We start from the raw sequence: 115,343 nt of genomic DNA on the forward strand, positions 1-115,343 counted from the left end.
GTTAAGATTGGCGCTTCACGCTTACAATGATCCATCACACGATGACAACGCTCTTGGTAAGGGCAGCCTTGTGGTAAACGAAGTAAGTTAGGCGGGTTACCCGGAATTGTAGGTAGAATTTCACCTTCTGTATCCAGACGAGGAATCGCTTTTAGCAGACCTTCAGCATAAGGATGGCTAGGATTATAGAAAATTTCATCGACAGTACCGTACTCCATTGTACGGCCCGCATACATAACCAATACTTTGTCACAAGAACCCGCAACAACACCCAGATCGTGAGTGATCATGATGATAGCGGTATTGAACTCATGTTTGAGTTCATTAAGTAGCTCCATAATCTGCGCTTGAACCGTCACATCTAGTGCCGTTGTTGGTTCGTCGGCAATCAGCAGTTTAGGACGACACAATAGTGCCATCGCGATCATCACACGCTGACGCATGCCGCCTGAAAACTCATGCGGGTACATAGTGATACGCTTACGTGCTTCCGGAATCTTCACGGCTTCAAGCATGCGTACTGATTCTTCGAATGCTTCAGCTTTGCCCATACCTTTATGAAGCATCAGTACTTCCATCAACTGATCGCTGACTTTCATGTATGGGTTCAAAGACGTCATCGGGTCTTGGAAGATCATCGCGATCTGTTCGGCACGTACTTTGTTGAGTGCTTTTTCTGGAAGGTTAAGAATCTCTTTACCTTCAAATTTCGCGCTACCTGAGATGATGCCGTTTTTAGCAAGTAATCCCATAATAGCGAATACAGTCTGTGATTTACCTGAACCAGACTCCCCTACAATACCTAGGGTCTCACCTTGATTCAGAGAGAAATTCAAATCGTTTACTGCGGTTACAATACCATCTTGAGTGGTAAATTCGACACGCAGATCTTTGACATCTAATAAGCTCATCATTGCTTCCTTAATCTTTTATAGCTTTTGTTTTTATTTGCTATTCAGTTTTATCTGTCCTTAGGATCCAGCGCGTCGCGCAGACCGTCACCAACGTAGTTGAAGCAGAATAGAGTCACAACCATAAATGCAGCAGGAAATGCGAGCTGCCAGATTGCTACTTCCATTGTCTGAGCACCTTCTTGAAGAAGGGCACCCCAACTTGTCATTGGCTCCTGAACACCAAGACCAAGGAATGAAAGGAATGATTCAGTCAAAATCATGCTAGGGACAAGCAAAGTCGAATAGACGGCTACGATACCCAAAACATTTGGCACAATATGGCGAGTGATGATTTTCCACTTACTCACACCACACACATGTGCCGCTTCAATAAACTCTTTGCTGCGTAAGCTCAGAGTTTGACCACGAACAATACGCGCCATATCTAACCAAGCAATTGCACCAATCGCAACGAAGATAAGAATGATGTTACGACCGAAGAAGGTCACCAGTACAATGACGAGGAACATAAATGGAATCGCGTAAAGGATTTCCAAGATACGCATCATAATTCGGTCTGTCTTACCACCAATAAATCCTGAAGCCGCACCGTAAAGCGTACCGATCAATACCGCGACTAACGCACCCATTACACCGACCATCAATGAAATCCGGCCACCCACCAAGGTACGAACATAAAGGTCTCGTCCTAAACTGTCGGTACCAAACCAGTGCTCCATCGAAGGGCCTGCGTGCATTGCATACCAATCAGTATCTTCGTAAGTGTAAGGTGCTAGCATTGGCAGGAATATCACCGCCAAAGTGATGAGTAGAAGAACGAACAAGCTCACCATCGCTGCTTTATTACGCATAAAGCGAATGCGAGCGTCTTGCCATAAACTGCGACCTTCAATTTCTAAGTTCTCTGAAAACTTTTCGATCGCTTCTAAATTCTCTTTTTTCGTTAACATAATGTGACTCCAATTTAGTAGCGAATTTTTGGATCAATATACGCAAGTAAAATATCGACTACTGCGTTAAATAGGATGAATAAGAAACCAATAAGAATGGTTACACCCATAACCAAAGAGTAATCGCGGTTAAATGCAGCGTTAACGAATAGCTTTCCGATTCCCGGTAAGCCAAAAATAGTTTCAATGACGACAGAACCCGTAATGATACCCACAAATGCAGGTCCCATATAAGATACGACAGGCAACAAAGCTGGCTTTAGAGCATGCTTAATTACGATGTATGTATAACTGAGACCTTTAGCTCGTGCTGTACGAATAAAGTTACTGTTTAAGGTTTCAATCATCGAACCACGAGTGATACGAGCAAAAGTAGCAACGTATAACAGCGACATGCCGACAACCGGTAATGCCATGTATTTAAACGAACCATCTTGCCAGCCCCCAGCAGGGAACCAACCTAAGTTAATCGAGAAAATATAGATGAGTACTGGCGCCAACACGAAGGAAGGCATCACGACCCCGAGCATCGCGGTCGCCATTATAGAATAGTCAAGCCACGTGTTTTGCCGCAGTGCAGCTATAGTTCCTACTGATACACCCAATATGACGGTAAAGATAAAAGCAGCGAAGCCAACTTTAGCAGAGACGGGCAAAGCATCTGATATAAGCTCATTTACTGTAAAGTCTTTATATTTGAATGACGGCCCGAAATCACCAGAAATGATATTTGTTAGGTACGTCGTATATTGCTCGAATACAGGCTTATCCAGGCCGTATTTAGCGTTGATATTAGCCATAACCTCTGGTGGAAGCGGACGCTCACTAGAGAATGGATTACCTGGCGCAAAGCGCATAAGAAAGAAAGATACTGTGATCAATACCAACATAGTTGGGATCGCTTCAAATATCCTTTTCGCGATGAATTTAAGCATAAACTCACTCTTTCAGTCTGTGACGGTTAAAACAAAAGGTAACAATCCAAACCATTCCATAAGTTTGGACTGAAATAAGGCGCTACATGTGAGTTCTCACATGTAGTGCCAAATTTTTTATAGTTCTATCAGCTCAGATTATTGAGCTTTGATGTAGAGGTCTTTCGAGAAGATCTTATCTTCTGCGTTGTTTGATGGGTATCCACCAACATTGGTCGAAACAAGACGAGATGTTACATATTGGTAGATAGGAGCAATAGGCATATCACGTGCAAGCAGCTTCTCAGCTTCTACATAAAGCGCTTCTCGCTCTGCATCAGAAGTCGCAGCCATCGCTTTTGCCATTACTTCATCATACTCTTTACTATGATACTTAGGATCATTCGAGCTGTTATTAGACTGCATCAAAGATAGGAAAGATGATGCTTCGTTGTAATCACCACACCAACCTGCACGCGTCACGTCAAAGTTACCTTGACGACGTGTATCCAGATACGTCTTCCATTCTTGGTTTTCTAGAGAAACATTGACACCAAGAGATTTCTTCCACATTGACTGGATTGCAGTCGCAATCTTCTTGTGGTTTTCGGAGGTGTTGTACAATAGCGTGAATGACAGTGGATTTGACTTGTCAAAGCCCGCTTCAGCCAATAACTCTTTTGCTTCGGCTATACGTTGTTTTTGAGAAAGTGAGCCGTATTGAGGCAATTCAGGATTGAAACCTGCCGTAATTTCAGGAGTCAAGAAATAAGCTGGCTTCTGACCTTGACCAAGAATAGCATTGGCAACCACATTACGGTCTATAGCGTAAGAAAGAGCCTTACGTACGCGAACGTCATCAAACGGTGCTTTCTTGTTATTAAAGCCGTAGTAGTAAGAACATAGGTTGCCTTTCACTGAGACAAATTCAGGATGTTCTTTCTTCAGACGCTTAAAGTGTTCAATCGGAAGTTCGTTGGTGATTTGAATTTCACCAGACAAGAAACGGTTCATTTCTGCTACTTGGTTTTCGATAGGTAAGAAAGATACCTTATCAAGTACCGTGTGTTCATTGTCCCAGTAGTTTTCATTGCGCTTAAGTTCAATACGTTCATTGACAACCCAGTTGTCTAAAACGAACGCACCATTACCCACAAAGTTTTCTGGTTTTGTCCACTTATCGCCAAATTTTTCGACAGTTGCTTGGTGTACAGGCTTAACTGTTGTATGACCCATCATCTTCACAAAGTATGGAACTGGTGTTTCTAGTTCAACAACTAGAGTGTGCGCATCCAATGCTTTAACACCCAAAGATTCCTTGTCTTTTTTCCCTGCGATGATATCAGCTGCATTAACCATTGTGGTCATTTCTAGATACCATGCGTAAGGTGAGGCAGTCGCAGGGTCAACAACTCGCTTAAAGCTATAAACGAAATCATTAGCTGTTACAGGGTCACCATTTGACCATTTCGCATCTTTGCGTAGATGGAAAGTAAACGTTTTGTTATCCGTAGTTTCCCAAGACTCTGCGACACCAGGAGTAGTATTACCATCCGCGTCTTGATTCACTAAGCCTTCTAACAAATCACGAATAACGTGAGATTCAGGTACACCTTCTGTTTTATGAGGATCGATCGACGCAACCTCAGTACCGTTACCACGAACTAGTTCTTGTTTTTTTGCTAACTTAGTTCCTGCAGGAACATCTGCAGCGAGTGTTGCGGTAGAAGTAGCGGCGACAGCCAGACCTGCACCTAGAAGAAGGGCTTGAGTGATTTTGTTCTTATACATGAGTAAAACTCCAAGTTTTTCATTTGCATCCATGACGTCTTCATAAGGCCACTAGAACGGACAGTGATTTAGATCTGTTTAGTGCAAAAATTAAGCACAAAAATCTAAAGCCCTATAAAGATTGCAGCACACATTATCAATCATCGGTGTAATTTGCCATAAAAATGTAGCGAAAAATCGTTTAATTCTCCGACCAGTGCAACATTTTGGTAAAAAACACTACTGAAAAAAGGATTCCCAGTTTATTAGAATAAGAAATTATTCAGACTTAGATTGAAATGCCAATTAATCTAATAAGACACCTGTTTTTAGCATCTTATTCTAAAGATTGTGCAAAAGTTTTAACAAAAGTTATGTAAGCAAGCTAACATTTAACTACTTTCGTCTTACCAAAATAGCATTCTGTGAAGTTAATCACTCTGTTGCACAAGATATGCGCTCCGCTCCACACTTAGACACTCTTCTCGATATATACATTTATTTAACATCTCAGCAACAATGGTTAAGTTTATAAAAAATAAGCATTTTTAGGTTTTTATTAGCTTTTTTTAAGCTTAATCATTTGTGAGAGAGCCGTATGAGCATTCATATACCGCTACCCCCACAACTGTATAGGCACCTCTATTATGAGAAAGCTCAATATACTAGCTATCTCACTATCTGCCGCATTTATGCTCGCTGGCTGCGATGGTGAAGAAAGCACGACAGAAAACATTGCGGTAGAAGTCCCATTTTCCTCTAACAGCATCCCAATGCCGAACGATGGCTATGGTTACGATGAGGATGGTACTATCTCCCTACCCAATGAACCTTCCTCTATTCAAAATTACTCAACGCGCGAAGAGTTCGAGGCCTACTACCAAAGTTTTGAAACCAGCTTTGCTGCAGTTGACGGTTGGGGACTCTGTGTGGAACCGATCGAAATCCCTCTGGATAGCGTAAATTCGGGTCAGGTACCTGCTATAGACCCATCGTCGCTAGTGGGTAACGTACTGCTACTGGACAGTTCAGGAAATGAAATTGACGGTACCAAGCTGACAAGTGATGGTCGCCAGTTAACTATCCAGTGTAGTGCCGCCTTGCAACCTGGTACTTCCTACTACCTTGCTGTCACAAATGGCGTAAAAACCACTCAAGGCACGCCATTACAGCCTTCAAGCGGATTCACTCAACTACTTAATACATCTACAAATGAATTAGATGAGCACGAACAATGGCTACAAAGCACCACTCAAGAGGCTGTTGATGTTTACCACACAACAGGTAACCCACACAGCCTCGTTTATGCCGCTAAGTTTACGACCCAAAATAGTTACGCCATTATTGACACCATAGTGGAACAAACTCGTACGAGTGTCCCAGCTCCAAGGGTTGATATGAGTTTGAGTACAGAAGATCACAAGATCGACATAAAAAAGGGATGGGTGATAGTCTCCACTAAACTCACCACTAATAATTATTTACCCTTCACACAAGAAATTGCAGATAGTGAAGGCTGTACTTTAGACCGCTTCGACCCTATTGCAAGCTGCCCTTCTATGTATCGCTGGATGACCGGTGAGAATGGGGAAGCACTAACCAAGAAAGGGTTTGAAGAAAACGATACGAAAATCCAAGTTTACAACGACTCTTCAACTTTAATTGATGTCGACTTTTACTTACCGAAGAATGACGATACCAATACCCCAGACAAAGCTGCGTCATTCATTGAAGATCTCACTAACCCAGTAGTTATCTTTAATCATGGTATTACCGCGGATAGAACATCGGCAGAGTTGATGGCGAAGAAGTACACGGATAACGGTTATATCGTTGCTGCTATCGATATGCCTTACCATGGCAGTCGAATTGTAAATGATTCAAACGGCCTCCCAATTAGCGCCGCAATAGACAAGTCTTACTTTATTAATATTTCTTCACCGTTAGCGTTAAGAGCGAACTTACATCAAGGCGTCAGTGACTTTATTGGGCTGAGATGGGCCCTAAATTTTGGTCACCCAGACCGAGAAGTACATCTCGTCGGCCACTCATTGGGCGGTATTATGTCAGTGATGACGACTGAAGCCACCTTTAGTCCAGGTGGGACCACTGCCCCTTCAGAGGTCATCGAAGGCCTAGGATTAAAAACGTCCACTTTCGCGGTACCTGGTCAAGGTTTAGTTAACGTCACTTTATCTTCATTAACACTAGGGCCAGAGATGGAACAATCCGTCAAGAAGTCCCCGGATGTGCAACGTGGCATTGCAGAAACCTTGCTGCCTAATTTATGTCAGCCTGAAAACAGCAACCAAGAATGTATTGAAGCGCTTGAAGCAAACTCTGATGCACTAGCAGATAGTATCACTATGTTAGAAGACGAGATTTATGCTGCCGTCATTCCAGTCCTCCGACAGGGTGTTCAACAGACCATTGATAGTTCGGACCCTGCGGGTAAGGTCACTCGCCAACGCATCGCTAAACAACCAACATTGCTGATTGAAGCAAAAGGAGCCTGTGGAAGCACCTGTGAGCCAGGAGAATACATGCCTGATACTGTGGTACCTAATTCAGCAGACAATAATACGATGACCGGCACAGAGCCTTTGATTCAGGCTCTTGGGTTAGACACAATCTTGGACACCACCAATGAATCAAATGGGATCAGAGGCGTTATTCGAACAACCGTTGGCGGACACGGTACATACCTATTTCCTTATGAAGGCCCAATGGACGAAGAGACAGGTTTTCCCTCTGCTGACCCAAAATATATGCCGGAAGGTAAGAAGTCCAAAACAACCCAGCAAGATGCGGTTTTAGACATGGTGGTAAGTAAAGGTCAATACATCATTATAAAAGCCGACGACAGGGATAGCATTTACGATAATCAAGAGGTTACACAGTGAAAAAACCAGTACTGATCTTACTCCCCTTTATCGCATTTGACATCTATGCGGCTGGCTTTCAGCTTAACGCACAGTCAGCGACTGGCTTAGGGCGTGCCTATGCCGGCGATGCCATTATTGCCGACAACGCTTCTGTTGTATCAAAAAACGCAGCAGCTATGAGCATGATCGACAAGCCAATGTTTTCAGTCGGTGCAGTGAATATCGCCAGCCAAGTAGATTTCAACAATATTCGCTACACGCCACCAAGCTCAACAACCCAAGTTATTGACGATACAGGACTCGATAACAGCACCTTGGTGCCTAACGCTAACCTTGTATACCCACTTGAGGGAACAAAGTGGACACTAGGCGCGACGGTTCACTCAAACTTTGGTACCGACGTTGAATTTGAAGATAGCTTTGAAGCTCCGATCTTTGGTGGAAAAACTTACCTTAGCAGCATCAATGCTGGCTTTTCTGCGGCCTACCAGTTAAATGAAGCTTGGTCACTTGGTGGTGGCATCGATATTATTTACGGTGAGGGCGAGATATCTCGGACACCTAATAGTGCTAGCCCACTTCGGATTGATGCAGACGGCGTAGGACTTGGTTTCAATCTAGGTGTTGCCTATGTTGTCGATGAAAACAACCGATTTGGACTGTCGTATCGATACAGCCCTGAGCTAACAGCCGAAGGCGATGTCTACGCTTGGGAACAAGGTAAGACTAATAGTGTTGATATTCCTCTTCCAGATATCATTGAGTTCTCCGGCTACCACAAACTCAATGCTAAGTGGGCCGCGCATTACAGCCTACAATACGTTGCTTGGTCTGAGTTTGATAAGCTGACTTCGGAAAACTACAGTACATCGATTAAAGATTATGAATGGAAGAATGCAGGTCATGTTTCTGTTGGTGTAACACACTATCTAAACAAAGAGATTGAGTTACGAGCAGGTTACATGTATGACCTTTCACCTGTCGACCAAATCAGTTCACTGTCTATTCCTGACACAGACCGACACTGGTTTACCCTTGGTGGCTCATACGCAGCAACGGATCAACTCACCTTAGACTTATCCATTGGTTATCTGACAGGCGAACAAGCAGCAATCAATGAATCGCAAACCATTGTTGACGAATACAACATCGAGGCAACGGTGAATGCCAGCGCTTGGTTATTTGGCGCACAACTAAACTACTCGTTCTAGATTGCGAGTTGTGAACAATCAAAGCCAGCATCTCTGCTGGCTTTTCTGAACTAAAAGTCAGCACCGCCCTAGCTAATCAAATAATCTGCAAACTCATCAATATGACAGCGCTTGGTGTACGGGTTCAAAAACACGGCTTTTTCTCCCGGCAATGGCAAACAGTTCCCTAGTAAGTCGTAGTCGGTATGAGTGATGGACTCTACCCAATTAGTATTAAGCCCCTGCCTTTGCCGCTTAAGAAAGTGATTTCGATGATAAAACGTGTTCTTTACCAGATCATCGACCGTAGCGTCACCTTGCTTGATGGACAATTCTTTTTCATATAGGTGCAACACTGAAACCGTGTCTTTAGGATAAAGTCGAAACGCGACAGATGGACCATGGTTACCTTCACACACCGCCTTACATCCGGGTATTTCGCTCAGTCTCAGGCGAAAATAATTAGCGTTTTGTAGCCCATGTGCGAGCACAACCTGATAACCTTCTTTACCAAGGAACTGCAACGCAGAGTAGGCAGAAAACACACCGACCGCACCACGCGAACACTCGATAGTTGATTGCAAATGCGTCTTTTGTTTAAGCTGAGATTCGAAATAAGAAAAATAGCTTGGCTCTTGTCTTAAGTCTTCAAAATCCTTCTTGTCTCGGACCATTAACAAGCTCGAGGTATAAGGCGCGTAGCCCCACTTTTGAAAATCAACGGTAAATGAATCGGCCTCTTTCAGACCAGCCATCATCTTCTTTAGGTATCGTACGCTGGTTAAAGTGGCGTTATTAATGGAGAGTGGATTTTCTTGAGTGTCGTAATCCAGAAAAAACAATAAGCTCCAGCCTACCGCGGCATCGACGTGAATGTGCGGTTTGCGAGTCATTTCGTATTTGCGAGACAAACGCTCAGACAAGTCACGTACTCGTTTTACATCATCAATCGCAAATGTATCAGTAGTACCGCAAGTCAACATTATGGTTGGAACGACGACCCCTTGCTTGAAACAACTCTCTAATTGATACTCCAAGTCATCAAGACAAATCTGATTATTTCGATTAATACGTACCCGAATAACCTGTCTTTCAAGGTCAAGTCCTAAAAGGGACAAGTTGGTCATATTTGAGTAGTGCCCCGATTCAGAGTTGACCATACAAAATCGCCGCCCCGCCACTCCTTGTGATTTCGACTTTGGGAATGATTTACGTAACCCAAACAGGTAACCATAAAGATTGCAAAAGGTGCCACCCTGAGTAAATAGGCCTCCAGCAATTTGCGGATCGTACCCAGCTAATCGGGCAATCTGACGTACGACCATTTTCTCTAGCTCTACAGCCATACCCGCATACTCGCTGTAGACTAAGTTTGGGTTTTTCAATGTCGCCAACATCGCCCCATGAATTGCAGGGTCACAAGGTGTCGAGATAACATTCTCAACTGACGTTGGATCTTGCCAATCTTTGCTGTGATGGGCAGCAAACAAAGCTAATGGATCAAATGCCTCTGCAGGCGCATGCATCCGCTCTGGAATATCGTCACGCTCACGCAGAGCTTTTTCCAATTGGCGATAATCTTGGGTGGAAAAAGGTGATGTTCTACTGGCAAGCATACTTACCTCAGGGGAGGCAAATAGGGGCCATAACCGCTTATCACGACTAAAAAAACGGCGAATCACCTCATTATATTTCTTCACATAATGAGGGGATAACGCATTCGCTTTTAAGCCATCTTTTTCGAGTGTTGCAGTATGGTTCATACCTCATCTCCTAGTGGCTTAAAAGAGTCATTTTAATTTGAAGTTGGCGACTAACCTTTCTAACTCATGGTTGGACTCACTGAGAGATTCTGTCGCAGCAACGGTTTGCTGACCACTGCTCACTAACGATTCAACAATCTCTCTGATGGATAACATGTTGCGACTCAACTCTTCAGCAACCGTACTTTGCTCTTCCGTCGCCGCCGATATCTGAGTGCTGACATCGTCAATTTCTTTCACCGAAACACTCATCATGCTAAGACTTTCTGACACTTCTGACGTTTTCTCTGCCGTAGATTGGCACTGCTCTTTCGTCGCTTCCATCGCACGAACCACACTTTCAGTGCCATCAAGGAGTTGGCTCAACATGTCAGAGATTTCGGTCGTGCTGTTTTGTGTTCTGGCAGCAAGCGCTCTGACTTCATCTGCAACGACAGCAAAGCCCCGACCTTGCTCACCTGCACGTGCAGCCTCAATAGCAGCATTCAGCGCCAGCAAATTCGTTTGCTCGGATATTTCACCAATGACGGTCAGAACCTCACTGATGCGATTAGCGTCTTGCTTCATACTGACAATTCGGCCGGACATATCATCAACTTCAGTGACCAACGCACTGACGGTCGATACTGCGGTATTAACAATACCTAGTGACGATTGCGCCTCACCACTCGCCGCTTCAGTAATTCTATTGGATTGATGAACATTTTCAGCCACTGTCCGTGCGCTCTCACTCATTTCAGTGATAGCGGTGACCACTTGCTCAGTTTCGCTCGAATGGTTCAAAAGTTTCGATTCATTCTCTTTTGCGGTTTGACCGAGCTGGACAAGACTGGAAGAAATGCTTTGACTCGCTTGTGAAATTTGCAGCATCATCTGCTGAAGGTTTTCGACAAACTGATTAAAACCCTGGCTAATTTGCCCGAGATCATCGTTACTGTTCACTTCAAGGCGCTGGGTTAAATCACCATTCCCCTGAGACAGATCCAACACAGCAGACTTTAGGCCAAGCAAAGGTTTGTAGGCATAGTGAAGAATGACAAAGATGGCGCCAAAGCTGACAAGGAAAAGCAAAAAGCCTGTAATGATCGCTTCTTGTTCCGCTTGGTCAACATGGGCCAAGGCGGTGGCTTGATCAACAAACACCATTAATGTCCAGTACATATTGTCAGTGAGATTCACCCGCTGAAAATAGCCATCAAATTGAATACCAAGGTATGGAAAGGTCAAGTGCCCCGCTTGTCTTGAGCTAAACATCCGCTCCATTTCAATAAAGTTCGGGCTCACCTGCGATGGTGTACGACCAATATCATTAGGGTCATCACTAGCAAAAAACACCGCATTTTGGTCAGTGAGTGTCGCGGCACCACCAGCAAAACGCATATTACTGACTGTACTGATCACTTCACCTAACTGGATATCACCAAGCAATACACCAACAACCTGACCGCCTTGTTTAACGGGCATGGTCGCGCTGACCACTTTTTCTCCAGTAACTTTGTCTTGATAAATATCCGTCAATGCCACTGAGGAAGCTACTTTAGCTGCTTTGTACCAATCACGAGTTCTGAAGTCGAATTGATTGCTACTCTCGACAGACATATAGTTGCGTCCATCTTCATAGGTCATGATAACATTAGAAATCCCTGCGCTTTTGGCAAGTAGATTAACCATTTTCTGATTATCAGCATCAGATAAGCTAGGGTCGAATTGATCTGCACTGGTGGCAATAGCATTGATACGGAACTGCATCAACTGCTCAAGTTCAGTCACATGAAAACTCAGCTTGTTTTGAGTCTCATTGATCAACGACGTGACCATTTTTTCTTTCATAGATAGGATGTTCAGCGTGCCAAGAACAATCAAAGAGATGGTCACCAGCAAACCGACACCGAGATAGATACGCGTTTTAAAACCTATATTCATTACGCCTCCTCACTTCATGAACGAGCGATAAAAAGAACGTAAGGATGAATTCCGGTCTGCATTTTAATTTGTATATAGGTTGCTGAATAATTATCAGCAAATCGTGAGCTTGTGCCCACATCAAACCGTCTATACACCCAGCCAACACAATTACCTTAGCTTGATATCACAAATATATGCAACAATTATTATATAAATTTATTATCCTTAGAAAGGAAAAAGCGATGAGAAAATCGGGGAAGTCTATATTCTTTATGCTTTAATTCAGCGGCTTAAACAATATGAAAGCTAGGTAAGATGGCCCTATAAAGAGCCATCAATAATTCGCTCTTAGCGTGTGGAAGCTTCAAGCGTGACACCGTTAAACGAAGAGTATCCGTTTAACAAAACATGGTAAGTACCCGGTGTGGCACTACTGAATGTACAAGTCTCGCTATTTCCATAACGGTATGGTCGGCAGTCCCAATTCTGTTTACTGGCTTCCGAACCGAACTTAACGTAAAGATCCACATCACCTGAGCCACCCGATGTTTTAATCTCAAGTGTTTTTGAAGAGGTTAGTTCAAAACGGTAGGCAAGCTCACTACCTGCCGCTCCAGAGACTCCCGTCACTGGCACACTATCTTGTAGTACATTATCAACAGGTGGTGTATCCCCAGAGGCATTCCCCATCTCCACTGCGTAAGCAAGACCAAGCTTAGTAAATTTGGTTGCATGAGCACCAGTGGGGTCCGAATTCTCTAAGGTATCCTGAGAGGTGTGAATCTTAGGGTTATAGTCATTAAACTTTGACTCAAAAGGCATCGCAGCAGAATACCCAGCATTGTGCCAAGAAGCGTGGTCAGAACACGCATAACCACAACGATCATAACCATAACTCAACGCTGGTAGGTATTCGTCAAGCAGGCTAGCTAAAAACTGAGTCAGGCTGCTGTCGGTGTAATCGGTGATGAAGACGATATCTTGTGCAGAGCCTTGATAGTTGGTCATATCCAACTGAAGGGCTGACACCACATTTTTGCCCTGAGATTTGTAGGAGTTGGCGATATCCTGAGAGCCACGCAGCCCTACTTCTTCGGCGGCATAAGCCATAAAGGCCATCGAGCGTTTAGGAGTGAAGTTGTTCTCAGCCAGAACACGAATTATCTCAGTCACACTTGCGATGCCCGACGCATCATCGTCAGCACCGGGGGCAATTGTGTGTTCATCCGTTCGTGAGCCAATAGTGGAATCTAGATGACCACCAATCACAACCCATTCATCAGGGCTTTCTGACCCCTGAATCGTCAAGATCACAGATTTCTGGTTGTAACCTGAGTGAGAAAACTGCTCAACACTGGCATTAGACAGGCCAGAAACCAAGGAACGCCACTCGCTGGCTATCCAATCAGACGCTTGAGCACCAGAAGTGGTGGTGTAAAAACGGTTGTTGAAGCTCGTCAGCGAAGTGATTGTGCCAGTAATCTGCGCAGGATCAACTTGCGGTAACCAAGCATTGACTGTTGTTTGCTGGGAAATGTCAGGGATTGAGAAACTATTAAGGAACAATGGCATAGCGCTCGCCGCCATCGCACTCTGAGCGGAAGAGTGAACCATATAGCCACCACAGCGATGATGCTCTTCATGCATATTGTGAGACAATTCTGCCAGTTCCGTTTCATTAACCTGCCCGACCCAAACACTCCCACTACTAGCCAATGAATTCGGCAGCACAGCTTGTGCCCCTGATTTCGCTACTGTTTTGGATGCATCAGCACCGATTGATATCCATACTTTGTCTTCTGCGTGTGCATTTATGAAAGCCGTGGAAAGCGCCATAGCCAAAAGCGTTTTAGTGTAGTTCATTATCTCCTCCATGGAGTTTTATAAAATCACCAAAACTTAGGATATTTATTTACATTTTGAGAATTATTCGTTTTACATCAAGTTGTAAGAATAAGTTGTCACCTTTATATCAATACTGAGAATAGTTAATAAGGGCACCGAAGTGCCCTAAGATTGACTCAGACTATTTTGCCGTTACAGACAAGGTAACACCTGAAAAATTGCTGTACGCATTGAGCATGATGTAAAGATCTTCACTCGCATCCACTGCATCACACGACTCCGTATTACCAGAGCGATATGGTCTGCAGTCGTAGGCACTTCTGGTTGGTTGAAGTCCTGAACGAACATACAGATCAGCATCACCCGATCCCGATGCAATAGACACCGTGACGTCAGAGGTGCGTTTGTCTGAGCGAAGGACATACATTTTCTGCTCACCTTTCGTGAGCGTAATACCAGACAATGGTGTATCTAGACTCAGCTCGGTGATATCACTTCCTGGTTGTTCAACCATGCCATCGGGCAGAGTGTTGTTAAAATGGCTCGCCACTTTTGGCCAGATTTTACTGATTTTAACCCCTTGGTTTTCACAGCCACCAAAGTGATGCAGCGCAATGGCTTTATTGCTGCTGGTTTTGAGTACTGGCGAACCTGAAGATCCGCCAATAGTGTCACAGAAGTAACCTGTATCGGTGTTCACTCCACGGCCATTGGCTGAGGCAACATCAATTTGACACAGTCCGGAGCCATTTTGGTCGCTTTCAATCGCGAGTTCTTTCGGGTTACCCGATCCATGTTGTGGGATATAGATACCATCGCCATAGGTCGGCTCAGACGCATCAAGACCTAGATAACCAAACGAGGCGATTTTGGCGAAGTCATCAACAGTAAAAAGCGTGTAGTCCAGCTCATAGTCTGTGCTGAGCATTTGGTCGCCCATCACTTTGACGGTCGTCGACATTGACCCGTTACACGTTGAGCGTTGGTAGTTAAACCAGACTTCGGTGTTTTTCAGCTCGGTTTCGCTCTCAACACAATGGTTGTTGGTAAACATGCGGTTGTCCGGGCCTACGCGCCATGCGGTACATAGACTGCGACCATTGATCAGCAATCGCGCTACTGGCGTTGTCCATGCGACTTTCTCTGGATGTGAATCTTCCCAACAAGCCACATCTTTTCGCTCATTTACCCCACAGGTGGAAAGCGTCGACATCTCCTGATCCGCCGTATCTTTACCTGCCATGTAATAATCGAGCTCAAACTGTCCTTGCTGGCCTTTGGCATTCGCAATCAGTTCGATAACAAGTGCATCGCCTGAGATAGATTGTGCGAACCAATCTAGCTGACTGTCGGTGTACTCAACCACCTCATCCGTCGTGGCGGATTTAACACGTAAAATAGCCCCTTTTGGCAGTGAAAGTTGTTTGAAGTGCAACTTAATGAACGCAGCCCCTTGATGTTTCACTACCTGACTCAGATGTTGACCAGAAATGCCGGTTAATTCTGCATCTGATAGTGTGAATTTCACTTCATCAGCAATGACAGGCAACGCTGTATCTGCCATCGCGACTGGAGTGATAAAACATGCAATAGCCAACCCAACGTTGCATAAATTTGTCTTCATTGTTTTTTCCTTTTTGGTTTATTTGTGTTGTCCCAAAAACAAACATATGCAGAAAAGACCAATAAGCAATTTATTGCATATTGGTTTTGAGTAAAGAAATTTGAACAGGTCGCTTTATTAAGGTGAATAAAAAGGCACTCAAAGAGTGCCTTAATCAAGATATAATTTATTGAAATATCAGAGTTTAAATGTCGAAACTTTGGCCATTAATTCGCCAGAAAGCCCCTTCACTGTACCCGCTTCCTGCGAGCTTTCCTGAGAGCTATGAACTAACTGATCAGCAACATCTTTGATCGAGGTAATATTCTGAGTAATCTCGTTCGTTACATGGGTTTGCTCTTCAGCCGCTGTTGCGATTTGTGTCGCCATATCACTAATAGTTTGAACAGCAGTGTTAATCTCATCCAATGCCACACTCGCCTTGTCCGCATCTTCCACAGAATGCGTCGCCAGAGCAGAACTGTTTTCCATTAACTTAACCGCATTACCGGTAGTAACTTGCAACGTATCGATCGTCGCTTTTATTTCTTCAGTAGAATCATGTGTACGCTGAGATAAGACTCGAACTTCATCCGCCACTACCGCAAACCCTCGTCCTTGCTCACCTGCACGCGCAGCCTCAATCGCTGCATTCAGTGCCAGCAAGTTAGTTTGCTCAGCAATACCCTGAATTGTCGCCAGAACAGTTGAAATATCCTGAGAGTGGCGGTTTAATTCTCCAACTACATTGCTTGCTTCTTGCAGCTCGTTGGCGAGACGGTTAATGGAGTTTTTGTTTTCCAGAACAACAGCACGGCCATTTTCGGTGTTTTTCGCCGAACCTTGCGCAGAGTGCGCGGTTTGCTCAGCATGGGAAGCAATTTCAGCAGTTGCAGAGGCCATCTCTGTTACCGCTGTTGCCACCATAGTAATTTCCTGCTGCTGATGGTTTATCTCATCCACATTACGGTTTGCACGTTGGTTACTAACTTCCGATTGCTGAGATAGTTGCTGGGACTGCTCTCGTATATGAGCAATCAACTGATGCATACTACCGACAAAGGTGTTGAAGTTATTAGCAAGCTGACCCACTTCATCATTACTATCAACTTCTAGTCTCTGAGTAAGATCACCACTACCATGTGCGATTTGTTCTAGCGCATTGGAGACATTGGTCAATGGGCGGAACAAAATGCCACACAACATATTGAACAAGAAGGTACAGACAATCACCACAAGAATAGTTACAGCGATTTGCCCCCACACTGCACTGTAGAGAGGAGCCACTAAGGATTCACGATTCAACACAGTAACTGTAATCAGTGGCGTTCCTTGAATCGGTGCTGCGTAAACGACGCTTAACTCGCCATTAACATCCGTATAAACAACACTGCCTGAACTCATCGCCTGCTGAATCACACCGAAGTCTAGTCCAAGTTGTTGTACAGGCTGATTAAGCAGTTTTGTATCTCGGTGTGTGAAAACGTTACCTTGTTGGTTGGCGATAAACATGTAACCTTCACCAGGAAGGATTACTTTATCTAGCCCTGAGATAATGTCAGTAATTTCAACATCCGCCCCCAACACAACATTTTCGCCACCTAGACTGACCACGCTACCTAGAGAGACCACATTTGCACCTGTCGCCGCCGCTACCGTTGGGTTGTCCATGAAAACCCTGGATGGGTTCTTCATCGCATTGATGTACCACCCCCATTTACGCGGATCGTCATTGCCCGGCGGTAAAACGACACCATTAGCGTTATCCTGAGAACCGTCCGGGTAAGCAAGGAATACATTATCTAAACCTGCAGAGTTCTTAACTTGCTTGAGGTTACTGACTATCGAATCCATATTGGCATCAGGCACGATTGAAGTCAGCGCTCGCTCTTTAGATTCGATCCAATCTGACACATATTGGTTGTAGGAAGCTGTAGAACTTTCTAGTCGCTGAGTCACTTCAATATCTAAACGCTGCAAAGAAGCCCGAAAAGACAATAGCTCTACCAATAAACCGCCAACAATAATGGCAATACTGGCTGACAATGCCAGTTTGTTCTTTAAAGACAAGTTTTTAAACATAGGACAACCTTGTTTGATTATTTTTATCATCATGCAGTACTAAGCTTTAGTTGCTCACCTACACAATTGCAAAGATAACGTACCCGCTTTGAGCCTCCCATTTAAAGAGTCATTCTTTGTATGGTTATCACGGATTTATTTCACACTTTAAAATAAAACAGTCATACGAACTATTTTTATTGGCCAATATCAACTTAATGATGAGTTATGAATCTATACCAATAAGAGTAAATAAAATTTTTGAAGTGACTCGAAGGGAAAATTAACAGCCAGCAATACATTACTTATCGATGGGAACAATGTGGCAAATTGACATCAATGCGACGACTTATTAGTCACTTAACACATAAATTTATAAAATCCTTGCTAGGTTGAGATCTCTGATAGCACATCGCTAGTGCTTCCAGATGATCAATAACCATTACAAGGAACGATTATGAAATCTTGTTTGAATGTCAGTTTAGCGACCATGGGCTGCCTGACAGCTCTAGCTTCCATTAATGTTAACGCCCACGGTTGGGTTGAATTCCCAAGTGCACGCCAGAATACCTGCTACCTCGATGGTGGATTTTGGGAAGACCAAATTCCCAACGCCGCCTGTCAGGCGGCGTTTGATGAGTCCGGTGCCTACCCTTTTGTACAGCGTAACGAAGTGGCAGCCAATGTAGCAAACTATCGAGACATGGCGCATGTACAGGCTATCGTCAGGGATGGCAAACTATGTAGTGCTGGTGACAATGCAAAAGCAGGGCTAGATGTTGCTTCACCACATTGGCAAAAAACAGCATTATCACTGGATTCCAAAAATCAGTTTGAATTGGTGTTTAACGCCACCGCTCCACACAACCCATCTTACTGGCAATTTTACCTTAGTAAGCCGGAATACGACGCTAGCCAACCACTAACATGGTCTGATCTGGAGCTGGTTGATACTGCAGGTAACCTTGCCGTCGGTTCGGACAAAAAATACAGAATGACAGTTACACTGCCAGCTAACAGAACAGGTGATGCCATCCTATATACCCGCTGGCAACGTGAAGATCCAGCCGGTGAAGGCTTTTATAACTGTAGTGACATTACCTTCAATGGGGATGGCAGCACACCTACCGACCCGACGGATCCAACCGATCCGGGCAATAACCTCTCTGTACTTGGTTACTATGTCCCGCAAGGGTTTGGGCCAGTGGAATCTGGTGATACCGTTCGATTCCGCACCTTTGACCAGAGCGGCAGCGAGCAGCACGATATCTCATTGGCGATCACCGCTAACAATACCAGCGAAGAAATTTGGTCTGCGGAGTTGGCTGGGCAATTTAACAGCCTGACAGCGGGCGCTTGGTTTATTGGCATCTGGCATAACGAAATGAACCACTATATGTTTGACTCGTCGAACATATATGCCAATCAAGTTCACGCTCCAGCCGCAAACTTCAGCTATCAGTTGTCCTTGGTGAAAGGTGATACGCCAACGCAACCGGATAATGCTTGGTCTGCCGACAGCACTTATGAGCAAGGTGATGTGGTCACTCATAACGGCCGTTCATGGACAGCACAATGGTGGACTCGGGGCGAAGAACCGGGCACTACCGGAGACTGGGGTGTATGGCGCTAGTCTAAACTCAACATCTGCTCACGCTAATCCAAATCCCCACAATTTCTTGGGGATTTGGATTTTGATAAATCAGGCTCATAAAAGTCAGCATACCGCGCCATCTCAAACGAAAAACTAGAAGTGACACTGAAACGCGGCCAAATTAAGGTTCACTTTGTTTAATACGCAAAAACATCCCATCTCTACTCATTATTTTTCTGCTGTGATTTAGCAAACTCAGCCATGGTTTCAACCAAATTAATCGGCATTGGGAAAATAATAGTTGAGGTTTTATCGGTCGAGATTTCCGTTAACGTCTGCATATATCGAAGCTGCAACGCATTTGGCGCTTGATTTAGTATCTCTGCCGCTTCTCTGAGTTTATTCGAGGCCTCTAGCTCACCAGTCGCATGTATAATCTTCGCTCGCCGATTACGTTCTGCTTCCGCTTGCCGAGCCAGAGCTCGCACCATACTGTCATTGAGATCCACATGCTTAACTTCAACAGTGGCGATTTTAATCCCCCAATCATCCGTTTGCTGATCAAGTATCGCCTGTAGATCTTTGTTCAGTTGCTCTCGCTCTGACAGTAGTTCGTCCAATTCATGTTGACCTAACACAGAACGCAGCGTTGTTTGGGAGAGCTGGCTGGTCGCATCGCTATAACTTTCAATATTATTGATCGCCATTTGCGGATCTATCACCCGAAAATAGACCACGGCGTTAACGCGCACAGAGACATTATCCCGTGTGATCAGATCCTGAGTCGGCACATCTAACACCACTGTACGAAGATCAACACGCACCATTTGTTGTATAAACGGAATCAAGATTATTAGCCCTGGCCCTTTTACCTCTTGAAAGCGGCCAAGGAAAAACACCACACCGCGCTCATATTCACGCAGTACTTTGAACATTTGAGTCGCTACTGCAATCAACAGTAGCGCGATTACTCCACCTGTATACATCCACATAAACGCCTCCTAGTTTTTCGCGCCTTGCTGCGCTCTCACTGTCAGCTTTAACCCTTGAATTTGGATGACTTCGACTTTGTCACCCTGCCTTAGTATTTCTTCACCTGTCGCTTTTGCATGCCATAACGCACCGTCCATTCTTACCCTGCCAACACCTTCAGCAAAGTCTTCACACACCACCGCCATTTTTCCTGTGTAATTTTCCACTCCTGTTGTGACCTGCTTACGACGCACTTTAAGTAGCAGACCAACAGTAAGAATAATGAATGCCGCGGAAAACAGCGCAATACCGAGAATCAAAGGCACCGCAATCTGGAAGCCGGGCATGCCGCTATCAAGAAGAAAGATCGAACCGAGCACAAATGCTGTGATGCCACCCAAGCCAAAAATTCCAAAGCTGGGGTTAAATGCTTCCACAATCATCAACGCGATGCCGAGCAGTAACAACGCTAAACCGACATAATTTACGGGCAACATTTGCAAGGCGTACATCGCCAGCAATAAACAGATTCCACCCAACACACCGGGTAGGCCAATTCCTGGATTATAAAACTCAAGCAGTAAGCCATAGATTCCAATCAGCATCAGAATATAAGCAACATTAGGGTTGGTAATCACCGCAAGCATCTCCGCTCGCCAATCGGGTTTTCGCTCCACCCAAGCCACGTTTTTTAGCACCAGCTCTGTAGCAACGCTGTTAATCACCACCTCGCGACCATTAGCTTTTTCTATCAGCTGTTCTGGTGAAGAGGCAATAAAATCGATCACGTTCAATTCAAGCGCTTCCGTCGCATCCAAGCTTGCGGCTTCACTGACGGCTTTTTCTGCCCACTCGGCATTACGACCATGTAACCTAGCTAAACCTTTAATGTAAGCTTTGGCATCGTTGATGACTTTCTTTTCCATCGCCGTTTTAGCAGGCACTTTTTCTGAGTTTTGCGGTGCAGACTCATCACTTCTCTGAGTTGAGTCATCTTCATTAGCAGGTGTGGGAGACGGCGGTGCACCGCCTCCCAGACTGACAGGAGTGGCGGCCCCAAGGTTGGTCGCTTCAGCCATCGCTGTGATATGACTGGCAAATAAGATGTAAGTACCAGCACTGGCGGCTCTTGCGCCTGAAGGGCCAACCCAAGTGGCGACTGGAATGTGTGATGTAGTGATCGAGCGAATCATGTCTCGCATCGCACTGTCCAGCCCACCGGGGGTGTCCATTTTGAGTAGGATCAGCTTGACCGTGCCCGTCTGATGCGCTTGTTCTATCTCGCGAGACACATAATCACTGGTCGCAGGGCCAATCGCTCCTTTGAGCGGAATAATCCACACTTCATTGGCCACAGCCGATGACATCGCCAGTAACCAGCTGATGATAAAAATCGATATCCGTTTCATACCACCCTCCTGTTGTTAACAAGTCTTCGGTGGTCACGCCTTAAATTATAGATACCCAGTGTGAAGGTTCATAATCATGCGTCACAAAGCTACTTATTCCGCAATGAATATGCGACACGTAAAGTATAATTTTACCTTACCTGCAAAAACGTCATTCCAGATAACCGAGGATTCGTTTATACAAGTGGCAACGTGGTACTGTCATTTTTGACTGCTAAAGTTATGTGTTGAGTTACATATAATTTATGTCAAAAGGCTAGAACCATGGGAATTGCATATCACACTTATATCGGCAAACAGGTCACCCAATTGCCGAGCCTCCCCTGCCGCGCAGCAGGGAATGTTTCTCTTAATACGCCAGTAGGCAATTGCATCGATCGCTTCGGCCGCATCTGGCTGGCAGACACCGCACACAATCGTTTGTTGGTGTTTGATAGAAAAATGAAAAAGTTACTCGCCAGTTTTGGTTCAGTGGGAAGTGGCAGCCAACAGTTTAATATGCCTTTTCGCCTTCTTCCTCACCCAGAAAAACCATGGATTTATGTCAGCGACATTGCCAACAAACGCATCCATATCCTTGAATACAACCAAGCACTAAACATTCGTTCCATTCATCGTTTCGGGGCAGGTGAACCCGTTCACCTCGAGGGGCCAAATGGACTAGCGTTTTATGAAGGGAAACTGTGTGTCGCTGATGAATTTCACGAAGGACCCGACAACGAAAGCCGTTTGGTCGTGTTCGACGAAAATGGAAACTGGCTAAGGGATATTAATGTCGTTAATGCACAAGAAGCGGTGCACTTTCTGTGGCCACAGGGTCTGAGCTGCGATAACAATGGCCACTTGTATGTTGCAAATACCGGATTTGCCACTGTGGTTCGCTGCGATTGGGATGGAAATCCGGTCCCGTTTGCCAGCGGCAAAACTTACTTGGATGACATCGATCTTGCTCGTGATGTTTCAATCATTGATAACCGCATACTCATTCCAGGCGCGAAGCAGTACTCTGTATCGGTCTACGATATCGACGGGCATTTCTCAGGTAGCTTGAATGGATTCTTCTCGCCGATTCAGATCACCAAAATGCATCAGGATACATTACTGATCACTGAGCCTATCTTAGCTTCCGTTCAAATTCACAAAGTTGATTGGGCTGATTTATCTCCTGAGTTGCCGACAACAACCATAGTTGTTGACCAGTTAAGTGATGAGCGGGATCAAAAAGGCCAGCTTCACTTCGTCACTTCAGTGGCAGGTAATACTTCACTCGCCGCTCAAAGTAGATACACCAGCCAATACCCTTTGATCAATGCATGGTGGGATCAGCAATTCCAGCAACAAGATAAGTGGCTCAACTCGATACACCAACTTGATGCACCGTCTTGGGTATCGATGGCTTTGAGCACGCAGCTCGAATGGACGCAAAGATGGCAGCAAACTTGGGTCCGCATCTTCCTTGGCGATCAGTTTAACGATTCTAGTCAACTGCTATGGTTAGTTGATGCAGGTAACTACCAGCTTCAAGCGACTGAATACAATCGTCCAGACACTGCCAGGCCAAACAGCTTACCGCTGCTTCCTGGGTCTTTGGGTATCTGCTCTCTTACGCCTGCCATGCCATTAATTGGCCAGCTTAACCCCGAACTCCCGTTACTGGTTGTGAGTAACTACATCAGCGGTATTGTCACTATTTATCAATATGACGAGTTCATCGGTGAATTGGTGCCTTTTAGCTATTTTGGCGGTTTAGGCCACGCTAACTGGCAATTGTTTAAACCTCAAGGAATCGCGGTGGATCCAATCAGCCGAGATATATACGTTGCTGATTCTGGCAATAACCGTATCTGTCGCTGGCGACTGAATGCTCAAGGGATAGCTGGCTTAGTTTGTACATTCGGCCAAAAAGGTCACGGTGACCAAGATTTCTTTACTCCAACCGACATCACCATCACGCCAGACGGGCACAAATACATTACTGATCAGAACAACAACCGAGTCGTCATTTATGACCGTCATGACAAATACATAGGTAGCTTTGGCCAACAAGGTTACGGCACAGACAACGACAACTTCTTGTTGCCGACCAGTATCGATTTTGATGAGGGTAAGCTGTTTGTATCGGATTTAGTCAACCGCGCGATTAAAATCTTCGATCAACAAGGCGAGTTTATCGATAGCTTTAGTGGATTTGGCGCAGATCCAAGCAAAGGCGAACTATGGATGCCCTACCTTCTCCATGCGCACAATCAAACCCTTTACCTACCTGACTGCGCTTTGAATCGCGTCAACGTATATAAAATCAGCTAAGGAGAGCGTCATGACATCAGTATTCGACAAAGCGAAGACCAAACGTCTGAAGCAAGCGACAACTGACATTCCTGAACAATCGGTTGAAGCCAGTAACAAGCTCATTCAGCAGTACCAGTGCGTCACTGAACACTGCCTCAATCAGCCATCCTCAAAAGAAACCCGTAAAAAGCTTGAGGAGTGGCACAGTGCTCATCAGGCTCATGCCATCAATCACAACTTATCTCCTCCAAATGAAAATTAAATAAGCGGTATTCTCCGCTATACTTCCCATTAGGAGTCACTAATGTAAGGATAAATATGGTAAGGAAACCATTCTTGTTAACCATAGCGCTTGCCATATCGGCGTGTCATCATGACGGTGAACTCAACTTAGATGATTCTAATTCGGACTCAGATACTGGTACCATCACACATATGGGCTGTAATGTTGCCTCCTATCAAGGGACACACTTAGATAGCACAAGTGCATCCGTAACTAAAACATATTATTGCCCTCCCACTACGGATGAGGTAACAACTGCTGGTTACACATACAGCTCATCAATCACAGAAGGCACCGTTACCTACGCCTTAATGAACGCCACTGAAATTTTAAACTTTTGTAACGGGGTATACAGCGGCGTTCCGCCGTTAACAGACTATACCTCATTCATCAATGCCAATAGTGTGGCGGAATTCGGTGATACCTCGGGTTCCTATGCTTGGCCTGTCTCTGCGGTGTATTTCACATTACTCAATGGAAGTACTTGGGTCGAAGTGACACTGGATTCGTCAGGCGGTGCGACCGCAGACGTTGCAGGGGCAACGGCCATTGATGGGTCCAGCGAAAGAGCACTTGCTCTTTGTGTCACCTCACCATAACTACACTGCCTTATGAAAAGGTAGCCTGTCTGATATTACCTTACCGTCCTTGATGGTGATAATGCGCTTGGTTCGTTCAGCCAGCGCATTGTCATGCGTAACAATAATCAAGGTTCGTCCTTCCGCATGTAGCTGATTAAACAAAGCTTCGATTTCAGCACCTGACTTGGAATCCAGAGCACCGGTCGGCTCATCTGCCAAAATAATCTGCGGATCGTTAACCAGTGCTCGTGCAATCGCTACACGCTGTTTTTGACCACCGGATAACTGATTCGGCTTATGATCGAGACGATCGCCCAGTCCAACCTGCTCAAGCAGTTTGGCCGCACGCTGACGACGCTCTTTGGCTTTAATACCCGAATACACCAAAGGCAGTGCGACATTATCAAGTGCCGTTGCGTACTCAAGCAGGTTAAAGCTTTGAAAAACAAACCCGATTTTCTGGTTACGTATTCCCGCTAATTCATTGGCACTCAGTGCTGCCACGTTTTGTCCATCAAGCAAATAATCGCCATTGGTTGGTTTATCCAAGCAGCCGAGCATATTCATTAGTGTGGATTTACCTGAACCTGAAGGACCCAAGATGGAGAGAAACTCGCCCTGCTCAATCGTAAGTTCTACACCATCTAGTGCCCGAACTTCCACTTCGCCGCTTGAGTAATACTTACAAAGATTCGTCAGTTGAACCAATGCATTATCTGACATACTGACTCCTGATTTCTTGAACTCATCATTCACTTTGCAGCGCCTCCATAGGCGTTACTTTCGCAGCGCGATTTGCCGGTAACCAGGCTGATGCCACGCCTATGACAACTAGAGTAGCAATCACAATTGCCACCACAAGCCAGGAAAGCTCTGGGACAGGTTTGCCCAAACGTTCATAAAAAACATTGCCTTCTAGACTGACAGAGCCAATCGCCGATACCAATGCATAAGTGACTGCAAGCCCGAGAGCTCCACCCATCACCATAGTCATGAGCGACTGAACTAAATAGTGGAGCCGAATCGCCGTCGGCGTCGCGCCCACAGCCATTCGCACACCAATATCTCGGGTTGAACGTTTCACCGTCGCGTACATGACATTGGCAATACCGACTCCCGCTACCGCAAGTGTGATAAAACCAATGATGCCAAGAAAGCTCTGTAAGCCAACCAGAAACTGCTGCATGCTTTTTTGCTTTAAGAACATGTCTTCTACTTGAACAATCTGCTGATCAGTAACACTGGCACCATGCTTGCGCGCAATCACCTGACGAATGGTTTCCGCTAACTTGACTCTATCAACACCACTTGTTGGTTGAACATTAATACCAGCTATATCAGCACTAGTATGAAAGCGCTGCCACGTGGAGAGCGGGACAAAGCTGGAATAATTAATGGGATCACCCTGCTCAATATCGGCACTATTTTTTTCCAGTACTCCAACCACTGTGAACTCTTCACTGCCGATTTTGACCTTTTCCCCAACCGGATTGACTTTCAGTGTTACAGTCGCAAACCAGTTAAAGTCATCTTCTGGGTTAAACAAGTCAGCAGCTAAAAGGTAGCCAAGTACAACAACTTTACGTTGTTCTTTCTGATCAAGCGGATTGAGCCAGCGACCACCCGAAAGCGGAGCAAGGTTGGTCATAGCTCGAAAGTCAGTAGTGACTGCAAGTGGCTCTCGCCATGTACCGCGATCGCCAACCGTGATGCGCTCATCCCATAGTGCCGTCGGCGCTACAGCTTTGACTTCCGGCAGCGCGCTGACGACATCGGCATCATCGACTTTGAGCGTCAGCGGCTTGCCCTGATGGAACATACCATAATCTACGGTTGCCATCCCACCTGTCAGGTAGATCAAATTGCCATTGCCATTTTGCGCGGTTTTCAGCACTCCCTGGCGAATGCCCTCTCCCACAGCTAACATGGCCGCAATACATAAGGTAGCCCAAGCAACTGCCAATATTGTCAGCCCTAACCTCAGCTTTTCTGCTGCCATTTCCTGAAAAATCTGTCTCATTGGTAGCAACATTGTTTAAGCCCTCGCACTCAGTGCTAACACCGGCGTCAGTCGCGAAGCTCGTCTTGCAGGGAAGTAAGACGCCATTAACGCTAATACTACAGTGACCAGTAATGACAACGCAATCGAGTCAGGTGTAATCACTGGCGAACCAATCCACTCTGGTAATGCCACAGTGCTCAGTAGCGCAACCAATGCAAACGAGATCATTAAACCAATGGCCGTTCCAACGGCGACCAGTATCAACCCCTCAATGATAAACTGGCTCAGTATTGACACCTGTGTTGCCCCTATCGCCAATCGCACACCGATTTCTCGGGTTCGTTCAGTGACCGAAAGGAACATAATGTTCGCCACACCAAGTGCCCCCACCGCCATTGTCATTGCACCGCTGGCTCCCAGAAATATTTGAATCCCGCGAAGAATACCGCTTATCACAACTGCTCCCTCACTAAAGTCAGGCAAACGCACCGCATCCTTATCACTTGGGTCAAAGTGGAGCTGCTTAGCGTAAAAGCGAACAATACTCTCTCGGAACGAGGCAGAGTCCATACCATCTATCGGTTTCATCAACAGCATCCAAGGTTTATCGTTCCATAGATCGCGATAGGTGGTTTGCGGGATGAAAACTCTGCGGCTATCACCAAAAGAAATACCGGTGTCTTCGTCGCTGAGTACACCAATAACCAAGAAAGGAATGCCATTAACTTTGACCTCCTCACCAATCCCGATACCACCCATTTTGGCAATCTGATCGCCCAGCACAGCAACGCGAGTGTGGCTCGCAATGTCACTCGGTGAAATATTGCGGGAGCCCGTCTGAAGTTTCCGCTCTGCAAGAGCAAAGTAAGCAGGGTCAATCCCACTCACGGCGCGAGCTAAATTTTGTCCTTTGATATTCGTGACACTGGCATCCCACTTGGCATACACGGACGCAACTTCCTTAACAAAGCCCGACTGCTTGATCATCTCGACTTTATCTTGTGGAATATCGATTTCACGACGTGATGGCAACCCTTGCCAAGGTGTGCTAGTTCGAGATGGGAAAACCACCTGCACGTTATTCACCATAAATGAGAATGACTGACTTTGATGACGGTAAAAGCCTTCGCCTAAAGCCATTAACACCACAACAGAAATAATCCCCCAAGCGATGGCTATAATTGCCAACATACTCTTCATTCTGTGTGCTATTAGCGTCTGCCAAGTTTGCTGAAGCAGATTGCTCATGAATGGAAAGCCTGAGAAATTAAGGTCATGGTATTGTCGTCAAGCTTGCCAGCCGTTTGCAGCAAACCAACTCGTTGACGCCAGTAGTTATAAAGGTTGTTTTGCAAACTGTTCTTCGCATCAAACAGGTTGTTATGAGCATCAATCACTTCCGATGCTTCCAGAAGTCCAGCATCGTAGAGCTTCTCCTTACTGCTCAAAACTTTAGCACGAGACTCGACCACCTCATTAGCCATTAGGACCTGATTCCAATTGATGTCGACCTGAGTAAACTGCTGGACAATGCGTTTCTGAATATCAATTTCAACCCTGCGCAAGTCCTGTTTAGCACTCAATATATTCAGAGATGCTTCATCTACCTTAGCGCGCATCGCACCGTTTAGATCAATCGGCACACTCAAGGTGAGCCCGGCATTAAACTCTCCGTTAGAATATTTGTCATCATCACTGTAGCCGAGATTACCCTTTACCGTTGGGTAATAGCCGCCTTTGGCTGATTGGCGTGCAAACTCGCTGGCTTTGACCTTTTGCGCGGCTACTAACAGCTCTGGGCTACTGTCTTTGGCCAACTTAAGCCATTGTTCTTGGGACTCAACCAACATCGGAGGCTGAATCAGGTTGTCGGTGCGAATTTGGTCAACACGCTTAGGCATCTGATTGATGAGTGCCCCAAGCTCGGCTCTTTTCTCTTCCAACTGAGCCTGTGCATTGAGAATGCCGGCTTTATCTGTCACTAGAGTGGCACGAATCTCCTCCACATCAATCGACTTGACTTTACCCGCCTGATAACGTTTTTCGATAATCTTCAGTAGCTTATTGCCTTCCTCCAGTTTGCTTTTCGCCAGTTGAAGATCGCCTTGAGCACTGGCGACATCAAGATAAGTCGCCAATAGCTTCTGGGCTAATTCATTGTGAGCCTGAGATAGCTCCAGCTCCGTTCTAAGATAGTTTGCTTGTGCTTCATCTAAATCTGACCAAAGGCTGCTGTCCCATATTGTTTGGGATAACGTTGCACCGTAAGTATTAGTATTGTCACTGTCTTCGTTCCAATTCGCTGATGCGGTCGCACTTAAAGATGGCAACAACGAGCTGCGGCTAGAGGCAACACCTGTTTCACCAATCTGTACGCCAATCTTGGCTTTTTCGTAATCGGGGTCACTTTGTTTTGCTTGCTTCCAAGCTTGTTCAATAGAAATGGCGTAGCTGGGGAAACTCAAGGTTGCAGCCAGCAATACGCATCCAAAATATGAGAGATGATGTTTAGCCATGAGCAGCTCCCATCATACTGTTATCGATAATGTCTTCACCGAGATCAACACCTTCTAATACTTCAACATTGATTCCGTCCGACAGACCAAGCTTGACCTTTTGCTTATGGAAACCCTGCTCTGAACTATCAGGGATCAGCACATTTGGCGTATCCCCTTCAAATTGCAGTGCACGCTCTGGCAAAGTCAACACGTTTTCCGATTTCTTAAGCGTGATTTGTGCCGTGGAAGAAAACCCCGAACGTAATGTAACGTCTTGTGGAATTTTTAGTTCACCAACTTCCACTTCAAAGCCATTATCGAAGCTCTTTACTGTCGATGTATCTTCAGGTGAATTGAGGTTCTCCGATTGAATCGCTACCTTGGTTAAAACCCCTTCTATCTGTACATCAGGGTATGGCGCGACCGTCAGCAGAACTGGCATACCCGGTGTTAATTGCGCTGCGTCGTGCTCACTCACGCTGCCTTTGAAAATCAGGCTGTTCATGTCTGCGAGAGACATCATTTCTGTCGCAGCCTGACTCGATTCAGTCGAAATGATCGGTTCGCCCACTTCCACTTTCCGGTTCAACACTGTGCCATCAATCGGCGCATAAATGGTCGAAGTCAGACGCGCATCACCAATGGATGCCTCACCGCTTTGAATTAGCTCAAGGTTTTGGCGTTTTTGCAGCACTGCAGCTTGTGCTGATTTAACTTCCGAACGCGCGCTAACGTAATCGTCGTAGTTGCTTGGAATAATGTCTTGCTTAACTAAGCTCTCTAAGTTCGCCAGTTTTTGCTTAGCCGATTCAAGGGTGGCTTCACTGCTCATCAGCTCTGTAGAGGCATCGGTCAATGCTTGTGGCGTAGGGTTCGGGCGCACTTTAATAAGCGCCTGCCCTTGTTTAACCTTTTCTCCCACTTGCGCATAAATCTCTCCGACAATACCGTCGATTTGAGATTTAATGGAGACTGAATGCGCTGGAACAATTTTACCTACCGCTACGGCTTCTTTCTCAATCGTTCCTTTCTCCACCACCAAGGTGGGCAAGCTCTCAGGTTGAGACGAGGATTGCAGATAAAAATACGCGCTGCCACCGAGCAATGCGATGCTCGCAGCAGACAAGAGCCAACGTTTCGCCATGCTTTACTTCCAATGAGATTGATATGTAGCCATCTGACTACCCTAAGATTATTAAGTTCCGAAAATCATACAGCACACTTGTGTAATGAATACAGTCACAGATTGTATGAGTTTGTAGGTCTGTTTAGACAATGCAAAAGACTTAACTAATACACCTAAGCTGGCCCACCGGACAGTAAATTAATCTAAATTTATTCTAACAAGTTATGAATGCCGCTTTGCTGCCGATTTAGGCGCTGGCTAACTTTAGGCATCTCGCAACGAACCACACCATCATGCCTGGTCAGGCGCGACCATAAAGCACCAAACATGAAATGGAAAAAGCCACTTTTCGACTCAGCCTCTCATTTATTAGAGAGGTGTTGAAATGTTTTGCACCCAAGCATCATATAAAACCATTTGCACTTATGATTTCCACATCATATCTCTACTCTACACACGCAATTTTTCCCCAATCAATTGAAAAATAACTACAAAGGTGAAGTATGCGTAACGTTAATTTACTTATGCTGTTTCCAATGGCTTTCGCTTCTCAAGCTGCCAACGTTGTTGACTACTCTCAAGTTGACCTTTCCCAAGTACTTAATCCGCCGACAACACGGGCATTTTCAGCACCCAATCAGCCGCTGGCTTATCAAGATGCTAGTCGTGTGAAAGCTGGCCCGCAGACACTGCTTCGCAAGCAACAGTTACACTATGGTGTCCCAGTTTACGGCCAGTCTTTAGTCGCTCAAGTTTCCGCCCAAGGTACAGTGACACCTGTTGACGGAAAAGTCTTAACAGGCATTGATGCCGATATTGGCTCTACCTTACCTATGCTCAACGCAAAGCAAGCGATAGAGCTGGCAAAAGGCAATAGCCAAGGCTTTGCTTCTCAAGCGATTCGCGATCCAAATGCTGAACTAATGATCTGGCAAGATGAGCAACAGATCGCTCGTTTGGTCTACAAAGTCGACTTTATTCAGATGAATGGTATGGGGCCTTCAAGGCCGATTACTTTAGTCGATGCTAAGTCCGGTGACGTGCTTGACCGGTGGGAAGGGATTGCTTTCATTGAAGCGGAAGGGCCTGGTGGTAACCGCAAAAGTGGTCGCTACTACTTTGGACCTAAAACGCAATACGGCGGCTTTGAAGTTAACCAGTATTGCCAAATGGACAGCCCAAATGTCGTCACACTCAATATGAACAACCAGCAATACGGTGGGCAAGTTCATCAGTTTGACTGTAACGTCAATAACTACCGTAGCGTGAATGGGGCCTACGCTCCAATGAATGACGCACACTATTTTGGTCAACGCGTTTTCGATATGTACATGGATTGGTTAAACACCCGACCTATTCAGCAAAAACTGACCATGCGCGTTCACTATGGCTCTAACTATGGCAATGCATTCTGGGATGGTCGTCAGATGACCTTTGGTGATGGTAACCAGTCAATGTATCCACTGGCCACGTGGGATGTGATTGCACATGAAGTCAGCCACGGCTTTACAGAGCAGAACTCTGGTCTGGAATACCGTGGTATGTCAGGTGGGATGAATGAGTCTTTCTCTGATGTAGCTGCGGCGGCACTCAGCCAGTACGTTCACGGCAGCTTCAACTGGAAAATGGGCGAACATGTCATGAAGTACTCTGATGCCATGCGTTACTTCATTCAGCCAAGCAAAGACGGCGTTTCCATTGACCATATCAACCAGTATTACAATGGTATCGACGTCCACCACAGCTCCGGTGTGTTCAACAAGGCGTTTTACCATCTCGCGACCAGCTCAAACTGGGACATCAAAAAAGCGTTCATCGCCTATGCTACCGCTAACCAACTTTACTGGCGACCAAACTCAGATTTTCAACAGGGCGCTGAAGGTGTTTGTAAAGCGGCTCACGAACTGGGATACGACACTTCCGCGGTGAACAACGCGTTCGCTCAGGTGGGTATTCAGGTGGCACAGTGCGCTTCTGGACAGCCAGATCCTGAGCCGACACCTAACCCCGATATCGTAAGCTTACAAATCAATATTCCAAGTGCGATTGAATCAGCGGGTAATGACGAGCAACACTTTGTGTTGAAGAATTCACCAGCTGAGGATATCTGGGTACAAACCTATAACGGCTATGGCAATGTTGATATGTATGTCGCGATCAATCGTCCTGCTTCACTGTCGGATCATGACTGTGCTTCCACCAACCGCGATAACAACGAATACTGTGGTTTTAGCGGTGTTGGTGATGCCGATGTTTATGTGATGGTCACAGGTGCGCGTAGCTCCTCAGATGCCTATGTTGGCGTTAGTGCCTATCTCGAAGAACCGACACCAGAACCACAGGACTTGTGCGCCAACTTAGAAGAATGGTCACCTTATTACTATTACCCACAAGGCACCGAGGTGCAGTCCTACGGGAACCGCTTTGTCGCAACCCAGACTAACTGGGGAGCCGATCCTTACAGTTACTACTGGTACTGGTCATTTGAAGGCAGCTGCCTGCAATAATCGGATGAAAAAAGAGCCCGCACGCGGGCTCTTCAGTAAGGAGAGCATTGTTATTGTTTTAGTGATTTATTTCCAAGACCACTGACTGCCATTGACGTCAGCTTGGACCAACCAACTGTTGGAGTTCCATTTCAGCGCGTTATCTAGGCTATTTTTAAGCTGGCCATTTTCCATTCGCCATGTCTGATTCGGGCGCTGGCTACAAGTTTCCATAGTGATACTTGACCCTTGCTGATCCAGACACAGACCTGGTGCTACCTTGCTGATCATCTTACCTTCAGTCGTTAGTTGCCATTGTTGGTTGTCACCGCTGTGACAACTCCAGCCGTATACTCGAGCTCCCGGAGTGGCAGAACTTCCTTCAACGTCCAGACACTGGCTACCTTGAGTAGCAATTTGCTTCCATTGCTCTGCTGGCTTCTCATCGCCTGAAGCCGCACTAAACAAAGCTGAAACAACAGAAGTCATAGGTTGAGTATAACGAGACGCTTTAGGTGCTCTATCTTGCCAGCTCTGGGGAACTGACTGAGTCACATCCCATTCGCCACTGCCATCGTAGTAGGACTTCGCTACCGCTTCAGGGGTTGGTGTCCAAAGGAAATCAGGGTGACGATTCTGATACCACTCGCCTCCGATAACATTGCCCTGAGCATCCAATTCCAAATCGTAGTAATACGTCACTCGCGATACGCCATCAAGCTTTGGCTTGTCGTAATTTCGATGAGTTGGGTTCGTCTCTACCATGTAATCTACAACCATCTGGACACCAACGACTGAGACAACACGTGACGCGCGATACTGGGTGAACTTGTCTTTTTTGTAGTCCGCCATCGCGATAGTCACATCGGCTGGATTGCCTGATGAACGATTAGTCTCTGGGTTAAAGTACTTAACCTGATAGCCAAGGATCGGCTGGTTCCAGACTTGGTAATCGTATGTCGCATCCATAATCATACTACGACCGGTGATACCGATCTGGTTGAGTACAGATAAGTGCCAACTTGCTGGGTTGTTGTCCACACAGTCAGGTTCGATAACACGACCATTTTCGTCTTTTTCAGGGTTCTGAATATTACAGCGACCACCAATAAAACGTGTATTGAACGGCGCTTCAGCCCAAAGCAGTGTGCCTAGAGCTTTAACGTCTGACGGATAGAACTTAAGCATCTCTCCATTGGCATCAGGTACTGTAATCGACTTTTCAGGACGAGGAAGCATGTAAGCCGCCGCAGCCCAGCCATGGCATAGTCCCATCCAACGCTCTACTTTGCCCTGCGACTCATAGTAACCTTTACCTGAGTCCCACGAACGCTTGGTCAGCGTGAAGTTTTTATCCCCGACCAATAAGTCATACTTCTCTGCCGGAGAAAGTAAGTGGCGCTGCTCGCTTGAGTAGCTATCCAACGGTTTGATGGTATGTGAAAAATCGTAGTATTCCTGCCAGTCTGACGCGTAAAGTTCACGGTCAGAATAACGCCACGCGGCTGCGCCGGAGTACAAAGGCCAGTAAGTATCAGACCAAGGCTGAACATCCAGATATTTTGAATCTGGTGCCGCACTATCCAATTCAACCAGATTGCGAATCAGTGCGTTACCCACATCAACCAGACGCGCTGGGTTATCGTTGTTCAGGTTTGCTGAGAATCGAGGAGCAATGACTGACTCTGCTCTTTCCATAACCGTTTCACGCATTTGATCTCTGAAGCGCTCAAGCTCTTCAGCACTCATGGTTTGATATTCGTCTCCTTCTTTCTCTGGTAACGCATCCATGACTTTTTGCGGATTGGCGTGAAACGCCGTCATAAATGCATCTATGCGTGCATTGTCCGCAACAGCGGTCAAAGGCACCGAGATAGACAACAAGGTGATGATTTTTTTCATTATAAAGCTCTACGTTGTTAGTTTTTATGTTCTATAAGCCAGAGTGATACCTCGACTCTGGGCGGCACGTAGAGTGGTGATCTTTGTTCCGCAAATCAATCAGGAAAATCGACCAAACATCAGAACCGTGAATGGTTCCAACAAAAAGCAGGTTGGGTACTTCAATGTTTATCTAGAGCGATTTTTATTTATATATGAGAAGGTTATTTGCAATGCCCTGTTTCTGTTAACTTTGTTGCGCCGATAAAAATGCCCGCTCAAGGCGGGCATATCGACGATTTGGTTAAATTTCACTCTTCGTTGAGCAAATCTAAGAAAAAGGCGTATTCAAGTGCGTCTTCTCGTAAACGCTTAAAGCGACCAGATGCGCCACCATGCCCCGCCTCCATGTCTGTTTTAAACAGCAGCACATGATCGTCCGTTTTCAGTTCTCGCAATTTCGCCACCCATTTCATAGGCTCAAAATACTGAACTTGAGAATCATGCAGGCCTGTTGTCACTAACATGTTCGGGTAGCTCTGCGCTTTGACGTTGTCGTACGGCGAGTAGCTCAGCATGTAATCGTAGTATGGCTTGTCATTCGGGTTACCCCATTCGTCGTATTCATTGGTTGTCAGGGGAATAGATTCATCCAGCATGGTGGTTACCACGTCCACAAACGGGACATGCGCACCAATGCCTCGATACAGCTCAGGTGCTTGATTTATGACGGCTCCCATTAATAGGCCACCCGCTGATCCACCGACCGCAAACACTTTGTCTTTGGCACCATAACCAGCTTCCGTTAAGCCTTTGGTAACATCGATAAAGTCATTGAAAGTATTCTGTTTGGTCAGTTTTTTACCATCTTCATACCAAGGTCTTCCCAGCATTTCAGATCCACGGATATGCGCTATCACATAGACAAATCCGCGATCTAGGAGACTCAAGCGCGCTGAACCAAAAGTAGGATCGATCGTGTGACCATATGAACCATAACCGTATTGGTAGATAGGATTCGTGCCGTCTTTTTTGAACTTATCCTTACGATAAACCAACGAAACCGGCACTTTTTGCCCATCTCGAGCGGTGATCATAATACGTTCAGATTGGTAGTTGTCAGCATCAAAATCACCAAGTACTGGCGTTTGCTTCATGATTTCGGATTCACCTGACTCGAGGTCGAAATCGTAATACGTCCCCGGCGTCGTCAGGCTACTGTAGTAAATACGAACCTTTGAGTTATCGAGCTCTCGGTTGCCAGTCATGTAAGCCGCAAACGCGGTGTCGTTAAAGGCTAATAGAAACTCCTTGCCCGTCGAAAGCTGACGCACCTTAACCGTGGTTAAGCCGTCTTTACGCTGCTCATAAACTAAATGGTCCTCAAACAACGTAAAATCGACCAGTTGAGTTTTATCATCCGCGGCAATCACATCCTGCCATTTCGAACGGTCATGCATCTGATCCTTATGCACTTTCATTAAACGAAAGTTCACAGCCTGATAGTTGGTGTAGATAAAATACCAGTCGTTCAGCTTAGCGATGCTGTACTCAATGCCTTCCTCTCTCGGGTAGAAAGGTTCAGCCTTGGCTTTAGGATCATTGGCGTCAATGACAGACACCCCACTTGTCTCAGTACTTGAGTGGAAGATGTAAACTTGTTCGCCGTCTTTACTCTTGCCTAAAGACATGTAATACGCGCTGTCGTCTTCTTGGTAAATCAGCTCATCACTGCTTTGCGGCGTGCCAAGCACATGACGGTAGACCTGATAGCCCAGCAAGGTTTGAGGATCTTTCTTGATGTAGTAAAAAGCTTGATTGTCATTTTGCCAAGCCACACCGCTCGACGCCCCTTCGACTTCATCGTTGAGGTATTCGCCTGTGGCAAGGTCTTTGACTCTAATCGTGTAAATGCGACGGCTTAGGGTATCTTCACCGTACGCCAGTAAATTCTCATTTGGGCTAACGTATAAGCCACCCGTACTGAAAAATTCGTGCTCTTTCGCCAGCTCATTGACGTCTAAGATAACGGTCTTATCCGTCCCTGAGAAATCTTTGGCGCGCTGGTAGATAGGGTATTCATTATCACCAGACACCTCGTTCGAGTAGAAATAATTCCCTTTTCTCACTGGAACTGAACTGTCATCTTTTGCAATGCGCCCTTTGATCTCTTGGAATAGTTTTTCCTGTAGCGGTTCAGTGTGTTTTAACACCGCATCCGTGTATTGATTTTCTTTTTCTAAATGCGCCAAGATCTCAGGATCTTTTCTCTCATCATCACGCATCCAGTAGTAGTTATCTATGCGGCGATCACCATGATTGTTAAGGACATAAGGTTGCTTTGGGGCCACTGGAGCCGAAACTTGCTGAGCTGCGAGTTCTATTTGGGATGGTTGAGCCACAGTTTGAACTCCTTGAGAACTGCACCCAGCAATAAGCGCCACAGATACAGCTAATGTAGTTAGGGGAAAACGCATCTATCGATCCTTAAAACAGCAGAATCAATGAATCATTACTATCTTAACACTCAGTAAAAATCCACTAATGTTTATACTTAACAGCCAGTTACGCTATCAAACATGCATTCACTGTTCAAATAATATAAACCCATACCATGTCGAAAGTAAGTAATCACTGACAAGGAAAAAGATCGTGAAGATAAGCAACAGACGTATGATTTGGAAGTTTGTCATGACGACTCTAAGACTTCATGGAGTCAAGTGTCGATACAAAAAGCTTAATCTGATACGGCCTTTATACAAACAGAAGAATAAATTGAATCTTGGAGTAACCACAAAGATAAAAATAGCATTATATATCAGATGGTTGAAACAACAAAACCATCAGAACTAGCCTTAATAATCATTTCAAATAATGAACAAATAAAAATTAATAACTATTAATGATCATTCTGAGCCATTTACCTTCTCCTCGCCATATAGTCAAAAAGCAACTGGATGCATAGGGGCAATTTTACCCCCACCAGCAAGGCACGCTGAAGACAAAACTAACAAACGTTGACAACAAGAAGGCGAGTAGAAAGCGATGAAACTAAACAAGTTAGCATTGGGAATGGCATTTTTAACAGGCAGCGCATGGGGAGCGACAGATACTACACACTGCAATCCGCTGACTAGCGACTCATGTGGGTTACCATGGCCAAGTAATCAGGCTTTTACAAAGAAGGATAGTCAGTCTGACACAGGCCTGCGCCTAAACATAAAGAACGCAATCTTTTCTAACAACTTCATTCACGAGTTACCAAAAAGTTTTACCCCTGAAGACATCATCAATGGCAAAAATGGATTCTCCGTCGCAGCGCCAGTGCTGTTCGAATTCCACCAGCCATTTGATCCATCAAGTTTACCAAGTGATGGTGGAGATAGCGTTCAGGTTTTTGATTACAGCCTTGATGAGAGGGTACCGGTTGCACCATTGTCCAGCAAACCTGCAGAGGTTAAAGCCGATGGTAGCCATATAATGTCAGTCTACCCAAGAGCCCGATTTAACTACGGCAATACACATATCGCGGTGGTCACTAATGCATTGAAAAGCGACAACGGCCATGACTTTCGTCCCTCTAACGGTGTCACAGAAGCTTTAAGCCAAGATGGTTCCGAACTCTCCAATTTCTATGAGCCTTACATTCAATACCTCGAAGCTAAGGGGATCACAAGAGAAGAGATTGTATCGCTCACCGTCTTTACAACCGTGACAAAAGAAGAAGCAACCAAGCAATTTGCGCCATTAAAAGAGAAGGTGCTTAAGGCCACATCAAAAGTCGAGTTCGACTGGGATAACTCCAGCTATGTACACGACAGCAATGAAGTGGTTTACTCACTCAAAGGTCGCATGCAGGCCATGGACTTTAGAGACAAACAAACAGGCCGCATCACCAATAAGCCAAGTAATGTGTGGTTAGACTTTACCATTTTATTCCCTAAAGAGTCGCTATCTCATTCAACCCCTGTTGTCATATACGCCCACGGTTTGAATGGCGACCAGTCTGATGCCAAATCCGTTGCAGCACCAGCTCTTGAAGATGGTCATGCAGTGATCGCCATTGACTGGGTATGGCACGGTTCGCGAGCAGAAGGTGATTCTGATCACGTGGGCTCAATCATGACACCGGACAATGCCGCTAGCCTACCAGGTGGTGCCGTTCAGAGTAACCTAGATATGCACACCCTTCTCAACGCCATTAATACCTCACTGCAGGAGTTGGACTTCTTACCTTCTCCTGATGGTGTGCCTGACCTTGATAAAAGTAAGATCACTTTCCTTGGTACATCACTCGGCACCATTTTAGGCCATGGTTTCCTCTCTACGACAGCCGGTCAAGGGCTAAACGGTGGCTTCCTACAAGTACCGGGGGCGAACTTTGGCCGTATTCTAACTAATTCCGTCACCTACACATCAGATTCTGTATCATGGCAAGGCATTGTTCCAAAGTCTGCAACCGGATCCGAAGCGTCGCTATTCTGGTCAATGATGCAAACTGAGTTTGAGATAGGTGAAGGAGTCAGTTACCTAGACGAAAAAGTCACTCCTATTGGCATGCTATATGGCCTGAAAGACAGTTTTGTCCCTCCCTATACTGGAGAAGCTATCGCGGAATTGGCTAACCTACCACTGATCGAAGAGGTGCTTGAACCACGAGATTTTCTTGAAACTGCGCCAGACTATCGCTCCGGTAATGGCGCTCTGCAGCTGAATGGCGATCACTTAGTGTTCATTACTAAACCCGAAGCGACTGAGACTTATAAACACTGGTTATTATCTGTGACAAATACCGATCCACTGCCTCGTTATGATTATGTTTTTCCTAAAAGCTTAGAAAGCTATCAAGCTGGTACTCAGGTGCTTCAAGAAAAGGATGGCAACATATACCAATGCCTAAATGGTCAAGCCAGCGGTTACTGCAAGCAGTGGTCTGAATCTTCCAATCAATATGAACCGGGTGTCGGACTGTATTGGGAGATGGCGTGGAAACTAGTTCCTTAGTTCAAGCTGAACATTAAACAAGGCTGGAGGATCCCCCCTCCAGCTTTTCTTTTGAAAACATGTGACTGCTTGTCGTGTACCTGACATTGAATAAATGTACTCAACAAACCTCATAATTAAATGCACTTTTAAGCTTTAATTCAATAAATGCGGATATAGGCATATGATCAATGCAATCTGACACAACAAGTTTCATCAAAACAAAAGCAATTACAAAACAATAACTTAAAAACTTATTGAATTAAATTATGTTATAAAGATTTATATAAATACCTAAAAAATTATGACTCATAATTAAAACTCGAAGACTCTCAGAAATGAGACAGCCACCTATTGTTTAATCAGCCTCAACTTAATTTTGGGCCAAGGTGAGAAAAAGTTCGTTAGGGATAAACACTGTGGTAGTTAGACGAGAAATAACTTGGCTCTGACTCCCTTCTATACACAAGGGAAAGGCCTGTAATTTACGTTGTTTGTGTATCTATTGCACGACGATTGTTTAACTAAAAACTTGCGACGGTACGCCCTCGATTCGTCTCCGATATCTAGTGGCTCTACTGTCAGAATTGTGACCTAATGAGACTAACCATGCCCACTCCCATTAAAAACTTTTACTGGCTCAGTGATACTCCACCTTCTAGCCATCTTACTGACAAAGTGATTTATGTTCGCTCGGTTCAGGAACTGCCTGAAGTTTTTGGCGGTGCGGCTTGTATTGCCTTTTCAAATCAAGACACTCAAAAGGAAACTCTCAAAGCATTCTATCAGCAAAAGTTGAGATGGAGTTGGTGCCTTTTTAGCACAGAAGAAAACACGCTAACAACTTGCTTAACCGACGGTTTGTTTGACGAAAATACAGCGTTCGATCTATGGCACAATACGCAAAAAAAGCTATCAACGGCATCAGATATTCAGGCTCTTGACCCTATTATTGGTTGGCTAGGAGTCAATCGTGAACGCCGAATTACTTCACTCAAAAATGTCAGCGAACCGACTATATATCAGTACCCACTTATCGAATTTTTATATCCAGAGCTAGATTCCGCATACCGCTATGCTTTGTCTGAGCAGAGCCGTAATATCTTAGAAAAAGAGCACCTGATCGATCGAATTCGCCTTTGCTCTCAGTGTAACAGTGGGCACTTAAACTATGTCGACGTGTGTCCAATCTGCCAAAGCATAGACATCGAATCACAAAGCTCGCTGCACTGTTTTACCTGTGGGCATGTCGATGATCAACAAGCCTTTACTCGCAAAGGCAAATTAGCTTGCCCTAAATGCCTTACCCAGCTTCGACATATAGGGGTTGATTATGACCGTCCATTGGAAAACCAGAAGTGCCACACTTGCTCAAATATGTTTGTCGAAGCGTCGACCATCACTCAATGTATGAGCTGCGATTCCAAAGTTCCTGTACATGAACTGATCGAAAGAAAGATCTACCAATATAAACTGGGTGAATCCGGTCAATACATCTACCAACATGGAAAAGCCACCCAAGCTCCTGAACTGTCCATCAAAGGCAAAGTCGAGGCTGGCTATTTTGTTAATTTGATCAGTTGGCTAAATAAAGTCGCGTTAAGGCACAATGAAAACCATTTGATCCTTGCACTTTATCTGCCCTCTATTGACCACTATGGTCAACAACATGGGGATACAAAACTCTTCGCTTTGATCGAGCAAATTACCGCCCGTTTGAGCGGCTTGTTTCGAGATACCGATATCTGCTGTCAGTATAAGCAAGATGTGCTTTTAGTGCTCATGCCAAAAACTCACCACTCTAGCTTGTCAGCTATACAGAATAAGCTTTCCGCTCTGAGCAAACTCATTGAAGAAGACGATTTCGAACTAAATGTGTTTGCCAGAAGCCTACCTGACCACGCATTTAACGGGGATCCTGAGTCTTGGTTAGAAGCTTTACTGAGAGAAATCTATGCTGTCTGATAGCCTGACGTTATTTGATTATTTCAGGGGAATGCTCTTACACAACCAAGAGCTGTGGTTTTTGCTTTTTCCTCTGATGATCATCATTGAGCTCCCGCTTTATCTGCTAGTTCTCACTGGCATTTTTCGTTGGGCTTACCGTGCGCAAGTAAAGGAACCGCAACACTTTCCTGCCATTAGCTTTGTCATCACATGCTACGGAGAAGGGGAAGCCATCGGTATTACGATTGATACGCTCGTTGAGCAAATATACCCGGGTTCTATTGAGATCCTTGCCGTGGTTGATGGCGCAGTACAAAACCAAGCCACATATCAAGCCGCTGTTGAAGGCGTCAAACGCCATGCCCAAGTGAAGAATAGAAAAGTGCGTGTTATTCCCAAATGGCAGCGAGGAGGAAGAGTTTCTACCTTGAATGCGGGATTATCTATTGCCTCCGGTGACATAGTGATCAATGTTGACGGCGATACCTCTTTTGATAACGATATGGCCTGCAAAATGATGACATCATTTTCTTCAGCAGATGTCATTGCCAGTGGTGGTGCTTTACGAGTGAGGAATCACAGCCAGAATATCCTGACTAAAATGCAGTCTCTGGAGTACATGCTTTCAATGCAAGCGGGGAAAACCGGCATGGCTAATTGGGGTGTCCTCAACAATATTTCAGGTGCCTTTGGCGCGTTCAGAAAGAGTATTCTCAAACAGGTTGGCGGGTGGGATACTCATACTGCGGAAGACTTAGATTTAACCATGCGCCTCAAGCAGTATCAACGCAGATACCCTACAAACAAGCTTGCTTTCGCCACACATGCTATTGGTCATACTGATGTGCCAGATACCTTAAAAGGTCTGATACTACAAAGGCTTCGCTGGGATGGTGACTTACTGTTTCTTTTCCTTCGTAAGCACAAAGATGGCCTATCTCCTGCTCTATTGGGGTGGGGAAACTTCATTTCTATCATGGTATATGGGGTGATTCAAAACGTCCTCCTGCCGCTTTTGGTCGCTTTCTTCACTTTGTTTATTTTTTACAGCTACCCCACCCCCTTCGTTTTAGCACTTACGCTCATGTTGTATTGTGTTTATCTTTTCTTATCACTTGTCATTTTTATTGTGTATATCGGCTTAGTGTCTGAACGAAAGAGACAAGATCTCAAAACGATAAAATGGCTCCCACTCTACCCTATTTATCAATTTCTGATGCGATTAATTACTGCGTTTGCGGTGGTGAATGAAGTCGTCAGAAGAAGTCATGAAGAATCAAGCATGGCACCTTGGTGGGTACTAAAGAAAGGTAAGAGATTTTAATATGAAAGTGAATTTTCATTTAGATAAAAAGAATAACCCACAATCTGAGGGTGGTGTTAAAGTTGTCTATGGTCAGGCAAAGCGTGGCGGTTATCGCCTACGTTGGTACCTGATTCTAGCAATCGTCATTAGCCCATTAATAGCGATGGCTTACTACCTGTTTAAAACACAAGTATTGGTCACGGCACCAGCCATCATTACCTCACATCCAGTGACAATTAACGCCACTCACCCTGGTATTGTCGGCCCGATACCATCTGATGTAGGAAAAACAGTGTCCCACGAGCAAGCCTTGTTACTACTGAGTGATCCTGCTTTAGATCAAGAGCTTAACTTCATTAAGAGTGAGCTTTTAAAACTACCGACTGGTCAAGATTTCAACATTGAAGCCTTATATGCTGAGGCAATCAACCACACAAAGCGTAACCTTGATAAAGTTCAGGAAATCCAGCAAAACTACGATACGTACCGTTCACAAGGCCAAGTGTCTGAGGTCGACTATGCCTCAATGGTCAACATCACTAACGCTCTTAACACTCAATTAAGCAGTCAAAAAATTGCTTACGCTGAGTCAAAACGTGCCGACACTGAAACCAAACTGGCAGGCCCCATCGCCACCGAATACCGCTCTCTGATGAAAGCGTTTATCGTCAAGCGTTCAACTCAAGAAAGCTTAACCATTAAGGCCCCATTTGCAGGAAGGGTTATTGACATTCATGTCCTTGAAGGAGAGCGCGTTTTCGAAAACACGCCTCTTATTACGATCGCAAAAAATGCAACGCCCGAGATCACCGCATTTCTCGATCCAAAATATTTGCGCTTCAGTACCATTGGCACTCGTGCCAAAGTGAAATATCCAGATGGAGAAACCTACACAGCGACAGTATCAAGCCAAGTTGAAGTTGTGAACAAGTTACCGCAAGAGCTACAAAGCCCTTTTGAAGGACAACCAGCCTACCTAAAAGTCAATTTGAGCTTCGATCAGCCTATCTCTGAAGAACGTTGGATTGAAGGTGTGAGTGTAGAGGTATCCTTTTAGAAAACAGGCTTGAGATTTTTCCCCTCAAGCCTTGAATATTCACATTGCGCTCTTGCTTAGCAAACCCCTGATCATCCTGTTAGCACAGCACTTCTATTGATTAGTAACAAGTGACTTCACTACAGAAATACATCGACGTTATTAACAAGAATAAACCAACCGGATACCATCAAAATATCGTTCACGCAAAAAAACCAACAACATAATTTCATCCATTTTGTGAGACATACAGCCAAGAACCATCGATTTGGTGAATTCGAAGTGCGGAAAATTCACTATAACTATGAATTTAGTGAGATTGATGTGCGCTTTATTTTATATCATTGATCAATATTTGTTTAATGACTCAAGGTGCATCATGGGTGTAACAGTTTGTGCAAATGGACTCAGCGTAGTTCATAAGGGATCCGGCGGTGAAGCCAATGCCACATTGCCCGACGTTTGTCTGACCACAGTCGGTAATGCCGTTGTACCTATCCCATATGGTAATAATGCAAAATCCGCTGATCTAGCAGATGGAACAACCACCATATCCATGGATGGCGGCAATAGTATTGCGATTAAAGGCAGTAAGTTCGCAGCAAGTACCGGCGATGCGGGGGGCGATAAGAAAGGTGTCGCGTCAGGCACTATAGAAGCTGAAGCCGAGTTCATCTCAGCCTCTCCAACCGTTTCAATGGAAGGTAAAGGTGTTTGTCGTTTGTCAGACCAAATGACAATGAACAAAGCCAACACTATGTGTCTTGGCGGAGCCCAAAATCCTTCTGTCACTGTCACAGAGGAAGCTGAAGGGACTTATACTGTTGATCTATTCCTTTCTTATTCAGATGGTGACCCTGTTCAAGGTGCGACCTACAAGCTGACCGATCAAAAAGGCAGCGTTTTTGAAGGCACACTGGATGACAAAGGTAAAGCATCGGTAGGAGGTGTCGCACCAGGGGAATTTGTTATCGAATATGGGGAAGACTCTCGTGATTTTACACCTAATATTCCGACAAAAACCAACCCCAACTTTAATCCAAATGCTAATGCACAACTGCTTATAGAGAAAACAAAAAAAGGTGAAGTGGGCTTTTGGGAAAATGCTTGGAAGCGTATGTCCGGTGCAGCTAGCTGGATATGGGGAGTTATCCTTGGGGACTTCAATGATGACGCCTCAGTAGAACAAATTATCGTCAATACAGCATTAACTATGATTCCAGTCGTTGACCAAGCAGCAGATGTACGAGATCTGTCCGCTAACGTCATGACACTACTTGATGAAGCTGAACGTGATAAGCCAGAAAACTGGCTAGCACTCTCACTTACTCTTATCGGTTGTATCCCAACCTTCGGCAGCGCGGTTAAAGGTACCTGTAAAGTAGCCCTCAAAGGTGGTAAAGGGACATCTAAAGACACATTACTTGCGGTACTACGAGGCCTTGGAAAAGGAGACCCAGAAAAATTCCTCAGAACTCTGGACTGGATGGACTACGCAAAACAAGCAAGCAATATTATCTCTGATGTCCTAAAACCATGTATCGAAGTAGCAACAGAGCTAGCCTCTTACGCGAATAGAATGAGAGCGGATGAGCTTGGTGCGTATTTCTTAAAGCTAGCCGACGAAGTTAAAGTGATTGATAAAATGGTGCCAGATAAGCTGAAAGAAGCAATGGGCGAATTTGATCAACTTTTTGCACGAATCTTAGGTAAGAGTGAAAGAACTTATCCAGCAAAAGTGAAGCATGATACTGGTAAGTCTTCTCAGTCAGGGAAAAGCCAAGATAAAGCAAACGAAGAAAAAGACAAAGATAGCCCTAGATGTAAAATCTGCAAAAGGCCTGCAGGAAAAGGGGAAAGGCAATGTTCTGATGCGCTTAGAAGCAAAGGGAAAGCTAAATCATGACGAGTACAAACGAAAGCAACAAATGTTCAGTTAAAGAGTTCGAAGGTGACGTATTCCGCCAGTCAGACTCATATAAGCTAGCGAGCGCTGAACTTCGTTCTTCACACCCTCTAAACTTAAAATCCGGTACACTTGATGCTCATCATATTATTAGCGATATGGTTGTAGGCAGTCTAGCAAGTTTTCGAACTTTACAAATGCAAAGGAAAGGTTGGTCCATGAATCATGGGAGTAACCTAGTTTTACTTTCCTCAGATGAAGAAATATGTTGCTATTATGAGACCCCACAGCATTCTTCAGGCCATACTGACCCTGATATAGAGGGCTCTTTTTACAGTTCAAAAGCTAAAATGTCTGCTGAGTCAGCTAAAGTAAAAGATAAGAGCCTAAAGAAATCGATTGATTCAACTACTGGGTATCATAAAGTCGTTGCAATTAAGCTTGCTTTAACACTGAAAAAACTAGATTGTGACACAGACTTTAAAGTCTATGTGAAGGAAGTTGATAATGTATCTGAAAAGATCTTAGACTATATATCCAATTTTAAACTTTTGCTAAAGTCAGACGGTGTTAGATTCAAGAAAAACAACACAGGTTGTGGCATGTGTACATCAAGAGATAGCCATTATAGCTCAAAAGAGTTTGTATTTTATAATAGAAAATTAGATACAAAAGAGACACAGGATTATAAAGAAAAAAATAATGGCTCTATAGTAGAAAATACTACTTACGAAAAGAATGACAAAGAGTATTTTGCCTCTTCAAATAAAAATTCTGTTTATGAAAATATTTATAAAGAAGTAAAAAATAAATCTGAAGTTAAAATTATTATTTTTGACTCATTACAAGGCCGTCTCAGAAACGTTAAGGAGCTAAGTAAATGATAAAAACTGAAATGCTAGCGACATTTAGTGAAAACTTACTGTCAAATGACATTATAGCTAAGCCAGATGATGCAAGAGAATACCTTTATTCAAGTAATTCATACATTCCCGTATCAGCCCTAAGCCCAATTATTTGGCTAGCAGGTGACAATGATCTAGATGAAATCCCCGATATTATTGACAAGGGGGACAGAATGGTATCCGAGTTGATAATGAAAGCTATCATGTCTTGGGATCCCTATGGGATAATCTTTATGCCTGCAGCGCTAAAATCTGAAGATAAAAAACATTCAAATAGGTATATTATGGCCATAAATAATATAATCGATGTAATGAATGAGGAGGAAAGTCGTACTTACATGAAAGATAACTCTGATTATGGTCTTCCTCCGGAACTAATTGTTAGAGAACTTTTTATTTGTGAGGGCAAATACAATTTAATTCCTGAACACAAGAAACATATATTCAGAGTAAAAGGATCTGATGATACTATTTTCTTTTCTGCAGAATTAGTTAATCATGTATGGGATATTGCAGAGCAAAATGGTGCTATAGGCCTTGTGCAGGAACCATTTGATTTTGATGAAGAAGCACCGGTGTTTTAAAAATGCATAAAGAATATCAAATACTATCTACTCAAAACTTTAAGAACTTTCCGTTCAAAGAAACTCCAGCTCCTATAGTTCCAGTAGAGCCCGATTTGCTGTTGGAGATGACCTTTTCACCAAAGCTATTTATTATTAGCGATATTGCCTCAAAAGTAGAGCAGCTCGTGCAGCATGGCGTTGAATGGTTAGATGCTCGTGTTGACTGTTCTCCAAGCCAACCTTCAGATGATCAAATAAAGGTTTATGAAGACTATCGAATGCCTTATATCCATCAAACTTATAGACTGACGGACAAAGAAAAACAATATGGTAAACTGAACTGGCTAGACGTTAATTCGACAGATTTTGACTTCTCTAGACTTGAACATATCCCTCTAGAGGAACGTTTGATATTTAAACTCGAAGAAGATTTTGGGTTAATTTTCATCCACCAAAGTGTGATCGATTTGCTTAAGAAACATGTCAAAGACGTTTGGGTTAGAGATGTTTGATTAAAAAGCACCTTATGGTGCTTTTATAATTTTAAAACCTAAACATTATCACATTAGCTAAAAATTTTTTAAATTGAACTATTATTTATTATTTGAAAAATTCGAGGATGGCGAAGGTAGTTTCTCTGTCCGAGAACCATGGAACTTAGTTTTAGATTATGCCGATCCTAAAATTAAGCTTTTGAAGAAAAAAGGGAGCTACCAAGTCGATGATTGTTATGACGAGCGAGGAATGTCTGACTGTTTAAAAATTGGACTAGGCAAACTTGCTAGTACCAAAATACAACAAGTTTTTTTTGACAACGGATTTACGGGTATACAATTTGTCCCTATCGAAGTTCACAATAATGAGCTTTATCAAAACTACGCTTTTATGAATGTGACTGCTCACTATGATCTACTCGACCCTATAGCTTCCGAGGCAGAAGATTTTAGCGATACAATTGGCGGATATACTGATGTTTATGAGGAAATTATAGATGAAGATAAATTTCATACATCAAATATCGAATATGACTGCTTCACTTTAACAACTTACAAAGATCCTTACTATGTGAGCGAAAAAGTTAAAAATGCATTAGAAGCAGCTGGCGTCACTGGAATTGAATTCATACCAATGGAGTTTGCATGATCGAACAAAAGTTTCAGCAATCCGGCTTATTAGAAGAGACAGAGGTAAATCCTTTGTTCCCTATAATGGCTGATTTAGTTTTAGTGTTTTTTCCATCTCCAGGTGTGTTTGTAAGGAATACGCTCAATATACCTGAAGAATTTAAAACAGAAGCAACAGTATATTATGAAGCTGACGCGGAGCCTTTTGAAGAAATGTACGTTTTCTTGCCTGCGGTTTTACAAAGTCAATACGATGCAGGAAAAAATCAATCTGGTATCGTCTATAGCAAAGATGGACTAAAGTTCGAGCCGGCATTAATTCAAGCCCTAGCTGATCAAGTGACAGGGCCTATAGAGCATCGTTCTGGTTAGTCTCACTTGCAGTTTCAACAAGGTGCACCTAAATAAGTGCACCTCTCTCATTTGTAAGCTTAAAAAGCGTTAAGCTTTACGAAATATTCTGGCCAGGTAAATGTGTGAAAGCCTTCTTCCCTTCTGCTTTTCAATCTTCTTAGTCAAGAACAGAGTTGACAGCAACCCCTAAATCCATTAAATGAAAAACAAGCGTCTACCATAGGGGTAATTCGCAACTAAGGAGGATCACTATGAGTGATTTCTTGATTTCAGGCTGGCGTTTTTCTCAAGGGAAATCTGAGCCATTAGCAACTCTCACAGATAGCGTATTGCCTGATCACTGGTACCATTGCCAACGAGATGCAGCTAGTCTACGCGAATGGCTGCAAACTCAAGATCTTCCAGAGCCTTTAATTGATTCTTTGCTAGCAGACGATACTCGCCCTAGATTTGAATCATACGGTAAAGATTGTTTTCTGTTTATTTTACGCGGGATCAATCTAAATGCAGGTGCCGAACCTGACGATATGTTGAGTATAAGAATTCTCTGGTATCGAGGTGCTTTGATCTCAACAAGGAAACTTCCATCTAAAGCTGTTACAACGTTAATTGAGGCTCTTCAGCAAGGAGCTGGGCCTTGTGATATCTCGGAGCTTTTAGTGTCGATGATAAACCGCATCAGTGACGCCATCGCTGCCTTCCTACATCCTATAGAGGAGCAACTGATCAGGTTTGATACCCCTGACGTTAAAGATCTGGATGAGCTGAACGCGCTGTACTCTCGCCTTCTACGTCTACGTCGCTATCTAAAGCCTCAACGATATGCTCTTGATGACTTACTCCAGGCCAACGTTCCCTCACTACAACAGCAAGAACATCATTTAAAAAACGCTCTCGATACTGTAGCTCGTTTAAACGAATCCATAGATTTTTACCTAGAGCAGATTAATCAAGCTCTGAGCCATATTCATCAGGTTCAGACCCAGATCATGAACAGAAATACATATTTATTTTCCGTCATTGCCGGTATCTTTCTGCCTGCTGGTTTCTTCACTGGACTACTGGGGGTCAATGTTGGAGGGATCCCGGGGACAGATAACCCAATCGCATTTACGATACTTTGTGCGTGTATACTGATCGTTGTAGTTGCAGAAGTAATACTATTAAGAAAAATGAGGTTTCTTTAATGACAACATGGCTCCATACTCAGCCAATATTGCAACAGCTTATCTTGGGCGCTTTGTTAATATTGGTTTATATCAGTTTACGCCGTATCGGTAAGCGGGCTCTAATCACCGTCGCAGAGAAAAAACAGGTGACCTTGGCACGGACACAATTTGTGGTCAAAGTGTTCCACGTGTCAACATTCTGCTTATTTGCAGCCATGTTCATTCTACTTCTTGGCATTGGTTACGGCGATATTTCACTATTTCTTTCCTCAATCTTCGCCGTCTTAGGCGTGGCTTTAGTCGCTCAATGGTCAATTCTTAGCAACATATCGGCTAGCGTATTGATTTTTTTCGTCTTCCCTTATCGTATTGGCGATCAAGTTAAAGTCTGTGAAAAAGATGAAGACATCAGTGGGGTCATAATAGATATCACCATGTTTCATGTTTTATTACGGCATGAAAATGGCAACATCATCACCTACCCCAATACGTTGCTGTTGCAGAAGGGAGTCATCAAAATTGTAGGCAAAGCAGAGCCTCTACCGCCTTCAAAATAGTTATTCTTTATCAAAACTATCAACAATAATAGCTCCCATAGAAGCGGGCATAGTGATGACAACCACCCGTTTGAAAGCCACCATAGGTTCTTCCCAGAAAGGCAGCTTATCTAAGCAATAAAGGACTAAAGCGACAACGCACGCTGCCATAAGGTAAGCGGTGATGATTCGAAACACAAACACCATTTTTCGCTTCGAGATAGTGCGTTGAAAAACACTTTCATAGGTATATAAGGCAAGAAAGATCACAGAGAGACCGAACAATAGCCATAGCTTGGCACCAGGGAGCGTTTCTCCTAAACGCCAAGCTTCTTCAGAAAAAGCGACGGGGACAGCGAGAGCAAAGGCACCCACAAATATCTGGCTGGCATCTTGAGCATTAAAACTCAACTTCATATCAAAGGAACCTTACTAAACAAATCCACTATACTCAACATCATAGCGCTCCATCGCACCGATACCAACCTACACTTTTTAGCTCACGCCCCTTGCCTGAGCCATCCAAACAGCACAACCCAATCAAGTGATGTGTCATAACAAGCAAAGAATCATACTTAATTCTGCTCAGTGTCACTGTTAAAAAATGAAAAAAACGCTTTACCTAAACTTAACTTGAGGTTTTAAGCTGTATCTCGTTGGCTAAGAGAATAAAGGAGAAAGTCATGATCCAGCTAGAGCATATAAACTTAGTAGTTAAGGACATTCCTGAAATGTTGAAGTTTTATCAAACCGCTTTTCCCCATTGGGACATCCGAGCTGAAGGTACGGGAGAATGGTACGGTAAGGAGAGAAACTGGCTACACTTTGGTGATGATTACCAATATATCGCCATGAGCGATCATGGTGAAGGCACAAACCGCGATCTGCAAGGTCATCAAGTTGGACTTGCTCATTTTGCCTATGTGACTAATAACATAGACGAAGTCATTGATCGGCTTGTCAAATCTGGATTCCCAATTGCAAAACCAGGTGCTGAAGAGCCATATCGTAAGAACGTCTACTTCATTGACCCTGCAGGGTTTGAGGTTGAGTTTGTCGAATACCTAACAGATATCCCAACACAACGTAACTTATCGAGCTAGAACGCATAACTCACACCATCATCACTCGCGTAAAACAGAAAAGCCCGCAAATAACTTTGCGGGCTTTCAAATGGTGATGCTTGCAAGAAATAACATATATTGCAGGCTTCAAATGGGTGGAAGCCCCAGCCACATCCCGGCACACAAGTCACTCGCTGCGGCTGCTTCCTTCCGGACCTGACCGAGTTCACGAGCTATTGTTGCGGGAGGACCAGGGCCTCCATAGATTCCGTTTCCTTAGCACGGCTAAGGAGTGAGGGGATTATCAGTCATCACTGAGGGTAATTCAAGGGAAATTCTTAATATTAACCCCGTTTTCGTATCAAGTGCTTAGTCGTTAACCACCCTTAGTCAAAGGAACAACATTTTGCTCATCAGACTGGTGATTTATCATACTGTGATGTTTTTTCCTTTTGTGATCGTACATGGCTTGGTCAGCCTCATTAAGAACTTCTTGCAACGCCATAAAACGCTCTCGTGGATAGGACACCCCAATCGCGATGGAAATATCCAACGAGACTTGATGATCTTCAGAAACAAAATGAATTTTAGAAAGTTTTCCTAACAGTGAATTTAGTGTGACTGAATCTAGCTGGCCAACAAGTATAAATTCATCGCCACCAATTCGATAGCCGTACCCCTTCCAATAGAGTTCAATCTTGCCCGCCAACGCTCGAAGAACTTGATCACCAATTTCGTGGCCATAGGTGTCATTAATGAACTTAAAGCGATTAATATCTAGATAGAGCAAGGTATAATTAGCATTAATACCTGAACGAAAGCGCCTATGCATGGCACGTCGATTATTAAGTCGAGTCAGGTTGTCAGTATTAGACTGACTGTGTAAATAAATCGCGACGATGGCTAAGAAACCTAGCACCAACATAAATAGCGCCCTGCTCTGACGCGAAAAACGTTGCTCCGCCTGAAGAGTAGCTTTCCAATCAGGCCGATAGTCGTAGCGTTTTACAATTCGCTCAGTATCAATCATTTTTAATGCACGACTAAATAGGGGAGCTAATGACTTACCAACCTGATTTTTGGCAAATCCGATCGCAATATCAGAAGTGTAGTACCCCCCTATTAATGGATCTTCAGTCAGAGGTAGTAAGTCTTTTGACTCTCGCAACAGTATATTAAAGTTCGCTCGACTGATCGCAATGTAGTCGACCTCATGATTGATCAGTGCCTGTAGCTGCGATTCACTGCTGTCGTACGTCAGCAGCGCTTTCTTGGGGAGTAGCCCTCTCAGCAACTCTTCATAATAATCGTCCTTCACTACACCAATACGCTCGATGATTAATTCTGAGACATTACTGTATACATTGTCTTTATAGCCTTCACGTTTAACCAGTATTGCTTCAGGCCGATAGTATGGGTCACTGTAGTACACTAAGTCTTTGCGAGCTTCTGAAATAGCAATCGGAGAAAGCACATCAATTCGCTTAGCAAGCAAATCACCATACATACTTTCCCAAGATTCATCTGCGGTACTTTCAAGCTGACAGTTCAACATTAGAATGTCGCATGCTTGAAGAACAATATCAGCGGTGATCCCTGTCATCGAGCCATCACTATGATAAGTGGCATACTGACCAATGTTTTCGATTTTAACTCTAAGCGGCCGATTAAAGTTGATACCGCTATTAAGTACGGCCTGCCTCAATGCTTGTTGCCGTATTTCAAACTGGTATTGACGGATGGATTCACGTAATAGCTTCTGAACCTCAGCACCATGAATATAATGTTCAACCGTCCTAAGCAGCTGAGTATTACGACCTTTAGTGGAAACAATGGAAACCGGTTTAATGGAGATCTGATGATTAAGCAGTTGGGCATCAAACCCTGCTAGCAACATAGGTTTAAGTTGGTTAATCGCATCTACGACGCCATCGACGGTGCCAGACTGCAGCAGCTGCATAGCTTCTTCTTGACCTGAATACTCAACCAAAGCCATCGACGGAAAAGCGGCTTCTATCAGCTCTCGGTAAATCGTTCCTTTAGGCACACCTACAGTGTATAACTTATCTAATGTGGCATTATCTAGGCTGTATACGTAGGTATACTCAATATTGGTCGGGCCGGAAAAATCGAAATAGAGCGCCCTGTCTGGGGTATAGGTAACATTGGCTGCAAAATCACTGTTCCCTGTTTTCACAGACTTGAGAATAGCGTCAAAACTTGGGTAATAAACATATTCGATATCAAGTCGAAACTCAGACGCAACAGCATCAAATAAGACACGAGTAACAACATCGTCGGCTTCTACCGCAACTTTATAAGGTGGAGTCTGTGCTTGAGCTGGCAAAAAACAGATAGCCAGAAACAGACCCACTACCCAATTAATATTTCTTTTTTTAGGTATAGAAAACAACAAAAAGGCTTCACCACTGCAGTGATTACTATCGTGCAGACACAATCAGTAATATTCAAAATATGCGCAACTCTGGCATAGATAAGTAAAATCGCTCTAGCACATAGTTTAAATGCAAAGCATTGTTAAATACTATAGATCCGCTTCCTCATCGGAGCTGCGCAAAATATAATCAGTCATCCAAGCCGTTCCGAGAAGGCATATCCACACCACAAAGACCGGATTAGGGACATCCACACTAGGTGTGACGACTAACGCTGCAAACCCCACTGTAGGTAATGTCCAGCACAATAGTTTGCTCCAACGAAAGCTCTCTAATTTCGCTAAGCTCTCCATTGCGGCGATGATGCCTGTGATGCAAAGTGCGACTAACGCAGCATAAGATAAGTCTGCCATCCAAAGTGGCAATATTAATCCCAAAGCCCACCAACTGTGCTTATTGTTAGATTGCCAGTGCGTTGCCGCCCACCAAATCACCACCACTGATAATGTTTGTACTACTGTGACCATGGGCTCTCCGCCAAGCTTCCCCCCAGCTTGAGTGACCATGATACCGACTTGAAGCGTCACGACTATCAACGCAGCCATAAGCAACACGCCGATGCTACTGCGCCTTGAAAAGACGACCATCAATAATGGAAATAATATCCATTGACTGATCGACAGCGCGATCGGCTGATAGGGTAATGTCAAGCCATAAGTTGTCAGAGCGGCCATCAAAATAAGTCCGACAACGCCTCCTTGCGGAAATACCCACAACGCTGGAATCACCAATGCCAAGACTGGAATGTCTCCATCACTAAGGCTGATAGCTCGAGCACAAACAACAGCCAACAAGGTTGTCACTAAGAACTGAAAAGTAGAAAATACCATGCCCTCTCCTTATCCCTTCCATGGAAAAATCGAACTAGGACAAAATCATTATGGACCAGTTTTTAATGCAAATCTTTGCGGTGATTCACCAAATTCCGTGTGGAAAAGTAACCACTTACGGAGAGGTCGCCAAACTTGCTGGCTACCCTGGGTACGCAAGGCACGTAGGAAAAGCTCTCGGAAAACTACCTCATGATTCCAAACTGCCTTGGTTCCGAGTCATTAATAGTCAAGGTAGGATATCGCTCAAAGGTGAAGATTTGGTGAGACAAAGGGAGTTGTTGATTTCTGAGGATGTTGAAGTGACAAACGATGGAAAAATCAGCCTCCGAAAGTACCAATGGCAGCCCTAGACTGCCATCGGTAGCCAGCCAAACTCAGTTTCTTACACCAATTAACATCATATCGACATGGCTAGTTTGGTGTGGATCAGTAATCACTGGGTAAGTAGTGTCAGTGATGAAACGAAGTCGTCCATCCACCTCAATACGAGCACTCACACTGTATGTATGGCGAGCCTTTATTTTTCTTGGGTCAAACGCTAAATCAAATTCAACTGGCACTTGAATGCCACTCGTCTCAAATCGATGCTTAGCAATAACCTTAGCAGGAGCATCAGCCAAAGACACATCTTGTAGGGTCACCGTCACCAGTGCATGCTTAGGCAAAGCAATACGTTCACGATAAGAAATAGTTCCTGTAATCGATCTCACTTTGGTTTGCTCTGCTGGCTTCTCAGGAGACTGGCAACCAAGCATGGTCAAGACAAGGAAAGTAGAGATGATTAGCGTTAATACTTTTTTCATAGAGACTCTCTAAACCATTCAAACTCTGAAGATTATAAGTTTCAAGCTCAGATTTGTCATGACGCTAACCCTAATCACTATGCAGAGCCGACATTAAAAATATTTTTATAACTTATTGTTCAATCAACTGTTTAACTTATCAATTTATGCTTAAAATAACCTATATTGATTCATTTATTAAAGGTGTTTGAATGAGCAAGCCTCTCAAGGAACTTCTGGAATTATTGCAACTTGAAAAGCTAGAGGAAGGGCTTTTCAGAGGCCAAAGTGAGAACCTAGGACTGCCTCAAGTATACGGGGGACAAGTGATTGGTCAGGCTTTATCCGCCGCGAGATACACTGTTGCTGACGATCGTACGGTGCATTCATTCCATAGCTATTTTCTCTATCCTGGCGATCCTGAGAAGCCTATCGTATATGATGTTGAAAACTTGAGAGATGGCCGAAGCTTTAGTACTCGTCGCGTCAAGGCGATTCAAAATGGTCGCCCTATTTTTTACCTCACCGCTTCTTACCATGGTGAGGCTCCGGGCTTTGAGCATCAAAATACGATGCCTGATATCCCAGGCCCCGAGAATTATGCATCTGAATCAGAGCTCGCAGAGAAAATTGCTGAATTTTTGCCAGAGAAGATTAAAACGGCGTTTTGCGGTGAAAAACCCATAGAAACACGCCCTGTTACCGTTGTGAATCCACTCAAACCACATAAAACAGATCCGAAACAGTATCTGTGGATTAAAGCCAACGGAGAAATACCAGATAACCAATTAATCCATCAATACTTACTGGGCTACGCCTCTGACTGGGGTTTTCTAGTGACAGCACTTCACCCACACGGCGTGTCATTGATGACGCCGCATTTTCAAGTAGCAACCATCGACCACTCGATATGGTTTCATCGGCCCTTTAAGATGGATGAATGGCTGCTGTATGTCATCGAGAGCCCTACCGCAAGTAACACTCGCGGCTTAGTTCGAGGGGAGATCTATAACCGTCAAGGCCATCTAGTAGCTTCTGCGGTTCAGGAAGGAGTGATGAGGTTTACCAAGTAACTCCTCCCCAAGGCGACACTATATCAAACTCTTGAGTGCTCAAAGAAATCAAGTTGACTTCGAGCACCTCATCAGGACTTACTACTCAACGACCTATCAGGCTTTACCACCTCGTTCTTTCTTAAGCTTCTCCAATTGGTAATGCTGTCGTGTATTTGAGAGGTTCCATGGCAAAAGTGGAGGTCACATTAGATATGCCAGCAACGGAGTTGACTAACTTTTTATAAAAGTTATCAAAGCACTGCATATCTTTGACCTGAACTTTCATCATGTAGTCGTATTCTCCAGCCATTCGATAAAACTCCATCACCTCAGGAAAATCAGAGGCCGTAGACACAAACTGGCTGTACCACTCATGAGAATGATCGCTGGTTTTCACCAACACAAAGGCAGTAAAGGATAAATCCAGTTTTTCTGGATTGAGCAACGCCACTCGCTTTTCAATCACACCCGATTCTTCTAGCTTTTTTAACCGTTTCCAACACGGTGTTGTCGTTAAATTCACCGCTTCGGCCAGTTCATTTAATGACAAAGTTCCATCTTGTTGTAACAACGCAAGGATCTTTCGGTCCACTTTGTCCAGTTCCATACCCATCGCCTCATGATAGAAAAATTTTCTCCAAATAAAGCAAATCAAAGGCAATAAGGCAAAGTATTTCTCCTGTTATATAGATAAATTATTAGCATAACGATGCTAAGGAGATGTTTCATGTGTACAGACCACAACTGGATTAATAATGCGATTCGAAAAATTGAGGCCGACTTCCAACGTTCAGCGGATACTCACTTGATCAAGCTCGACTTACCCAGCGTGGAAGGTATTGATATTTACCTGAAAGATGAGAGCACACACCCAACAGGCTCCCTAAAACACCGTCTGGCTCGTTCGCTCTTTCTCTATGCCATTTGTAATGGCTGGGTCGGTCCCGAAACCACTATCATTGAATCATCATCTGGCAGTACCGCTGTATCAGAAGCGTATTTTGCTCGTTTACTTGGATTGCCGTTCATAGCCGTCATGCCTAAATGTACCGCTAAGAAGAAAATTGAACAGATTGAGTTCTATGGAGGCCAAGCTCACCTAGTGGAGCGTTCCGATCAGATCTACGCTGAGTCACATCGTTTAGCCAAAGAGCTTAACGGTCACTATATGGATCAGTTCACCTACGCTGAACGCGCAACTGACTGGCGCGGTAACAACAACATTGCAAATTCTATTTTTAGCCAGATGGAACTTGAAGATAACCCTGTACCAGCTTGGGTTGTGATGAGCCCTGGTACAGGAGGAACTTCCGCAACAATAGGCCGCTTTATCCGCTATCAGAAACACTCAACCAAGCTTTGTGTTGTCGACCCAGAAAACTCTGTATTCCATGAGTTCTTCAAAACCGGCAACTCTGAGCTAAAAGGCGATTGCGGTAGTAAGATTGAAGGAATTGGCCGTCCGCGTGTTGAGCCAAGTTTTATACCGGGTGTGATTGACGAAATGCGTACAATTCCAGACGCTGCTTCCGTTGCGACTGCGCACTGGTTAGAAAAAATTCTTGGCCGCAAAGTTGGTGCCTCTACAGGGACGAACCTTTACGGTGTTCTTCAACTGGCAAGCGAAATGAAATCGCGTGGTGAAACAGGGTCAATAGTGACGCTACTATGTGATAGTGGGGAGCGATACCTAGATACGTACTACAATAATCAGTGGATTGAACAAAACATCGGCGATTTGCAACCTTATCTCACGAAATTAGAAACGTTTGAAGCAACTGGCCAAATCTAGATAACAATAACAACGTCAGTTGGAAATACGAGCGCCACTCATCTGAGTGGCGCTTTCATATCGGTATACCCGAATCAGCTTTTTTTCTGGCGCGCTTCGAAAGCCGCAAGTTGTTCAGGTGTCGCTTTCGGCTGGTGGTTTTGTTTCCACTCATCGTAAGTCATGCCATAGACACGTTCACGTGCATCATCAATATCCAGCTCAAAACCCTGGGTATCCGCTTCCGCTTTGTACCACTTACTGAAACAGTTACGGCAGAACCCTGCAAGGATCATCAGATCAATATTCTGCACGTCTTTATTCTCATCAAGATGAGAAAGTAAACGACGAAACACCGCTGCATCCAGTTTATCCTGCTCTTCTTGTGAAAGGTTTTTATATTTAAACTCAGCCACTTTACTTACCTATTGTTGTTCTGTATCGAATCATCTTATCAAGTCTTGGCCCAATACAAAAACGCCCAAACACTTGGCTTGGGCGTTTATTACAAAATTGTGCTTAACCTTGAATACCGACAATCAACCATGGAGCGTTAGGTATCGTTAGGTCACGTTCGAGGTGCCAAATGTCTTCAATATTCTCTTCAACATTTTCCACAGCATCACGGTAGCGGCCGCTAAACTGTAAGCTAAGCTGCGCTTTGCTTGTATCATGGTCAGCCCGAACGATTTCTGCATCGACGTACATCACATCAGTGTGTTGCTCACCATCTAGTTTCGCACGTTCTGCTTTTAGGTCTTCAAACAAGCTCGGAGAGACATACTCTTCAATCGTTTCAAGTTGGTTGTGGTTCCATGCACCTTGCAGAATACGGTAATGCTCACGCGCACCATTAATAAACGCTGACTGATCAAAACCTGGTGGGTAGTTGTGTGGAATATCCGTTTGTGAGCCAAAGCCGAATCCACTTTGGCCACCTGTTTGAGGCTGCTGCTCAAAGTTATGAACGTTCGGTTGTTCAAACTTTGGTGCTGAACCACCAAATGCAGGCTGTTGTCTCTGCTGATTCATGCTGCCTTGCTTGGAGCCTAGCAACCCTCTCATCAGTTTGAAGATAACAAAAGCAATCAAGCCCATGATAAGAATATCCATGAACTGAATACCCTCAAACGCGCCACCAAAGAATGCTGCGAGTAAGCCACCCGCTAAAAGGCCACCCAGTAGGCCCCCCATCAATCCTTTTTTACTGGACCCTTGCGTCTTGGCGCCCTGATCTTTACCAATCGTGTTTGTGTTTTGCTGTTGTTGCTTCGGTGCAGGAGCTGTTTTAAAGCTCTTACCAAATGACTTACCGCCACCAAACTTCTTCGCTTCCGCGATAGGAGTAATAGCAACAGACACCATTAGCAAAGCAACGAGGGAAAAAAGTCGTTTCATATTTTTCCTTAGGGTTTCCTGTATAAGGTAAGAATTATACTTATTGAGCAATAGTAACTTTTGTCTCTAAAGAATGAAACATGCGAAAGACGAATACATGTATCAAAGTATTGCAAATTCGAACATAGTCAGTTGCGCTTATCACACAGCCTTATTAGAATATTGAACGTTGTTCATTTTTGAAATTTTGTCATGGCCCGTAGAAACGATCATACGCGTGAAGAGCTTATCGCTCTCACTTTAGATACTGTCAAAGAGTTCCTGAGCGAAAACTCCTATCACGAGTTAAGTCTGCGAAAGGTGGCGAATATGATCGGCTACGTGCCCAGCACATTGGTTAATGTTTTTGGCAACTATAATTTATTGCTACTCCACGCTGTGGCACAAACTCTCGATGAACTTGCCAATGAAGCAAAAGTGGTTGTTGCACAAAGCCAAAACCCTAAAACCGCCTTATATGAACTCGCCTATTGCTATCACGATTTTGCCCAGCGCCACCCACACCGCTGGCAGCTGATCTTTGAGCACAACATGAATGGGGAAACCCTACCTGAATGGCAAGCTGAACGCATTGATAACATGACAGGTATGCTCGAGCAACTCTTGCAAATCATTGCCCCTCATCGCTCCGAAAAGGAAGTGTTGCAAGCCAGCCGAGTGCTGTGGTCTGGTGTTCATGGTATTACCTTACTAAGCGTTGACGATAAATTCTTCGCAGCTGAGCCTATTGACGGCAAAGAGCTGATAGACAACTTACTCTCTCATTACATCGCGAACTGGTAATCGCATCCTAAAGGAACAAGGATCATCATGCCAAACAGCCAAACCTCTCTTTTAGGGCAGAGACGATTTCTGCCCTACTTTATCACCCAGTTTTTTGGGGCTTTTAACGATAATATCTTCAAGAACGTATTACTGCTCTTTGTTGCTTTCGCGGGTGCGGGAGCCTTACCTATCTCCAGTGATCTATTCATCAACCTAGCGGCAGGCTTATTCATTTTGCCTTTCTTCCTTTTCTCTGCCTCCGCAGGAGTATTAGCCGATAAATATGAGAAATCGTGGTTTATTCGGAAGGTCAAACTGGCTGAAATTGGCATCATGTGCCTAGGGGCAATTGGTTTTATTACCGAAAGCTACATCATCCTGTTAATTTTGCTGTTCTTAATGGGGACACAATCCGCATTCTTTGGACCAGTGAAATATGCGTTATTACCTCAGCAACTTAAGCCACAAGAGCTGGTACCGGGTAATGCCTTGGTTGAGACAGGGACCTTCCTCGCCATTCTTCTCGGCACATTGGGTGCAGGCCTTATCGCCTCTGCAGAGAGTGCAAAATATATCGCCGCAGCAAGCGTGGTGGTATTCGCGTTCTTTGGTTACCTATCGAGTCGCTCAATTCCCGAAGCCCCCGCCTGTGCGCCAAACTTGAAATTCCGCTGGCAGCCCATCAAGCAAACCCGTAACACCATCGCTATTGCCAAGTCCGATAAGACGGTTTTCCAAGCTTTGATGGCAATTAGCTGGTTCTGGTTCTTAGGAGCCGCCTATCTGACTCAATTCCCTAACTTCACTAAAATTTACCTCAATGGTAGCGAAAGTGCAGTCTCGTTTTTGTTGGCTCTTTTCTCTGTCGGTATTGCTGCAGGCTCACTCGCTTGTGATAAATTGTCTAACCATAGAATTGAAATCGGAATCGTCCCTCTTGGCAGTTTAGGAATTAGCGCGTTTGGTGTCTTAATGGCGATGTCTGTCCCTGCTAACTTGCCTGAATTTGAGACTTTCACCGACTTTGTCGCTTATCAGCCCCTGTGGCCAGTATTTATATCACTGCTCCTACTTGGGGCCTCTGGGGGCGTTTTTATCGTCCCTTTATACGCATTGATGCAACAGCGCGCCAAAGTCACGGAACGAGCTCAGGTTATTGCTGCGCTCAACATCTATAACTCTCTATTTATGGTAGGTAGTGCGGTCCTCGGCATTGTCTGCCTTGCCCTCATTGGCATAAGTATTCCCCAACTATTTCTTCTACTGGCAGTAATGAATCTCGTGGTAGCGGTGATTCTATTCCTACGCGTCCCCATTTTTGCGGTACGATTCATCGTCTGGATTCTCACGCATACCATGTATCGGGTGAAGCATAAAAACCTACACCACCTGCCAGAACAAGGGGGGGCATTAATTGTTTGTAATCACGTGAGTTATATGGATGCATTACTATTGAGTGCCGTTTGCCCTAGACTGATCCGTTTTGTCATGGAAGAAGACTACGCCAACCTGCCACCTCTGCGTCGATTTCTCAAACGTGCAGGTGTTATCCCCATTTCCGCATCCAATCGCCGTTCCATTCGTACAGCTTTCAGTGAGATTGAACAAGCGCTTAGCGAAGGTCACCTCGTGTGTATTTTTCCAGAAGGCCGCTTAACTGACGATGGGGAGATGAACGACTTCATGCGCGGCATGGATATCATCCTCAAGCGTAGCCCTGTTCCTGTGATCCCAATGGCAATTAAAGGGTTGTGGGGCAGTTTCTTTAGCCGCTATAAAGGCAAAGCCTGCAGTGGATTGCCTACTCGCTTTTGGTCTAAGTTAGAGATCGAAGCAGGTCAGCCCGTCGAGCCATCCGCGGCTAACACAGCTCTGATGCAAGCGAAAGTAGCTAAATTACGAGGTGATTGGAAATAATTCCGCGAACATACGTTCATTAAATCTGAACGTATGTTCAATTCATTCAAATCTACTAATCGGCCGGATTTCGTTACACTCACCGACTGCTTTGACTGCTATTTTTTGTAATGACAACGATGAAAAAGCCACTGCCATTCTGGTTAGCCTTAATCGTATGCCTAACACCATGGATTACCTCACCAACCGCATTGGTGATTGGTTTTCTGTTGGCTTCATTGGGCATGGTACCGCACGATTTTAATCTAGCAAAAGTGACCAAAAAACTATTGGCTTATTCAATCGTCGGTTTAGGCTTCGGCATTCAATTCAAAACTGCCCTTGCTGTTACCTCAGATGGTATAGGTCTTATCATTACCACTATTATCGGCACTTTGTTCATAGGCTGGTGGGCAGCAAAAGCCATTGGCCTCAATGCAGAAACGGGTTACCTGATTTCTTCTGGAACAGCAATCTGTGGCGGTAGTGCGATTGCGGCTGTTTCTCCTGCCATCAAAGCAAATGATGAACAAATCGGCCTTTCTCTAGCAACGGTTTTTGTCCTAAACTCCATCGCATTATTTATCTTCCCAGTGATTGGTCATGCATTAAACCTCGACCAACAGATTTTCGGCATATGGGCAGCGATTGCTATTCATGACACTTCGTCCGTCGTTGGCGCGGCATCCGCCTACGGTGAGGAAGCACTTACCACCGCAACAACCTTAAAACTGGCGCGAGCACTTTGGATTATTCCGGTTGCATTGTTCAGCGCCTTTTTATTCCGCAGTGACTCGAAGAAAATCACTATCCCCTACTTCATCTTTTTCTACTGTGCTGCTATCGCAATGAGCGATCTATTTCCTCAGTTTGAGGTGGTTTATCAAGGGATATTTGATGTCGCGAAACGGACGTTGGTATTGTGTTTGTTTTTGATTGGCTGCGGAATTTCGGTGGAAAAGATCAAATCCGCTGGGCCAAAACCTCTGATGTTCGGTATTACATTGTGGATTGCGATCTCTGTCAGCTCACTGACATGGCTAACGCTCAGTTAAAGCTCTTCTGGTTCTACTTTCAACTTTCTGCGCTTTTGCCTTTGATATCTCAGTACCAAAGCAACGACAAAAACAAACGCAGATAATTCCGCCAGTGAGCGTACTAACCCTTCACTTTGCACAGCAACCAGAATCTGAATCAATATTGCCAACACGATAACGGCTTTCATCCGCGCCTCTTATATCCATATCCTCATATTTCCGAAATTATTATGAGATAGAGTTATAAGTTTGATAAATTCAGATTTGGACTATGAAAGATCCATTTCAACTAAGTTGCCTGTCCATTAACGACAATATTTGAAGTGGCGCTACAACTGGCGCATCACTTTACTGCTCTAGCTGACTCAAAAGCCAATCTTTTACCGCTTTCCGAGAAACTTTAATTCCTGACTGATACAGTGATTCTGGCATCTCATAGTAAGCAACTGGCCATTTGAAGCGTGTCAAAGCTTTACTGAGTTCATGCTCAATATTCACAACATCTAGAGAGTGTTGGCCTTGAATCACTGCAACTGGGCGATGACCAAACTCGTTGTCTTCCACAGGGATCACGACTGACTGCACGATGTAGGGAAGTCGGTTAAGCACTGCTTCAATTTCTTCACAATGAATATTTTCACCACCTGAGATAAATAAATTGTCAGCTCGACCAATAATTTTGAGTTCGCCTTCAACCCACTCACCTAAGTCTTTACTGTCAAACCATCCATCGCGTGTAATAGCCTCCACAACCCCACATCGATAGTAACCACAAGCCAGAGTTTCACCGCCAATGTAGATTCTTTGCCCTTTAAGCCGGATTCGACGTTTAGGTAAGGTTTTGCCTGCTGAGTCTCGATTGTCGATTCTTTTTGCCGTCACGGTTGACGCTGCTTCTGTCATCCCATAGCCCAACCAGGTTTCCACCCCCTGCTGTGCTGCTTTTTGGCTTAATGACAATGGGACATGGCCCCCGCCGAGTAAGACATGGGTTAAATCAAGTGGCGAACCACTCTCCAAAAGACGTTGTAATTGCGTAGCCACCAGCGATGCGTGAGTCACTTGACGAATATCTTCAACCAGAACTCCGCTTCCTAGTTTCAATGTAGCCCCAACATACAACCAACGATAGACGATGGCTAACCCAGACACATGATACATAGGCAAACTTAACAACCAACAATCGTCCTGTTTAAAGGAAAACACTTCCAATAGACCAGAGGCAGAAGCAATATGTTGCGCGTTAGTGTGTGCAACCGCTTTGGGATTGCCCGTTGAACCTGAGGTAAACACGATAGAGGCAATATTATCTGGCTGATAACCTGAGCAATAGTGATGAGAATTTGAACGTCCGACATCAAATGTCGACAATGAAGATAGCAGTGAATCAGATTTCGATACCCAGACTTTAGGCTCAATACAAGAGGGGTAAAGTGACTTTAGCTTGGTTTCAAGCTCCGCTTGTGTTTGCGGCATGGCCAATGCGCATATTGCTCCAATCTCCATACAAGCCAAGTACGCGAGTAATAAATCTAAGTTGTTTTTACTAATGCAGGTAAACACATCACCTTGTACTAGACCCTGCTCACAAAGACTGGACGCCACTTCATCGACAAGATCAGCCAACTCAGCCCAAGAGTATTGCTGATCTTGATGATCCAGAGCAAATGAAGATGGGCTCGACTGAGCCCATTGTTTCAAAGGAGAGAGTTGGTTGTGCATTAAGATTGCCAGATTAGTGGCTGATCTGACAGAGAAGTCACCGGAAGATCACAGCCAGGCCAAGTAACTTCTAGCTGCTGTGCAAACAGACCTATCGTATCTAAGCCTGGAACTTCTTCTGGCAATTGCCAGTGGGCAAAGCGAGCCAATTGAGTCAGACCTAAACTCGATTCTATACTGGAGCTGATAATCGGCTTGATCCCCAACTTTTTAGCCTCTTCTATGAGCTCGACACAGCGTTCGACTGAGCCAATAAGGGTAGGCTTAATCACAATGGCTTTAGCACCGTTAAAGTCCTCGAGTTTAAAATCATCCTTGCGAATGGCGTGTTGAAGGGTTTCATCCCAAGCAATCGCGATACCCGTATTAATCGCAAAAGAGAAGCTATCCCCCGGTGCTTGACACGGCTCTTCAACAAACGCAATTCTTTGACGCAATGAAGGCGCTATCTTTTTAGCAAATTGTTGCGCTTTCTCGGCCGTCCAAGCGCGATTGGCATCTAGCCTTAGCGTAAGGTCTGGAATGGACTCCAAAAACAGGCTGACGATGAGCCCATCGCGGACAGGTTCATACAACCCTACTTTGATCTTGGCTACTTTCTCACCTTGCATACTGTGGAGCTTAGGCAGCAGTTCATCCGGATCACCTGAACACAAAGGTGCAGCCTGATAGCACCCCATGTCAGGGAGGCCATTGTTCAGTTCCAGCTCAGCCATAGATAGCCCAAAAGCCACAGAGGGGTATAACTCCTTATCATCAAAGGGTTTACCACTTTGCCACGTGGCTAGTTGCTCTATTAGTTGAGATGAAACCTCATCCATATTCTCAATACTAAACCCCGGTAGAGGTGCAATTTCACCTCTACCGATTTCCCCGTTGTTTTCTAGTACAACCACAAAGCCTTCTCGTTCCATGAGTCTTTGCTCTCTCAGTATCACACCGCTGTCCATCGGCAGCTTGTAGCGATACAGCTTGGCTGTTCTCATACCAATATCCCTTCTAATTATTTAGTAATCTTCAATCTATGCTGTTCACTATTTTGGGCTTCAATGGCAGATAAAAGTATTGAGTTAAGCACCTTTATCTTTACGCATTAACCAAAACAACACATCAAGGATTACGAGGGAATTTATTAAAGTCAGGCCGACGTTTTTCATTGAACGCATTCCGCCCTTCCTGACCTTCTTCAGTCATATAGAACATCATAGTCGCATTACCAGCCAACTCTTGAAGACCGGCCTGACCATCACAGTCAGCATTCAGAGCGGCTTTTAGACAACGCAGTGCCATCGGGCTGTGCTGCAGAGTTTCGCGACACCAACGAACCGTTTCTTTTTCCAATTCTTCAAGAGGCACAACTGTATTCACTAGCCCCATATCCAGTGCTTCTTGAGCATCATAGAAACGGCATAGGAACCAAATCTCGCGCGCTTTCTTTTGCCCAACAATACGAGCCATGTATGAGGCACCCCAGCCACCATCAAACGAACCAACTTTTGGCCCCGTCTGACCAAACTGAGCGTTTTCTGCGGCAATGGTCAAGTCACACATCATATGTAAAACATGGCCACCGCCGACTGCCCAGCCAGCTACTGACGCAATGACGGGTTTGGGGCAAGTGCGAATTTGACGCTGGAAGTCCAATACATTTAAGTGGTGAGTGCCGGAATCATCTTGATAACCACCATAATCACCACGAATCTTTTGGTCCCCACCCGAGCAGAAAGCCTTTTCACCAAGGCCTGTCAAAATGATCACACCCACGCCTTCATCGTAACGAGCATCAGCCAGTGCGTTAATCATCTCTTTGACAGTTTGAGGGCGAAACGCATTGCGGACTTGAGGACGAGCAATGGTGATCTTTGCGATACCATCTTCGGATTTATGGTACTGAATATCTTCATATTCGCCCGTGCAATCGTTCCAGTGCACTGGAGCATAGAGTTCTTCTTCTGAAATACCAACTGTTTTTGCCATGGTGATTCCTGTTTGTTGAGATTGCGCTGTTAGAAGAAAGCGCGAATTTGAGATTGAATAATCGCGGCAAATGCTTCGGGCTGTTCCACATGAACATTATGCCCAGCTTGCGCTACCTGGCTAAAAGACAAACCACTCTGTTCAGCCAGCTGACTGAACTTCATATCTTTTTCACCACAAATGTAATGTATCGGCATGCTTAAATCAGCCAATGACTCAAGCAAGTAATCTTGTTTTGCCAAGGTTGTCGCCATCAGCATCTTTGCGACGGATGGACCTAGATTAGCACTGCGCTTATCAATGATTGTTTGTCTTTGCTCATGATTTAGTGAACTAAATACCGGCTGCTGATACCAATCGTTTAACACTTGTTCAATGGGGTCATTTTGAAATCGCTCAGCCCAACGAAAATCATTGTTTAATCGAGCATTTTGTTCCGCACGATCATGCAACCCAAAGTGACCACCTTCAGAAATAAGCATTTGAATATTATGTGCGGAAAAATACTGTTGAGTGAGCCCTACCATCGCAATTCGAGCTCCCATTGAATAACCCACTAACACTATAGGGGGATGGTGAGGAAATTGAGTGAGTAAAACGTCAGATATTTGATCGCAGCACGTTTTAAAATCGCGACAATGCATCAATTTGCTCATCCCATGACCAGGCAGATCGATGCATAACGATGAATATTCGGGGAGCAATTGCCTGCAGGCACTCCAATCTTCACTACTACCCAGCAAGCCATGCAGATAAACAACTACAGGTCGAGAGCTATCGTGGCTCTCCTTATTGTGGAAGGAGCTATAGAGCATGAAGTCGCTGAGTTATCTCTTTCAGTTGTGAGGAGGCTTGTTCAGGAGGTGTCTGTACTTCGACAAGCAATGCGCCCTCACCCTGTTGTAAATGCTGACTAACTGACTCACTGTAAGCGGCAAGAGTGGTCGGTTTTTGGTATCGAATGCCAAATTGCATCGCAGCATGCTCGAAAGTGTAACCATGAGGCATCTGATAGAGAGGCTGTTTTTGTGCTTGGGGGACAGGGAGCAAATCAAAGATAGCCCCTCCGTCATTGTTAACTACGACAATGACCAGTGGCGTTTTTTCATGGGTCAGTAAAGAGAGCGAGTTGAGATCATACAGCGCTGAGGTATCACCAATAAACAATACGCTGGGTTGAGGATTTGCACGTACAACTCCCGCAGCAGTCGCAATCAGCCCATCGATCCCTGATGCACCTCGGTTGCTAAACGTTTCAAGGTTTGGCATCGAACCAAACATATCCACCAGCCGAACAAATAAACTGTTGCCCAAAAAGACCTGCGTTGGTTGTGATAAGTCTTTGACTGATTTAGCCAGAGCAATTTCATTGACTGACTGGTGGCTTTGTTCAGATAGTGCCACTACACATTGTGAATAATGCTCTAACTCCTTTGCCCAGCCATAGTGAACATTCTTGCCGCCAACACGTTCTCCCAGCCAACTCTCTATCCAAACCCCAATACCGACAACGTGATGAGTTTGTGGTAAATGACTTTGGTTGTTGCGATCAACTTGGGGAGAAACATAATGGTAATCCGCTTGTCTCGATTCGACTTGCTGAGATATCCACTGATTGAGACGTTTCGACACAATCCGCGAGCCAAACTGCACAATGACGCGAGCCTGATTCAGCACCGCTTGCGCAGTAGAATTCTGTAACCAAAGATCGTAATGAGCAAGAGGAGATGAAATCCCCGATTGCGGATCACACAGACAAGGCCAGCCCAGAGTTTCGGCTAATTGTTTCGCCTGTTGGGCCTCTTCTAAGGTGACACTACCCACGACAATCACCCCCGGTTTATCAGAAGAACTGACATCGTGAAGCGTGGGCAAGGACTGAGTTCGAACCTTGCAACTATAAGACATGTCAGAGTGAAGCCAAGCTTTTACTTCATCAAAATAGGCCTGAAATATTCCTTTCGACTCAGAGCCATACAAAGGCTCTGGAAATGGGCAATTGATGTGAATCGCACCGCCTTGCTCTGCCTGTTCAGACATTTTCTGATCAATGGAAGTCAGCAACCATTTAAGCGCTACTGACTCTGAAGGGCTGGGTAGCTCAAGAGTGGCACTCACATGAGAGGAGAATATTCCCACTTGATTGATCGCCTGATTGGCTCCGCAGCCAACCAATTCTACGGGCCTATCTGCAGTTAGCACGACCAGTTTCTCACCTGTGAGTTTTGCCTCTGCTATTACGGGCAACAGATTGGCGACAGCGGTTCCGGATGTGACAATCAATGCGACTGGATTATCGCTTGCCTTCGCTAAACCGAGAGCTAAGAAACCTAAACCTCGCTCATCAAAATGCGTATGCAGTTTCAACTTGTTATTCTGATGTGCTTCCAGCGTTAAAGGCGTAGAACGCGAACCCGGTGCAATACACACTTCACTGACACCTAAGCGAGATAACTCTTCAAGCAGTACCTGACACCAAATACGGTTCATAATGGCTTGATTGTGCAGACTCATTTATGACGCCACTCCCAGCGGGGGTATGTCAGCAATCAAAGACAGCAATGTTGACATTTTCTTATCCAACTCTTGCCATTCATTGTCGGCAATAGACCCCGGTACTATACCTGCACCTGCGAATAACTGGATCTCCTCACCAAGAATAAGAGCACTGCGTATTGCAACACAAAACTCGGCGCGCCGGTGGCTGATGAACCCCATCGACCCCGCATACCAGCCACGTGCAAAGGGTTCATTGTCTCGAATAAATTTCATTGATTCTTTGCGTGGCAGCCCTGCTACAGCCGCTGTCGGTTGTAACGCACTCAGCAACTGAACCCCATTTACTCCAGGCTTGAGGTGGGCGTGAATACTGCGCTTAAGGTGCTGAACTTTACGCAGTCTAACCAAGCGGGCTTCTTGCTCAACCTCGACATGCTCCGAGTGAGGCGTTAGTCGATCGATAATGTCATCGACAACATATTGGTTCTCATTAAGATTCTTGCTGTCTTGCGATAACCAATTTGCCAATTCCATATCGTGGGTGGCGTTGTCGCCTCGGCCTATCGTGCCCGCCAAAGCTTCAGTGTAGAGCTCCTGACCTTGTCTGGCATACAAACGTTCCGGTGTAGAGCCTATAAAGCTATGTCTTTTATCCAGCGAAAGCATAAAGTGGAAGCTATGGTGGTTTTGCAGATAACTTGATTTCAGTAGCTGCGCAGCACTTACCGTGCTGTCCATCTGTACGGAAGTTCTGCGGGCCAGCACGACCTTTTTAAAGTCGTCATTCTCTATACCAGTGAGAACTTTCTCAACCAGTTCAGACCATTGCGGCTTTTCCGGTATGTGGCTGATGCTTTTGATCTGCGCTGAAACGGGAAGCAATGCACCAACATCAATCTGAAGTTTCTTCAGCCCTGCAAGAGTACGGTGCTTCTCCGCAGTGAGATTAACGGCCAATGACCAACGGTCATCGAAACGAATTAACTCAACTTGTGGTAGGAAAAAGAAAGAGGACATACAGCGACGATTTTTTTCCGTCTGACCGTCGAAAGAACGCCCCCCCCATACTCGCTGGTCATCAGCTAAAATCGTGTAAGCAGGTGCGGGGTCGACAAAGGTATGTAGCTGCCCCAGCGCTACCACTTCCTCACGGGTATCGCGAGACTGCCAGTAAAACTTAGGGAAGATGGGCTGAGCTTCCAGCCAATCGATGAATGCAAAGTCAGGTTTTTCCTCAAGAACTTGAACCAGACGGTTTACGCCGCCTTCTGCATCCTTTACGCGTTCAATCAGTTCAGTAACGGCTTGATGAAAGTGTGACAAATCAGCCTCGTATGCCTAGGGATTCTTATTCATTTTATCTCGCTACTCTATTAATAGACCTTATTCAGATCAAGGTTGTAGCCCATCTTTTGCATGATCCTGTGATTGCAAACGAGCAAAGCGCATACAAAAACGCGCCACATCTCAGTTTTTTATTCTAACAAAGGGCTTTTTGATGTACTTTAATAAAGAAATACAATCATTTCTAGGTTTTATACAATGCAAAATATCGGGATGTCATCAAAACTCGATAATGTCTGCTATGACATTAGAGGGCCTGTGCTCAAACATGCTAAGCGTATGGAAGAAGAAGGGCATAAAATACTGAAGTTGAATATCGGTAATCCCGCTCCATTTGGTTTTGATGCCCCAGATGAAATTTTAGTTGATGTCATTCGTAACCTACCAACATCGCAAGGCTACTGTGATTCAAAAGGCATCTACTCCGCGCGCAAAGCCGTTGTTCAGCACTATCAACGTAAAGGGATTCGCTCTTTAGATGTTGAAGATGTCTATATCGGTAACGGGGCTTCTGAGCTGATTGTCATGTCGATGCAGGCGTTGCTAAATAATGGCGATGAGATGCTTGTTCCAGCGCCGGATTACCCTCTCTGGACTGCGTCCGTTGCTCTGTCTGGCGGTAAAGCAGTGCATTACCTATGTGATGAACAAGCAGACTGGTACCCCGATCTCGATGACATTCGCAAAAAAATCACACCCAAGACGAGGGGAATTGTCTTAATTAACCCCAATAACCCAACAGGTGCTGTTTACAGCCGTGATTTTCTCTTGGAAGTGATCGAAATTGCGCGCCAGCACAAGTTGATCATCTTCGCTGACGAGATCTACGATAAAGTACTCTATGATGGGGCAACGCATACTTCTGTCGCAACACTCTCTGATGATGTCTTAACCGTTACCTTTAACGGTCTTTCCAAAGCCTATCGCGTCTGTGGTTTTCGCGGTGGCTGGATGTTTTTAACCGGACCAAAGCACCTTGCGCAAGGTTACGTCAATGGGCTAGACATGCTGGCATCAATGCGCTTGTGCGCCAATGTTCCAATGCAGCACGCTATTCAAACCGCACTGGGTGGCTATCAGAGTATTAATGAGCTTATCCTACCTGGCGGCCGCTTATTGGAACAGCGTGACCGCGCTTTTGAACTGATCAATCAGATCCCAGGGGTATCTTGTGTCAAACCCAAAGGCGCAATGTACTTGTTCCCCAAAATTGACACTAAGATGTATAACATTAAAGACGATCAGAAAATGGTTCTTGATTTCCTCATTCAGGAAAAAGTTCTATTGGTTCAGGGATCTGGCTTCAACTGGCCGAAACCCGATCACTTCCGCATCGTCACTCTCCCGCACGTAGAAGATCTTGAGATGGCGATTGGTCGTTTTGAACGATTCCTATCGACTTATAGTCAGTAGTAGTAATTAGATTCGATTTTTCATATGCTTAATGAGCACTCAATGAGTGCTCTTTTTTTATTTTGGAGGGAGATATATGACAGAAAGTAAAACCAAAGAAAGTCACTTCTTCGCCCACCTTGCTCGAATGAAACTGATACAGCGTTGGCCTCTGATGCGTTCAGTATCTACTGAGAATATCTCAGAGCATAGCCTTCAAGTCGCCTTTGTTGCTCATGCTCTAGCACTTATCAAAAATAAGAAATTTGGTGGTAACCTCAACCCCGAGCGGATTGCGTTATTAGGGATGTACCATGATACCAGTGAGGTGCTGACTGGGGATTAGTTCGTTTTTCTAATATGAGTAAACCAGTGACTTAGTTCGTTAATACACAGAAGTTACCATTAGACTATTGTAAGGATATTCAGTTGAAAAAATCACAAAGTACATTCATGGCATGGGTGACACGTATGCCATTAATAAAACGCTGGGCATTAATGCACTGCTTTCAAGAAGAAAATGTTTCAGAACATTCTCATCAGGTTGCGGTAATAGCTCACTTATTAACTGTCATTAAAAACAAACGATATGGCGGTAACTTAAATCCAGAAAAAGCTGCAGTTACCGCCATTTATCATGAAATATCAGAAACAAAACTTCAGGATATAAATTCAAAAACCAAGTACCACAGCCCAGAATTTACAGCAGCATTTAAAAAACTTGAAGATATTGCAGAAAAAGAATGTTTAGAAACATTACCAGAGGATTTACGAAATGAGTTCTCAGATTTACTTGTTCAAAAAAATGTAGACGCTGAATATAAAGCGATTGTAAAAGCAGCAGATATTCTATCAGCTTATATAAAGACTCTAAACGAACTTCGATTTAACAATGATGAATTTTTACATGTCAAAAAAGGACTTGATCCAAAAATTAAAAGACTTATTACTGAAATGCCTGAAGTAAAAGATTTTATGGATGTATTTTGTGATAGTTGCACTACTACGTTTGACAAAATATCAGGATAAATAATACCTCTCGGTATCTATAGAGTTTTAAAAAAAAGCAGAATCTGTAATCACGCATAACTTCATCGCACATGCGTTATCAATATGAGTAACGTATGTAAAATGTGTTTTAACTCAAACTTTTACATAAAATCAACACATCAAAAATTTACATACAACGCCAAGTTTGGTAACGTAAAATTGTAAAGGTTATCGTCACCTAGCCCGACTCAAGGCAAAGACGATAGTTTTGAATAGACAAAGTAATCACTTTTCAGTGGCATTTTGCATGAGAGTCGCATAGCAAACTTCAATGCTGCACTACGACCAAGGTGAAACTATGTCTAAAAACCATTCATTACCTCAAATTTCTCCATCCGACATCTTTAAGTTAAAAGCAAAACAATTTTCATTGTTAATAACCAAAATATCAGGTTTTAGTAATATACCGTCAAAAAAAAGGTATGATTGGTTAGCTCATGCTCTAGGTTATAAAGACCACAGTGATTTATTACACTCTAATTATCTTAGAAGAATTACTGATAACCGTAATATCCTAAATATTTTTAGTAATAAAAAACAACGAGAAGAAATAATTAATATTTTCTGCTCTAACCTTCCTGCCGTATCAAAGAAACATATAAGTGATGCTACTATTTTAATGGCTATTATAGAAAAGCCAGAATATAAAAAGTTACTATTTTCACTAATACATAGTGGAATTAGATACTCCTCAATTTCTGGGTTAATTACACCTAAAAATAATAAAATAATCACATATAAATTAAACATCCCAAGAATAAAATCAGCACACCAAAGCCTACCAAATAACACCATCAACAAAAACCATATATTTTCGTTTTCAAAATTTCGTGAAGATTATGTTAAAAACACATTATCAGAAAACTTAACGACAAATAAATGAAATATAGATTTGGTGAAATGGGAAATAAAAAAATATCTATCGGAAACTTATCCGCAAAAATAATAAGTAGGAAAAACATAAGCATCGGTGATAAAAGTGCACTTGGTGAATTAATTAAATATTTAAAAAAAGAGAATAAAAGTAAATTAATAACAACCAACTTTGATGATGTTGAATTTCTTAAATTTCTGAAATATTTATCTAAGATTAAAACGACAAAACGCCGATATCAAATTTCTGTTGCAGTAAGACGCCTTATTGCTGAAGAATTTCACAACGGAGTTGTTTTCACTATATCACCCGACGAATGGCCTGTTCCGGAAAAACCGAGACCAACGCATTTTCAACCACTAAGCTCAGAACAAATAGTCAAATTGGAAGAATTTCTAAGAGAAGAAATTGACGTTGCTTATAAGAAAGATGAAATTTTTCAGAGTGCCCGAAAATCAGGAGTGGTTAGCAACAAAATCGGCATCGACTTTTGGCACCGAGCTAACCCAGATCCAGCGTTACCTAGATTTACTGACTGGCATGAAAGCCTAAAAAATGCCATTGCTACAATATATTCTATTCATCCAAATTTTCCTAATAATGCATCAAATGAAGATTTGGCAGAAAATGGAAAATTTTATATTCCCAAAGACCTTACATATACAAATCTTACAACAACATTTAAAACCCTCGCAAAGAGAATGGTCATGCAAAACATTCCTGGGTACACTTCATTTGTATTAGAAGCCCCAGAACTAACATATACAAAATTAATATCATATATCTACCCGGATTTACGTGAACTGATCGCTATTAAAATAGCGATTTGCTTCGAAACTGGTTGGTCACCCGATATCACCGAACGAATAGATCCAGATGATTATATTTATGACCCAATTCCTATGGAAAATGACTGGGTATTTATTAAATCAACAAAAGCAAAGGGAGCTTCTGTAAATAAGAAAACAAGACTTCGCGAACAGAGATTGATGATTCATCCTAGTTCAAAAACTGATAAATACAGTGCGTATAATTTAATAAAATTACTAGTAAAAAGAACTTCGACATTACGAAAAGGACATTTATACGAGAAAGCAACTACAGATCTTGACGTTCACCCTGCATTCATAAGTTTAGTAGTAAATGCTGGTCTAAAATTTGTAGCGCATTACCCATGCCGTAAAGGTGTTAATAGAAGTTCAAGTAGCAAGTTCATTGAAAAAAGTATTGGGTATAAGTTGGATCTAAGACGACTCAGGCCAACTCGATTGTATCTAAATGAAAAAGAAAAAAAGCTGCCGCTATTGCTTCAAGTCGCGCTATTTGGGCACTCAACATCTGCAATTACTGACGAGGTTTATAAAGACAACTCCCACTTCCAACAGCTAAGAAATGACAAACTAGCAATGGAATTAGATAGTATATTCGACAGTATTCGTGATGGTTCTTTCAAAGGAAAACTAGTTCCATTAAAACAAAGAACATGTATCAAAAAAAAGATAATAAATATCTATACAAACCACAATGGCGAGTCACCATTAGCAATCTGTAATAACCCATACTACCCCACCTGGCACTTGTCTGATGGTGGACAAATTCCCAGATCAAATAAACCATGCAAACAATTTAACAAATGTCTTACGTGTCAACAATCATCCGTTACCAGTGACAACATTCCATTTGTAGTAGATAGATTCCTCTATTTAGATCAGAAACGACGCTCAATGCGAAGTGACCAGTTTGATTGCATGTATAGGGAAGAATATGAAGCAGCAAAAGAAGTCATCGAATCATGGCCTTATCAAGAAGATATTCAAGAAGCTGAGTTGAGAAACGCTGTTGATGGATACCTACTTCCACCTATTATTTCAGAGAGTAACTAATGAAACTAATAAACTTTGGCGAGATCAACATTGATAAAGACATTCAAATATCAGAAGAAATAAATTTCAAATATAATGTTTGGAGAATTCAATATTCACAATCAGAACATATATCACTAAACTTTGAAAAGTTTAGTGATAATAATAATGTATCTAACTATAACGATTTGGTAATTTTAATAAAAATACTAACTTATTATGAATTCCCTAAATTATTCAATTTAAACATAACCAGTTGGTTGACAACAAATCATCGCCATTCATATTTTATTAATGTCACTAAAAATTTTCTCCTTGATTCTGGATTTACATCTAGAAAAATGCTTTCTAATATTACTTTAAGTCAATGTAAAGGATATATTGAAGATTGCATTTCACTATTTAGAAAAAGAATACCAGGTTCAATAACAAAACTGGATAGTGCAATATATTTTTTTGACAGATGGAGTGAATTATCTCACAAAAAAAGGTTACCAAAAGAATTCAGATTTGAATACGATAAGTATGATATTTTAGATAAAGAAAAACGTGCTGAACTAAGAACTCTCAAAGATGAACAATGCGATCCATGGCAACCATTGGATGCAGACATTGTAAAATCCGTTTTCGATGAATCATTAAAATATATACAAACTTTATCTCCAACAATTATTAAATGCTCCAATTTAGTAAAAGAAAAAGGACGACGAGACGATGGTTCTTCTTGGGGAACCATAAGAAAAGATGGTCGTACAAAACATATTTTTAAAGTACTCGAGAACATGAAAATTCCAGACATATATGATGGAGTTAAACTTTTCAATTTTAAGCCTGTAACCAAAGAGGTTACTTCTTTAGGTTACGCCAGTGGGAAGCAAGATAGAACAACAATACCAACCAATGAAATACGGCCAGCAGTTATAAAACTAAAACGAAGTTGTATATTTATTATAGGGTTATTTACTGGTTTAAGGCGTCGTGAGATTGCATCACTAAAGGCTAAGCCAGCATATAAAAAAAATGATTGTTTATACTTAGATATTATACGTTTTAAGCAAGCCGCCGATTCAGAACAAGAAGGTGAAGAAGATAGTATCCCTATACCAAAAATTGTTGGTGATGCTATTGATATATTAATTGAATTATTTGCTATCAGCCGAAAGACATTAAATAGCCAATATCTTTTGGTAACAGATATGCCTTCTAAAAAGAATTTCGAAAAAATAAAAATTGATACAATTACAAAAGACATTAGAAAAATAGTCGCTGATATGACAAATGTAACAGATGCTCACCCACACCAGCTGCGAAAAACTATCGCATGGTTACTGATTTCTAGAAGTGAAAAAAACATTGATCTTATTCGTCAGCTCTTTGGTCATAAAAGTTATGGTATGACACTTCGATATATAATGCGTAACGAATTAATGGTAGAAAGTGTAATAGAGTTATTAGAACACAACTACACAGAAGATCTACAAGAAATATTCGAGGCTATCAATAATAATAATACAGCGGGAGATCTATCAGATAAAATAAAAAAACGTATGGAAGAGCAAATTTATCCAGGTAGCATATTGGTAACCGATATTGAATCCTATGTGCGTGAATCACTAAAAGCTGGTATACCTTTGTTCGTATCGAGAGTCCCCATTGGTGGTTTCTGCATAAACGCAGGTAATGAAGATTTTATCCCACCATGTATGATGAAAACCAATTCAAAAAGACCATGCGTTGATTTCTGTAACTACAAAGTGTGTGATTACCTAATTTTTAATGATGAATCAATTTCTAATATTCACTCTCAAATTAACTACTACAAACAAAAGTTAAGCTATCTAGATGAATCAAGCAATGAAAAAGTTGTGACTTATTATCAAAAAGAAATTCTTGAACACAGAGAGCTTCTTGAGAGATTAGAAAATAAGAAAAATAACCAGAATTTTAAAAAGGCTCAATTATGACTTTAAAGGAAAAGGATGTGGAAAATGTAATTGATATCCTTATCTCATCAGATTCTTTTAATGTAAAAAAACTAGCTGAGTATCTTAAGGTTTCTCGGTCCTATTTATATAAAGAATTCCGACATCTACTACCTAAACCAGCAAGTATCACCCAAAAAAGAATAGAAAATGCTATTTTACGAATTAGACAACGGACAGGTCGCTCTCTCTTAACTATTTCGGAAGTAGCAATAGAATCAGGAGTAAGCAGGCAAAGTATTTCTAGAGATTACAGTCATCTTTTATCTATGATCAAAGGTAAAAAACCTGTTGATATAATTCCTAATTCAACAACAGAATCAGAAGAAAAAATTAAATTCCTAGAAGATCAAATTTCTTCTCTTAACATGAAAAATGAACAATATGAAGAGAATATTAAGTTAAAGGTTTACTCCGATATGATGAAGCAAGATCTTGCTTCATTTACAGCCCAAAAGGACAAAGCAAATGCTATCAAGCTACAAAATCAAAATGATGAAATAATAGCTATTAATAAACAACAAATATCAGAACTAGCGGATCTACGATCGCAATTATCAGAATTAAAAAGAAAGTCTAAAACAATCATTCCCGGGTGTAATATTATTGCTCATATCAAACCAGATTATAGTAATATTTCATCAAAAATGGATTTAAAAACTTCAATGGAGATTTTCTTCGAAATAGAAGAAAAAAACATAAACGATGCCATTGATATCTGCTTCACTTCACAACCTAATTCAGTAATATTTTTTCAACCTTTCCTTAGTTGCAACTTTGAAAGTCTTAGTATTACCTTATCAAAAGGTGATGTTATTATTATTGAAAGTAACTTTCCTCTTGCCAAGCAATTCAAAAAACTTTTACTAAATATAAGCGAAATTCCTGTCCATTCAATATCATGTAAAGGTCATGAATTACAATTGGCAAATTTCTATTGTCGAAAAAATCACACCAATAAATTTAGCGAAGAATTTATAGAAAAACTTTATAAAATAATATCTTACCCAGACCACAATGATGGTTTTAAATCCGTAACGCTTGTAAAGCCTAGCCCTTCTATTTCGGCGGTAAAATAGCATGCTTATTGAACGAAAATTAATCACATACCTATATGAACGAACTGATTACTCTCATTATATCCTAAATTTAAAGATTAATGATAAGACAATATTAATGACTGCTGTAAACCTATTTTTAAAAGAAAGAACATACAAAAGCTTGAAAACTAGCGCACGATATTCAAATATATTAAAACGTTTCTTTGAATTTATAATAAACAATAATGCTAACATAACTCAAAATTTCTGGCGAGAAGTTGCAGATAGCGATATTCGTGAATGGCAAGGATATATAATAAAAAATAGAGATAATAAAAATAAGAAAAGGCCAAATGATGATACTGTATATTTAGATGCTTGTATCGTTTTTGACTTCTATTCTTGGGCGGGAAGGAACCATTTCCCAGTTTTAATAAACTCAACAAGTGTTGACTGGAAGTTTAACTTTCGAGATGAAAGCAAACTTTTATCAAGTAAAGGCATCCTATCAGGAAGTGTTCCAGATTATGCCAATATTGATATTCGTAACACACGAAACAGACGATTTAGAAATTCTAATAGTAATAAGCCTGAAACAATCATGGAATTTGAAAATATCAGCGCTTTAGTGAACTCATATAGTGATCTTGTTTATCCAGTTATGTTTCTATTAGCACTAGCCACTGGAATGCGTGAACAGGGAGTATGCTCTTTCCCCTATATTGGAATCGGAGAGAATGATCATATTAGAACATATCCTGAAATAAAAAATTTAGTTCCCAAAGACCCCAAAGGAAAAACTTCAAAAACATTTCCTTTCACTACTATAGAAAAAGGGAACAAACAAAGAACGCTACAAGTAAATATGTCTGCTTGGAAAGTAATATGTAAAATATATTTACCACTTTATTACCAAAGAAAGAAATTATTTAAAAAGAAATTTCCTAATAAAAATGTTGATGCTGTATTTTTCTTGAATAAGGCTGGTAAACCCGTAACACCCAAAATGGTGTCAGATGCAACTAACCGAGCAAAAAAGAAACTTAATGACCAGCGCTTTCATTGGTCATTTCACAGTACAAGGGACTGGTATGCCACAATGTTTATGATCAAGCACTTAACTCGAGAGCAGATCAATGCAGCACATTATGACGCTGCTATTGAAGATGCATTACGCAAACAACTAGGACACAGTGATATCAGAACAACATATATGCATTACATTCGTGTTGCTTCGCTTCTATTGGCAACACGTAATGGTGAATTAGATTTTTCGTTAGGGAATTCTGATGATTTTTGGAGTAATATAGTTAAAACAATAGATAACTAGTGCTCTCGTCGTCATTCAACTTAATCCATAGCCAAGCAACACAACGCATAATAGGGAATAAATCGATGCACAAGGAAACCTTTAAAATTGCTCCTTTTAATCTTGATAATTTTAGATCGAAAGCAATACGATTTGCGTCACTTATAATAGAAAAATCAGGGTATGATAAGTTCAAATCAAAAGAACGATATAATTTGCTCGCTCAATCATTGGGTTATAAAGACCATGGAGCCCTCGTGAAGTTATCGCGTTCCAGGAAAATCAGTAACAATAATGCCGTTTTTAGCATTTTCGTTTATGAGAAATACAGAAAAAACATCATTGATACTTATTGCTTAAACCTTCCTTCGATCAATATAAAACATATCGAAGCAGCCGCTGAGGAGATGATTATTGACGAGCGACTAGAAATCTCTAATTTTTTACGCTGTACCCCCATGAGCCGAGAATCTTTTGTTCAATATCATAACCGATACTATTTCGAAGAAGTGACTTGGAGTAACTTTGATTCCTATAACTGAGGATCTCGAACTTATCAATCACAAAGTCTCAAACCATGTTAAAACAATTAACAAAAATGACTTCAAGCATTTATGCAACTCTTTCGAAAAGGCGGATCCAACTATATAGGATGGCCCGCCTCACGCCAACTTTATATTAACGTCTACGCGACTTTTGATTTCGAAATGCTGTCCTAAACTGTGATATTGTTTGTGCTTCTGAATCAGGATTTAAAGGAGTCAAACCAAGAAAACGTTGTCTTTTATGATGAGCAAGTACTCTGTCAAGAGATTTCCCATCACGGTTACTTAAGAAAAACCGATCTTCCTTACCTAAATCCAATGTTGTTCCCAAAAATTCTCGACCTAGTGATATGCCCAGATTTCCGGAATAAAATTTACATTCAGCAGTTAAGACCGTATGGCTTTTCTTTGGGTGGACCATGTTTCGTCGACAAAATTCACCTTCAGAAGCGTCAACAACTAAAACATCACATTCATGAACAACGCCAGCAAGTCCTTCAACATACACACCAACATGGCCTTCAAAAATCAGGTCGTTGCCAAAATCAATCACCGCATGTGCATAATCATTAGCCTTCGAATAGATTCGCCCTGGAGATGATCTGAAAAACAATGTCTTAGGAGATTTCGTACCATTAACTGTTTGAAATGATATCGACGCTCCTTCTTGCCGAGCTGCTTCCAACACCAATGATAATGCATACACTTCAAAAGCATCATTTGCCGCACCAGAAGATGTTACTGGAACCCTGTTTTTCAAATGTTGGTTATACGCGTTTTCAAGATCTTTCAGTGTCGTCATCGCCATTCTCTAACATTCCTTTAAAGCCATCGTACGCTAATTGACTTTCAGTCAAATCCCCATTTATGCTAATCGCTTTTATTTCATGAAGAACCTCTTGAGATACTTCATCATTATCTGATGGCACAAACTTTATTGATTCAATAGTTGAATCAAACTTCAATAGATTTTCCAGTGCAGAATGCCGTATTTTAGGTACATCTAAAAAAGCAACTTCGATAGATTTTAGGAGGACACCAACTTTCTCATCATGAGTAAAAGGTCTACTAGTTTCATACTTTTGACGTTTCCTCTTTTCCGGCGCAGGTAACTGGTCGGAAGGTACTAATTTAAAGAAGCTACTATCAGTATCAGCTTCCTGAGCCTTCATTGATATACCTTGAGAAAAAGTATCTTCAATTTCGTCAGCTATCCAAGATGTGCCTGAGCGCTGCCTCAAGACAATTAAAAAATCTTCTATTTTTTCCATCTATAACAACTCATTTCCACTAAAACAAAAATCTTCAATAAGGCTCTCATCAACCACCAACCATACGCTGCGTACTATGCGTCAACGCAGTCTCGAATGCTGTATCAGAAGCAAATAGCTTGTAAAACTCCATATCTTCTTTACGGCGGCGAAGCATGACTTCCTTCAGTATTTTTTTATACACCAGCTCTCGGTTGACCGGGTCTGGGTTATTTTTGTATTTCGATTCAAAATCCGGGTGTTGACGAACACTCTCGGCAATCTTGATAAACTTGATACGTTGTTCTTCTGGCGTGGCGCTCCACCCTTGGAACCAGCGCTCGTTAAAGGTACGGATGATTTCATCAAGCTCATCAGTTTCAGAGTCCCCCCCATGAGCACTTCTAGGGTTAGGGTTTTGAGGGTCAACTGGTGTTTCGTCAGGATTTAGATGAATAGAATGATTGAGCTTAACTCTCTGCAACCCATATGAACTCAAATCAACCGACTCTAAAAGCTTATCGAAAGCATCTGCATCTGAGTCATCTACCTTCAGTTTTGGAATCAGAAACTTGAGGAACCAAAATAGTTTTTCCCATTCGACAATTTCATATGGCATGATTGACGCCATCTGACCGTAAATTTTTACGAACTGTTTGGCTTTAATCTTGAAATCAACCTGTTCTTCTGGCTCTAGACCAAGCTCATCATCGAATCGAGCTACTGCGGTATCAATGATGGGGCTTAGCGTTTGTGCATCTTCGTTATTAAAATAGCGAGATACAAAATCTTCAACTTCATACCATTCATATACACCAACATCATCTAGGTCATCTTTCAACTCATGCAGGACATTAATATCAGTCGCTTGAGAGAGAGATGTGGCGGTATAGAAAGGATCAAATGATGCTTGTATATCTTCTACTGCGTTAAAGAAGTCCAGGACAAACAAATCTTCCGTTTTCTTACCCCATTTAGGCGCACTGCGGTTGAGTCGAGATAATGTTTGAACACACAGAACACCTGCAAGTTTTTTGTCTACATACATAGAGCAAAGCTTTGGTTGATCAAACCCTGTAAGGTATTTGTTTGCCACGACTAATAAGCGATGTTCATCCGTATCAAATTTGTCTTTCGTTTCCGTTTCTGCGAAGCCGTTAATATCAGCTTCAGTGTATTCAATACCATCAACAGTTTTTGAGCCAGAAAAAGCAATCAGAACTTTGAAAGGGTTACCTGACTCTTCAAGAATACGGCGAATAGCTCGGTAATAACGTATAGCAGTCTCAATGTTCTGAGTAACAACCATACCTTTACCCTTGCCTTTTAACTTCTTAGCGTTAACGACTGAAGGTATAAAGTGCTCCAGCATGATTTCAGCTTTCGTATCGATCGTCTGTTGACTGCGCTCAACAAAAGCCCTCAGTTTCTTCTGAGCTTTCTTGGTATCAAACTCAGGGTTTTCAGCTATCGACTTTTCAATCTCGTAATAGCTTCTGTAAGTCGTATAGTTGGCTAGCACATCTAGAATGAAACCTTCTTCAATCGCCTGCTTCATCGAATAAAGGTGAAATGGCTTAAACGTGCCATCCGGTTGCTGCTGACCAAATTTCTCCAAGGTTGTATTTTTAGGTGTTGCAGTGAAAGCAAGATAGGAGGCATTACCACGCATTTTGCGTGATTTCATCGCCTGTAGAATTTTATCTTGTGCGTCTTCTTCCGCTTCAACGTCTTGTTTACCCATTGCCCGGTTCATATTGTCATGCGCAGAGCCAGACTGGGAGCTATGTGCTTCATCAATGATCACCGCGAAACGTTTATCACTGAGATCTTCAATCCCATCGATAATAAAAGGGAATTTTTGAATAGTGGTGATAATTATTTTTTTACCACCCTCTAATGCGCGTTTAAGCTCCGAAGAGGTAAGAGCTGGCGCAATAATGTTTTTGACCTCGGAGAACTCTTTGATGTTATCTCTCAACTGTTTATCAAGTAAACGACGGTCCGTTACAACGATAACAGAGTCAAACAATGGTTGTTCCATTCCCTTACCGCCAGAAACTTCATTAGTTTCCGGATAAGTTTCTATCAGTTGATATGCAGCCCAGGTGATAGAGTTTGATTTCCCAGACCCTGCGGAGTGTTGAATCAAGTATGTATGACCAACACCATAAGTGGAGGCATGAGCAATCAATTTACGTACAACATCAAGCTGATGGTAACGCGGGAAGAATAAGGTACGTTTCGCCAATGGAGTTTTGCTACCGCCGTCAAGACGCACAAAGTGTTGAATAATGTTAGCGATGCTACTTTTGGTAAAGACTTCTTCCCATAGATATGCCGTTCGATGACCGTTAGGGTTTGGCGGGTTCCCTTTACCATGGTTATAACCTTTATTGAAAGGCAGGAAGAAAGTATTTTTCCCAGCTAATTTGGTGGTCATATACACTTCATCAGTATCGGCTGTCATATGGACCAAACAACGACCAAACGTGAGAAGTGGCTGAGTAGTATCTCTGTCTTCACGGTACTGTTTTTGACCATGGTAACGAGCTGTTTGCCCAGTCCACGCATTTTTCAACTCAAGAGTGACAATTGGGATACCGTTGATAAACAGCACCATATCTATTTCTTGCAGTGGATTGGCTAATGAGTAACGAAGCTGACGTGTACAACTGAAAATATTAGCTGCAAAATTTTGTTTTACCTTGTCACTACTGCTTGCTAAAGGTGCCGGATACATGAGATTTAAATGAGCATCATCAACTTTCAGTCCCTTTTTAAGCAGATGCAACACTCCATGTTTTTTGATCAGACGGTCGTAACGCTCTAAAATCTTACGTTGCCAATCACCCGGATTGTTCTTCTTCAATTTAGCCAGTTCTTGTTCCTGAGAGTCTTCAAGAAACTGCCAAAAGAAACGATCATCCAATGCGTACTGCATATTGAAATCAGAAGGGAAACCAGATAGATAACCGCAATGTTGCACACCATAAGGCGCAACAGGATCATCAGATATCCCTATCTTTTGATCTTCAAGACAATGGCCAGTGAGTGCTTTTTCAATACTAGCCTCTAACGCCTGCTCGTTAGTATTACTGACCATCGGTTACTCCTTGTGTGTAATGTGTTTCCAACAATGTCAACATGTTCTGTTGATGTTTTTCTATTTCGTTGGCAGACCATTGGTTATCTGATTGCGTGTATGTTTCAAAAATATCTTTCAGCTTCAACGCGTCATAACGTGGCTTAGAATCGAAATCCGCTTTTTTCTTTGCTACCGTTTGGTTGCTGTATGACGAGTTTTCTCCCGGGCTTAGAAGCACTAAATTACCAAAAGCATTCAATGGACTCCTTTCAAGCTGATGATGATACTCTTCATTTTGAGGGTGAACGTGCTCAACCGAGTTTTTCGAAGTAATCCGATAACGTTTTAACTTATCATCATTGGCTTTATCACCGTTTTTCCAGAGCAAGTATTCCAGCTTCTGAAACCAATAATGTTCGAATCGAGTTCCCAAAGAGCTTTTAAGATATATGGCTTGTTCTTCCCAGGGAATTGTTTGTGGCGATATCCCTGATGCAAGTTTAAAACTGGCTTCTTTTTGCGTTTCACAGGTAAGCGACATTTGATTATCGATGCGTTCAAGTAGCGCAATTACGTCTTCGTCTTTCGCTTTCGGCTCCGCAACCAACCGACTTAGAAACGCTGTCAACCAATACTGGGCTGAGCGATCACCGGTAAAGTTACGTACCGCTTGCAACTGTGCCAATAAACCAAGTTCTTTGGCTTTACGGTTGATATAGGCTTTATTCTTACTGATCGAGGTTAAACGTAGCTGGGCATCTTCTCTGTCATCATGCTCGACCCATTTTACAACCCAGGTATCGAACTGATAACGAACCTGCCATAACAACTCTATAAACGATTTAATGGTTCGTTCATCTTGTTGTAGTAGCCGTTCAAAACACAACATCAGATTGCTAGCACGAATACGTGGGACAAGATCATCCCACAATTTCTGGGTACAAAAAATTCTGAGCGTATGAATCAACAGCAATTCAAAACTTATAATTGAACGGCAATAAACGGTCTCATCATCAAAATCATCGCTTTGATTTTCAGGTTGTTCAGGTTCAATATCAAAGTCCAACGATCCTGATGCTATCTCTGCAATTGACTTACCAACTCGTTGAACACTATTACTAGAACTGGCTAGAGGAAATCTCTCTGCCTGATAATTGGCAAGATCTGCATACTCCATTTTTTGCCAGTCGGCACTTTTGAATATCTGTCTGAGATTGCGCTCAAAATAGTTATCGGTATGTTCGCAGGCTTGCCAAATACTGCTGTATATAGCTTTGTCAGTTGGAGTTTTAATGTGCTTGAACAGCTTGGCCTTCAATAAATCGACTGGTTCTAGCTGTATGCCACCAGTATTTAAGCTCGAAAACAAGCGATTAAGATCCATAGATGCTGGAACAATATTATTTACCCACTGCACTTGTTTAAAAATGTAGTCAGCAAAACCATGAATATCGAAGTCTGATTGCTCGGCCAACTTATCGACTTGCTGCCTCAAAATCGTAAGGTTAGCTTCCAGATGTACTAAATACTCATCCTTACGAATATCTTCTTCACCGGGTTTCGTAATTTTGTCCAGTCCCGCGTAGCTGCCAAGCAAGTTACGCACTGACTCTCTGATTTCGAACGTTAACCTTGGATTTTCACCTTTGATACTCACATGAGCCAGCTGAGTCTCGATACCTACTGCCTTGAAGGCAAGTGATAACAACATCAATGTTGTGGTTCTTTGCTGCCCATCGATCAGTTCATATTCGCTTTTATCACCATTTAACGCACTCAAGACGCTACCGATAAAGTAATGAGGCTCTTTAGCTAAATAAGCATCGCGAATGTCGTCAAATAACTTAATCACTTCTTCTTCACGCCAAACGTAAGGGCGCTGGTAGCAAGGAATAACGAAGCCCAAATTCTTTGTCGCTATGGTTTGTAATGAAAGCAGCTCTGTTTCAACCTTTGAACTCATGCCGCCTCCGTCATTTCAGTGATATTACGGGTTAATAAGTTAGCAAATGAAGACGCGTACTGTTCTGCTGACAACCCCAGCTGGAAATGCTTAGTCACTTCTGCAATAAAGCGTTTCTTGACACTATTGGTATCGAATTCTAAATTGCTAGGATCGACGACCAAATCAAACGCATCAAAAAAGGCAAAGCACTGCTTAGGCGTATAGCTCAAAGCAATCCAGTCCAAAACGGGATAGTCCTTCACAAAACTTGAAATTGAATTTTCTCTTACCGCTTTCTGATTACTCACTCTGCGGGAGTAAACGACTCTGAATAATTTTTTCGCTGCCAACTCTAACTGGTATTCTCCAAACTGGCTGATGTACATCATCAGGCACGCTTCATAGAGACCTTGCAAATAGCCACAGCCTTCTAACCCTTTAAGCCAGCAAATAAAGCGGTTGTAACCTTCTTGATGGGGCAACGTCGGGTTAACCCAGTATTGCTGATATAGGTTTTGGAAATACGCCAGGTAACGAATAGTGTTGATACCCGCATTAAGCGGCTGCCTGACTTCATACCCCTGTTGTGCGGCTTGTTGGACAACGTCGCCACCAATCCCAGTTAACCGCAGTACTTGACCATAAGCAATGTCACCACCTTCGGTTGTTTGTTCACCAAGTTCGGAGACAATTTGATCCCTCACCACTTTTGTCTGCTGATGTGGTGCGAGTTCTCTCATATTCAGCTGTTGCCAATAACGCCCTTTTAAAAGGGATTTGACTGAGTTGTCTAATTTACCCAACCCTTCCCATTGGAGCGCGAATCTTGATTGATGAACCTTAGGAACAGCTCTTAAATGATGGGCTTTGATAATATCGGGACCACCAAGTCTCACACCGCCAGTGTTTTGCGTTTCAAAAAAGCGGTACGCATCATCCTCTGATTCAGTGACCACCAATGAAAACTGAATACGCTCAAAATTGATAAGCTTCGCCCACTTGGATTTGCGATCTGCTAACCAATCAAGATTTGTCTTAATTTGTTGTTGGCTAAGGGGAGATTCAAAACGTAGATCAAGCAGTTGGTGCTGTTGAGATAGAAAACTGAATAGCGCTAACGTAGTAATACGCTGTTGACCATCGATAATTTTCAGCTGTTGTTCATCGTGGTGAAGAATAAGACTACCCAAATAATACGGTAGCTCACTATTCTTATGAAAATGTTCTCTTAAATCTTCTAACAGGCTATCAATTTGCTGACTTTCCCAGCAATAAGGGCGCTGGTATTCAGGGATGACTAACGTTCCAGTAAGTGGCTTGCCATTACTCGCCTGTATTTTTTGGCCTTCAAAAAGTTGTTGTGCTGAACAAGTTGCGACACTTACCGTCATTTCACATCCTTATGTTTTAATCTTTCAGAGGCTTGCAGAAGTGATGCCTTAAGTGCCTTTTCCAGTTTAACCATATGCTCAAGATGCCAGGTAATATGATCATGCCAAATGTCTTTGTTAAAGCCTTCCACTTTACAGGAGAACTGGATTCGAGATTGTTTCTTGTCATCTAGACGAAGCCACTCAAGAGGTTCTCCAAATGCAGAATCAATCTGCTCTTTTTGTTCGAACAATTGATCAAATAACCATTTGTTTTCTTCACCGTTGCTTCGACTTAACCACAACTCAACACGAAGTTCCTTTTGATTAAAAATAAGGCTGAACGGGCAACCTGTTACACCGGAACCAGCGCATAGCCAGTGATCTTTGGTTGTGCTGATGTTGTCATACAGGTTGCAATCGCTCTTTTGAAACACCTCTAAAGCCTGTTCCCAATACTCTCGCCTTACCGAGTGACGATTTTTTAGAACTACTTCTGTTGTTTTTTCTTCCGCTTCTTTGGCATTAATGCCAATCATGAGTTCTTTGGCTTCTGGAGTTGGAATAATCTGATCGATATTGATAAGAAGCTGTTCATCGAGGGCATATGGAGTGACTTTAAAGCACTGGATACTAAGACCTTGACCAAGTAACCACAACGCTGTACTGGTCACTTCTTTACGGAAATTGGCGGCCACTAACATCAGGCGCTGGCTGTTACCCAGATTAAGTTTAATTTCATCTAAATCAGGCGCATCTAAGAATTCACAGATGCGCTGCACTGCGTTTTGTGGCTGGTTTAATAAATCACGCTCACCTTGTAACGGCTCATAGCGATCCAAATACTGCTGATAAATATCAACAATCTGCCCTTTAGTAAGGCTGGCACAGTAAGAAGCGTACTTAAGTGCCTGCCAAACCACATCACGACCGGAGTCATCAAGTTTGTTCTCGATAATGACGAGGTTGCCATCTTTATCCAGAGCCAATAAATCAAGGCGCTCCCGGGTATCATCAAAGCCATCAAACTCTTTTTGAATAATCAGGAGTTCTTCCCCTAATGCATCCGGCTGATGAGCCAACCACTCCTGTAGATGTTTGCGCTCAGCAAAGCCCAGCTCACTAAACTTCTTAGTTTTTACCGGACTGATTCGGTTGGTTTGATGATTAACCGTGAACATAACGCCTCCTTTTAGCCTTCTACCATTTCAGGCATTATTTTGGTTTTTCCTGTGACAGCATGATTAATAAGAGAAGTTTTATACTCTCTCAATTTACATATATTTTTAGCTAACTCTGAAATTGTTAACTCTATAAGTGAAACTTGCTCCTCTAAATAGCTAGCTATTTTTCTTTGCTCGTTCATATCAGGATAGATAAAAGGAATATCTTTCATTCTAGTTTTTGATAAATCCCATTGACCGATACGTACGCCATCAGAAGCGCTTGCAAAGTAAGATACATAAAGTTTACTCCGGATCGCCCAATGGAAAAATTCCGGATTAATCTCCTGAACTAAATCAAACACATAATATGCAGGACTAACAATACCTGTATATTTTGACACTCCATATGAACCTTGCCATGCTTTCATTTTATTCATCCCAAATTGACCTTTTTTAATCAGTTTGTAACCGCTTAAATCATCTGGAATAAAATTGTGATTTGATTTTTTGTCATCGGTGTCACGTTCAATTACCCCTAGCTCTCTTGTAATTGACAACAAAGGAAGATCTGGGTGGTTTTTCACTGATACCGCAGACAAGCATCTACCGAGTTTTGATATTTCCCATGTAGCAGGAATTTTACCTACCCATTCAAAACCAGAGTCTTTCATCACTACATTTCGGTCAAGCCCTTGTGTAACTGCTTTCTGAATAGTTATTTGCTTTTGGTCTTTAAAAAGTTCAATTTGTTGTTCTTTTATAAGAATTGCTTCATCAATCTCAGCTGCTTTTTTATCAAGAAATTTAGCTATAATTTTCTGCTGTTGTTTCTCGGGAAAAACAAAGGGAATGTCTTTCATTCGATTTTTAGATAAATCCCATTGCCCAATACGCACTCCATCAGAAGCGCTCCCAAAAAAAGACACATAAATTTTACTCCGGATCGCCCAATGGAAAAATTCCGGATTAATACCCTGAACCAAATCAAATACATAATATGCAGGACTAACAATACCTGTATATTTAGATACTCCGTATGAACCTTGCCATGCTTTCATTTTGTTCATTCCAAATTGACCTTTTTTAAGCAATTTATAACTACTTAAATCGTCTGGAATGAAGTTATGATTTGATTCCTGATCATATATATCACGTTCAATCACACCGAGTTCTCTTGTAATCGATAACAGGGGAAGATTCGGATGATTTTTCTCCGACACGGGGGTCAAACATAATCTAAGCTTATATACTTCCCAATCGATAGGGATTTCACCTATCCATTCATAACCCGAATGCTTGTAGTACTCGTATTTAGACATTTCAGTTATATTTTTCAAACTCACCACCTATCCCTGAACCTGATTAACGCTACTAACATGTTCTTTGGATACACCAAGGATCTGTGCAATCAATCCTTCTGCCTTTTGTTCAAGGCTAATAATATCGGCAGCCACATCACTCAGTTCACGTAGTGGTTTATGAAGATAGAAATATTTGTTAAAACTAATTTCATAACCGATTTTTACTGTATCTAAATTAATCCAAGCTTCATCGATATGCTGTTTAACTTCGTTAAGAAAATATTGGTAAATACTTTGTTTTAGAGGCACAGATTCACTTTCACGTAAGTCTGAATTACTCTCATAAGTGGTAAACTCGTATTTTTTACCGGTTGGGTAATAACCAAAGTCAGGCAAGTCAGATTCTTCACATTCATGGCGTTCAAGCAAATCTTGTAGCTTTTCACCATTAAGTTTTACAACTTTCTTGACCACTTTAGCGGCATTTTCGTCATACCAGCTTACAGCATTTAAAATGGCATTTTTCTCTGGAGCAGAGAGTTTCACTTTGCTCGCTTTAAGCTCTTGATCTACTTTCGATTTAAACACGTTGTAATCATCAAACTCATCACTACCAATGGAATTCATCAACTGTTCTGCAGTTTGAACCAGTGCTTTAAGCGATAGCCAGTATTTGACATCTAACAGTTTAGTCTGTGCTTTTTTATTGAGATTTATGTCGTTATCTTCACACCAAGCAACAATTACTTTGTTTATCGATTTTAAGAAGCTCTGTTTCTGATCAGGTCCATAGCCTTTGGTTTCATAAACTTTATCTTCATATTCAGAATACAAATATTCCATTACGATCGATAACTGCTTATCAAAACGTAACTTAGCAATAGCTTCACGAGTAAATTTTGCTTTGCGACGGTCGGGACGCTCGATAGTCACTTTGTAATAACCGAAGTCCTCATTATTGAAAACCATACTAGCAATACCTATAGGATTGTTGTTTTCATCTAGTTGACGTTCAACCATTGAAAAATCCAAATAAATACGAGTAAGCTCTTCAACCTGTTTTGGAGTTATCTCACAATTTTTTTCGCCCAAGTTTTTACGTAATTTTTGATAAAGTAAACTGGCATCAATAAGCTGTACTCTACCTTTACGACTCTTAGGTTTGTTATTACTCAACAACCAAATGTAAGTGGTAATACCAGTGTTATAGAACAAGTTGTTTGGCAACTGCACTATTGCATCAAGCAAATCGTTTTCGATGATGTAACGACGAATATTGCTTTCACCACCACCCGCATCTCCGGTAAATAAGCTTGAGCCATTGTGAACAGAAGCAATACGAGAGCCGATCTGAGTTGCTGTTGCCGATGGCTCTTTCATCTTATTGACCATCTCCATCAAAAACAGCAATTGACCATCACTAGAACGTGGCGTTGCATCCTGTTCTTCTTCATTGCCCCAAAAGTCTTTCAATTTGACTTTGAAGCGAGGGTCAATCACATCCTTACCATCTTTGATGTACTTTTGCTCAGACGCCCAGCTCTTACCATAAGGAGGGTTAGACAGCATAAAATCAAACTTCATCCCCGAGAATTCATCCGTTGAAAGAGTCGATCCCACTTTAATGTGTTCCGGGTTGTTGTTTTTGATCATCATATCCGACTTACAAATGGCGTAAGTCTCATCGTTGATTTCTTTACCATATAGGTAGATATCACGATTAGTCCCAAGGCTTGGGTACTTCTCTTCAATAAACTTCTGCGACTCAGTCAACATACCGCCGCTACCACAGGCCGGGTCGTAAACCGTCATCACTCCAGGAAGTTTGTCTTTTATTGGATCGAATACCAGGTGAGTCATTAGTTCAATCACTTCACGTGGAGTAAAGTGTTCCCCAGCTTCTTCGTTGTTTTCTTCGTTAAACTTACGGATAAGTTCTTCGAACACATAACCCATTCCCAAGTTACTCAGCGCCGGTAACTTGTAACCGTCAGGATCAGTCGCTTCATTTGGAGTTAGGTTAATGTATGGAGAAACAAATTTCTCAACGACATCCAGCAGTACTTGCTTGGACGCCATATGGCGGATCTGTGCTTTCAAATTAAAGCATTCGATAATCTCTTTAACGTTATCGCTAAAACCCAGTAAGTATTCTTCAAAGTTCGCTAGGAGGATTTGCTGGTTGTTCGTTGCTGCGTTATATAAGCTTCTCAGTGTCCATTTCGACGTGTTGTAAAACACAAAGCCTGACGCATCACGTAATGGGTCGCCATCCAGCTCCACCGCATTCATTTCTTCTTTTTGGAAACGAACTTCTTCTAGTACAGCCTCTTTACTAGGCTCAAGCAGCGTATCTAAACGTCTTAACACCACCATAGGCAAAATGACATCGCGGTACTTACCCCGAACATAAACGTCACGCAGACAATCGTCGGCGATATTCCAGATAAATGAGACAAGTTTATTATGTACGCTGTGGTCCATCTTTTTATCCTAATTCTGTTGAGCGTATGGCTCGAAATTCTTCTTGTTGTGAGTTCGTTATGCCTTTGGGGCAATATCGAGCTCTGCAATATCTTTTAACTGGCTGGCATTACGCAGCCACAATAAATGTTCTCGCCCTGTCAGGCTGTGATCTTCCGTACAATCCACATTCCAGTAACGCAGATAATAGCCAGCAAGTGGAAGTCTTAACTTAATGCTGCGATGCCAATCCGGTGAGGATTCCATAGAGAAATCCAGAGCAATAGCCTGATGGTATGACTGCGATGGATGGGGAACTAACTCAAGTTCAACCGACTGATTCCAACTATCATCACTTTCTCTCAGTTCACTTTCTGGAACGTGTTCTTCTAGATTTTCAACCTGAGTAAACCGAGTGCAGACAAAGTCCCGAAACTGATTATGTTTGCGGTCAAACGCTCTGACATGCCAACGTTGCCCATTATTGACCAATGTATGCGGTACGATAATGCGTTGTGTCTCGCCTGAACTTAAAGACCAATAAGTCACTTGAATTGGTTGCTGATGGACAATACCGCGCATGAGTCCTGCGACAATATCGCTACTCGGGTTAAGTTGGCTAAAAGACTGAATGCAAACGTCAGAAGGCTTAACAGGCATAGATATACCGTCACCAAAACCTTCCACTAAGCGTTGTAGTATGGCACTGCTATCATGTTCAAAAAGTGGCTGAAATTGTTCTGTGCGGTAGTAACGCTTATCTTCATGCTTGAGGACCAGATTATCCGGCATTAACTCACGATAGAGAGTAAAGTCACGAGAACAAGACGCCAGTCCTGTTTTAAAATGCTGGATAAGGTCTGTTCTTGCAACGTCACCAAAGTACTGCAAGCAAAAGTCGATAAAAGCCAAGCGTTCTTTTTGCGCGTAACTCAAATCGGCCAAAGCTTTATTTTTCTGAGATTCCATGCCATACCTTGATATTTGCAACTTGATGGATATATTAAGGCATGCAACCGATAGGTACAATCATTTTGATAGGATGGTTTTGATATTATCTGTGTCAGTTCAAAAACAGGCTGTACTGCTGTTTTCACAATACAAAAAGGCAAGTAATGAGAGTTTACCTCGATGACGAACGACCAACTCCAGAAGGATGGCTCAGAGTTTACTGACCTGAAGAAGCCATTGCATTACTCAAGCAAGGGACGGTAACGGAAATCAGCCTTGATCATGATCTTGGTGATGATGAACACAGCACAGGCTATGATGTAGTTTTGTGGATTGAAGAGGCGGTTGCAACTCAAGGTTTTCAACCACCTAAATCCAGGTTCACAGTGCTAACTCATCTGCAAGGCAGAAAATGGAGTTCGGTATCGTGAATATCAAACGTTTAAGTATGTTAGCTTGAACTAATAGAAAAATGGCAAAACATACTCTATTTATCACACAAGTTGAATTACATATACAGCAGCGGTTGCAGCGAAAATAGCTGCTACCTTTAGCGAAAACAATATCAATTGCCTCTTGTATCCATAAGAAATCGCTTGCTCAAGTTCGTATAGTTCAATCTTTGTTCGCTTTTCTTGATACAAAAATATGCCATCAAGTATTCTTGAGGCCATTCCTAACTTCCACTGCTCATAAAGTTTCAGTCTTTCAGCAGAAGGGAAATCATCAATGTGGTTTCTGCTTCTGATTGAAGCCGCTATCTGGTCTACAGTTCGTCTCTTTTTCAGAAGCACCGGCATTACCCCTGTAAGTTAATTAATAATCCGCTGATTTTAAGGCGCGTATTTTAGAAATCAGTTCACTAGTAACGCCCTTTCCAGACTCTGAACGTAAGTAACGATCCGGATAATGTTGCAATAGCTCTCCAGAGCCGACATCACCACAGACGTACCATAGGGCGTTCAGACTGTGAGCATGGGCTAACATCTGACGGACTGAATTGTTGTCGTCCATATGCGTTCTGAAGGGCAACTCTGTCTCAGGAGCTAATTCATCGCCAGTAAACACGCCATGTTCAATAAGATATGAACGATTGTAAAAAGTCCCCAACGGGTAAAGTAGTAGACCCGCTTCTGACGTCGCATTTCTTAACTTGTCGATAGCTTGAAAATCCGGTTCCACCATTTCTAAAAGTGTCTTTGTTCGAGTATTGAACCAATCTTTATACTTGGCATGTACACTTGCATTATGGTGAAAATAATCATTCGAATAGAACAAACTAAGCATGTCGAAATATAAAATCTTCACTGAAATTCCCTGGTTTACATTAGGCATAGTTAAAGTGGTGCTTCATGAAAAAGTCCAAGTGACATCCTCTTTCTAATGCTCTTTGCTCAATTTGCTTCCATAATACTGGTAAATAGGTTTTAAGCTCTTCCGCATCCGATTGGTGATATTCATCCTCACAATCTCCAGCAGCAGCTTTTAGCCACCCTGAAGGGGTCAAAATAGTGAGCCCCCGATGAAAATACTCAGGAATCGACTCCCGAATGAATTCTTCGCTACCGCTAGCAACATAAATTGTGACACCTTCACCCGTCGCGTAATAATAGCTAACACCGATATAGAACATATCAACTCCTTAAAAGTCTATTGCTTGATGAAACATCGTCTCTGATTATAAAAATGCTGAGACTACACGCTCACGAAATTGTCCTAACCAGATTTCATCATAAATGTCATCAAAGCCCCGGCCTGAATTGGACTGTTTGGAGTGAGTTCCCCACTCTAACTGGCTGTAACTCTTGATAGTTTTTGTTAGTTCAGATTCAACTTCACCGCTTTGATTTGTTGCTTGTAGATGTGTGACATACTCATCTTTAACGATTTTGGCAAAGAGACATGTTTCAGGAATGTCATGCTCTATACGTTCCGCGTATTCAATTAAATTCTGCTCGGCAAACGTATAAAGCCAGGCTTGTTGATTTGGACTTTCGTTGACTCGTAATATCCGGCCAAGTACTTGTCTAAAGTAAAGTTCTGTTTTTACAGCGCTGATATGACAACACACTTGTAATCGGGGAATATCGGTACCTTCGCTTATCATGCCGACACTCACAATCCATTGGGTCGTTCCTGTTTGATAGGCCTTAATTTCAGATTGTGGATCATCATGATGGTAGGTTACTAATGTTGCTGACTGGCCAAATTTTTCGGTCAATATTTTTTGTACTTGTTTTGCATGCTTCACCGATGACGAAACAACGAGACCACCGGCATTAAAAGACTCTTTCCGGATTTCACTAAGTTTCTGACATCCCAAGCCGAGGATATACTCCATTGCTTGAGTATTATGAATAACATCCTGATAAGACGTCTTTGATTGCTTAAGGAGTTCAAGAATAGAAGCAAATGATTTTTTCTCCGAACCTTCTGAAATCGTTAAATGTTCATTATCAACCAAAACTAATTTCGGCTTACGGCAAACTTTGTCAGCTATAGCTTCAGCTAATCCATACTGGTAATCACAAAATAGCTTGCCTTCCGGATCACTATATTCAGCTAAAACAATCGGAAATTTATCTGAGCGCCAAGGAGTTCCTGAAAGAGCCAAAGTATAGGTGGCAACACCTTGTATACGCGCTAATATCTGTTGTCCCCAAATGTTGGCTCTGTCTGGCTCATCGCCAGAACAGTGATGTATTTCATCAAATACGACAAGCAGCCGATATTTTTCAATGGTCCGCCAAAAGTCGTCGCCTAAATACTGAATTGACTGATAAGTAAGCGACTGACCAATTGAGCCTAGACTGCCGTTAAATGGACAATTTATGGTTATCGAGAACGTAGCCCTCATGCCATCAGCTACAGCGACTGAAGGTGAAAAGCAAAGAATGAGATCGATCATGCCTTTATCGAGTAGTATCTTAGCCAGTGTAGCTGACATGATGCTTTTACCGGCTCCAGGTGTTGCCTGACAGAAGAAATGGTTAGAACCGGATTCGTACTTTTCCAACGCCAGAGCAACACATTCTGCTTGCCATTTCCTTAACATACTATGCTCTCTCATGTGACAACGAATTCAACATATTCGTAATTGCATTAATATTGCCCATAAATAAAGCTGCTTTTTCGTTAGCAGCAACGTTCAGACGCTCAAGAAGCTGAAATTGCTCGGGATATTGTTCTTTTAATGCTTTGTACTTATCTATCTCACCCAAAGTAACTTCCAGTTCTCCCTTTAATCTGTTGCGCTCAACCGTTAATTCAGAGTAATAGTTACTATCTTGATTTGTAGCAGATACTCTTGGGCGACTCTTTCTTACACGTGATTTAGGCTTCCGAGGCTCAAAAGAGAGTGAGTTAAACTCGTCCGTTTTGAAGTATCGTTTTTCTCTACCAGAACCTTCACAGCGCAACCATCCGCTTTCAATACACTTTAATAATTGTCGATAAACAATCTTTCGAAGCTCATTGATATCTTTAGGACTTTCGGAGAACAAGCGAGCGGCATCTCGGGCCTCGATAACGGAAAACCCATCCATCTTTTTTTCTATCAATAACTTATAAATATACACGTTTATCTTTTGAGAACGTTTCACATACAACTCCAAAACACCGAAAACTTAGGATTGCTAAGTATACAAAAATAAGTAAAACTTAGACAATCTAAGTTATCGAAGGATTTAAGAGAAATGAATCGTCTGTGGAAGACAACCCGATACCTATGCGGCTTAAACAAGCTCGCAAACATGCCAAAATTACCCAGAAAAACTTGGGGATAATGATCGGTATGGATGAAAGCTCTGCAAGTGGCCGAATGAACCATTACGAAAAAGGGCGACATACGCCGGATATCAGCACATTAAGAAAAATGGCTGATGCTCTTGGCGTGCCGTTAAATTACTTTTTTTGTGAGGATGAGGCGTCTGCTGAGTTAGCGACGGCAATCTCGAGATTATCTGAAGATAAAAGAAATCAAGTGCTTAACTTTGTAAAATCACTCGAAGAAAGTGACGAGTAAAGCAGAGATTCAAGCCCTTTCGTGCATTGACCCCGACAAATACTATAACGCACCTCAAAGTCTAAAATGCAGTACATACAATTTTTCGCATCCAAGGGTTGGGGAAATTATTAGCCGCCAGAGAAAATGGGCTAGTTTGAACCGATACCACTCTGACTAAAGTTAATTTACTTATATTCGTGGTGGTAGGGATTGTGAAACGAATTGGTAGATTAACCCTACCTTGGGGTCTTCCCCTTCTCTTAAACGCATAATCATAAGATCGCGCTCTAGTTCTTCGATATCAAAGCTAATTTTGTCTAAATTATTACCCCGAATATAGTCCAACACCTTCTTTAGATTCGGATTCGGCTGCATAGATTTAATTACTGACAGTGTTGTTGGTGGCATGTGACTGAGCACTGTGTTTTTCACCCCTCCAGAGCTACGTAATTTGGCGATAGCATACTCACTTCGTTTTCGAAGGTAGAAAGAATACAATTCAGGCACGCTTGCAAAATCAGGGGAGCCTATCTTCAAAATCTCTTCAACTGTCTGAGGATTCTGTTCCGCAAGCTTTTTGATTGCAGCAGGAATAGACGTGTCGCGTTTCCCGCTTTTGGTACCATCGCTTTCTATCTTTAGCTGGTTAAGTGCATCTTCAGCAAGAGCATTTGCAACGGCTTCAATACATAGATCCATGTCTTTACATGCAATTGGGTCCATTCCCTCGGACACCCACTCACCATGAACCTTTTGTAGTGAGTTCGGCAATGGTATCCTCATACACAGAGCAGCCACCAGTTTGTACTGTTGTGCTGTGGCAACAATTTGAATACCCGATGACTCCTTTTCATTTGCTTCCAACTTAGCAAAGGAGTTCGGAGAGAACGGACCAGAAACCTTGTCTTGCAAGTAACTATTCAACGCAGAGAAATGTGTGATTGATGCAATCTGGTTGTACTTCAAAATCTTAAGGCTTGGGGGATCGGTGTCGTTTGTACGATGTGTCAGGAACGGAGCTACCCATTCAGAGTTAGCGTGCTTAGTTAGCTGTTCAATACACACATCGAGACATTTTATTAATCTGCGTATTTTATCTGGTTGATGGAACAATATGTTTGAATAGAGCTCTGAGAGGTACCCACAGAACTCTTCACTAAAGGCAAAATCTTTTCGCGGGTAATACACTCGGAGGTCTGTTGACCAGACATCATTCTCGACCACCAGCTGACGAATGTAGCTAGGGCTCGCTTTGTGTAGATAGGCAAGCAAATAAACACATCTCAACATATCGTTGTGATGAGGCTTATCTGTATCAGTCTCTTTTCTGATTTTCAGGTACTTTTTTTTCCATCCTTGGCTATCTTTGGCAATACCAAGGATCGGGTTAAGATATCTATTCAGTGCGGACTCATTGAAGTTCTTCCAAAAACCTCTTTCTGACTCCAGATCATCAAGACATTTTAGTTCATCCAATAAACCAGAAAAGTTTAGCGATACACTAGGAACTGAGGACTTCAAGAAATCATAGTCAGAAAGTTGCTCAAAAAACTCAGGGGGTTGAGTACTTAGATAAGCCTCATACGGAAGAAGGTAACGCTCTCCATTATCAATCGATTTGTAGTTCCCAGCATGTCTCCTACGAAGAGAGTCGTTGTTCGTAATTTCTTGCTTTTCCTTGTTTGATTTTTTCACACGACCCCCTCTTATTAATTTTTTCGGCTTTTTTTAAAGCAACTAGATAGTAATCTTTCCTACGTCGATTTGAGAGCGCATAGAGGCGTTTTCGAATAGGCAATTTACTGAAATCATACAACAAAACAAGGAAACTGTTCTATGGCTAGTGAAAAAAGCAAAGTTAACAACGCTATCGAAAAAGCTGCCGATACTGTAACAGATAGTATCGAAGCGGTTATGCCAGCTACAACTAAAGCTGGTGCCGTTGTTAACCGTGTAGCGACGATGGACAAAGCGGGAGTAGATCATGAAGTGATTGCCCTTCAGATGACAAAAAACTCTGCGCGAGGAAATACGTACAAAAAAGAGGAAATTCCAACGTTGGTGAAACTCTATGAAGACTGCAAAACCCGCGTACCTTTGAGCGCGAAGTCGGCTAGGGCGATCGTTAAAGATCAGAAAAAAAACTGTTCTCAGAAAAAAGAGAAGAACTTAATCGGTAACGCCTCAGTATCATCCACTTTGTGAGATGCTCTTCAAAAAGCGGAACAAGTTGAGTGAAATCAATGCTAACTGCAAGATCAATAAAAGGCGCATAGCGCCTTTTATTATTCATTGTCCAACGCTCGTGTTGAGCCATGAGCACTGCCCGGCCTGAACAAACAGAAACTATCTGCCGAATGCATCAATATTGATATAAATACTCTACTACACCTTTTATATTTTTGGATATATGTATTCTATTTAACATGAGGAAACGACAAATGTTGCAAACCACATTAGAATACAGAAATGGTGCAACATTTGTGTGCGAGAATACAAATGTTGCATAGGTAGCTTTATGTCGAGGTTTGGTTTATCGAATATGGTTCTAACTCATTATTTAACCAGTATTCTTCACTCATTCACTAGCTTAGTCCATCAGGTGCTTAAGCGAACTAATCAGGATCTTCCCACCCCAGTTAAATATTACAACCCAGAAATAGCAAAAGAATATAAGAAGATAGAAGCCGCCGCCGAAAAGAAACTGCTGTCGATGTTACCCGAAGAGTTTCAAGAAGATTTTGCCCCTTACTTGGTCTCTCAAGCCGCCTACCCCGACGACGAAATCATCGTCAAGCAGGCCGACACTATCTGTGCCTACCTGAAATGCCTTGAAGAGCTCAGCGCTGGTAATCACGAATATGCACTGGCGAAGAAGCGCCTTGATGTCACTTTACAGGAAAGACGAACCCCAGAAATGGACTACTTCCTCACGACATTCGCTCCAAGCTTTGAATTATCTCTGGACGAGATTAGCTAGGTAATAAAGAATGGTTGGTAAAGTTATAAGAGCAAAGGTCATATTATGACGTTCAAAATCAGCTCCTTATGGGATGAGCGCCACGATGACGAACATAAGATCCGTCGCGACGATCACCGAAGTCCTTATCAACGCGACCGAGCGAGAATTCTTCATTCGGCAGCGTTTAGACGTTTGCAGGCAAAAACTCAGGTTCATGGCAACAGTTTCGACGATTTTCACCGCACTCGGCTTACTCACTCTCTCGAAGCCGCCCAGTTAGGAACGGGAATCGTTGCGCAGATAAAGAAGAAACAGCCAAAATTTCGCGACCTTTTGCCGAGTGATAGCTTAATTGACTCACTTTGCTTAGCCCACGACATCGGTCACCCACCATATGGGCATGGCGGCGAAGTCGCCCTGAACTATATGATGCGAGAGCACGGCGGCTTTGAAGGCAATGCGCAAACATTCCGCATTGTCACCAAGCTCGAGCCTTATACTGAGAATTTTGGCATGAACCTCGTGCGGCGGACATTACTTGGTTTGATCAAATACCCCGCTCTTATCAGTCAAACTCACGCAGATGTCGCTCCAGACAGCGTCTCTCATCAGCGCCAACTCAAAGCAAAGGAATGGTCACCCGCCAAGGGGTTATATGACTGTGACCAGTCTCTCTTTGACTGGGTACTTGCCCCGCTGAGTGAAACCGATAAGCAACGGTTCAGCCAAATGCGTGATGAAAACGTAATGCCGCATCAACACAAGAAAACTCGCTTTAAATCCATTGATTGCTCCATCATGGAACTGGCTGATGACATTGCCTATGGTGTGCATGATCTTGAAGATGCAGTCGTGCTTGGCATGGTGACAAGACACCAGTGGATAGAAGGCGCGGCGAGTTTGCTTTCGGAGAGTGGTGAGCCTTGGCTTGAAGCCCATATCGACTCCATTACAGAGATGCTATTTTCCGGTACTCACCACCAGCGTAAAGACGCCATTGGTGGTATGGTGAACGCATTACTCACCAGTATTTCCATAAAGCCTGTTGACGCGCCTTTCGAAAGTGAACTGCTGGCATTTAATGCTTATTTAGAACCTGAAATGGCACAAGCACTCGAGATACTTAAGCGCTTTGTCAGTAAGTATGTGATTCAGGTGCCTCATGTTCAAGTTGTCGAGTACAAGGGGCAACAGATCATTATGGATATCTTTGAAGCCCTGAGTGCCGATCCTGAGCGATTACTGCCAACGCCGATTCGCCATCAATGGCAACAAATGAGCTGTGAAAGTGAAGGCTATCGTGTGATTGCGGACTATATTTCATCGATGACTGACGGCCATGCTCAGAGACTGCACCAGCAGCTGTTCTCATCTCATTAACATAAAGCGGAGCTTATGCTCCGCTTGCTTTTAACACCTATCAACAAATTCATCGAGTCGGCTTGTTAACCGTTGCTTTTCACTGTCACTGATAAAGCTCGCTTCAATCGCATTACGACTAAATTGCACCAACTCTTCTTGCGTCAACATATGGCTGTCTGCAACTGCAAGAAAGTTGTCGGTCATATAGCCACCAAAATAGGCCGGGTCATCTGAGCTGATCGTCACACACAGCCCTTGCCTCAATAAATCGACAACATTGTGTTGCTTCATCTCCTCAAATACTTTGAGCTTAATGTTGGACAGTGGGCAAACCGTCAGCGGCATACGCGACTGAGCCAGTGACACCACCAAATTGGGATCATCAGCGCAGCGTACGCCATGGTCAATGCGCGACACTTTCAGTAATTCAAGGCTGTTGTAAATATTGGCAACAGGCCCCTCCTCTCCTGCGTGTGCGACCGTGAGAAAACCAGCCTCGAGTGCTTTGGCAAAAACACGAGCAAACTTCTCTGGTGGGTGACCCACTTCCGATGAATCCAGACCCACACCAATGATTTTATCTTTGTGTGCCAATGCTTGTTCAAAGGTGACAAAGGCACTATCTTCATCCAGATGACGTAAAAAACACATGATGACTCGACTACTGATACCCAATTGCGTCTTCGCATCTTGCAGAGCGCGGTGAATACCGTTGATCACGGTGTCAAACGCAATACCACGCTCAGTATGAGTTTGTGGGTCGAAGAAGATCTCGGTATGAATGACATTGTCAGCCTGACAGCGCAACAAATAAGCCCAAGTTAAATCGTAAAAATCCTGTTCATGAATCAACACGTTGGCACCTTGATAGTAGATATCAAGGAATGACTGCAGGTTAGTAAACTCATACGCGGCTTTGACCTCTTCAGGCGTGGTAAATGGCAGCGCGATTTGATTGCGTAATGCGAGTTCAAACATCATCTCAGGCTCAAGTGAACCTTCAATATGCAGATGCAACTCAACTTTTGGTAACTGACGAATAAATTCTGTTTGGTTCACGCTTGTCTCCCCATTCAATTCGATTGGTATTCAACAAACGCTTTTCTCTTGTGAAGATAATCAGGCATACAAAGAGAAAAGCGCAATGCACTTCACTCTTCGTAATCTGAAATTTGCGGTTTCAGGTAGAGACTCCCACACCCTATCAGTGGGATTATACGAAGCATCGGTTATGACGTAATAGTCATAACTAAACGATTGCGCGTTATCATATTCTGACAAAGATTCACTGTACAACGCTGCGCTTGAAAATAATTTTAGACCTCAAATGGCGAGTTTGCGTTTATTACCGGTAATTTTTTTCAAACACACCGGGCGGCATCTGCTTGATTTGAAAGTCAATCATGTGATTGAACGTATCAAGTAATGGGGTGAAGTCTTGCTCTGGTTGTAGCAAAGTCAGGATATGGTAGCCAGCCTCTACTGTAGATAAACTATTGTCACTTGGCGCTTTGCGAATACGGTAATTCCCCTGTAGGTTCTCCGGTAAATGTACTAAAGGTAATGCCTGTAAATTCTCAGACAATTGCCACATTTTGTACGCTTTTTTCCACGTGCCATCGAGCAAAATAATCCGTACTTTTTCTTCACTGAAGACGGCTTTAGCCACCTCGTCATGACTGACAGACACTTCTCCTGGATAAAGCACAAAATGTTGATAGCTTTCCTCAGCCAACAGCTGATTCAGCTCATTATGCTGAGTAAAATTTTCACCCTCAAACAGGTAACTATTTTCAAGTGAGAGCTTGAGAATACGCGCTGTGCCCGTGGGCCTGTTTGTTTCTGTCGGATGCTGTAAGATGACCAACTCAACATTCGATGTTAGGCTTTGTATCCACTCACAAATACAAGCTTTGAGTGACTTACCACATTGAAAACAATATCGGGACATAGTGTGCGTTTACTTCTTCTGTTAATTGCTATCAGCTTAGTCTGCCTAGGCGTGCAGTTCGAGCCTTTAGCCAGCCTGACATACTGGCATCATCAACTTATTTCTGAAGGCCAGTGGTGGCGAATCCTAACAGGAAATTTCACCCACACCAACTTTGCTCATTTAGGCATGAATCTGGCTGGCTTGTGGGTTATCACTTACCTGTTTAAGCCAAGAGCGACTTCTCTGCTCTGTGTATTGTTCGTGATTAGCTTATCCGTGGGTGTACTCAACCTGACAACAAGCATGACTAGCTATGTTGGTCTTTCTGGTGTGCTGCATGGCATCTTTGCCTATTATGCGCTTCAGGAATCCTTACAAGGTCGTAAAGGTAGCTGGTTACTTGTCATTGGCGTATTAGCTAAAGTGGGCTGGGAAATGACCATGGGCGCCTCGCAATCGACCAGCGAGTTAATCGATGCCCGTGTAGCCGTGGAGTCTCATCTGTTTGGCGCATTGGCAGGTCTTGCGCTTGCTTTTGTCACGACTAAGCTAAACTTTCAGACAAGACTTAACCGCTCTCAGCGATAATTTCTATTGATGTTCCTGACCAAAGGGCTCAGAATGGCGCCCTTTTGCTGGTGGTCGATTGCCGCCAGAGCACTTATCTCACCTTAAACAGAGAACAATTTATGGGTTTTACCGCTTTAGGCCTTTCTGCCCCGCTCCTCAAAGCCATCGATGATCAGGGTTATGACAAACCATCTCCAATTCAGGAGCAAGCCATTCCTGCAGTGTTAGCAGGTAAAGATGTCATGGCAGCGGCTCAGACAGGTACGGGTAAAACCGCAGGCTTCACATTACCGATTCTAGAACGATTAGATAATGGCACCCGAGTCAAAGGCAACCATGTGAGAGCACTGGTGCTGACACCGACCCGTGAATTGGCAGCTCAGGTTCAGGAAAACGTATTTAAGTACAGTCGCTATCAACGTCTGACGTCGAATGTAGTATTCGGCGGCGTCAAAATTAATCCACAAATGATGAAGCTGCGTAAAGGCACAGACGTGCTTGTCGCAACTCCGGGTCGATTGCTCGATTTATACCAACAGAATGCAATTAACTTCTCCCAGCTGGAAGTTTTAGTGCTGGATGAAGCAGATCGCATGTTGGATATGGGCTTTATTCGCGATATCCGTAAAATTCTCGCACTGCTTCCAGAGAAGCGCCAAAACCTACTGTTCTCTGCAACTTTTTCTGCTGAGATTCGCGAACTAGCCAAAGGTCTAGTCAATGATCCGGTCGAAGTCTCTGTTAACCCTGAGAACTCCACTGCGGTTACCATTGAACAATCTATCTACCCAGCGGATAAGCGTAAAAAAGCACCAATGCTGGTGAAGCTCATCAAAGATGGTGATTGGAGACAAGTTCTGGTCTTCAGCCGTACCAAACACGGAGCTAACCGACTTTCTCATTACCTTAATGATCAAGGTATTACGGCGGCACCTATTCACGGTAACAAAAGCCAAGGTGCGCGCACCAAGGCACTGGCTGATTTTAAATCCGGAGAAGTGCGCGTATTAGTTGCTACAGATATTGCCGCACGTGGTATCGACATTCCTCAACTGCCTCAGGTCGTCAACTTCGAACTGCCTCACGTAGCAGAAGACTACGTCCACAGAATTGGCCGTACTGGCCGCGCGGGTGAAGTCGGCAAAGCGATCTCTTTAGTTGAAGCTGCAGAAGCCAGTGAACTATTTGGTATTGAACGACTCATCCAGCAAGTATTACCTCGTTTGGAGCTGGAAGGTTATAAGCCCGTCAATGTGCTGCCGGAATCTAAGTTGGACACTCGCCCAATCAAACCTAAGAAACCGAAAAAGCCTAAGAAGCCAAAAGTCGACCATGCCGATGGTCAGCGCTCAGGTGACAATGCTCGTGGCCATAAGCCTGCGGGGAAAAACAAGCGTCATTTTGGCCATAACAAACCCAATGGTGATGGCTCCAAGAGTAATAATGGTGGTAAACGTCAGGATGGCAGCTCTGGTACTAGCAAAGCCTCTAACAATGCTGGCAATAATGGACAGAAACGTCGTAGACCAGCGAACCGCAAGCCAAACCATTCGCAACCTAAAGCACAGTAACCAAATACACAAAGCCCCTCAGTTGAGGGGCTTTTCATTTAACTAAACAAAAGAAGTCAGCTTACACGATAGGACGCTGACCACGATCAATCAGCTTCATCAGTACGTTATCAGCCGCTTCACCCGCCAGACCTGCCAGCTTAGATGTCAGCTTTTTCTTCTCTACGTAGTGAATCGCTAAGACTGTTTTATCTTTGCACGCTTCCACAACCAGATCATCAGAGGTTTTGATTTCATCAACCAGGCCCAGTGAATGCGCCTGAGTGCCAAACCAGTGTTCACCAGTGGCCACTTTATCAAGTTCAAGTTCAGGACGACGCTCACGAATAAAGTCTTTAAACAGGCCATGTGTTTCTTCGAGCTCTTGTTTGAACTTATCACGCGCTTTATCGGTGTTCTCGCCAAACATGGTCAAGGTACGCTTGTATTCACCCGCTGTGAGCTGTTCATACTCGATATCGTACTTTTTGAGCACTTTATTGAAGTTAGGTAGCTGGGCAATCACACCGATGGAGCCTACGATTGCAAATGGTGCTGAAACAATCTTGTCAGCAATACATGCCATCATGTAACCGCCACTGGCAGCCACTTTATCTACCGCAATCGTCAGTGGCAGCTTAGACGCCTTAATACGATCAAGTTGAGACGATGCCAAACCGTAGCCATGCACCATACCGCCACCAGACTCTAGGCGCAGTAGTACTTCATCCCCTTCACGAGCTACTGCGAGAATTGCAGTCACTTCTTCACGTAGTGACGCGACTTCTTTGGCGTCAATGCTGCCTTTGAAATCCAGAACAAATAGGTGAGGCTCACGCTTGCTGTCCAAATCACCGTCTTTTGAGGCTTGCTTGATTTCTTTCTCACGTGTCTTGGTTTTTTCTTTTTCTTGCTTCTTCTCAGCTTTATCACGCGCTTTAATAAACGCTGAATCATGCAGGTGATGCTCAAGCTGCTCAACAGTGTTTTTATGCTGATCCGTTAAGTTGGTGATCTCCAACTCACCCTTTGCAGCACCACTTTTTCCACCTACGGCTTTGGCAATAATAAGAATCGCACTCACTGCGACTACAACAGTCACAATCTTGGCTAAAAACAGCCCGTAGTCCAACAAAAATTCCAATGTTATATCCCCTAATATGCGAATTAGTGTATTGTAACCACCATCTTACGGATTCATAAAGCAGAACATTACAATAAGGATGCATGTCGTGGATTATTCCGTTTCCTCAGATGCTTTAAAAGACAAAGTCATTCTCGTCACTGGTGCCGGTGACGGCATCGGTAAGCAAGCCGCTCTTTCTTACGCTCAGCACGGTGCTACGGTCATTTTGTTAGGTCGTACAGTGAAGAAGCTTGAGCAAACCTACGATGAAATTGAAGCTGCTGGCTACCCTCAACCGGCGATCATTCCTCTGGATATGAAAGGCGCAAGCAAGCAAAACTATCTTGATATGGCCGATACCATTGGTAGTCAATTTGGTCGGCTTGATGGTGTGTTACACAACGCCAGTCAACTGGGTGTACTGAGCCCATTTGATCAGATTGGCGAAGACACATATGACGATATCATGCAGGTTAATGTTAAAGCACAATTCCTAATGACTCAGGCGATTTTGCCCCTGCTACACAAGTCACAAGATGCGAGTGTCATATTCACTTCATCCACGGTAGGCCATGCTGGGCGCGCTTTTTGGGGCACTTACGCGATATCTAAGTTCGCAACGGAAGGCATGATGCAGATTCTAGCAGATGAGTTGAGCGATACACACATTCGTGTCAATGCGATTAATCCAGGCGGTACACGCACTTCCATGCGCGCGAAGGCTTACCCAGCAGAAGACGCTGAGTTGCTGAAAACGCCACTGGATATCATGCCGCTTTATCTTCACCTGATGTCGAACGAAAGCAAAGACGTGCGTGGTCAGTGTATTGATGCTCAGCCGAAGAAGTAGATAATCATTCTCTAATACAAAAACGCCTTGTGTTTCCACAAGGCGTTTTTTATCCCATCAATTCACTCTGTCTGCAATTTTAGACAGAAAGTATTCGCATGCAGTTAGTCGAACCAACCACATCCATGACATCCCCTTGAGTGATGATCACTAGATCACCATCGTGCAGCAGACCTTTTGCTTTCAAACAGCCGACTGCTGATACGGCCATGGGTAAACCTGAATCGCCTTTGGAGTCAAAGTAAACAGGCGTGACCCCGCGATACAGTGCAGTGTGATTCAAGGTACTTTCATTGCGTGATAGAGCAAAGATTGGCAAGCCTGAACTGAGCCGAGACATCATCAGTGCCGTCCGGCCTGACTCCGTCAGAGTCACAATACCTTTGATGCCTTCCATGTGGTTTGCAGCAAACATGGTCGACATCGCAATAGTTTCTTCACTCCCTTTAAATACGGAGTCCATACGGTAGCTAGAGCGGTTAATTGCCGACATTTTCTCAGCGCCCAAACATACTTCAGCCATTGAACGCACAGTTTCGAGTGGATATTTCCCTGCAGCCGTCTCACCAGACAACATTACTGCATCAGTACCATCCAAAACCGCATTCGCCACATCCATGACTTCTGCACGAGTAGGCATAGGGTTTTCGATCATCGACTCCATCATTTGAGTGGCAGTAATAACGGTACGGTTGAGACTTCTCGCGCGGCGAATCAATTGTTTTTGGACACCGATGAGTTCTGGATCACCAATTTCTACCCCTAAGTCACCACGTGCAACCATGACAGCGTCTGATGCCAATATGATATCGTCGATGTTCTCTTCGCTTTCAACCGTTTCTGCACGTTCTACTTTCGCGACGAGTTTCGCTTCTAGCCCCGCATCTCTTGCCAAGCGGCGAGCGTATTTCATATCTTCACCATTGCGAGGAAATGAAACGGCTAGGTAATCCACTTTAATTTGCGCAGCAATCTTGATGTCATTTTTATCCTTTTCAGTTAGGGCATCCGCTGACAAGCCCCCCCCTTTCTTGTTGATCCCTTTATTGTTGGAAAGTGAACCACCAATAAGGACTTTCGTAATGACTTGATTACCTGATACCTTGGTCACTTGTAGCTGCACACGACCATCGTCCAGAAGTAAGATATCACCTGTTGAGACATCTTGTGGCAGCTCCTTATAATCAAGCCCCACCGCATTTTGATCACCTTGCCCCTGTGCGAGATCGCTATCGAGGATAAAGGTATCACCAACAGTCAAATGAATCTTATTGTCTTTGAATGTTGATACCCGAATTTTGGGCCCTTGAAGATCGCCCAGAATAGCGACATGAGTCCCCAGTTGAGCTGCGATATTACGTACTCGGGTGGCGCGCTGAATATGATCATCTGCAGTACCGTGTGAGAAATTCATTCTGACAACATTGGCGCCAGCCTGAATGATCGCTTCGAGAATCCCTTCTTTGTCCGTCGATGGACCTAACGTAGTGACGATTTTTGTTCTTCTTTGTATAGCTGTCATGATGATTTCCTTGATCAAACCGTGGATCCGTAAGTCATTAATGAAAAAATAGAGACCCTAATTGAGTATATGCAAAATACTGACTTATGAGAGATTTAGGGGTAATTTATCTCGCTAGAAAGACATATTTATTAATGCAAAAAAATGCAGAGTTAAATGTGATATCTGTTTTGCAATTTGATTGAACGCCCAAAGAATCATGTTTATCCGTGATGCTTGTCACGGCAATCTATCAAAGCTCTTCACAATTACTTCGCAAAGTAAAAAAATTGCTCAGTTGTTGATATTCGGAGCACCCTATGTACATGGCTCAACCAGGTCATATTGATCATATCAAGCAGGTCAATGCTGGCCGTGTATATAAACTCATTGATCAGAAAGGCCCTATTTCTCGGATTGACTTGTCAAAAGAGAGTGAGCTTGCCCCTGCAAGTATTACCAAAATTACTCGAGAGCTGATTGATGCTCACCTTATCCATGAAACCACCGTTCAGGAAGCAACCAGCCGTGGACGCCCAGCTGTTGGCTTACAGGTGAATAATGAGGGTTGGCAGTTTCTCTCGATGCGCCTTGGGCGCGGCTATTTGACAATCGCATTGCACGAGTTGGGTGGTGATGTTCTGATTGACACTAAAATCGACATTCATGAAATTGATCAAGATGACGTCTTAGCTCGCTTACTCCATGAAATAGAAGAGTTTTTCCAGACTTATTCTGAGCAACTAGATCGTGTCACCAGTATTGCACTCACCTTACCTGGCTTGGTCAATTCAGAAAAAGGCATTGTCTTACAGATGCCACATTATAATGTTGAGAACCTTTCTCTCGGCCCCGAAATTTACAAAGCAACGGGATTACCTGTTTTCATTGCCAATGACACTCGCGCTTGGGCATTGGCGGAGAAACTGTTTGGTCATTCTCAGGAAAACGAAAACTCGGTACTGATTTCTATCCACCATGGTCTTGGTGCTGGTATTGTCCTTGATGGCCGTGTACTTCAAGGGCGTCACGGTAACATTGGTGAACTTGGTCATATTCAAATCGACCCGAATGGTAAACTTTGTCATTGTGGTAATCGTGGCTGTCTGGAAACGGTCGCAAGTTCTCAGGCTATCCGGAGTGAGGTATCAGAGCGATTAGCCAACGGCGAAGCATCAATTTTAACGGAAATCGAGGAACTGACCGTTGAAGACATTTGTGAAGCCGCCGCCAACGGTGACTCTCTTGCAGTCGATGCAGTTGAAAAACTAGGCCGTTACTTAGGCTCTGCTATCGCCATTGTCATTAACTTGTTTAACCCTGAAAAAATCCTCATTGGTGGAGCCATCAACCAGGCGAAAGCGGTCCTTTACCCAGCCATTCAAAATTGCATCAAGGAACAAAGCTTACCTGTGTATCATCAGGACCTTGAAGTGGTCGAATCTCGTTTCTATAAACAGGCAACCATGCCCGGTGCAGCCTTGATAAAGCAGGCACTTTATGACGGTTTATTATTGATGAAAGTGATAGAAGGCTAAGCTCCTAGCTAAGAAGCTTTATCTTTTATGTAAACCCATATAACCTTCAAGTTGTATGGGTTTATTTTTGTTTAGCCTGGCTTTAGGCTATTTTTGATATATTACAAAGTAGTTGAGAGATCGTATGTCCGGAGTTTTAAATAGCGTTGATCAGCGAACGAATCTTGTTGGTGAAAACCGATTGGAATTGTTGCTGTTCAGTCTTAACAGCCGTCAGCTCTTTGCGATCAACGTATTCAAAGTTCGCGAGGTGATCAAAGTCCCACCTCTCACTAAAATGCCAGGATCACATCACAACATTACTGGTGTCGCTTCTCTACGCGGTGTCTCAGTTCCTGTTATTGATTTACGAAGTGCGATTGGCTTCCCGCCATCTCGACAAGAAGATCAAGAACAGAACCTGATCATTACTGAGTATAACCGTACCGTTCAAGGCTTCTTGGTTGGTCAGGTGCGCAATATCGTCAACACTGCTTGGACGGAAATCCAGCCCCCACCCAAAACAGCAGGACGTGCGAATTATTTAACCGCCATCACTCACACCAAAGATAATGACCAACACCAAATTGTTGAGATCATTGATGTAGAGAAAGTGTTGGCTGAAATTATCGACTACGATGTATCCATCTCTGAAGGCGTATTGGACGAAGAATTGGCCGCTCAGATGGTCGGTCGTAATGTTCTGATTGTTGACGACTCCTCCACCGCTCGAGCTCAAGTCAAAGGAACCTTATCTCAGCTTGGCCTGAATATTCTTGAATGTCGTGACGGCCTTGAAGCTCTTCATTTAATTAAAGGGTGGAGTGAAGAGGGTAAAGATGTTCCTCGTGAATTACTGCTAATGATCACGGATGCCGAAATGCCAGAAATGGATGGGTATAAGCTGACTCACGAGATTCGCAGTGATCCGAAATTGAAAGATCTGTACATCACACTCAATACGTCGCTAAGTGGTAGCTTCAATGAAGCAATGGTGAAAAAAGTAGGCTGTGACCGGTTTATTTCTAAATTCCAGCCTGATTTGCTGGTAGAAGTCGCCCAAGATCGGTTACGTGACATTTTAACCAGATAACGCTCCCTCTATTTAAGTTATAGATTTGGCTCATTAGTTAATACTATGGGCCTGAATATCGCGTTATCACTAGCGTTTCCAAGCCTGACCCGGCCTGTATCCAAGTGCGTATACCACTTCCCCCCTGAAAACAATAAATGTTACCGCTCAGCTCAAATAACATTCCCCCTTACAGCACAATGATGCCTTTTAGTCTTAACCAACGTATCATTGTGGTAGATGACACCTACATTCGGGATGATAAACACCATGAGTCAACAAGAAAGGACTGGCTGCCCTGCGGCTATTGATAATCTAAGCCATTTTGCTCAAGCCTCGGACTACTCTTTACTCGATACGCTTCTTCCCGATCCTGACGCAACAGAAAACGGCGAAGATCATTTTCCAAGGCAGGTCTTTTCAGGTCATTATGTTCCCGTAAAACCAACTCCCATTACTGACCCTGTCTACGTTAGTCATAGCCAAGCGTTTTTTAAACAACTGGGATTAGATGATACTCTTGCCCATAGCGAGGAGTTTAAACGCCTGTTTTCTGGCGATGTCAGCTGTGTCCCAGCTCCTATGCGCAATATCGGCTGGGCGACAGGCTATGCTTTATCGATCTTCGGGAATGAATATACCGACCAGTGCCCATTTCGAACAGGCAATGGCTATGGTGATGGACGGGCGATTTCTGTGTTTGAAGGTGTGCTCAACCACCAACGCTGGGAAATGCAGTTAAAAGGTGGTGGGCCCACTCCATACTGCCGCGGTGCAGATGGCCGTGCCGTGCTGCGATCCAGTGTCCGAGAGTTTCTCGCTCAGGAGCATATGCATGCTCTCGGCATTGCCTCATCTCGCTCTTTAAGCTTATTTGTCTCTCAGTCTGATACCGTTGATCGCCCTTGGTACCGAGAAGGCTCCCGCTCACAAGATCCCGACATCATGGTATCGAACCCTGTAGCGATTACCACACGTGTTGCACCTTCATTCTTACGGGTTGGCCAACTTGAACTCTTTGGACGAAGAGCACGAAGCCAAGCTCATCCGAATGCATTAAAAGAGCTGGAGATGATGGTTTTACATATGATCGAGCGAGAGTATAACGATCAGATCGATGCCACGCTTCCTCTAATGGATAAAGTACTGAAACTGGCAATGGCATTTCGCGACAGGCTGGGTCTGCTAGTCACTCACTGGCTACGTGTGGGATATTGCCAAGGTAACTTCAATAGTGACAATTGCTCTATAGGTGGCTTCACCTTGGACTATGGCCCTTTCGGATTTTGCGAACGCTTTGAGCCCTACTTCCAACCATGGACAGGAGGTGGTCGTCATTTTGCCTTCTTTAACCAGCCATTAGCTGCGGAAAAAAACTTTGAATCTTTCTGTAGCGCAATAGAACCTCTGTTAGAGTCTTCCCCAGAGCTCATCGATCAATTGGATGAGATCCGCCAAGATTTCTCTTCACTGATGCAAGACAACATCACTCAAATGTGGGCAGACAAATTAGGGCTCGACACGTTTGACGCTGAGTTGTTTCATTCCCTAATGACTCTGATGATGAAGACTCATGTCGATTACACTATATTTTTCCGTGAGCTTTCAAAAATTCCACAAGAAGTCTCTGAAATCGCCAAGAGCTTTTACGCAGAGCCTGATGAGACGTTAGAAAACGAGTGGAATGAGTGGTTGACATCATGGAGTGAGTTACTCAATCTTGAAAAAGGTATCGAGGTTATCTCTCGTGACATGAAGCAAGTGAACCCTAAATACACTTGGCGCGAATGGCTTATTGTCCCCGCTTATGAGCAAGCTAGACAGGGAAATTTTGCGCTTATCCATGAGTTACAAGAGATATTAGCGGATCCGTATGGTGAGCAATCCAAAGAGGTCGAAGAGAAATACTACAAGCTAAGACCGTTAGAGTATTTCTCAGCAGGTGGTATCTCTC

Annotated in this window: 95 protein-coding genes, 1 other RNA gene, 1 pseudogene and 1 riboswitch (2 of these 98 running past the window's edge); of the genes and pseudogenes, 45 read left to right on the top strand and 52 right to left on the bottom strand. The window is 43.3% G+C overall.

Going from position 1 to position 115,343, the window contains the following annotated elements:
• From L1D31_RS11635 to L1D31_RS11650, 4 genes are all read right to left on the bottom strand, one after another.
• Window positions 1-911, bottom strand: partial view of an ABC transporter ATP-binding protein gene (locus L1D31_RS11635; RefSeq protein ID WP_239837381.1) — the 5' portion only. It extends 61 nt beyond the left edge of the window; the window shows 911 of its 972 coding nt (coding positions 1-911); the start codon lies at window positions 909-911; its stop codon lies off the left edge, out of view.
• Window positions 912-961: 50 nt separating this feature from the next.
• Window positions 962-1,864 carry an oligopeptide ABC transporter permease OppC gene (oppC, locus tag L1D31_RS11640; protein WP_239837288.1) on the bottom strand — a complete coding sequence of 301 codons (903 nt, stop codon included), beginning with the start codon at window positions 1,862-1,864 and terminating at the stop codon, window positions 962-964.
• A gap of 14 nt (window positions 1,865-1,878) precedes the next feature.
• Window positions 1,879-2,799, bottom strand: a complete 921-nt coding sequence (gene oppB, locus L1D31_RS11645; protein ID WP_239837289.1) for an oligopeptide ABC transporter permease OppB — start codon at window positions 2,797-2,799, stop codon at window positions 1,879-1,881.
• Between the two features lie 138 nt (window positions 2,800-2,937).
• Window positions 2,938-4,569, bottom strand: a complete 1,632-nt coding sequence (locus L1D31_RS11650; protein WP_239837290.1) for an ABC transporter substrate-binding protein — start codon at window positions 4,567-4,569, stop codon at window positions 2,938-2,940.
• A gap of 626 nt (window positions 4,570-5,195) precedes the next feature.
• Here L1D31_RS11650 and L1D31_RS11655 point away from each other — a divergent pair.
• Both L1D31_RS11655 and L1D31_RS11660 read left to right on the top strand, forming a co-directional pair.
• Entirely contained in the window at window positions 5,196-7,451 is a 2,256-nt protein-coding gene (locus tag L1D31_RS11655) for an Ig-like domain-containing protein (RefSeq protein WP_239837291.1), read from the top strand.
• Window positions 7,448-8,644, top strand: a complete 1,197-nt coding sequence (locus tag L1D31_RS11660) for an outer membrane protein transport protein (protein WP_239837292.1) — start codon at window positions 7,448-7,450, stop codon at window positions 8,642-8,644. Before L1D31_RS11655 ends, L1D31_RS11660 begins: the two co-directional genes overlap by 4 nt.
• Before the next feature lie 68 nt (window positions 8,645-8,712).
• Here L1D31_RS11660 and L1D31_RS11665 read toward each other — a convergent pair whose 3' ends face one another.
• From L1D31_RS11665 to L1D31_RS11685, 5 genes are all read right to left on the bottom strand, one after another.
• Complete coding sequence (locus L1D31_RS11665; protein ID WP_239837293.1) at window positions 8,713-10,386, bottom strand: pyridoxal-dependent decarboxylase; 1,674 nt, start codon at window positions 10,384-10,386, stop codon at window positions 8,713-8,715.
• Between the two features lie 27 nt (window positions 10,387-10,413).
• The gene (locus L1D31_RS11670) at window positions 10,414-12,309 is read right to left on the bottom strand and encodes a methyl-accepting chemotaxis protein (RefSeq protein WP_239837294.1); all 1,896 of its coding nucleotides are present in this window, start codon (window positions 12,307-12,309) and stop codon (window positions 10,414-10,416) included.
• 330 nt (window positions 12,310-12,639) lie between these two features.
• Complete coding sequence (locus L1D31_RS11675; RefSeq protein ID WP_239837382.1) at window positions 12,640-14,127, bottom strand: M28 family metallopeptidase; 1,488 nt, start codon at window positions 14,125-14,127, stop codon at window positions 12,640-12,642.
• Between the two features lie 190 nt (window positions 14,128-14,317).
• Entirely contained in the window at window positions 14,318-15,760 is a 1,443-nt protein-coding gene (locus tag L1D31_RS11680) for a serine protease (protein ID WP_239837295.1), read from the bottom strand.
• A 177-nt stretch (window positions 15,761-15,937) separates the two neighbouring features.
• Window positions 15,938-17,821 (bottom strand): methyl-accepting chemotaxis protein, encoded by a 1,884-nt coding sequence (locus L1D31_RS11685; RefSeq protein WP_239837296.1) that lies wholly within the window; start codon window positions 17,819-17,821, stop codon window positions 15,938-15,940.
• A 436-nt stretch (window positions 17,822-18,257) separates the two neighbouring features.
• Between L1D31_RS11685 and L1D31_RS11690 the strand changes: the two genes are divergently transcribed.
• A complete protein-coding gene (locus tag L1D31_RS11690; RefSeq protein WP_239837297.1) occupies window positions 18,258-19,433 on the top strand; it encodes a lytic polysaccharide monooxygenase in 1,176 nt (391 codons plus the stop codon).
• 182 nt (window positions 19,434-19,615) lie between these two features.
• Here the strand turns inward: L1D31_RS11690 and L1D31_RS11695 are convergent, their stop codons facing one another.
• Both L1D31_RS11695 and L1D31_RS11700 read right to left on the bottom strand, forming a co-directional pair.
• Window positions 19,616-20,386: a slipin family protein gene (locus L1D31_RS11695; protein ID WP_019276687.1), complete on the bottom strand. Its 771-nt coding sequence runs from the start codon at window positions 20,384-20,386 to the stop codon at window positions 19,616-19,618.
• A 9-nt stretch (window positions 20,387-20,395) separates the two neighbouring features.
• Complete coding sequence (locus L1D31_RS11700; RefSeq protein WP_239837298.1) at window positions 20,396-21,775, bottom strand: nodulation protein NfeD; 1,380 nt, start codon at window positions 21,773-21,775, stop codon at window positions 20,396-20,398.
• A gap of 264 nt (window positions 21,776-22,039) precedes the next feature.
• Here L1D31_RS11700 and L1D31_RS11705 point away from each other — a divergent pair, with 264 nt between their 5' ends.
• The 3 genes from L1D31_RS11705 to L1D31_RS11715 are packed head-to-tail and all read left to right on the top strand — an operon-like array spanning window position 22,040 to window position 24,946.
• Window positions 22,040-24,082, top strand: coding sequence for an NHL repeat-containing protein (locus tag L1D31_RS11705; protein ID WP_239837299.1), 2,043 nt, complete (start codon window positions 22,040-22,042; stop codon window positions 24,080-24,082).
• Between the two features lie 10 nt (window positions 24,083-24,092).
• Window positions 24,093-24,326, top strand: a complete 234-nt coding sequence (locus L1D31_RS11710; protein ID WP_239837300.1) for a hypothetical protein — start codon at window positions 24,093-24,095, stop codon at window positions 24,324-24,326.
• A 56-nt stretch (window positions 24,327-24,382) separates the two neighbouring features.
• Window positions 24,383-24,946, top strand: coding sequence for a hypothetical protein (locus tag L1D31_RS11715; RefSeq protein WP_239837301.1), 564 nt, complete (start codon window positions 24,383-24,385; stop codon window positions 24,944-24,946).
• Here L1D31_RS11715 and L1D31_RS11720 read toward each other — a convergent pair whose 3' ends face one another.
• From L1D31_RS11720 to L1D31_RS11740, 5 genes are read right to left on the bottom strand one after another with little or no spacing between them, the layout of a single operon-like run.
• Window positions 24,947-25,651, bottom strand: coding sequence for an ABC transporter ATP-binding protein (locus L1D31_RS11720; RefSeq protein WP_239837302.1), 705 nt, complete (start codon window positions 25,649-25,651; stop codon window positions 24,947-24,949). It lies immediately after the preceding gene.
• A 25-nt stretch (window positions 25,652-25,676) separates the two neighbouring features.
• A complete protein-coding gene (locus L1D31_RS11725) occupies window positions 25,677-26,960 on the bottom strand; it encodes an ABC transporter permease (protein WP_239837303.1) in 1,284 nt (427 codons plus the stop codon).
• Window positions 26,961-26,963: 3 nt separating this feature from the next.
• On the bottom strand, window positions 26,964-28,178 hold the full coding sequence (locus L1D31_RS11730) for an ABC transporter permease (RefSeq protein WP_239837304.1): 1,215 nt from the start codon (window positions 28,176-28,178) through the stop codon (window positions 26,964-26,966).
• Window positions 28,175-29,446 carry a TolC family protein gene (locus L1D31_RS11735; RefSeq protein ID WP_239837305.1) on the bottom strand — a complete coding sequence of 424 codons (1,272 nt, stop codon included), beginning with the start codon at window positions 29,444-29,446 and terminating at the stop codon, window positions 28,175-28,177. The genes L1D31_RS11730 and L1D31_RS11735 overlap by 4 nt, the downstream gene beginning before the upstream one ends.
• Window positions 29,439-30,572 carry an efflux RND transporter periplasmic adaptor subunit gene (locus tag L1D31_RS11740; RefSeq protein ID WP_239837306.1) on the bottom strand — a complete coding sequence of 378 codons (1,134 nt, stop codon included), beginning with the start codon at window positions 30,570-30,572 and terminating at the stop codon, window positions 29,439-29,441. The genes L1D31_RS11735 and L1D31_RS11740 overlap by 8 nt, the downstream gene beginning before the upstream one ends.
• A 485-nt stretch (window positions 30,573-31,057) precedes the next feature.
• Between L1D31_RS11740 and L1D31_RS11745 the strand changes: the two genes are divergently transcribed.
• The gene (locus tag L1D31_RS11745; RefSeq protein ID WP_239837307.1) at window positions 31,058-33,061 is read left to right on the top strand and encodes a M4 family metallopeptidase; all 2,004 of its coding nucleotides are present in this window, start codon (window positions 31,058-31,060) and stop codon (window positions 33,059-33,061) included.
• Between the two features lie 66 nt (window positions 33,062-33,127).
• Here the strand turns inward: L1D31_RS11745 and L1D31_RS11750 are convergent, their stop codons facing one another.
• A complete protein-coding gene (locus L1D31_RS11750; RefSeq protein WP_239837308.1) occupies window positions 33,128-34,942 on the bottom strand; it encodes a ricin-type beta-trefoil lectin domain protein in 1,815 nt (604 codons plus the stop codon).
• A 290-nt stretch (window positions 34,943-35,232) separates the two neighbouring features.
• The gene (locus tag L1D31_RS11755; RefSeq protein WP_239837309.1) at window positions 35,233-37,398 is read right to left on the bottom strand and encodes a S9 family peptidase; all 2,166 of its coding nucleotides are present in this window, start codon (window positions 37,396-37,398) and stop codon (window positions 35,233-35,235) included.
• A 568-nt stretch (window positions 37,399-37,966) separates the two neighbouring features.
• Here L1D31_RS11755 and L1D31_RS11760 point away from each other — a divergent pair.
• From L1D31_RS11760 to L1D31_RS11815, 12 genes are all read left to right on the top strand, one after another.
• Window positions 37,967-39,925 (top strand): chitin-binding protein, encoded by a 1,959-nt coding sequence (locus L1D31_RS11760; protein ID WP_239837310.1) that lies wholly within the window; start codon window positions 37,967-37,969, stop codon window positions 39,923-39,925.
• 588 nt (window positions 39,926-40,513) lie between these two features.
• Window positions 40,514-41,869 (top strand): diguanylate cyclase, encoded by a 1,356-nt coding sequence (locus L1D31_RS11765; protein WP_239837311.1) that lies wholly within the window; start codon window positions 40,514-40,516, stop codon window positions 41,867-41,869.
• Window positions 41,859-43,175 (top strand): glycosyltransferase, encoded by a 1,317-nt coding sequence (locus tag L1D31_RS11770; RefSeq protein ID WP_239837312.1) that lies wholly within the window; start codon window positions 41,859-41,861, stop codon window positions 43,173-43,175. Before L1D31_RS11765 ends, L1D31_RS11770 begins: the two co-directional genes overlap by 11 nt.
• Before the next feature lies 1 nt (window position 43,176).
• A complete protein-coding gene (locus tag L1D31_RS11775; protein WP_239837313.1) occupies window positions 43,177-44,214 on the top strand; it encodes an HlyD family secretion protein in 1,038 nt (345 codons plus the stop codon).
• A gap of 358 nt (window positions 44,215-44,572) precedes the next feature.
• Window positions 44,573-46,099, top strand: coding sequence for a PAAR-like domain-containing protein (locus tag L1D31_RS11780; protein WP_239837314.1), 1,527 nt, complete (start codon window positions 44,573-44,575; stop codon window positions 46,097-46,099).
• Window positions 46,096-46,983 (top strand): AHH domain-containing protein, encoded by an 888-nt coding sequence (locus tag L1D31_RS11785; RefSeq protein WP_239837315.1) that lies wholly within the window; start codon window positions 46,096-46,098, stop codon window positions 46,981-46,983. The genes L1D31_RS11780 and L1D31_RS11785 overlap by 4 nt, the downstream gene beginning before the upstream one ends.
• Complete coding sequence (locus tag L1D31_RS11790; RefSeq protein ID WP_239837316.1) at window positions 46,980-47,588, top strand: DUF1629 domain-containing protein; 609 nt, start codon at window positions 46,980-46,982, stop codon at window positions 47,586-47,588. The genes L1D31_RS11785 and L1D31_RS11790 overlap by 4 nt, the downstream gene beginning before the upstream one ends.
• 2 nt (window positions 47,589-47,590) lie before the next feature.
• Complete coding sequence (locus L1D31_RS11795) at window positions 47,591-48,082, top strand: hypothetical protein (RefSeq protein ID WP_239837317.1); 492 nt, start codon at window positions 47,591-47,593, stop codon at window positions 48,080-48,082.
• 73 nt (window positions 48,083-48,155) lie between these two features.
• A complete protein-coding gene (locus L1D31_RS11800; RefSeq protein WP_239837318.1) occupies window positions 48,156-48,713 on the top strand; it encodes a DUF1629 domain-containing protein in 558 nt (185 codons plus the stop codon).
• Window positions 48,710-49,066: a hypothetical protein gene (locus tag L1D31_RS11805; protein ID WP_239837319.1), complete on the top strand. Its 357-nt coding sequence runs from the start codon at window positions 48,710-48,712 to the stop codon at window positions 49,064-49,066. Before L1D31_RS11800 ends, L1D31_RS11805 begins: the two co-directional genes overlap by 4 nt.
• 233 nt (window positions 49,067-49,299) lie before the next feature.
• On the top strand, window positions 49,300-50,235 hold the full coding sequence (locus L1D31_RS11810) for a CorA family divalent cation transporter (RefSeq protein ID WP_239837320.1): 936 nt from the start codon (window positions 49,300-49,302) through the stop codon (window positions 50,233-50,235).
• Window positions 50,235-50,774 carry a mechanosensitive ion channel family protein gene (locus L1D31_RS11815; RefSeq protein WP_239837321.1) on the top strand — a complete coding sequence of 180 codons (540 nt, stop codon included), beginning with the start codon at window positions 50,235-50,237 and terminating at the stop codon, window positions 50,772-50,774. The genes L1D31_RS11810 and L1D31_RS11815 overlap by 1 nt, the downstream gene beginning before the upstream one ends.
• Here L1D31_RS11815 and L1D31_RS11820 read toward each other — a convergent pair whose 3' ends face one another.
• A complete protein-coding gene (locus L1D31_RS11820; RefSeq protein ID WP_239837322.1) occupies window positions 50,775-51,170 on the bottom strand; it encodes a DUF2391 family protein in 396 nt (131 codons plus the stop codon). It abuts the gene before it with no gap.
• 266 nt (window positions 51,171-51,436) lie between these two features.
• Here L1D31_RS11820 and L1D31_RS11825 point away from each other — a divergent pair, with 266 nt between their 5' ends.
• The gene (locus tag L1D31_RS11825) at window positions 51,437-51,856 is read left to right on the top strand and encodes a VOC family protein (RefSeq protein WP_239837323.1); all 420 of its coding nucleotides are present in this window, start codon (window positions 51,437-51,439) and stop codon (window positions 51,854-51,856) included.
• Between the two features lie 120 nt (window positions 51,857-51,976).
• On the opposite strand, the gene ffs is transcribed toward L1D31_RS11825, so the two are convergent.
• The 3 genes from ffs to L1D31_RS11840 form a co-directional block, all read right to left on the bottom strand.
• Window positions 51,977-52,073, bottom strand: an RNA gene (gene ffs / locus L1D31_RS11830) — signal recognition particle sRNA small type.
• Window positions 52,074-52,193: 120 nt separating this feature from the next.
• A complete protein-coding gene (locus L1D31_RS11835) occupies window positions 52,194-54,185 on the bottom strand; it encodes a GGDEF domain-containing protein (protein ID WP_239837383.1) in 1,992 nt (663 codons plus the stop codon).
• Between the two features lie 177 nt (window positions 54,186-54,362).
• Window positions 54,363-55,103 (bottom strand): hypothetical protein, encoded by a 741-nt coding sequence (locus L1D31_RS11840; RefSeq protein WP_239837324.1) that lies wholly within the window; start codon window positions 55,101-55,103, stop codon window positions 54,363-54,365.
• 50 nt (window positions 55,104-55,153) lie between these two features.
• On the opposite strand from L1D31_RS11840, the gene L1D31_RS11845 reads away from it, so the two are divergent.
• Window positions 55,154-55,456 (top strand): MGMT family protein, encoded by a 303-nt coding sequence (locus L1D31_RS11845; protein ID WP_239837325.1) that lies wholly within the window; start codon window positions 55,154-55,156, stop codon window positions 55,454-55,456.
• Between the two features lie 24 nt (window positions 55,457-55,480).
• Here L1D31_RS11845 and L1D31_RS11850 read toward each other — a convergent pair whose 3' ends face one another.
• Window positions 55,481-55,909 (bottom strand): YbaY family lipoprotein, encoded by a 429-nt coding sequence (locus L1D31_RS11850; RefSeq protein ID WP_239837326.1) that lies wholly within the window; start codon window positions 55,907-55,909, stop codon window positions 55,481-55,483.
• A gap of 191 nt (window positions 55,910-56,100) precedes the next feature.
• Between L1D31_RS11850 and tesB the strand changes: the two genes are divergently transcribed.
• Window positions 56,101-56,961, top strand: coding sequence for an acyl-CoA thioesterase II (gene tesB, locus L1D31_RS11855; protein WP_239837327.1), 861 nt, complete (start codon window positions 56,101-56,103; stop codon window positions 56,959-56,961).
• 121 nt (window positions 56,962-57,082) lie between these two features.
• On the opposite strand, the gene L1D31_RS11860 is transcribed toward tesB, so the two are convergent.
• On the bottom strand, window positions 57,083-57,550 hold the full coding sequence (locus L1D31_RS11860; RefSeq protein ID WP_239837328.1) for an Lrp/AsnC family transcriptional regulator: 468 nt from the start codon (window positions 57,548-57,550) through the stop codon (window positions 57,083-57,085).
• A 120-nt stretch (window positions 57,551-57,670) separates the two neighbouring features.
• Between L1D31_RS11860 and L1D31_RS11865 the strand changes: the two genes are divergently transcribed.
• Window positions 57,671-58,735 carry a PLP-dependent cysteine synthase family protein gene (locus tag L1D31_RS11865; RefSeq protein ID WP_239837329.1) on the top strand — a complete coding sequence of 355 codons (1,065 nt, stop codon included), beginning with the start codon at window positions 57,671-57,673 and terminating at the stop codon, window positions 58,733-58,735.
• Between the two features lie 74 nt (window positions 58,736-58,809).
• Here the strand turns inward: L1D31_RS11865 and L1D31_RS11870 are convergent, their stop codons facing one another.
• Both L1D31_RS11870 and L1D31_RS11875 read right to left on the bottom strand, forming a co-directional pair.
• A complete protein-coding gene (locus tag L1D31_RS11870) occupies window positions 58,810-59,130 on the bottom strand; it encodes a DUF1244 domain-containing protein (protein ID WP_239837330.1) in 321 nt (106 codons plus the stop codon).
• Window positions 59,131-59,233: 103 nt separating this feature from the next.
• On the bottom strand, window positions 59,234-60,112 hold the full coding sequence (locus L1D31_RS11875; RefSeq protein WP_239837331.1) for a Tim44 domain-containing protein: 879 nt from the start codon (window positions 60,110-60,112) through the stop codon (window positions 59,234-59,236).
• A gap of 192 nt (window positions 60,113-60,304) precedes the next feature.
• Between L1D31_RS11875 and L1D31_RS11880 the strand changes: the two genes are divergently transcribed.
• The 3 genes from L1D31_RS11880 (at window position 60,305) to L1D31_RS11890 (ending at window position 63,828) form a co-directional block, all read left to right on the top strand.
• Window positions 60,305-60,895 (top strand): TetR-like C-terminal domain-containing protein, encoded by a 591-nt coding sequence (locus L1D31_RS11880; protein WP_239837332.1) that lies wholly within the window; start codon window positions 60,305-60,307, stop codon window positions 60,893-60,895.
• Window positions 60,896-60,922: 27 nt separating this feature from the next.
• Entirely contained in the window at window positions 60,923-62,794 is a 1,872-nt protein-coding gene (locus L1D31_RS11885) for an MFS transporter (RefSeq protein WP_239837333.1), read from the top strand.
• A gap of 110 nt (window positions 62,795-62,904) precedes the next feature.
• Window positions 62,905-63,828 (top strand): putative sulfate exporter family transporter, encoded by a 924-nt coding sequence (locus L1D31_RS11890; protein WP_239837334.1) that lies wholly within the window; start codon window positions 62,905-62,907, stop codon window positions 63,826-63,828.
• Here the strand turns inward: L1D31_RS11890 and L1D31_RS11895 are convergent.
• The 7 genes from L1D31_RS11895 to L1D31_RS11925 all read right to left on the bottom strand — a co-directional run bounded on the left by L1D31_RS11895 (window position 63,825) and on the right by L1D31_RS11925 (window position 71,331).
• The gene (locus tag L1D31_RS11895; RefSeq protein ID WP_239837335.1) at window positions 63,825-63,998 is read right to left on the bottom strand and encodes a hypothetical protein; all 174 of its coding nucleotides are present in this window, start codon (window positions 63,996-63,998) and stop codon (window positions 63,825-63,827) included. The genes L1D31_RS11890 and L1D31_RS11895 overlap by 4 nt on opposite strands.
• 160 nt (window positions 63,999-64,158) lie before the next feature.
• Window positions 64,159-65,532: an o-succinylbenzoate--CoA ligase gene (gene menE / locus L1D31_RS11900; protein ID WP_239837336.1), complete on the bottom strand. Its 1,374-nt coding sequence runs from the start codon at window positions 65,530-65,532 to the stop codon at window positions 64,159-64,161.
• Window positions 65,532-66,518: an o-succinylbenzoate synthase gene (gene menC / locus L1D31_RS11905; protein ID WP_239837337.1), complete on the bottom strand. Its 987-nt coding sequence runs from the start codon at window positions 66,516-66,518 to the stop codon at window positions 65,532-65,534. The genes menE and menC overlap by 1 nt, the downstream gene beginning before the upstream one ends.
• Window positions 66,519-66,642: 124 nt before the next feature.
• Window positions 66,643-67,509 (bottom strand): 1,4-dihydroxy-2-naphthoyl-CoA synthase, encoded by an 867-nt coding sequence (gene menB / locus L1D31_RS11910; protein WP_239837338.1) that lies wholly within the window; start codon window positions 67,507-67,509, stop codon window positions 66,643-66,645.
• Between the two features lie 29 nt (window positions 67,510-67,538).
• Window positions 67,539-68,324 (bottom strand): 2-succinyl-6-hydroxy-2,4-cyclohexadiene-1-carboxylate synthase, encoded by a 786-nt coding sequence (gene menH / locus L1D31_RS11915; protein ID WP_239837339.1) that lies wholly within the window; start codon window positions 68,322-68,324, stop codon window positions 67,539-67,541.
• Window positions 68,314-70,023 carry a 2-succinyl-5-enolpyruvyl-6-hydroxy-3-cyclohexene-1-carboxylic-acid synthase gene (gene menD, locus L1D31_RS11920; RefSeq protein WP_239837340.1) on the bottom strand — a complete coding sequence of 570 codons (1,710 nt, stop codon included), beginning with the start codon at window positions 70,021-70,023 and terminating at the stop codon, window positions 68,314-68,316. The genes menH and menD overlap by 11 nt, the downstream gene beginning before the upstream one ends.
• Window positions 70,024-71,331: an isochorismate synthase gene (locus L1D31_RS11925; protein ID WP_239837341.1), complete on the bottom strand. Its 1,308-nt coding sequence runs from the start codon at window positions 71,329-71,331 to the stop codon at window positions 70,024-70,026.
• A gap of 219 nt (window positions 71,332-71,550) precedes the next feature.
• Here L1D31_RS11925 and L1D31_RS11930 point away from each other — a divergent pair, with 219 nt between their 5' ends.
• The 9 genes and pseudogenes from L1D31_RS11930 to L1D31_RS11970 all read left to right on the top strand — a co-directional run bounded on the left by L1D31_RS11930 (window position 71,551) and on the right by L1D31_RS11970 (window position 81,403).
• Complete coding sequence (locus tag L1D31_RS11930) at window positions 71,551-72,765, top strand: pyridoxal phosphate-dependent aminotransferase (RefSeq protein WP_239837342.1); 1,215 nt, start codon at window positions 71,551-71,553, stop codon at window positions 72,763-72,765.
• 76 nt (window positions 72,766-72,841) lie between these two features.
• Window positions 72,842-73,087: pseudogene (gene yfbR / locus L1D31_RS11935) on the top strand (5'-deoxynucleotidase); the annotation flags it as partial.
• Between the two features lie 86 nt (window positions 73,088-73,173).
• Window positions 73,174-73,773, top strand: coding sequence for a 5'-deoxynucleotidase (gene yfbR, locus L1D31_RS11940; protein ID WP_011080968.1), 600 nt, complete (start codon window positions 73,174-73,176; stop codon window positions 73,771-73,773).
• Window positions 73,774-74,092: 319 nt separating this feature from the next.
• Complete coding sequence (locus tag L1D31_RS11945; RefSeq protein ID WP_239837343.1) at window positions 74,093-74,677, top strand: hypothetical protein; 585 nt, start codon at window positions 74,093-74,095, stop codon at window positions 74,675-74,677.
• Window positions 74,674-76,551, top strand: coding sequence for a hypothetical protein (locus L1D31_RS11950; protein WP_239837344.1), 1,878 nt, complete (start codon window positions 74,674-74,676; stop codon window positions 76,549-76,551). Before L1D31_RS11945 ends, L1D31_RS11950 begins: the two co-directional genes overlap by 4 nt.
• Window positions 76,551-78,494: a tyrosine-type recombinase/integrase gene (locus tag L1D31_RS11955; protein ID WP_239837345.1), complete on the top strand. Its 1,944-nt coding sequence runs from the start codon at window positions 76,551-76,553 to the stop codon at window positions 78,492-78,494. Before L1D31_RS11950 ends, L1D31_RS11955 begins: the two co-directional genes overlap by 1 nt.
• Window positions 78,491-79,591, top strand: coding sequence for an AraC family transcriptional regulator (locus L1D31_RS11960; protein ID WP_239837346.1), 1,101 nt, complete (start codon window positions 78,491-78,493; stop codon window positions 79,589-79,591). The genes L1D31_RS11955 and L1D31_RS11960 overlap by 4 nt, the downstream gene beginning before the upstream one ends.
• Before the next feature lie 97 nt (window positions 79,592-79,688).
• Window positions 79,689-80,882 carry a site-specific integrase gene (locus tag L1D31_RS11965; RefSeq protein ID WP_239837347.1) on the top strand — a complete coding sequence of 398 codons (1,194 nt, stop codon included), beginning with the start codon at window positions 79,689-79,691 and terminating at the stop codon, window positions 80,880-80,882.
• A 65-nt stretch (window positions 80,883-80,947) separates the two neighbouring features.
• Window positions 80,948-81,403 carry a hypothetical protein gene (locus tag L1D31_RS11970; protein ID WP_239837348.1) on the top strand — a complete coding sequence of 152 codons (456 nt, stop codon included), beginning with the start codon at window positions 80,948-80,950 and terminating at the stop codon, window positions 81,401-81,403.
• Between the two features lie 136 nt (window positions 81,404-81,539).
• Here the strand turns inward: L1D31_RS11970 and L1D31_RS11975 are convergent, their stop codons facing one another.
• The 14 genes from L1D31_RS11975 to L1D31_RS12040 form a co-directional block, all read right to left on the bottom strand.
• Complete coding sequence (locus tag L1D31_RS11975; RefSeq protein ID WP_050923004.1) at window positions 81,540-82,214, bottom strand: hypothetical protein; 675 nt, start codon at window positions 82,212-82,214, stop codon at window positions 81,540-81,542.
• A complete protein-coding gene (locus L1D31_RS11980) occupies window positions 82,186-82,677 on the bottom strand; it encodes a hypothetical protein (protein WP_050923003.1) in 492 nt (163 codons plus the stop codon). Before L1D31_RS11980 ends, L1D31_RS11975 begins: the two co-directional genes overlap by 29 nt.
• A 49-nt stretch (window positions 82,678-82,726) precedes the next feature.
• Window positions 82,727-85,762, bottom strand: coding sequence for a type I restriction endonuclease subunit R (locus tag L1D31_RS11985; protein WP_239837349.1), 3,036 nt, complete (start codon window positions 85,760-85,762; stop codon window positions 82,727-82,729).
• Window positions 85,752-87,707, bottom strand: a complete 1,956-nt coding sequence (locus L1D31_RS11990) for a DUF262 domain-containing protein (protein ID WP_039447896.1) — start codon at window positions 87,705-87,707, stop codon at window positions 85,752-85,754. The genes L1D31_RS11985 and L1D31_RS11990 overlap by 11 nt, the downstream gene beginning before the upstream one ends.
• Window positions 87,704-89,080 carry a DUF262 domain-containing protein gene (locus tag L1D31_RS11995; RefSeq protein WP_198102758.1) on the bottom strand — a complete coding sequence of 459 codons (1,377 nt, stop codon included), beginning with the start codon at window positions 89,078-89,080 and terminating at the stop codon, window positions 87,704-87,706. The genes L1D31_RS11990 and L1D31_RS11995 overlap by 4 nt, the downstream gene beginning before the upstream one ends.
• Window positions 89,077-90,240: a DUF4268 domain-containing protein gene (locus L1D31_RS12000; protein ID WP_039447889.1), complete on the bottom strand. Its 1,164-nt coding sequence runs from the start codon at window positions 90,238-90,240 to the stop codon at window positions 89,077-89,079. Before L1D31_RS12000 ends, L1D31_RS11995 begins: the two co-directional genes overlap by 4 nt.
• Window positions 90,241-90,251: 11 nt before the next feature.
• The gene (locus L1D31_RS12005; protein ID WP_039447919.1) at window positions 90,252-91,562 is read right to left on the bottom strand and encodes a restriction endonuclease subunit S; all 1,311 of its coding nucleotides are present in this window, start codon (window positions 91,560-91,562) and stop codon (window positions 90,252-90,254) included.
• 9 nt (window positions 91,563-91,571) lie between these two features.
• Window positions 91,572-94,010, bottom strand: coding sequence for a class I SAM-dependent DNA methyltransferase (locus L1D31_RS12010; RefSeq protein ID WP_039447887.1), 2,439 nt, complete (start codon window positions 94,008-94,010; stop codon window positions 91,572-91,574).
• Between the two features lie 57 nt (window positions 94,011-94,067).
• Complete coding sequence (locus L1D31_RS12015) at window positions 94,068-94,958, bottom strand: WYL domain-containing protein (protein WP_039447884.1); 891 nt, start codon at window positions 94,956-94,958, stop codon at window positions 94,068-94,070.
• A 476-nt stretch (window positions 94,959-95,434) separates the two neighbouring features.
• Complete coding sequence (locus L1D31_RS12020) at window positions 95,435-95,740, bottom strand: hypothetical protein (protein ID WP_239837350.1); 306 nt, start codon at window positions 95,738-95,740, stop codon at window positions 95,435-95,437.
• A 16-nt stretch (window positions 95,741-95,756) separates the two neighbouring features.
• The gene (locus L1D31_RS12025) at window positions 95,757-96,125 is read right to left on the bottom strand and encodes a hypothetical protein (RefSeq protein WP_239837351.1); all 369 of its coding nucleotides are present in this window, start codon (window positions 96,123-96,125) and stop codon (window positions 95,757-95,759) included.
• Between the two features lie 142 nt (window positions 96,126-96,267).
• Window positions 96,268-96,573 carry a hypothetical protein gene (locus L1D31_RS12030; protein ID WP_158105387.1) on the bottom strand — a complete coding sequence of 102 codons (306 nt, stop codon included), beginning with the start codon at window positions 96,571-96,573 and terminating at the stop codon, window positions 96,268-96,270.
• Window positions 96,574-96,618: 45 nt separating this feature from the next.
• Window positions 96,619-97,995 (bottom strand): DEAD/DEAH box helicase family protein, encoded by a 1,377-nt coding sequence (locus L1D31_RS12035; RefSeq protein WP_239837352.1) that lies wholly within the window; start codon window positions 97,993-97,995, stop codon window positions 96,619-96,621.
• 1 nt (window position 97,996) lies between these two features.
• On the bottom strand, window positions 97,997-98,542 hold the full coding sequence (locus tag L1D31_RS12040) for a hypothetical protein (RefSeq protein WP_239837353.1): 546 nt from the start codon (window positions 98,540-98,542) through the stop codon (window positions 97,997-97,999).
• Between the two features lie 125 nt (window positions 98,543-98,667).
• Between L1D31_RS12040 and L1D31_RS12045 the strand changes: the two genes are divergently transcribed.
• The gene (locus L1D31_RS12045) at window positions 98,668-98,964 is read left to right on the top strand and encodes a helix-turn-helix transcriptional regulator (protein WP_050923122.1); all 297 of its coding nucleotides are present in this window, start codon (window positions 98,668-98,670) and stop codon (window positions 98,962-98,964) included.
• A gap of 171 nt (window positions 98,965-99,135) precedes the next feature.
• On the opposite strand, the gene L1D31_RS12050 is transcribed toward L1D31_RS12045, so the two are convergent.
• The gene (locus L1D31_RS12050; RefSeq protein WP_239837354.1) at window positions 99,136-100,641 is read right to left on the bottom strand and encodes a hypothetical protein; all 1,506 of its coding nucleotides are present in this window, start codon (window positions 100,639-100,641) and stop codon (window positions 99,136-99,138) included.
• Between the two features lie 141 nt (window positions 100,642-100,782).
• Between L1D31_RS12050 and L1D31_RS12055 the strand changes: the two genes are divergently transcribed.
• From L1D31_RS12055 to L1D31_RS12065, 3 genes are all read left to right on the top strand, one after another.
• Window positions 100,783-101,151 (top strand): hypothetical protein, encoded by a 369-nt coding sequence (locus L1D31_RS12055; protein WP_053309093.1) that lies wholly within the window; start codon window positions 100,783-100,785, stop codon window positions 101,149-101,151.
• Window positions 101,152-101,488: 337 nt separating this feature from the next.
• Window positions 101,489-101,926: a 5'-deoxynucleotidase gene (yfbR, locus tag L1D31_RS12060; protein ID WP_275666132.1), complete on the top strand. Its 438-nt coding sequence runs from the start codon at window positions 101,489-101,491 to the stop codon at window positions 101,924-101,926.
• A gap of 45 nt (window positions 101,927-101,971) precedes the next feature.
• Window positions 101,972-103,288, top strand: a complete 1,317-nt coding sequence (locus tag L1D31_RS12065; protein ID WP_239837355.1) for an anti-phage deoxyguanosine triphosphatase — start codon at window positions 101,972-101,974, stop codon at window positions 103,286-103,288.
• Between the two features lie 30 nt (window positions 103,289-103,318).
• Here L1D31_RS12065 and L1D31_RS12070 read toward each other — a convergent pair whose 3' ends face one another.
• A complete protein-coding gene (locus L1D31_RS12070) occupies window positions 103,319-104,329 on the bottom strand; it encodes an adenosine deaminase (protein ID WP_239837356.1) in 1,011 nt (336 codons plus the stop codon).
• Between the two features lie 82 nt (window positions 104,330-104,411).
• Window positions 104,412-104,511, bottom strand: a riboswitch (purine riboswitch).
• Window positions 104,512-104,615: 104 nt separating this feature from the next.
• Window positions 104,616-105,221 (bottom strand): DTW domain-containing protein, encoded by a 606-nt coding sequence (locus L1D31_RS12075; protein WP_239837357.1) that lies wholly within the window; start codon window positions 105,219-105,221, stop codon window positions 104,616-104,618.
• 3 nt (window positions 105,222-105,224) lie between these two features.
• Between L1D31_RS12075 and rrtA the strand changes: the two genes are divergently transcribed.
• Together rrtA and L1D31_RS12085 are read left to right on the top strand one after the other, a co-directional pair.
• Entirely contained in the window at window positions 105,225-105,791 is a 567-nt protein-coding gene (gene rrtA, locus L1D31_RS12080; RefSeq protein ID WP_239837358.1) for a rhombosortase, read from the top strand.
• A gap of 101 nt (window positions 105,792-105,892) precedes the next feature.
• Window positions 105,893-107,344 carry a DEAD/DEAH box helicase gene (locus L1D31_RS12085; RefSeq protein ID WP_239837359.1) on the top strand — a complete coding sequence of 484 codons (1,452 nt, stop codon included), beginning with the start codon at window positions 105,893-105,895 and terminating at the stop codon, window positions 107,342-107,344.
• A gap of 61 nt (window positions 107,345-107,405) precedes the next feature.
• Here L1D31_RS12085 and sohB read toward each other — a convergent pair whose 3' ends face one another.
• Window positions 107,406-108,467: a protease SohB gene (sohB, locus tag L1D31_RS12090; RefSeq protein WP_239837360.1), complete on the bottom strand. Its 1,062-nt coding sequence runs from the start codon at window positions 108,465-108,467 to the stop codon at window positions 107,406-107,408.
• A gap of 88 nt (window positions 108,468-108,555) precedes the next feature.
• Between sohB and L1D31_RS12095 the strand changes: the two genes are divergently transcribed.
• Window positions 108,556-109,299, top strand: a complete 744-nt coding sequence (locus L1D31_RS12095; RefSeq protein WP_239837361.1) for a YciK family oxidoreductase — start codon at window positions 108,556-108,558, stop codon at window positions 109,297-109,299.
• A 79-nt stretch (window positions 109,300-109,378) separates the two neighbouring features.
• On the opposite strand, the gene pyk is transcribed toward L1D31_RS12095, so the two are convergent.
• Window positions 109,379-110,821: a pyruvate kinase gene (gene pyk / locus L1D31_RS12100; protein WP_239837362.1), complete on the bottom strand. Its 1,443-nt coding sequence runs from the start codon at window positions 110,819-110,821 to the stop codon at window positions 109,379-109,381.
• 299 nt (window positions 110,822-111,120) lie between these two features.
• Here pyk and L1D31_RS12105 point away from each other — a divergent pair, with 299 nt between their 5' ends.
• From L1D31_RS12105 to L1D31_RS12115, 3 genes are all read left to right on the top strand, one after another.
• The gene (locus L1D31_RS12105; protein WP_239837363.1) at window positions 111,121-112,338 is read left to right on the top strand and encodes an ROK family protein; all 1,218 of its coding nucleotides are present in this window, start codon (window positions 111,121-111,123) and stop codon (window positions 112,336-112,338) included.
• Between the two features lie 124 nt (window positions 112,339-112,462).
• Window positions 112,463-113,410 carry a chemotaxis protein CheV gene (locus tag L1D31_RS12110; RefSeq protein WP_239837364.1) on the top strand — a complete coding sequence of 316 codons (948 nt, stop codon included), beginning with the start codon at window positions 112,463-112,465 and terminating at the stop codon, window positions 113,408-113,410.
• A 249-nt stretch (window positions 113,411-113,659) separates the two neighbouring features.
• Window positions 113,660-115,343 carry the 5' portion of a protein adenylyltransferase SelO family protein gene (locus L1D31_RS12115; protein WP_239837365.1) on the top strand. 20 nt of this gene lie beyond the right edge of the window, so only the first 1,684 of its 1,704 coding nucleotides appear in the window; its start codon is at window positions 113,660-113,662; its stop codon lies beyond the right edge, outside the window.

It is taken from the genome of Vibrio sp. Isolate23 (assembly GCF_022398095.1).
Classification (GTDB): domain Bacteria; phylum Pseudomonadota; class Gammaproteobacteria; order Enterobacterales; family Vibrionaceae; genus Vibrio; species Vibrio coralliilyticus_A.

Bases quoted from the DNA above. Each gene is read 5' to 3' on its own strand.
- oppC (WP_239837288.1), bottom strand. From the start codon at position 1,864: ATGTTAACGAAAAAAGAGAATTTAGAAGCGATCGAAAAGTTTTCAGAG.
- oppB (WP_239837289.1), bottom strand. From the start codon at position 2,799: ATGCTTAAATTCATCGCGAAAAGGATATTTGAAGCGATCCCAACTATG.
- L1D31_RS11650 (WP_239837290.1), bottom strand. From the start codon at position 4,569: ATGTATAAGAACAAAATCACTCAAGCCCTTCTTCTAGGTGCAGGTCTG.
- L1D31_RS11655 (WP_239837291.1), top strand. From the start codon at position 5,196: ATGAGAAAGCTCAATATACTAGCTATCTCACTATCTGCCGCATTTATG.
- L1D31_RS11665 (WP_239837293.1), bottom strand. From the start codon at position 10,386: ATGAACCATACTGCAACACTCGAAAAAGATGGCTTAAAAGCGAATGCG.
- L1D31_RS11670 (WP_239837294.1), bottom strand. From the start codon at position 12,309: ATGAATATAGGTTTTAAAACGCGTATCTATCTCGGTGTCGGTTTGCTG.
- L1D31_RS11675 (WP_239837382.1), bottom strand. From the start codon at position 14,127: ATGGCGCTTTCCACGGCTTTCATAAATGCACACGCAGAAGACAAAGTA.
- L1D31_RS11680 (WP_239837295.1), bottom strand. From the start codon at position 15,760: ATGAAGACAAATTTATGCAACGTTGGGTTGGCTATTGCATGTTTTATC.
- L1D31_RS11685 (WP_239837296.1), bottom strand. From the start codon at position 17,821: ATGTTTAAAAACTTGTCTTTAAAGAACAAACTGGCATTGTCAGCCAGT.
- L1D31_RS11690 (WP_239837297.1), top strand. From the start codon at position 18,258: ATGAAATCTTGTTTGAATGTCAGTTTAGCGACCATGGGCTGCCTGACA.
- L1D31_RS11695 (WP_019276687.1), bottom strand. From the start codon at position 20,386: ATGTGGATGTATACAGGTGGAGTAATCGCGCTACTGTTGATTGCAGTA.
- L1D31_RS11700 (WP_239837298.1), bottom strand. From the start codon at position 21,775: ATGAAACGGATATCGATTTTTATCATCAGCTGGTTACTGGCGATGTCA.
- L1D31_RS11705 (WP_239837299.1), top strand. From the start codon at position 22,040: ATGGGAATTGCATATCACACTTATATCGGCAAACAGGTCACCCAATTG.
- L1D31_RS11710 (WP_239837300.1), top strand. From the start codon at position 24,093: ATGACATCAGTATTCGACAAAGCGAAGACCAAACGTCTGAAGCAAGCG.
- L1D31_RS11715 (WP_239837301.1), top strand. From the start codon at position 24,383: ATGGTAAGGAAACCATTCTTGTTAACCATAGCGCTTGCCATATCGGCG.
- L1D31_RS11720 (WP_239837302.1), bottom strand. From the start codon at position 25,651: ATGTCAGATAATGCATTGGTTCAACTGACGAATCTTTGTAAGTATTAC.
- L1D31_RS11725 (WP_239837303.1), bottom strand. From the start codon at position 26,960: ATGTTGCTACCAATGAGACAGATTTTTCAGGAAATGGCAGCAGAAAAG.
- L1D31_RS11730 (WP_239837304.1), bottom strand. From the start codon at position 28,178: ATGAGCAATCTGCTTCAGCAAACTTGGCAGACGCTAATAGCACACAGA.
- L1D31_RS11735 (WP_239837305.1), bottom strand. From the start codon at position 29,446: ATGGCTAAACATCATCTCTCATATTTTGGATGCGTATTGCTGGCTGCA.
- L1D31_RS11740 (WP_239837306.1), bottom strand. From the start codon at position 30,572: ATGGCGAAACGTTGGCTCTTGTCTGCTGCGAGCATCGCATTGCTCGGT.
- L1D31_RS11745 (WP_239837307.1), top strand. From the start codon at position 31,058: ATGCGTAACGTTAATTTACTTATGCTGTTTCCAATGGCTTTCGCTTCT.
- L1D31_RS11750 (WP_239837308.1), bottom strand. From the start codon at position 34,942: ATGAAAAAAATCATCACCTTGTTGTCTATCTCGGTGCCTTTGACCGCT.
- L1D31_RS11755 (WP_239837309.1), bottom strand. From the start codon at position 37,398: ATGCGTTTTCCCCTAACTACATTAGCTGTATCTGTGGCGCTTATTGCT.
- L1D31_RS11760 (WP_239837310.1), top strand. From the start codon at position 37,967: ATGAAACTAAACAAGTTAGCATTGGGAATGGCATTTTTAACAGGCAGC.
- L1D31_RS11765 (WP_239837311.1), top strand. From the start codon at position 40,514: ATGCCCACTCCCATTAAAAACTTTTACTGGCTCAGTGATACTCCACCT.
- L1D31_RS11770 (WP_239837312.1), top strand. From the start codon at position 41,859: ATGCTGTCTGATAGCCTGACGTTATTTGATTATTTCAGGGGAATGCTC.
- L1D31_RS11775 (WP_239837313.1), top strand. From the start codon at position 43,177: ATGAAAGTGAATTTTCATTTAGATAAAAAGAATAACCCACAATCTGAG.
- L1D31_RS11780 (WP_239837314.1), top strand. From the start codon at position 44,573: ATGGGTGTAACAGTTTGTGCAAATGGACTCAGCGTAGTTCATAAGGGA.
- L1D31_RS11785 (WP_239837315.1), top strand. From the start codon at position 46,096: ATGACGAGTACAAACGAAAGCAACAAATGTTCAGTTAAAGAGTTCGAA.
- L1D31_RS11790 (WP_239837316.1), top strand. From the start codon at position 46,980: ATGATAAAAACTGAAATGCTAGCGACATTTAGTGAAAACTTACTGTCA.
- L1D31_RS11795 (WP_239837317.1), top strand. From the start codon at position 47,591: ATGCATAAAGAATATCAAATACTATCTACTCAAAACTTTAAGAACTTT.
- L1D31_RS11805 (WP_239837319.1), top strand. From the start codon at position 48,710: ATGATCGAACAAAAGTTTCAGCAATCCGGCTTATTAGAAGAGACAGAG.
- L1D31_RS11810 (WP_239837320.1), top strand. From the start codon at position 49,300: ATGAGTGATTTCTTGATTTCAGGCTGGCGTTTTTCTCAAGGGAAATCT.
- L1D31_RS11815 (WP_239837321.1), top strand. From the start codon at position 50,235: ATGACAACATGGCTCCATACTCAGCCAATATTGCAACAGCTTATCTTG.
- L1D31_RS11820 (WP_239837322.1), bottom strand. From the start codon at position 51,170: ATGAAGTTGAGTTTTAATGCTCAAGATGCCAGCCAGATATTTGTGGGT.
- L1D31_RS11825 (WP_239837323.1), top strand. From the start codon at position 51,437: ATGATCCAGCTAGAGCATATAAACTTAGTAGTTAAGGACATTCCTGAA.
- L1D31_RS11840 (WP_239837324.1), bottom strand. From the start codon at position 55,103: ATGGTATTTTCTACTTTTCAGTTCTTAGTGACAACCTTGTTGGCTGTT.
- L1D31_RS11845 (WP_239837325.1), top strand. From the start codon at position 55,154: ATGGACCAGTTTTTAATGCAAATCTTTGCGGTGATTCACCAAATTCCG.
- L1D31_RS11850 (WP_239837326.1), bottom strand. From the start codon at position 55,909: ATGAAAAAAGTATTAACGCTAATCATCTCTACTTTCCTTGTCTTGACC.
- tesB (WP_239837327.1), top strand. From the start codon at position 56,101: ATGAGCAAGCCTCTCAAGGAACTTCTGGAATTATTGCAACTTGAAAAG.
- L1D31_RS11860 (WP_239837328.1), bottom strand. From the start codon at position 57,550: ATGGAACTGGACAAAGTGGACCGAAAGATCCTTGCGTTGTTACAACAA.
- L1D31_RS11865 (WP_239837329.1), top strand. From the start codon at position 57,671: ATGTGTACAGACCACAACTGGATTAATAATGCGATTCGAAAAATTGAG.
- L1D31_RS11875 (WP_239837331.1), bottom strand. From the start codon at position 60,112: ATGAAACGACTTTTTTCCCTCGTTGCTTTGCTAATGGTGTCTGTTGCT.
- L1D31_RS11880 (WP_239837332.1), top strand. From the start codon at position 60,305: ATGGCCCGTAGAAACGATCATACGCGTGAAGAGCTTATCGCTCTCACT.
- L1D31_RS11885 (WP_239837333.1), top strand. From the start codon at position 60,923: ATGCCAAACAGCCAAACCTCTCTTTTAGGGCAGAGACGATTTCTGCCC.
- L1D31_RS11890 (WP_239837334.1), top strand. From the start codon at position 62,905: ATGACAACGATGAAAAAGCCACTGCCATTCTGGTTAGCCTTAATCGTA.
- L1D31_RS11895 (WP_239837335.1), bottom strand. From the start codon at position 63,998: ATGAAAGCCGTTATCGTGTTGGCAATATTGATTCAGATTCTGGTTGCT.
- menE (WP_239837336.1), bottom strand. From the start codon at position 65,532: ATGCACAACCAACTCTCTCCTTTGAAACAATGGGCTCAGTCGAGCCCA.
- menC (WP_239837337.1), bottom strand. From the start codon at position 66,518: ATGAGAACAGCCAAGCTGTATCGCTACAAGCTGCCGATGGACAGCGGT.
- menB (WP_239837338.1), bottom strand. From the start codon at position 67,509: ATGGCAAAAACAGTTGGTATTTCAGAAGAAGAACTCTATGCTCCAGTG.
- menH (WP_239837339.1), bottom strand. From the start codon at position 68,324: ATGCTCTATAGCTCCTTCCACAATAAGGAGAGCCACGATAGCTCTCGA.
- menD (WP_239837340.1), bottom strand. From the start codon at position 70,023: ATGAGTCTGCACAATCAAGCCATTATGAACCGTATTTGGTGTCAGGTA.
- L1D31_RS11930 (WP_239837342.1), top strand. From the start codon at position 71,551: ATGCAAAATATCGGGATGTCATCAAAACTCGATAATGTCTGCTATGAC.
- L1D31_RS11945 (WP_239837343.1), top strand. From the start codon at position 74,093: ATGTCTAAAAACCATTCATTACCTCAAATTTCTCCATCCGACATCTTT.
- L1D31_RS11950 (WP_239837344.1), top strand. From the start codon at position 74,674: ATGAAATATAGATTTGGTGAAATGGGAAATAAAAAAATATCTATCGGA.
- L1D31_RS11955 (WP_239837345.1), top strand. From the start codon at position 76,551: ATGAAACTAATAAACTTTGGCGAGATCAACATTGATAAAGACATTCAA.
- L1D31_RS11960 (WP_239837346.1), top strand. From the start codon at position 78,491: ATGACTTTAAAGGAAAAGGATGTGGAAAATGTAATTGATATCCTTATC.
- L1D31_RS11965 (WP_239837347.1), top strand. From the start codon at position 79,689: ATGACTGCTGTAAACCTATTTTTAAAAGAAAGAACATACAAAAGCTTG.
- L1D31_RS11970 (WP_239837348.1), top strand. From the start codon at position 80,948: ATGCACAAGGAAACCTTTAAAATTGCTCCTTTTAATCTTGATAATTTT.
- L1D31_RS11975 (WP_050923004.1), bottom strand. From the start codon at position 82,214: ATGGCGATGACGACACTGAAAGATCTTGAAAACGCGTATAACCAACAT.
- L1D31_RS11980 (WP_050923003.1), bottom strand. From the start codon at position 82,677: ATGGAAAAAATAGAAGATTTTTTAATTGTCTTGAGGCAGCGCTCAGGC.
- L1D31_RS11985 (WP_239837349.1), bottom strand. From the start codon at position 85,762: ATGGTCAGTAATACTAACGAGCAGGCGTTAGAGGCTAGTATTGAAAAA.
- L1D31_RS11990 (WP_039447896.1), bottom strand. From the start codon at position 87,707: ATGAGTTCAAAGGTTGAAACAGAGCTGCTTTCATTACAAACCATAGCG.
- L1D31_RS11995 (WP_198102758.1), bottom strand. From the start codon at position 89,080: ATGACGGTAAGTGTCGCAACTTGTTCAGCACAACAACTTTTTGAAGGC.
- L1D31_RS12000 (WP_039447889.1), bottom strand. From the start codon at position 90,240: ATGTTCACGGTTAATCATCAAACCAACCGAATCAGTCCGGTAAAAACT.
- L1D31_RS12010 (WP_039447887.1), bottom strand. From the start codon at position 94,010: ATGGACCACAGCGTACATAATAAACTTGTCTCATTTATCTGGAATATC.
- L1D31_RS12015 (WP_039447884.1), bottom strand. From the start codon at position 94,958: ATGGAATCTCAGAAAAATAAAGCTTTGGCCGATTTGAGTTACGCGCAA.
- L1D31_RS12020 (WP_239837350.1), bottom strand. From the start codon at position 95,740: ATGCCGGTGCTTCTGAAAAAGAGACGAACTGTAGACCAGATAGCGGCT.
- L1D31_RS12025 (WP_239837351.1), bottom strand. From the start codon at position 96,125: ATGGTGGAACCGGATTTTCAAGCTATCGACAAGTTAAGAAATGCGACG.
- L1D31_RS12030 (WP_158105387.1), bottom strand. From the start codon at position 96,573: ATGTTCTATATCGGTGTTAGCTATTATTACGCGACGGGTGAAGGTGTC.
- L1D31_RS12035 (WP_239837352.1), bottom strand. From the start codon at position 97,995: ATGTTAAGGAAATGGCAAGCAGAATGTGTTGCTCTGGCGTTGGAAAAG.
- L1D31_RS12045 (WP_050923122.1), top strand. From the start codon at position 98,668: ATGCGGCTTAAACAAGCTCGCAAACATGCCAAAATTACCCAGAAAAAC.
- L1D31_RS12055 (WP_053309093.1), top strand. From the start codon at position 100,783: ATGGCTAGTGAAAAAAGCAAAGTTAACAACGCTATCGAAAAAGCTGCC.
- yfbR (WP_275666132.1), top strand. From the start codon at position 101,489: ATGGTTCTAACTCATTATTTAACCAGTATTCTTCACTCATTCACTAGC.
- L1D31_RS12065 (WP_239837355.1), top strand. From the start codon at position 101,972: ATGACGTTCAAAATCAGCTCCTTATGGGATGAGCGCCACGATGACGAA.
- L1D31_RS12075 (WP_239837357.1), bottom strand. From the start codon at position 105,221: ATGTCCCGATATTGTTTTCAATGTGGTAAGTCACTCAAAGCTTGTATT.
- L1D31_RS12085 (WP_239837359.1), top strand. From the start codon at position 105,893: ATGGGTTTTACCGCTTTAGGCCTTTCTGCCCCGCTCCTCAAAGCCATC.
- pyk (WP_239837362.1), bottom strand. From the start codon at position 110,821: ATGACAGCTATACAAAGAAGAACAAAAATCGTCACTACGTTAGGTCCA.
- L1D31_RS12105 (WP_239837363.1), top strand. From the start codon at position 111,121: ATGTACATGGCTCAACCAGGTCATATTGATCATATCAAGCAGGTCAAT.
- L1D31_RS12110 (WP_239837364.1), top strand. From the start codon at position 112,463: ATGTCCGGAGTTTTAAATAGCGTTGATCAGCGAACGAATCTTGTTGGT.